Origin of the sequence: Halanaerobium hydrogeniformans (genome assembly GCF_000166415.1) — a bacterium.
GTDB classification, from domain to species: domain Bacteria; phylum Bacillota; class Halanaerobiia; order Halanaerobiales; family Halanaerobiaceae; genus Halanaerobium; species Halanaerobium hydrogeniformans.
On the sequence record NC_014654.1, the window covers coordinates 2,479,873 to 2,595,215 of the forward strand.

Annotated in this window: 113 protein-coding genes, 1 tRNA gene and 1 riboswitch (2 of these 115 only partly in view); of the genes, 22 read left to right on the top strand and 92 right to left on the bottom strand. The window is 32.2% G+C overall.

The window, feature by feature from the left end; genetic code table 11:
* The 14 genes from HALSA_RS11560 to hisZ form a co-directional block, all read right to left on the bottom strand.
* On the bottom strand, positions 1 to 1,176 hold the 5' portion of the coding sequence (locus HALSA_RS11560) for an alkaline phosphatase (protein WP_013406731.1). It extends 369 nt beyond the left edge of the window; 1,176 of the gene's 1,545 nt are visible here — the first part of the coding sequence; it begins with the start codon at positions 1,174 to 1,176; the stop codon falls past the left edge of the window.
* A gap of 336 nt (positions 1,177 to 1,512) precedes the next feature.
* Positions 1,513 to 2,928 (bottom strand): group II intron reverse transcriptase/maturase, encoded by a 1,416-nt coding sequence (gene ltrA, locus HALSA_RS11565; RefSeq protein ID WP_013405636.1) that lies wholly within the window; start codon positions 2,926 to 2,928, stop codon positions 1,513 to 1,515.
* A gap of 525 nt (positions 2,929 to 3,453) precedes the next feature.
* The gene (locus HALSA_RS11570) at positions 3,454 to 4,779 is read right to left on the bottom strand and encodes a sigma-54-dependent transcriptional regulator (protein WP_013406732.1); all 1,326 of its coding nucleotides are present in this window, start codon (positions 4,777 to 4,779) and stop codon (positions 3,454 to 3,456) included.
* Entirely contained in the window at positions 4,757 to 6,142 is a 1,386-nt protein-coding gene (locus tag HALSA_RS11575) for a sensor histidine kinase (RefSeq protein ID WP_013406733.1), read from the bottom strand. The genes HALSA_RS11570 and HALSA_RS11575 overlap by 23 nt, the downstream gene beginning before the upstream one ends.
* 47 nt (positions 6,143 to 6,189) lie before the next feature.
* The gene (locus HALSA_RS11580) at positions 6,190 to 7,050 is read right to left on the bottom strand and encodes a phosphate/phosphite/phosphonate ABC transporter substrate-binding protein (protein WP_013406734.1); all 861 of its coding nucleotides are present in this window, start codon (positions 7,048 to 7,050) and stop codon (positions 6,190 to 6,192) included.
* Positions 7,051 to 7,263: 213 nt separating this feature from the next.
* Complete coding sequence (gene hisIE / locus HALSA_RS11585; protein WP_013406735.1) at positions 7,264 to 7,911, bottom strand: bifunctional phosphoribosyl-AMP cyclohydrolase/phosphoribosyl-ATP diphosphatase HisIE; 648 nt, start codon at positions 7,909 to 7,911, stop codon at positions 7,264 to 7,266.
* A gap of 46 nt (positions 7,912 to 7,957) precedes the next feature.
* On the bottom strand, positions 7,958 to 8,725 hold the full coding sequence (gene hisF, locus HALSA_RS11590) for an imidazole glycerol phosphate synthase subunit HisF (RefSeq protein ID WP_013406736.1): 768 nt from the start codon (positions 8,723 to 8,725) through the stop codon (positions 7,958 to 7,960).
* Positions 8,725 to 9,447 carry a 1-(5-phosphoribosyl)-5-[(5-phosphoribosylamino)methylideneamino]imidazole-4-carboxamide isomerase gene (gene hisA / locus HALSA_RS11595; protein WP_013406737.1) on the bottom strand — a complete coding sequence of 241 codons (723 nt, stop codon included), beginning with the start codon at positions 9,445 to 9,447 and terminating at the stop codon, positions 8,725 to 8,727. The genes hisF and hisA overlap by 1 nt, the downstream gene beginning before the upstream one ends.
* Complete coding sequence (hisH, locus tag HALSA_RS11600; protein ID WP_013406738.1) at positions 9,448 to 10,053, bottom strand: imidazole glycerol phosphate synthase subunit HisH; 606 nt, start codon at positions 10,051 to 10,053, stop codon at positions 9,448 to 9,450.
* A complete protein-coding gene (gene hisB, locus HALSA_RS11605) occupies positions 10,054 to 10,641 on the bottom strand; it encodes an imidazoleglycerol-phosphate dehydratase HisB (protein WP_013406739.1) in 588 nt (195 codons plus the stop codon). It abuts the gene before it with no gap.
* A gap of 12 nt (positions 10,642 to 10,653) precedes the next feature.
* Complete coding sequence (gene hisC, locus HALSA_RS11610; RefSeq protein ID WP_238524759.1) at positions 10,654 to 11,757, bottom strand: histidinol-phosphate transaminase; 1,104 nt, start codon at positions 11,755 to 11,757, stop codon at positions 10,654 to 10,656.
* Positions 11,747 to 13,060: a histidinol dehydrogenase gene (gene hisD / locus HALSA_RS11615; RefSeq protein WP_013406741.1), complete on the bottom strand. Its 1,314-nt coding sequence runs from the start codon at positions 13,058 to 13,060 to the stop codon at positions 11,747 to 11,749. Before hisD ends, hisC begins: the two co-directional genes overlap by 11 nt.
* Positions 13,053 to 13,694 carry an ATP phosphoribosyltransferase gene (gene hisG, locus HALSA_RS11620; RefSeq protein ID WP_013406742.1) on the bottom strand — a complete coding sequence of 214 codons (642 nt, stop codon included), beginning with the start codon at positions 13,692 to 13,694 and terminating at the stop codon, positions 13,053 to 13,055. Before hisG ends, hisD begins: the two co-directional genes overlap by 8 nt.
* Entirely contained in the window at positions 13,694 to 14,956 is a 1,263-nt protein-coding gene (gene hisZ, locus HALSA_RS11625) for an ATP phosphoribosyltransferase regulatory subunit (RefSeq protein WP_013406743.1), read from the bottom strand. Before hisZ ends, hisG begins: the two co-directional genes overlap by 1 nt.
* Before the next feature lie 268 nt (positions 14,957 to 15,224).
* Between hisZ and HALSA_RS11630 the strand changes: the two genes are divergently transcribed.
* Positions 15,225 to 16,049, top strand: coding sequence for a histidinol-phosphatase HisJ family protein (locus HALSA_RS11630; RefSeq protein ID WP_013406744.1), 825 nt, complete (start codon positions 15,225 to 15,227; stop codon positions 16,047 to 16,049).
* An 11-nt stretch (positions 16,050 to 16,060) separates the two neighbouring features.
* Here HALSA_RS11630 and otsB read toward each other — a convergent pair whose 3' ends face one another.
* The 8 genes from otsB to HALSA_RS11670 form a co-directional block, all read right to left on the bottom strand.
* Positions 16,061 to 16,855: a trehalose-phosphatase gene (otsB, locus tag HALSA_RS11635; protein ID WP_013406745.1), complete on the bottom strand. Its 795-nt coding sequence runs from the start codon at positions 16,853 to 16,855 to the stop codon at positions 16,061 to 16,063.
* Positions 16,848 to 18,263, bottom strand: a complete 1,416-nt coding sequence (locus HALSA_RS11640) for an alpha,alpha-trehalose-phosphate synthase (UDP-forming) (RefSeq protein WP_013406746.1) — start codon at positions 18,261 to 18,263, stop codon at positions 16,848 to 16,850. Before HALSA_RS11640 ends, otsB begins: the two co-directional genes overlap by 8 nt.
* Before the next feature lie 90 nt (positions 18,264 to 18,353).
* A complete protein-coding gene (locus tag HALSA_RS11645) occupies positions 18,354 to 18,944 on the bottom strand; it encodes an MBL fold metallo-hydrolase (protein WP_013406747.1) in 591 nt (196 codons plus the stop codon).
* Positions 18,945 to 19,036: 92 nt separating this feature from the next.
* Positions 19,037 to 19,885: a carbohydrate ABC transporter permease gene (locus HALSA_RS11650; protein ID WP_013406748.1), complete on the bottom strand. Its 849-nt coding sequence runs from the start codon at positions 19,883 to 19,885 to the stop codon at positions 19,037 to 19,039.
* A 23-nt stretch (positions 19,886 to 19,908) separates the two neighbouring features.
* Positions 19,909 to 20,826, bottom strand: coding sequence for a carbohydrate ABC transporter permease (locus tag HALSA_RS11655; RefSeq protein ID WP_013406749.1), 918 nt, complete (start codon positions 20,824 to 20,826; stop codon positions 19,909 to 19,911).
* An 80-nt stretch (positions 20,827 to 20,906) separates the two neighbouring features.
* Positions 20,907 to 22,199 (bottom strand): ABC transporter substrate-binding protein, encoded by a 1,293-nt coding sequence (locus HALSA_RS11660; protein ID WP_013406750.1) that lies wholly within the window; start codon positions 22,197 to 22,199, stop codon positions 20,907 to 20,909.
* Between the two features lie 262 nt (positions 22,200 to 22,461).
* Positions 22,462 to 23,775: a glucose-1-phosphate adenylyltransferase gene (locus tag HALSA_RS11665; RefSeq protein WP_013406751.1), complete on the bottom strand. Its 1,314-nt coding sequence runs from the start codon at positions 23,773 to 23,775 to the stop codon at positions 22,462 to 22,464.
* A gap of 174 nt (positions 23,776 to 23,949) precedes the next feature.
* On the bottom strand, positions 23,950 to 25,179 hold the full coding sequence (locus tag HALSA_RS11670; RefSeq protein WP_013406752.1) for an MFS transporter: 1,230 nt from the start codon (positions 25,177 to 25,179) through the stop codon (positions 23,950 to 23,952).
* 249 nt (positions 25,180 to 25,428) lie between these two features.
* On the opposite strand from HALSA_RS11670, the gene HALSA_RS11675 reads away from it, so the two are divergent.
* Positions 25,429 to 26,184: a patatin-like phospholipase family protein gene (locus tag HALSA_RS11675; protein WP_013406753.1), complete on the top strand. Its 756-nt coding sequence runs from the start codon at positions 25,429 to 25,431 to the stop codon at positions 26,182 to 26,184.
* 8 nt (positions 26,185 to 26,192) lie between these two features.
* Here HALSA_RS11675 and HALSA_RS11680 read toward each other — a convergent pair whose 3' ends face one another.
* Complete coding sequence (locus HALSA_RS11680; protein WP_013406754.1) at positions 26,193 to 26,942, bottom strand: SIR2 family NAD-dependent protein deacylase; 750 nt, start codon at positions 26,940 to 26,942, stop codon at positions 26,193 to 26,195.
* A 119-nt stretch (positions 26,943 to 27,061) separates the two neighbouring features.
* Between HALSA_RS11680 and HALSA_RS11685 the strand changes: the two genes are divergently transcribed.
* The 3 genes from HALSA_RS11685 (at position 27,062) to HALSA_RS11695 (ending at position 29,947) form a co-directional block, all read left to right on the top strand.
* A complete protein-coding gene (locus tag HALSA_RS11685) occupies positions 27,062 to 27,514 on the top strand; it encodes a PTS sugar transporter subunit IIA (RefSeq protein WP_013406755.1) in 453 nt (150 codons plus the stop codon).
* Between the two features lie 25 nt (positions 27,515 to 27,539).
* Positions 27,540 to 28,367, top strand: coding sequence for a DUF6544 family protein (locus tag HALSA_RS11690; RefSeq protein ID WP_013406756.1), 828 nt, complete (start codon positions 27,540 to 27,542; stop codon positions 28,365 to 28,367).
* 293 nt (positions 28,368 to 28,660) lie between these two features.
* Positions 28,661 to 29,947 (top strand): iron-containing alcohol dehydrogenase, encoded by a 1,287-nt coding sequence (locus HALSA_RS11695; RefSeq protein WP_013406757.1) that lies wholly within the window; start codon positions 28,661 to 28,663, stop codon positions 29,945 to 29,947.
* Positions 29,948 to 30,040: 93 nt separating this feature from the next.
* Here HALSA_RS11695 and mgtE read toward each other — a convergent pair whose 3' ends face one another.
* The 12 genes from mgtE to pdhA form a co-directional block, all read right to left on the bottom strand.
* The gene (gene mgtE, locus HALSA_RS11700; RefSeq protein WP_013406758.1) at positions 30,041 to 31,402 is read right to left on the bottom strand and encodes a magnesium transporter; all 1,362 of its coding nucleotides are present in this window, start codon (positions 31,400 to 31,402) and stop codon (positions 30,041 to 30,043) included.
* 248 nt (positions 31,403 to 31,650) lie between these two features.
* Positions 31,651 to 31,926 (bottom strand): HPr family phosphocarrier protein, encoded by a 276-nt coding sequence (locus tag HALSA_RS11705; protein ID WP_041595841.1) that lies wholly within the window; start codon positions 31,924 to 31,926, stop codon positions 31,651 to 31,653.
* A gap of 36 nt (positions 31,927 to 31,962) precedes the next feature.
* On the bottom strand, positions 31,963 to 32,958 hold the full coding sequence (locus HALSA_RS11710; protein WP_013406760.1) for a lipoate--protein ligase: 996 nt from the start codon (positions 32,956 to 32,958) through the stop codon (positions 31,963 to 31,965).
* A gap of 34 nt (positions 32,959 to 32,992) precedes the next feature.
* Complete coding sequence (locus HALSA_RS11715; RefSeq protein WP_013406761.1) at positions 32,993 to 33,304, bottom strand: hypothetical protein; 312 nt, start codon at positions 33,302 to 33,304, stop codon at positions 32,993 to 32,995.
* 252 nt (positions 33,305 to 33,556) lie between these two features.
* A complete protein-coding gene (locus HALSA_RS11720) occupies positions 33,557 to 33,922 on the bottom strand; it encodes a PTS glucitol/sorbitol transporter subunit IIA (protein ID WP_013406762.1) in 366 nt (121 codons plus the stop codon).
* Between the two features lie 50 nt (positions 33,923 to 33,972).
* Positions 33,973 to 34,974 (bottom strand): PTS glucitol/sorbitol transporter subunit IIB, encoded by a 1,002-nt coding sequence (srlE, locus tag HALSA_RS11725; protein WP_013406763.1) that lies wholly within the window; start codon positions 34,972 to 34,974, stop codon positions 33,973 to 33,975.
* 37 nt (positions 34,975 to 35,011) lie between these two features.
* Complete coding sequence (srlA, locus tag HALSA_RS11730) at positions 35,012 to 35,572, bottom strand: PTS glucitol/sorbitol transporter subunit IIC (protein ID WP_013406764.1); 561 nt, start codon at positions 35,570 to 35,572, stop codon at positions 35,012 to 35,014.
* Between the two features lie 171 nt (positions 35,573 to 35,743).
* The gene (locus HALSA_RS11735) at positions 35,744 to 36,109 is read right to left on the bottom strand and encodes a transcriptional regulator GutM (RefSeq protein WP_013406765.1); all 366 of its coding nucleotides are present in this window, start codon (positions 36,107 to 36,109) and stop codon (positions 35,744 to 35,746) included.
* On the bottom strand, positions 36,109 to 37,059 hold the full coding sequence (locus HALSA_RS11740; protein WP_013406766.1) for a sugar-binding transcriptional regulator: 951 nt from the start codon (positions 37,057 to 37,059) through the stop codon (positions 36,109 to 36,111). The genes HALSA_RS11735 and HALSA_RS11740 overlap by 1 nt, the downstream gene beginning before the upstream one ends.
* 107 nt (positions 37,060 to 37,166) lie before the next feature.
* A complete protein-coding gene (locus HALSA_RS11745; RefSeq protein ID WP_013406767.1) occupies positions 37,167 to 38,441 on the bottom strand; it encodes a dihydrolipoamide acetyltransferase family protein in 1,275 nt (424 codons plus the stop codon).
* Between the two features lie 13 nt (positions 38,442 to 38,454).
* The gene (locus HALSA_RS11750) at positions 38,455 to 39,429 is read right to left on the bottom strand and encodes an alpha-ketoacid dehydrogenase subunit beta (RefSeq protein WP_013406768.1); all 975 of its coding nucleotides are present in this window, start codon (positions 39,427 to 39,429) and stop codon (positions 38,455 to 38,457) included.
* On the bottom strand, positions 39,429 to 40,406 hold the full coding sequence (gene pdhA, locus HALSA_RS11755; protein WP_013406769.1) for a pyruvate dehydrogenase (acetyl-transferring) E1 component subunit alpha: 978 nt from the start codon (positions 40,404 to 40,406) through the stop codon (positions 39,429 to 39,431). Before pdhA ends, HALSA_RS11750 begins: the two co-directional genes overlap by 1 nt.
* Positions 40,407 to 41,073: 667 nt before the next feature.
* Here pdhA and HALSA_RS11760 point away from each other — a divergent pair.
* Positions 41,074 to 42,366, top strand: coding sequence for an NAD(P)H-dependent oxidoreductase (locus tag HALSA_RS11760; protein WP_013406770.1), 1,293 nt, complete (start codon positions 41,074 to 41,076; stop codon positions 42,364 to 42,366).
* Positions 42,367 to 42,444: 78 nt separating this feature from the next.
* Here HALSA_RS11760 and HALSA_RS12520 read toward each other — a convergent pair whose 3' ends face one another.
* The 5 genes from HALSA_RS12520 to pdxR all read right to left on the bottom strand — a co-directional run bounded on the left by HALSA_RS12520 (position 42,445) and on the right by pdxR (position 51,138).
* Positions 42,445 to 44,769, bottom strand: coding sequence for an HD domain-containing phosphohydrolase (locus HALSA_RS12520; protein WP_013406771.1), 2,325 nt, complete (start codon positions 44,767 to 44,769; stop codon positions 42,445 to 42,447).
* Between the two features lie 105 nt (positions 44,770 to 44,874).
* Positions 44,875 to 46,860: a bifunctional metallophosphatase/5'-nucleotidase gene (locus HALSA_RS11770; protein ID WP_013406772.1), complete on the bottom strand. Its 1,986-nt coding sequence runs from the start codon at positions 46,858 to 46,860 to the stop codon at positions 44,875 to 44,877.
* A 79-nt stretch (positions 46,861 to 46,939) separates the two neighbouring features.
* Complete coding sequence (locus tag HALSA_RS11775; protein ID WP_013406773.1) at positions 46,940 to 48,094, bottom strand: TraB/GumN family protein; 1,155 nt, start codon at positions 48,092 to 48,094, stop codon at positions 46,940 to 46,942.
* Between the two features lie 222 nt (positions 48,095 to 48,316).
* Positions 48,317 to 49,339, bottom strand: coding sequence for a dihydroxyacetone kinase subunit DhaK (locus HALSA_RS11780; protein WP_013406774.1), 1,023 nt, complete (start codon positions 49,337 to 49,339; stop codon positions 48,317 to 48,319).
* Positions 49,340 to 49,692: 353 nt separating this feature from the next.
* Complete coding sequence (gene pdxR, locus HALSA_RS11785) at positions 49,693 to 51,138, bottom strand: MocR-like pyridoxine biosynthesis transcription factor PdxR (protein WP_013406775.1); 1,446 nt, start codon at positions 51,136 to 51,138, stop codon at positions 49,693 to 49,695.
* Between the two features lie 177 nt (positions 51,139 to 51,315).
* Here pdxR and pdxS point away from each other — a divergent pair, with 177 nt between their 5' ends.
* The gene (pdxS, locus tag HALSA_RS11790) at positions 51,316 to 52,194 is read left to right on the top strand and encodes a pyridoxal 5'-phosphate synthase lyase subunit PdxS (RefSeq protein ID WP_013406776.1); all 879 of its coding nucleotides are present in this window, start codon (positions 51,316 to 51,318) and stop codon (positions 52,192 to 52,194) included.
* A gap of 453 nt (positions 52,195 to 52,647) precedes the next feature.
* Here the strand turns inward: pdxS and HALSA_RS13390 are convergent, their stop codons facing one another.
* Positions 52,648 to 53,103 carry a hypothetical protein gene (locus HALSA_RS13390; protein ID WP_420795041.1) on the bottom strand — a complete coding sequence of 152 codons (456 nt, stop codon included), beginning with the start codon at positions 53,101 to 53,103 and terminating at the stop codon, positions 52,648 to 52,650.
* A 394-nt stretch (positions 53,104 to 53,497) separates the two neighbouring features.
* Between HALSA_RS13390 and HALSA_RS11800 the strand changes: the two genes are divergently transcribed.
* Complete coding sequence (locus HALSA_RS11800) at positions 53,498 to 54,085, top strand: class I SAM-dependent methyltransferase (protein ID WP_013406777.1); 588 nt, start codon at positions 53,498 to 53,500, stop codon at positions 54,083 to 54,085.
* Between the two features lie 82 nt (positions 54,086 to 54,167).
* Here HALSA_RS11800 and HALSA_RS11805 read toward each other — a convergent pair whose 3' ends face one another.
* The 9 genes from HALSA_RS11805 to HALSA_RS11845 all read right to left on the bottom strand — a co-directional run bounded on the left by HALSA_RS11805 (position 54,168) and on the right by HALSA_RS11845 (position 63,152).
* Positions 54,168 to 54,887, bottom strand: a complete 720-nt coding sequence (locus HALSA_RS11805) for a TVP38/TMEM64 family protein (protein WP_013406778.1) — start codon at positions 54,885 to 54,887, stop codon at positions 54,168 to 54,170.
* 18 nt (positions 54,888 to 54,905) lie between these two features.
* The gene (locus HALSA_RS11810) at positions 54,906 to 55,676 is read right to left on the bottom strand and encodes a heterodisulfide reductase-related iron-sulfur binding cluster (protein ID WP_013406779.1); all 771 of its coding nucleotides are present in this window, start codon (positions 55,674 to 55,676) and stop codon (positions 54,906 to 54,908) included.
* A complete protein-coding gene (locus HALSA_RS11815; protein WP_013406780.1) occupies positions 55,676 to 57,454 on the bottom strand; it encodes an FAD-dependent oxidoreductase in 1,779 nt (592 codons plus the stop codon). The genes HALSA_RS11810 and HALSA_RS11815 overlap by 1 nt, the downstream gene beginning before the upstream one ends.
* A gap of 154 nt (positions 57,455 to 57,608) precedes the next feature.
* Positions 57,609 to 58,157, bottom strand: a complete 549-nt coding sequence (locus HALSA_RS11820; RefSeq protein WP_013406781.1) for a YeeE/YedE thiosulfate transporter family protein — start codon at positions 58,155 to 58,157, stop codon at positions 57,609 to 57,611.
* A 21-nt stretch (positions 58,158 to 58,178) separates the two neighbouring features.
* Entirely contained in the window at positions 58,179 to 58,346 is a 168-nt protein-coding gene (locus HALSA_RS11825) for a sulfurtransferase TusA family protein (RefSeq protein ID WP_013406782.1), read from the bottom strand.
* Positions 58,347 to 58,370: 24 nt separating this feature from the next.
* The gene (locus HALSA_RS11830; RefSeq protein ID WP_013406783.1) at positions 58,371 to 59,009 is read right to left on the bottom strand and encodes a YeeE/YedE thiosulfate transporter family protein; all 639 of its coding nucleotides are present in this window, start codon (positions 59,007 to 59,009) and stop codon (positions 58,371 to 58,373) included.
* A complete protein-coding gene (locus HALSA_RS11835; RefSeq protein ID WP_013406784.1) occupies positions 59,010 to 60,308 on the bottom strand; it encodes a PucR family transcriptional regulator in 1,299 nt (432 codons plus the stop codon).
* A 218-nt stretch (positions 60,309 to 60,526) separates the two neighbouring features.
* The gene (locus HALSA_RS11840) at positions 60,527 to 61,483 is read right to left on the bottom strand and encodes a sulfurtransferase (protein WP_013406785.1); all 957 of its coding nucleotides are present in this window, start codon (positions 61,481 to 61,483) and stop codon (positions 60,527 to 60,529) included.
* A 349-nt stretch (positions 61,484 to 61,832) separates the two neighbouring features.
* Positions 61,833 to 63,152, bottom strand: a complete 1,320-nt coding sequence (locus tag HALSA_RS11845; protein WP_013406786.1) for an ISNCY family transposase — start codon at positions 63,150 to 63,152, stop codon at positions 61,833 to 61,835.
* A 187-nt stretch (positions 63,153 to 63,339) separates the two neighbouring features.
* Between HALSA_RS11845 and HALSA_RS11850 the strand changes: the two genes are divergently transcribed.
* Positions 63,340 to 63,777, top strand: coding sequence for a Dps family protein (locus HALSA_RS11850; RefSeq protein ID WP_013406787.1), 438 nt, complete (start codon positions 63,340 to 63,342; stop codon positions 63,775 to 63,777).
* Positions 63,778 to 63,878: 101 nt separating this feature from the next.
* Here the strand turns inward: HALSA_RS11850 and HALSA_RS11855 are convergent, their stop codons facing one another.
* The 6 genes from HALSA_RS11855 to HALSA_RS12530 all read right to left on the bottom strand — a co-directional run bounded on the left by HALSA_RS11855 (position 63,879) and on the right by HALSA_RS12530 (position 70,631).
* On the bottom strand, positions 63,879 to 64,052 hold the full coding sequence (locus tag HALSA_RS11855) for a hypothetical protein (RefSeq protein ID WP_160143076.1): 174 nt from the start codon (positions 64,050 to 64,052) through the stop codon (positions 63,879 to 63,881).
* Positions 64,053 to 64,636: 584 nt separating this feature from the next.
* A complete protein-coding gene (locus HALSA_RS11860) occupies positions 64,637 to 65,353 on the bottom strand; it encodes a hypothetical protein (protein WP_041595842.1) in 717 nt (238 codons plus the stop codon).
* Between the two features lie 52 nt (positions 65,354 to 65,405).
* Positions 65,406 to 66,476 carry an IS30 family transposase gene (locus tag HALSA_RS11865; protein ID WP_013404838.1) on the bottom strand — a complete coding sequence of 357 codons (1,071 nt, stop codon included), beginning with the start codon at positions 66,474 to 66,476 and terminating at the stop codon, positions 65,406 to 65,408.
* A 77-nt stretch (positions 66,477 to 66,553) separates the two neighbouring features.
* Positions 66,554 to 69,244: an Eco57I restriction-modification methylase domain-containing protein gene (locus HALSA_RS11870; RefSeq protein ID WP_049773906.1), complete on the bottom strand. Its 2,691-nt coding sequence runs from the start codon at positions 69,242 to 69,244 to the stop codon at positions 66,554 to 66,556.
* A 128-nt stretch (positions 69,245 to 69,372) separates the two neighbouring features.
* Complete coding sequence (locus tag HALSA_RS11875) at positions 69,373 to 69,819, bottom strand: hypothetical protein (protein WP_013406789.1); 447 nt, start codon at positions 69,817 to 69,819, stop codon at positions 69,373 to 69,375.
* A gap of 11 nt (positions 69,820 to 69,830) precedes the next feature.
* Positions 69,831 to 70,631, bottom strand: a complete 801-nt coding sequence (locus HALSA_RS12530) for an endonuclease/exonuclease/phosphatase family protein (RefSeq protein WP_013406790.1) — start codon at positions 70,629 to 70,631, stop codon at positions 69,831 to 69,833.
* 115 nt (positions 70,632 to 70,746) lie between these two features.
* Between HALSA_RS12530 and HALSA_RS11890 the strand changes: the two genes are divergently transcribed.
* Positions 70,747 to 72,014, top strand: a protein-coding gene (locus tag HALSA_RS11890) for an IS3-like element ISHahy4 family transposase (RefSeq protein ID WP_095522092.1) whose coding sequence is annotated in 2 segments (ribosomal slippage) — positions 70,747 to 71,047 and positions 71,047 to 72,014 — 1,269 coding nt in all. Because the reading frame shifts where the segments join, the coding sequence is not laid out codon by codon here.
* Positions 72,015 to 72,046: 32 nt separating this feature from the next.
* Here the strand turns inward: HALSA_RS11890 and HALSA_RS11895 are convergent.
* Entirely contained in the window at positions 72,047 to 72,319 is a 273-nt protein-coding gene (locus HALSA_RS11895) for an AbrB/MazE/SpoVT family DNA-binding domain-containing protein (RefSeq protein ID WP_013406791.1), read from the bottom strand.
* A 221-nt stretch (positions 72,320 to 72,540) separates the two neighbouring features.
* Positions 72,541 to 72,630, top strand: a riboswitch (cyclic di-GMP riboswitch).
* A gap of 93 nt (positions 72,631 to 72,723) precedes the next feature.
* Here HALSA_RS11895 and HALSA_RS11905 point away from each other — a divergent pair.
* Positions 72,724 to 73,850 (top strand): IS3-like element ISHahy2 family transposase gene (locus tag HALSA_RS11905; protein ID WP_095522093.1). Its coding sequence is split into 2 segments (ribosomal slippage): positions 72,724 to 72,976 and positions 72,976 to 73,850, totalling 1,128 coding nucleotides; the frame shifts between segments, so codons are not numbered across the junction.
* On the opposite strand, the gene HALSA_RS11910 is transcribed toward HALSA_RS11905, so the two are convergent.
* Entirely contained in the window at positions 73,756 to 74,724 is a 969-nt protein-coding gene (locus tag HALSA_RS11910) for a hypothetical protein (protein WP_160143077.1), read from the bottom strand. The two genes, HALSA_RS11905 and HALSA_RS11910, sit on opposite strands and share 95 nt — an antisense overlap.
* 61 nt (positions 74,725 to 74,785) lie before the next feature.
* On the opposite strand from HALSA_RS11910, the gene HALSA_RS12705 reads away from it, so the two are divergent.
* On the top strand, positions 74,786 to 75,031 hold the full coding sequence (locus tag HALSA_RS12705; RefSeq protein WP_238524818.1) for a tyrosine-type recombinase/integrase: 246 nt from the start codon (positions 74,786 to 74,788) through the stop codon (positions 75,029 to 75,031).
* Between the two features lie 98 nt (positions 75,032 to 75,129).
* Here HALSA_RS12705 and HALSA_RS11915 read toward each other — a convergent pair.
* The 8 genes from HALSA_RS11915 to HALSA_RS11950 all read right to left on the bottom strand — a co-directional run bounded on the left by HALSA_RS11915 (position 75,130) and on the right by HALSA_RS11950 (position 82,459).
* Positions 75,130 to 75,206: transfer RNA gene (locus tag HALSA_RS11915), tRNA-Arg, on the bottom strand.
* An 85-nt stretch (positions 75,207 to 75,291) separates the two neighbouring features.
* The gene (locus HALSA_RS11920; RefSeq protein WP_013406792.1) at positions 75,292 to 75,786 is read right to left on the bottom strand and encodes a BsuPI-related putative proteinase inhibitor; all 495 of its coding nucleotides are present in this window, start codon (positions 75,784 to 75,786) and stop codon (positions 75,292 to 75,294) included.
* Between the two features lie 56 nt (positions 75,787 to 75,842).
* Positions 75,843 to 76,259: a secondary thiamine-phosphate synthase enzyme YjbQ gene (locus HALSA_RS11925; RefSeq protein ID WP_013406793.1), complete on the bottom strand. Its 417-nt coding sequence runs from the start codon at positions 76,257 to 76,259 to the stop codon at positions 75,843 to 75,845.
* Between the two features lie 24 nt (positions 76,260 to 76,283).
* Positions 76,284 to 76,709, bottom strand: a complete 426-nt coding sequence (locus HALSA_RS11930; protein WP_013406794.1) for an MgtC/SapB family protein — start codon at positions 76,707 to 76,709, stop codon at positions 76,284 to 76,286.
* 18 nt (positions 76,710 to 76,727) lie between these two features.
* A complete protein-coding gene (locus HALSA_RS11935; RefSeq protein ID WP_013406795.1) occupies positions 76,728 to 77,234 on the bottom strand; it encodes a GGDEF domain-containing protein in 507 nt (168 codons plus the stop codon).
* A gap of 124 nt (positions 77,235 to 77,358) precedes the next feature.
* Positions 77,359 to 78,018 (bottom strand): alpha/beta fold hydrolase, encoded by a 660-nt coding sequence (locus HALSA_RS11940; RefSeq protein WP_013406796.1) that lies wholly within the window; start codon positions 78,016 to 78,018, stop codon positions 77,359 to 77,361.
* A gap of 124 nt (positions 78,019 to 78,142) precedes the next feature.
* Entirely contained in the window at positions 78,143 to 81,679 is a 3,537-nt protein-coding gene (gene nifJ, locus HALSA_RS11945; protein ID WP_013406797.1) for a pyruvate:ferredoxin (flavodoxin) oxidoreductase, read from the bottom strand.
* Positions 81,680 to 81,838: 159 nt separating this feature from the next.
* Complete coding sequence (locus HALSA_RS11950) at positions 81,839 to 82,459, bottom strand: class I SAM-dependent methyltransferase (protein ID WP_013406798.1); 621 nt, start codon at positions 82,457 to 82,459, stop codon at positions 81,839 to 81,841.
* Positions 82,460 to 82,627: 168 nt separating this feature from the next.
* Between HALSA_RS11950 and HALSA_RS11955 the strand changes: the two genes are divergently transcribed.
* Together HALSA_RS11955 and HALSA_RS11960 are read left to right on the top strand one after the other, a co-directional pair.
* Positions 82,628 to 83,737 carry a hypothetical protein gene (locus tag HALSA_RS11955; RefSeq protein WP_013406799.1) on the top strand — a complete coding sequence of 370 codons (1,110 nt, stop codon included), beginning with the start codon at positions 82,628 to 82,630 and terminating at the stop codon, positions 83,735 to 83,737.
* A gap of 24 nt (positions 83,738 to 83,761) precedes the next feature.
* Entirely contained in the window at positions 83,762 to 84,247 is a 486-nt protein-coding gene (locus HALSA_RS11960) for a hypothetical protein (protein WP_013406800.1), read from the top strand.
* A 43-nt stretch (positions 84,248 to 84,290) separates the two neighbouring features.
* Here the strand turns inward: HALSA_RS11960 and HALSA_RS11965 are convergent, their stop codons facing one another.
* On the bottom strand, positions 84,291 to 85,457 hold the full coding sequence (locus HALSA_RS11965; RefSeq protein WP_013406801.1) for a nucleotide sugar dehydrogenase: 1,167 nt from the start codon (positions 85,455 to 85,457) through the stop codon (positions 84,291 to 84,293).
* Positions 85,458 to 85,613: 156 nt separating this feature from the next.
* Positions 85,614 to 86,264: a hypothetical protein gene (locus HALSA_RS11970; RefSeq protein ID WP_013406802.1), complete on the bottom strand. Its 651-nt coding sequence runs from the start codon at positions 86,262 to 86,264 to the stop codon at positions 85,614 to 85,616.
* A gap of 229 nt (positions 86,265 to 86,493) precedes the next feature.
* Between HALSA_RS11970 and HALSA_RS11975 the strand changes: the two genes are divergently transcribed.
* Positions 86,494 to 87,774 carry a glutamate-cysteine ligase family protein gene (locus HALSA_RS11975; protein WP_013406803.1) on the top strand — a complete coding sequence of 427 codons (1,281 nt, stop codon included), beginning with the start codon at positions 86,494 to 86,496 and terminating at the stop codon, positions 87,772 to 87,774.
* A gap of 96 nt (positions 87,775 to 87,870) precedes the next feature.
* On the opposite strand, the gene HALSA_RS11980 is transcribed toward HALSA_RS11975, so the two are convergent.
* Positions 87,871 to 88,506, bottom strand: coding sequence for a hypothetical protein (locus HALSA_RS11980; protein ID WP_013406804.1), 636 nt, complete (start codon positions 88,504 to 88,506; stop codon positions 87,871 to 87,873).
* A 46-nt stretch (positions 88,507 to 88,552) separates the two neighbouring features.
* Entirely contained in the window at positions 88,553 to 88,903 is a 351-nt protein-coding gene (locus tag HALSA_RS11985) for a phage holin family protein (protein WP_013406805.1), read from the bottom strand.
* Between the two features lie 192 nt (positions 88,904 to 89,095).
* Between HALSA_RS11985 and cysK the strand changes: the two genes are divergently transcribed.
* Positions 89,096 to 90,007, top strand: coding sequence for a cysteine synthase A (cysK, locus tag HALSA_RS11990; protein ID WP_013406806.1), 912 nt, complete (start codon positions 89,096 to 89,098; stop codon positions 90,005 to 90,007).
* A 236-nt stretch (positions 90,008 to 90,243) separates the two neighbouring features.
* Here cysK and cysE read toward each other — a convergent pair whose 3' ends face one another.
* The 5 genes from cysE to purB form a co-directional block, all read right to left on the bottom strand.
* Positions 90,244 to 90,900, bottom strand: a complete 657-nt coding sequence (cysE, locus tag HALSA_RS11995; RefSeq protein ID WP_013406807.1) for a serine O-acetyltransferase — start codon at positions 90,898 to 90,900, stop codon at positions 90,244 to 90,246.
* An 89-nt stretch (positions 90,901 to 90,989) separates the two neighbouring features.
* Positions 90,990 to 92,051, bottom strand: coding sequence for a hypothetical protein (locus tag HALSA_RS12000; protein WP_013406808.1), 1,062 nt, complete (start codon positions 92,049 to 92,051; stop codon positions 90,990 to 90,992).
* 48 nt (positions 92,052 to 92,099) lie between these two features.
* Positions 92,100 to 93,392 (bottom strand): phosphoribosylamine--glycine ligase, encoded by a 1,293-nt coding sequence (purD, locus tag HALSA_RS12005; RefSeq protein ID WP_013406809.1) that lies wholly within the window; start codon positions 93,390 to 93,392, stop codon positions 92,100 to 92,102.
* Between the two features lie 17 nt (positions 93,393 to 93,409).
* Complete coding sequence (locus HALSA_RS12010) at positions 93,410 to 94,684, bottom strand: adenylosuccinate synthase (RefSeq protein ID WP_013406810.1); 1,275 nt, start codon at positions 94,682 to 94,684, stop codon at positions 93,410 to 93,412.
* A gap of 157 nt (positions 94,685 to 94,841) precedes the next feature.
* A complete protein-coding gene (gene purB, locus HALSA_RS12015) occupies positions 94,842 to 96,140 on the bottom strand; it encodes an adenylosuccinate lyase (protein ID WP_013406811.1) in 1,299 nt (432 codons plus the stop codon).
* Positions 96,141 to 96,426: 286 nt separating this feature from the next.
* Between purB and HALSA_RS12020 the strand changes: the two genes are divergently transcribed.
* The 4 genes from HALSA_RS12020 to HALSA_RS12035 are packed head-to-tail and all read left to right on the top strand — an operon-like array spanning position 96,427 to position 100,161.
* Positions 96,427 to 97,545, top strand: coding sequence for a DnaD domain protein (locus tag HALSA_RS12020; protein ID WP_013406812.1), 1,119 nt, complete (start codon positions 96,427 to 96,429; stop codon positions 97,543 to 97,545).
* A 15-nt stretch (positions 97,546 to 97,560) separates the two neighbouring features.
* Entirely contained in the window at positions 97,561 to 98,583 is a 1,023-nt protein-coding gene (locus HALSA_RS12025; protein ID WP_013406813.1) for an ATP-binding protein, read from the top strand.
* Between the two features lie 2 nt (positions 98,584 to 98,585).
* The gene (locus HALSA_RS12030) at positions 98,586 to 99,974 is read left to right on the top strand and encodes a replicative DNA helicase (RefSeq protein ID WP_013406814.1); all 1,389 of its coding nucleotides are present in this window, start codon (positions 98,586 to 98,588) and stop codon (positions 99,972 to 99,974) included.
* Positions 99,967 to 100,161, top strand: a complete 195-nt coding sequence (locus tag HALSA_RS12035) for a hypothetical protein (protein ID WP_013406815.1) — start codon at positions 99,967 to 99,969, stop codon at positions 100,159 to 100,161. Before HALSA_RS12030 ends, HALSA_RS12035 begins: the two co-directional genes overlap by 8 nt.
* An 87-nt stretch (positions 100,162 to 100,248) precedes the next feature.
* Here HALSA_RS12035 and HALSA_RS12040 read toward each other — a convergent pair whose 3' ends face one another.
* The gene (locus tag HALSA_RS12040) at positions 100,249 to 100,518 is read right to left on the bottom strand and encodes a PspC domain-containing protein (RefSeq protein WP_013406816.1); all 270 of its coding nucleotides are present in this window, start codon (positions 100,516 to 100,518) and stop codon (positions 100,249 to 100,251) included.
* A gap of 176 nt (positions 100,519 to 100,694) precedes the next feature.
* Here HALSA_RS12040 and HALSA_RS12045 point away from each other — a divergent pair, with 176 nt between their 5' ends.
* Positions 100,695 to 101,150: a hypothetical protein gene (locus HALSA_RS12045; RefSeq protein ID WP_013406817.1), complete on the top strand. Its 456-nt coding sequence runs from the start codon at positions 100,695 to 100,697 to the stop codon at positions 101,148 to 101,150.
* A gap of 61 nt (positions 101,151 to 101,211) precedes the next feature.
* Here HALSA_RS12045 and HALSA_RS12050 read toward each other — a convergent pair whose 3' ends face one another.
* From HALSA_RS12050 to HALSA_RS12735, 6 genes are all read right to left on the bottom strand, one after another.
* Positions 101,212 to 102,099, bottom strand: a complete 888-nt coding sequence (locus HALSA_RS12050) for a hypothetical protein (protein ID WP_160143078.1) — start codon at positions 102,097 to 102,099, stop codon at positions 101,212 to 101,214.
* A 384-nt stretch (positions 102,100 to 102,483) separates the two neighbouring features.
* The gene (locus HALSA_RS12055; protein ID WP_013406819.1) at positions 102,484 to 103,326 is read right to left on the bottom strand and encodes an outer membrane lipoprotein-sorting protein; all 843 of its coding nucleotides are present in this window, start codon (positions 103,324 to 103,326) and stop codon (positions 102,484 to 102,486) included.
* Between the two features lie 40 nt (positions 103,327 to 103,366).
* A complete protein-coding gene (locus HALSA_RS12060; RefSeq protein WP_013406820.1) occupies positions 103,367 to 104,617 on the bottom strand; it encodes an ABC transporter permease in 1,251 nt (416 codons plus the stop codon).
* Between the two features lie 12 nt (positions 104,618 to 104,629).
* Positions 104,630 to 105,865, bottom strand: coding sequence for an ABC transporter permease (locus HALSA_RS12065; protein WP_013406821.1), 1,236 nt, complete (start codon positions 105,863 to 105,865; stop codon positions 104,630 to 104,632).
* 1 nt (position 105,866) lies between these two features.
* On the bottom strand, positions 105,867 to 106,556 hold the full coding sequence (locus HALSA_RS12070) for an ABC transporter ATP-binding protein (protein WP_013406822.1): 690 nt from the start codon (positions 106,554 to 106,556) through the stop codon (positions 105,867 to 105,869).
* Between the two features lie 43 nt (positions 106,557 to 106,599).
* On the bottom strand, positions 106,600 to 106,764 hold the full coding sequence (locus HALSA_RS12735; RefSeq protein ID WP_013406823.1) for a TetR/AcrR family transcriptional regulator: 165 nt from the start codon (positions 106,762 to 106,764) through the stop codon (positions 106,600 to 106,602).
* 178 nt (positions 106,765 to 106,942) lie between these two features.
* On the opposite strand from HALSA_RS12735, the gene HALSA_RS12075 reads away from it, so the two are divergent.
* Entirely contained in the window at positions 106,943 to 107,281 is a 339-nt protein-coding gene (locus HALSA_RS12075) for a YolD-like family protein (RefSeq protein ID WP_013406824.1), read from the top strand.
* A 99-nt stretch (positions 107,282 to 107,380) separates the two neighbouring features.
* Here the strand turns inward: HALSA_RS12075 and HALSA_RS12080 are convergent, their stop codons facing one another.
* From HALSA_RS12080 to HALSA_RS12125, 10 genes are all read right to left on the bottom strand, one after another.
* Positions 107,381 to 108,361 (bottom strand): Gfo/Idh/MocA family protein, encoded by a 981-nt coding sequence (locus tag HALSA_RS12080; RefSeq protein ID WP_013406825.1) that lies wholly within the window; start codon positions 108,359 to 108,361, stop codon positions 107,381 to 107,383.
* Between the two features lie 115 nt (positions 108,362 to 108,476).
* Positions 108,477 to 108,938 carry a universal stress protein gene (locus tag HALSA_RS12085; RefSeq protein ID WP_013406826.1) on the bottom strand — a complete coding sequence of 154 codons (462 nt, stop codon included), beginning with the start codon at positions 108,936 to 108,938 and terminating at the stop codon, positions 108,477 to 108,479.
* Between the two features lie 111 nt (positions 108,939 to 109,049).
* A complete protein-coding gene (locus HALSA_RS12090; RefSeq protein WP_013406827.1) occupies positions 109,050 to 110,069 on the bottom strand; it encodes a LacI family DNA-binding transcriptional regulator in 1,020 nt (339 codons plus the stop codon).
* Between the two features lie 53 nt (positions 110,070 to 110,122).
* Positions 110,123 to 111,049, bottom strand: coding sequence for an AEC family transporter (locus tag HALSA_RS12095; RefSeq protein ID WP_013406828.1), 927 nt, complete (start codon positions 111,047 to 111,049; stop codon positions 110,123 to 110,125).
* Positions 111,050 to 111,231: 182 nt separating this feature from the next.
* Positions 111,232 to 112,089: an SDR family oxidoreductase gene (locus HALSA_RS12100; protein WP_013406829.1), complete on the bottom strand. Its 858-nt coding sequence runs from the start codon at positions 112,087 to 112,089 to the stop codon at positions 111,232 to 111,234.
* 119 nt (positions 112,090 to 112,208) lie between these two features.
* Positions 112,209 to 113,249 (bottom strand): mannonate dehydratase, encoded by a 1,041-nt coding sequence (gene uxuA, locus HALSA_RS12105; RefSeq protein ID WP_013406830.1) that lies wholly within the window; start codon positions 113,247 to 113,249, stop codon positions 112,209 to 112,211.
* A 211-nt stretch (positions 113,250 to 113,460) separates the two neighbouring features.
* Entirely contained in the window at positions 113,461 to 113,904 is a 444-nt protein-coding gene (gene rplI, locus HALSA_RS12110; protein ID WP_013406831.1) for a 50S ribosomal protein L9, read from the bottom strand.
* A 29-nt stretch (positions 113,905 to 113,933) separates the two neighbouring features.
* Positions 113,934 to 114,815 carry a DUF2232 domain-containing protein gene (locus HALSA_RS12115; RefSeq protein ID WP_013406832.1) on the bottom strand — a complete coding sequence of 294 codons (882 nt, stop codon included), beginning with the start codon at positions 114,813 to 114,815 and terminating at the stop codon, positions 113,934 to 113,936.
* Between the two features lie 84 nt (positions 114,816 to 114,899).
* The gene (rpsR, locus tag HALSA_RS12120; protein WP_013406833.1) at positions 114,900 to 115,112 is read right to left on the bottom strand and encodes a 30S ribosomal protein S18; all 213 of its coding nucleotides are present in this window, start codon (positions 115,110 to 115,112) and stop codon (positions 114,900 to 114,902) included.
* Between the two features lie 28 nt (positions 115,113 to 115,140).
* Positions 115,141 to 115,343, bottom strand: the final stretch of a protein-coding gene (locus HALSA_RS12125; RefSeq protein ID WP_013406834.1) for a single-stranded DNA-binding protein. It continues 274 nt past the right edge of the window; 203 of the gene's 477 nt are visible here — the last part of the coding sequence; its start codon lies beyond the right edge, outside the window — the gene reads right to left on this strand; the stop codon is at positions 115,141 to 115,143.

The window sequence follows — 115,343 nt, forward strand, 5'->3', positions numbered from 1 at the left end:
TCTATCACCAGTATAAGCAAAGCCTTCTTCTACTGAGCCACTAACTTTTGTCACTGGTTCTAAGTCTAAGAAATAATCATATTCCATACCTTCACAACTATTTAATGATAAACCACCAGTTTCATGGTCTCCAACAACGATAATTAATGTTTCATCAGGATATTGTTCATAGAAATCTAATGCTACTGCTATTGAATCATCAAAAGCTAAAGTATCATAGATTGTACCTGCAACATCATTATTATGAGCAGCATGGTCAATACGGCCACCCTCTACCATCATTATAAAACCACTATCGTCAGTTGTTAAAGCTTCGATTCCTCTTTCAGTTAATTCAGCTAAACTAGGTTCTTCTGAGTCAACTCTATCAATCTCATATGACATGTGAGTTTGGTGAGGAGTATATAATATTTTACTTTCAGCAGTTGGCTGATAATCTCTAAACTTCTGAGTATCTTCTGCAGATCTAAATACAGAATAACCAGCTTCTTCATATTCTCTAAAGAGATCTCTACTATCTTCTCTGCTTGATCCATCAACTGTTTGTGGTAGGAAATGTCTGTATCCTCCACCTGCTAAAAAGTCAATGTCATTTTCTAAATACTGTTCTGCGATTTCATTTTCCATACTTCTATCAAGAACGTTAGCTCCAAAAGCACCTGGAGTAGCATGAGTAATTCTTGCTGTAGAAATTAAACCTGTATTCATACCCTCTTTGTTTGCAGCTAATAATACGGTTTCTAATGGATTACCATCTGGATCAACAGATATTGCATTTCTAGATGTTTTAATCCCAGTTGCCAGAGCTGTTGCAGTCTGCCCTGAACCAGGAACTATAGTATCTGATCCAGTAGTTCTAGTTGAACCATGAACATCTAACTGATGCATTGTTAAACGATCACCAGGTTGTTCTGCTTCATGATCAATAAAACTTTCACCCATATCTTCGTAACTATGAGTAACTTCTTCTTTATTTTCAAATTGAGTATAAAATTCAGCTAAAGTAGTATGAGCATGTGCCATTCCATCACCAATGAAATAAAATACATACTTTGGACTTTCAGCCTGAGCAACTGTGCTATTAGCAATTGCTACGCTTCCCATCATAAAAGTTACAAATAAAACTAAAACAAAAACACTTAATAATTTTTTCTTCCCAAATAAAGCTTTAAACATTTGTAAATCCCCCTAATAGTATTTTAATTGTTCTAAATAATGATATTTGCCAACATTGTTTACTTTTTATCCCCTCACTTTCTCAAAAATACATACAGTAGTTTTAATTTAACTGAGTTTTTCTGCTTCAACTGCCTATATAAATTGCAATTATCATTCCAATCAACCCAATAATTTAAAATTTAACTCTAAAATTTGATATTTTTTAAAAAAAGCTTTAAGATGCCTGTATTAACAGAGAATCAATTATCAAAAAATCGAGTAGGAGGAAAATAATTAATTTATTTTCCGTCCTCTCACACCACCGCAGCGTACCGTTCGGTACTGGGCGGTTCATTAAGTATTAGTTGCTTGTGCATATCTTTCCGTAAAACTGAAGTATCCCAGTTTCTTTAATAACTGGTTGGTAAAGGTTCTTGCAAGTATTGGGCTATTGGATATTCTCCAGTAGCCTTTCCTTGTGTTAGCATATTTCCATGCCTTAGCTTCTTTGATACCCAGTTTCCTGAGCATCTTAAAGCGGGTTCTAATTTTCTTCCACCTCTTCCAGTAGCACATTCTTATTCTTCGTCTTGCCCACTGGTCAAGTTCCCTCATCTTTCTTTTCATATCAGCTATTTTATAGTAGCTGACCCAGCCTGTGATTATCTGTTTTAATTTCTTAAAACGATATTTCATTGTCCATGGCTTACTCCTTGATGTGAGTGCTTTTATCTTTCCTTTAATTTTCTTAATCGATTTCGGGTGGATTCTAACCCTTACTTCACCTTTCCTACTATAGAATGAAAACCCTAAGAATTTTCTTCTCCAGGGTCTGCCGACTGCACTTTTCCTTGCATTGACTTTAAGTTTGAGTTTCTTTTCAACAAATACAGTTATGCTTTCCATAACTCTCTTGGCCGCTTTTCTGCTTCTGACATAGATCTGACTATCATCAGCGTAGCGACAGAATTTATGATTGCGTTTCTCCAGTTCTTTATCCAGTTCATCCAGCATTATGTTGCTGAGCAGCGGACTTAACGGGCCGCCCTGGGGGCAACCTTTATCATCTTTACTGATTACACCATCAATCATTACTCCTGAGTTAAGGTAAGCTCTTATTAACTTCAGCACCCTCTTATCCTGCACTTTCCTGGCTACTAAAGACATCAGTTTATCATGTTGAACAGTATCGAAATACTTTTCAAGGTCTATATCGACCACCCATGTATAACCGTCATTTATATATTCCCTGGCTTTATTTACCGCCTGGTGTGCATTTCTTCCAGGTCTGAATCCGTAACTGTACTCTGAAAATCCCGGATCAAATATTGGCGTCAGCTGTTGTGTTATTGCCTGTTGAATCATTCTATCTATTACTGTTGGAATACCAAGTAGTCTTACTCCACCACCAGGCTTAGGTATTTCTACCCTTCTTACTGCCTGTGGTTTGTAATTACCTTCCAGTATATCTTTCAGAAGTTGACTGCCGTTTCTTTTAAGGTGGGGTAGAAGTTCATCTACACTCATCCCATCAATACCATGGCTGCCTTTATTTCCTACAACTCTTTTATATGCCTTATTCAGGTTTGGAGCTGCAAGAATTTTCTCCATCAGATTACTGGAGTCTGCCTTTTCACCGTTTCTTTCCTTCGGCAACGCCGCAGAAACACTCTGCACTCTCTCATTACTTCCAGCTTCCAGCCTTTTCTCCTGAGAGCAGCCTTCATATGAAGTTGTCTGCTTTCTATGTGTTTCCGTCGAGTTGTTCAAATTTAAGAAACCTCCTAATGTTTCATCCTTCAATTAGTGTATATATCCACCAATCTACTATGACCTCTGCTGCATTCTGACAGTTCAACTCTTGCATTACTGCAGAGTTTATTGCTTAGAAATTCATCACCACAATCTACTGTCAGACCTTCCCTGGTTAAGAATATTTGCTTTCACTACATCTATCTGCTGTATTTACACTTCCCGTCTCGAATAGTTTTGGGCTTTGTTTTGTTATGCAAACTTACCCACAAGATTGTGCCTTTTTTATACAGTTCGTATTCCTCAGACCGAAGCTTTGCCTCCAACTTCCTTCAGATTCCACCTCACGGTGGACACCCTTGTCTTCAGCTAGTGGTTGGCACTATTGACCCCCACATCAGACTTTCACTGACTAGCAAATATCCATGCCAGGCAAACATAAAAAGCAGAAGACTCTTAAAAAAGTCTACTGCTTTATTAATAAAATATAAATATTCGATTTTTGTGTATTTTCAGATAATATTCACAACTCAAGTGTGAAATTTACTCAAGTAATTTTTTAAATTCCGGATCATTTTCATATTTTTTTATCCAATTATATATAGTTTTTCTTGAAATACCCAGTATTTCAGCTGCTTTTGTTTTATTTCCACTACTTTTTCTTAGTGCAATAAGCACCTTTTCCTTCTCGGTTAAAACTTCTTTAAACTGTTGATTAATACTATTTTTTATTTCTTGAGGGATATCCATTACAGTTATTTTTTCACCTTTAACAGTAATTACAAGTCTTTCGCAAAGATTTTCTAATTCCCTGATATTACCAGGCCAATTGTATTGTTGAAGTAATTTTAATGCTTTATTGGAAATACTCATTTTATTAATTCCTTCACGCCGAGAAATTTTATCAATAAAATGTTTAGTTAATATTTTTATATCTTCTTTTCTTTCCCTTAAAGGGGGCACATGAATCGGGATAACATTTAGCCTATAATATAAATCACTTCTAAATTTATTCTCATCAACCATTTTTTTAATATCCCTATTTGTGGTTGCAATAACTCTTAGATCAACCTGAATACTTTTGTTCTCTCCTACCCGTTCAAATTCTTTTTCCTGTAAAACCCTTAGTAGTTTTGATTGGGTATTTAAATCTATCTCTGTAACTTCATCTAAAAGTATACTACCACCATCTGCTATTTCAAATTTTCCTTTTTTATCTCTTACCGCTCCTGTAAAGGCGCCTTCTTTATGTCCAAAAAGCTCTGATTCAATTATATTAGGACTTAAAGCAGCACAATTTACCGCTACAAAATTTTTATCTGCTCTAGATCCATTATTATGAAGTGCTTTTGCAACAAGTTCTTTTCCAGTTCCACTTTCTCCTTGAATTAAAACTGTAGAACTATAATCAGCGGCCATATCAATCATTTCAATTAATTTATTAATTTTATCACTTTGACCGATTATTTCTCGATATTTTTCTCGCTTAATTGTCAGATTTTTTGTGTCTGATTTCCCAATTAAGTTAGCTATTTTAATTTTCAATTCATTATAATCTAAAGGTTTTGTTAAAAATTCGGAAGCCCCCATTTTTATAGCTTTAACCGCCATCGGAATACTACCAAATGCTGTCATAAAAATAAATTCAGATTTAATTCCATTATTAATTATTTCTCTATAAAATTCAAGCCCATCCATTTCAGGCATCTTTATATCAGAAATAATTAAATCAGGTTTATAAAGTATTGCTTTCTCTATAGCTTGATAAACATCATTGGCATATTCGACTTGATAATTTTCTTCTTCAAGTATTACTTTTAAAACTTTAGTAATATTTTCTTTATCATCAACTATTAGTATTTTTGCCATTATTATTATCATCCTTAAAAATTGGTAGTTTTATTTTAAAAACTGTATTATTATTTGATTCAACATCTATTATTCCATCATGTCTTTCAATAATTTCTTTAGAAATACTTAAGCCTATTCCGCTACCGCTTTTTTTAGTTGTAAAAAAGGGATCAAATATCTTTTCAAGATTTTTTTCTTTAATACCACTTCCATTATCTTTAATTAACACAGTTATAAATTTTTCGTCATTGCTTAAAACAATTTTGATATAACCCTTTTTCCCAACTGCTTCAATAGAATTTAATAGTATATTTGTAAATACACTTTTTATTTTGTTTGTATCTCCATTAATATATGCTTCTTGATTATTAAACTTTTTAATCAATTTAATTTTTTTGTTCTGCAGCATTGGTTTTAATAAAACAAAGATATCATTAATTAAATTATTAAGATTGATTTTTTCAAAATCATAAGATTTAATACGGGCAAAACTTAAAAATTCATCAAGAAAACTATTTAAGGAAGTAATTTCTTCTTTAAGTATATTGTAAAAACCACCATCAGAGTTTAAATCACCCTTTAACTTCATTACCTCAACCGATCCTGAAATTGCTTCAAGAGGATTCCTTATTTCATGGGCCAGATAGGCAGACATCTTTCCTATTGTAGCCATCTGTGCTTTTTCAACCAATCGTTTTCTAATCACTAACATCTCTTCATACATCCAACCGATAGAATTATATAACTCATTTAATTCTTCAGGAGGTTCAGCCTTTTCTAAAGTTTTTATATCAAAATCATCCTCCGGAATTTTACGTACTCTTTCAGCAAGTATAGTCAGAGGTTCAAAAAAATATTCTGCAGTAATATTAATAATAATAATTAACAATACTAAAGCCACAGTTAAAATTAGCATTATTAGCTTAATAGAATAATTTATTCTATCTAACATTGACTGCTGAGATAAAACAACAATCGATTTACCCATATCAACACCATTAACATTAATAGTATCAACAGTTATTAAATTATTATTTTCCCATAAAAGTTGATCCTCACTATAATCAAAGTCTGTAAAGCTACCTTCTTCTTCTCTATTTAAAGAAGCGAGTATTCTTCCCTCATTATTTATTATTTTAGCTCCTATTAAATCCTTTTCATCTTCAAAAGATCTTACATTTTGCACAAGAGTACTGAATTCATGAATCAATATTGCTTCTTTACTAATATCAGCTAAAGTTCTTGCCAAAAGTTTTCCTCTTCTTTCTATCTCTTCTTGAAATATATCGCGCTGCTGAACAACTAATATATATCCAATCACGGTCATAATTAATAAAAAAATTAACATTATATAAATTATTAGACGCTTTTTTAATGACACAGTAACCATCCTCAATTAGGTTCACAAATTTTTACTTTTAATTCTGCTTAATCAATCAAATCAAAAGAACTCATATAATCTCTTACAATATCATAAAGCTTGTCATCACTTAAAACAAAACCATCAAAATCCAAACCTGACATTGCCTGTCTTCCAGCTGAATCTGTATTTAAACTTAAAAAAGCAGTGGTTATTTTATCCATCTCATTTAAACTAAGACCTTTTCTAGCAGCTATAGAAGATGCTGGCAAATAAAGAGAATGTGCAAAAATCTTAATGTCAGATAAATATTTTTGATTTATTGGATCTTCAAGTATAAATAATTTAATTACTCCCGCATCTACCAGCCCATAACTTACACTTCTTAAAACATTTTCATGTTTACCAGTGTATATTATATTGAGGTCTTCCTGATGGTCTATATCTATATCTCTCAACATATCTATCGGTATATAATAACCTGAAGTAGAGTCTCTTTTTGAAGTTAAAGCAAAATTTTTATCCCTTAAATCTTCTAATTTATTAATATCAGAATCTTTTTGGGTAATAAAACCTGCTCTATAGTAAGGAGTACCATACATAACCCTTAAGACAAGTGGTATACAATCTAATTCTTGATGGGCTTTAACATAAAAAACAGGTGAATAATAGGCTAAGTCAATTTCTTCATTTTTCATTTTTTCAATTAACTCATAATGATCTTTTGTAATAACCAATTCAATCTCAAGTCCACTTCTTTTTGAAACCTCATCAATGACCGGCTGCCAGCTTTCTAATTTTGATAAAGCTACCCTTTTAGCAGGAACTCCAAACCTAAGACTGTCTTCAGCAAAAACATTTTGATGAAATAATAAGGAAAATAGAAAAATTAGTATTAAAATATTTATTATTAGATTTTTATTCTGCATTGTTTTCTCTCCTTTTTTTGCTGTTAATTACATTATTCCATCCAAAATTCAAAATCCCTTTAAATTAGACTAATATTTTAAGATAAAAACTGAATTTTTAGTTAGTTAATGCTTGAATTAAAAATAATGGATTTAAAATATAAATAAGCCTATCATAAAGAAATAATACAAAATGATAGGCTAAAAAAGTTATTTTATTATTAGATAAAAATTCTATTTATGTCTTTCAATTAATTCCTTTCTAATTTGCTCAGGGTCAATATTTTTTTCAGCAAGCAAAACCAGCATATGATAAAGTAGATCAGCAGATTCTAAAATTAATTCTTCTGCTGTTTCATTTTTAGAGGCAATAATAACTTCTGCCGATTCTTCTCCTACTTTTTTAAGAATCTTATCTATACCCTCTTTAAATAAATATGTAGTATAAGAATCTTCCGGCATTGCTGCTTTTCGGCTTAAAATTAATTGATATAAAAAATCTACAATATTACTTTGTTTAAGAGCTTCACTTTTGTTTTTTTCAACAGCCATTTTACGAAAGAAACAGGAGGTCTCTCCAGTATGACAGGAAGGTCCAGCAGGGTCAACCATAAATAAAATAGTATCCTGGTCACAGTCATAATATATTTCTTTTATCTTTTGGGTATTACCCGAGGTAGCACCCTTATGCCAGATTTCCTGTCGAGAACGAGAATAGAAAACCGTCTCTCCTTTTTCCAAACTTAATTTCAAAGACTCCTCATTTACATAAGCTACCATTAAAATATCTTTTGTATTATAGTCCTGTACAACAGCAGGAATAAGATCGCTTTGATTATATTTAAAATCTATTTCTGCTGGATCTTTAATTATTTCTAACATTCTTTAACTACAACCTTTCTATACTTAACTATTGGTCTTAAAGCAATCATCCTTCTATCCTAACCGGGATACCAAGATTTTCTAGTTCTTTTTTTACATCTTTAATAGCTATTTCCCCAAAGTGAAAAATGGATGCTGCTAAAGCTGCATCTGCTCCTGTTTGTTGAAATACATCTATAAAATGCTGAATATTGCCAGCACCACCAGAAGCAATAACTGGAATATTTACGGCCTCTGTTACAGCCTTTAACATTTCTATATCAAAACCATCTTTAGTCCCATCTGCATTAATGCTGGTTAAGAGAATTTCGCCAGCTCCAAGTTCTTCTAATTCTTTGACCCATTCTATTAAATCAATTCCGGTTTCTTTGCTGCCACCATTTATAAATATTTCCCAGCCATCACCTGATTCTTTTTTATCCGCATCTACCGCTCCAACAATACACTGAGAACCAAAAGCTTGAGCTCCTTTTTTAACAAGCTCAGGATTTTTAACAGCTGCAGAGTTAACTGAAACTTTATCAGCACCAGAACGTAAAATAAGCTGCATATCTTCAACTGTTCTAATACCTCCACCTACAGTAAGGGGTATAAAAACTTGAGCAGCTACTTTTTCTACCAGCTCTGCAAGAGTCTTTCTCTTTTCTTTAGTTGCTGTAATATCTAAAAATACAAGTTCATCTGCTCCTAAATCATTATATTTCCTGGCAGATTCAACCGGATCACCGGCATCAATTAAATCAACAAAGTTTACTCCTTTAACTACCCGCCCATCTTTAATATCTAGACAGGGAATGATTCTTTTTTTATGCATTATTTATCCTCCATTTCTGAAAAAACTTTCTCTAAATCTATTTTACCCTGATAAATTGCCTGACCGGTAATTGCTCCATAAAATTCTAAATCTGCAAGCCTATATAAATCCTCTTCAGAACTGATTCCACCTGAAGCAATTATCTGCAAATTCGTTTCTGCTTTTAACTTTTTTAAGCCCTCAAAATCAGGGCCAGAGAGCATTCCATCTCTGCCGATATCAGTATAAAGTATATATTTAACTCCTAGTTCTTCCATTTCCAAAGCAAAATCAAGCATAGCAAGACTACTCTCTTCTTTCCAGCCAGAAGTAGTAACTCTACCATCTCTAACATCTATACTTACTAAAATTCTATCTGCTCCAAAATCCTTTAACATTTCTGATAATAATTCAGGATTTTTTACAGCCAAGGTTCCTATAATTGCCCTTGAAACACCTAGATCCAAAAGTCTTTTTACATCTTCTTTTTTTCTGATGCCGCCACCTGTCTGGATTTTAAGCTCAGTTCTTTCTGATATCTTTTTAATAACATTAAAATTTTTGCTTTCACCTGCACAGGCTCCATCAAGGTCTACCAAATGCAGCCATTCTGCACCTTCTTTTGCAAATTTTTCAGCTATCTTTAGAGGATTCTTGCTGTAAACCGTTTTTTTGTCAAAATCCCCCTGTTTCAATCTTACTACTTCCCCGTCTTTTAAATCTATTGCGGGTAATATTATCATTTATAACAGCTCCCCAAAATTTTCTAAAAGTTTGATCCCATTATCTCCACTTTTTTCTGGATGAAACTGCAGGCCAATCACATTTTTCTTTCTGACAACTGCAGGTATTTTTGTCCCATAATCAACAACAGCTAATACATCATCACTCACATCTTTTAGCTGATAGGAATGAACAAAATAAAAATGAGCCCTATCTGGAAGTCCTTTAAATAAAGGATCATCTTTAATAATCTCCAGCTCATTCCAGCCCATGTGTGGAATTTTATAATCGGTCTCCATCTTAACTATATCACCTTTTAAAAGTCCCAATCCTTGAGTTTTCAATTCTTCATAACCCCATTCAAATAAAAGCTGCATTCCCAGACAAATACCCAAAAAAGGTTTCCCTGATTCTACAAATTTATCTATAAATTCAATAAATCCATTTTTTTTAAGCTTTTCTGCTGCCCCAGGAAAAGCTCCAACTCCAGGTAAAACCAGCCCGGAATATTTTTCAATCTCCTGATTCTGAGCGCTCTCTAAAATAACAGTCTCCTGACCAATAAATTCTAAAGCTTTTTGAATACTGTTTAAATTACCTGCTCCATAATCTATAATGGCTATCATCTATAAAACACCCTTTGTGGAAGGGATTTTATCAGAATCTATCATAACTGCAGTTTTTAAAGCTCTTCCCAGTGATTTAAATACCGCCTCAATTTGATGATGACAGTTTGTCCCGTGCATCAATTCTACATGGAGTGTAATCCCCATATTAAAGGCAAAAGCTCTTAAAAATTCCACAACCATTTCTGCAGGAAAATCTCCAACTAGTTCTCTACTAAAGGGTAGATCATGGTAAATAAAAGGTCTCCCGCTAATATCAATAACCGTTCTAACAAGTGACTCATCAAGTGGAACTAAAACACTACTAAAGCGACGAATCCCTTTTTTATCACCAATAGCCTGAGCAAAGGCCTTACCCAAAGCAATCCCGGTATCCTCAATTGTATGATGTTCATCTATCTCCAGATCTCCCTTTACAGAAATCTCTAAATCAAAATTACCGTGCCGAGATATTTGATTTAACATATGGTCAAAAAAGCCTATTCCGGTTTTGATATTTCCTTTCCCTTCTCCATCTAAATTGACACTTACAACAATTTCTGTTTCTGCTGTTTTTCGCCGTTCTACTGCTACTCTATCTTTCTTCAAATTAACCACTCCTCAATTATTCTGCTTAAACTCCTCCAAAACTCTGAGAACAGCATCGTTTTCTTCTTCACTACCAATTGTAATCCTAATTGCAGCCGGTTTTGTATTATATGATCTTATTTTAATCCCGGCTTGATTTAAAGCTTTTTTAAATAGATGTGTTTTTTTACCTTCAAGATAAATAAAATTGGCTTCAGAAGGAAAAAGATCCCAATCCGAATAAGATTTTAAGTGCTCAAAAACCCTTTCTCGCTCTTTTTTTATAAATTCTATTCTTTCTTTAATAATATCATTATTATTTAGTACTATACAACCCAAAATATCTGTTAGGGTATTTAAATTATAAGGTTTCAAAACTTTTTTAAGTTCTTCAACCAAAACAGAATTGCCATATAAATAGCCAAGCCTAATCCCGGCTAAACCAAAAGCTTTAGAAAAAGTTCTAGTTACTGCTAAATTTGCATGGTTTTCTACCTGGGCCATCAAATCTTCTTTGCTGAAATCTGCATATGCCTCATCAACAATTACTGGTCCTGAAAAATATTCTGTTATAGAAAGAATTAGATCTTTGGCCAGGATTTCACCAGTTGGATTATTTGGTGAGCAGAAAAAAATCAATTTTGGCTGTAATCTATCAATTTTTGCTTTAATATTTTCAATCGTAAAATCTTTATCTAAAGGAATCTCCTCATAAATTCCACCACCTAATTCAGAAAAATATCTATACATAGAAAATGTTGGTGCCTGTGATAATACTATATCACCTTTTTCAACAAAAGTTCTAATTAAAATATCTAATAATTCATCTGAACCATTACCAATAATTACTTCTTTTGTACTTACTTCTTTATTTAATTCGCTGCTCAAATAATCTGCTAACTCCTGATGAATCTTTTCTGAATATATCTCAGGATAACGGTTAATATCAGTTTTTTGGAATTCATTTATAAATTTATCTTTTATTTTAGCTGGAAGATCAAAAGGAGACTCATTCCCAGCCAGATTAATTTTTACCTCAAAATCATCTTCTTCACCATAATAAGGAGAAATAGAACGAACTTCATCTCTCAACATCTCTTTAATAATTTTTTCTTTATCTTTTTGATTATTGCTCACTTTTTTCACCTTTTTCAGTTCTGATTCTAATTGAATTTGCATGAGAATCAAGCCCTTCACCTTCAGCTAGACAGATTACATCCTCACTGGCTTCTGCTAAAGCCTCTTTGCTGTAATGAATAAAACCTGAATACTTAACAAAATCTCGTACCGAAAGAGGAGAGAAAAATCTTGCTGTTGAATTAGTAGGCAGCACATGATTTGGCCCTGCATAATAATCTCCGATCGGTTCAGGTGTATATTCTCCTAAAAAGATTGAACCTGCATTTTGCACTGAAGGCAGGATCTCAAAAGGATTTTTAACAGCTAACTCGAGGTGTTCTGGAGCAACTAAATTAATCATTTCTAAAGCTTCTTCTTTATTATTAACAGTAATCATTAATCCATAATTTTTTAATGATTCTTCAATAATATCTTTTTTGCTCATATTTTTTATTTGTTTCTTCAATTCTTCTTCAACCTGAGGAATTAATTCAGGTGCATCAGTAACTAAGATCGAAGAGGCAAGTGGATCATGTTCTGCCTGACTCATTAAATCTGCAGCTATGTAGGCTGGATTAGAATCCTTTTCTGCCATAATCATTATCTCACTAGGTCCTGCAATCATGTCAATTTTAACCTGACCAAAAACAAGTTCTTTTGCCATTGAAACATATATATTGCCAGGACCTACAATAATATCAACTGCTGGAATAGTTTCAGTACCATAGGCTGCTGCTGCAACTGCCTGAGCTCCACCTACTTTAAATATTCGATCTGCACCGGCAATACTTGCTGCAGCTAAAATGACATCACTAACTTCTCCATTTTTATCAGGTGGAGTTAACATAATTATCTCTTCTACCCCGGCAACTTTAGCAGGTATAACCGTCATTAATACAGAAGATGGATAAGCTGCTCTTCCCCCGGGAACATATACAGCCGCTTTTTTAAGGGCTCTGCAGACCTGCCCAATAATAATACCTGGTTCTTTTTGTTTCTGCCAGGAAGATGTTTTTTGTTCAGAGTGAAAATCTTCAATGTTGGCCGCAGCATTTTCTAAAGCTTTTAAAAAATCTTTATCAACTGATTTTAAAGCTTTTTCTATCTCTTCTACTTTAACTTCTAGTTCAGAAGCCTTAAATTTCATTCCATCAAAACGTTCTGTATAGTCTAAAACCGCCTGATCACCATTAATTTTAACATTTTTCAATATATCGGCAGCTACCTTGCGGTACTCATCTAAATTGTCACCAGAACGACTGTCTAAAAGTTCTTTTACTTCAGCAACATTTTTTCTTCCATCTTTTATTTTTTTAATCATTGTTTTCCTCCTCAGTTAATATTCTATCAAGAGCCTCAATAATTTGTGAAATTTGCTCCTGTCTTGTTTTCATACTTACTTTATTAACAACCAACCTGGCTGACAGTTCTCTAATGTTTTCATAGACAACCAGACCATTTTCTTTTAAAGTTCTACCTGTTTCCACAATATCAAGTATTGTATCTGCAAGCCCAGTTAAAGGAGCAAGTTCAATTGACCCATTTAGTTTAATAACTTCAACCGGTTCTCCTTTGCTTCTAAAATAGCGCCGGGTAAAATCAGGATATTTAGTAGCAACTTTTCTTTCTAGTAGTGTTTCGGTTCTATTTGGCAATCCAGCTAAAGCAAACCGACAGGCTCCATATTTTAAATCTAAAACCTCATAAAGATCCCTATTCTCTTCTAATAAAGTATCTTTGCCAACTATGCCAAGATCTGCAGTACCATATTCTACATAAATCGGTACATCAGCAGGTTTGACAAGTATGATCTCAAAATTTTCTTCTGCAAATTCAAAAATTAACTTCCGTGATTTAAGCATATCTTCAGGAAGATTATAGCCAGCTTTTCTAAAAAGTTTAACAGCTTCTTTAGCCAACCTTCCTTTTGCCATCGCAATACAAAGGTTCTCCATTATTCCCACTCCTCTATCTTCTTTAAAACAAGATCCGATAATTTCTTTTGATCTCTTTTGATTTCTGCTTGTTCCCCATTATTCCGGTAAATATTTAACTGCTCTTCTCTAATATCTATATGATATTCTATTTGTTGAAAATCAAGGTAGCTCTTTTCAACATTATTTATTAACTCTGCAGTATAATTAATCTCCCTTAAGGCCTCAGCAAGATCATATGCATCTTTTAAATCAGCCTTCTCTTGATAAGAAACAACAAAACTTTTTTCTTCGTTTTCAATAAAATTTTCTGTTCTACTCAAATAATCAAGCAGATTTTCTATTTCTACCGCAAAACCTACTGCTGCTTCTTCTATACCAAACTTTTCAGTTAAATTATCATAACGCCCTCCACTAGCCAGTAAATTACTATAACCTTTAGCATAGCCTTTAAAAATTATTCCGGTATAATAACCGTGTCTTGAAATCAACATCGGATCAAAGGTAATAAACTTTAATAAATCAAATTCTTCTAATCTATTAAACAATTCTTCTAAAGTTTCTAAGACATTTATAGTTTCATCAGAAAGCGGCATTGCTTCCAGTTTAGCAACCACATTTTTAGGTTCCCCAAAAAGGGTAGGCAAAGTTAATAAAACATTCTGAGCTTCTTGACTGATTTCTACTTTTTTAAGATAATTTTTGATACCTATTTTATTTTTAGCTGCCAATAATTTTCTTAAGGCAACTGTATGCTCATCTGCTATTTTTAAATCAGTAAAAATTTCGTTGATTAAATCTGCATGCCCAATATCAATTAAAGGATCCTCAACCATAACAGCCTGCATTGTTTTAATTAACAGAATGATTATTTCTAAATCAGACTCTAGAGCATCACAACCAATTAATTCCACTCCAGCCTGAGTTTTTTCCTTCAGGCTTAGACTCTGACTGTTGCGTGATTGATAAGCTGAGCTAAGATAAGAAAATTTCAGTGGCCGAGGACTGTCTTGGAACCTGCTTGCTGCTAAGCGAGCAATTGGCATAGTTAAATCCGGTCTTAAAACCAGGATTTGACCTTTATCATCTACTACCTTAAACATTTCATTTTTTTCCACCAATCCTTCTATTCCAGTATAAAGTTCAATTGATTCTAAAGTAGGTGTTATAACTTCCCTATAGGCATTAGCTTCAAAAACGTTTCTTATTGCCTCATAGATAGTTTTTCTCCTTCGTAATTCAGCTGGCAAAATATCTCTTACTCCTTCTACAAATGCATTCATCTACTTATCCTCCTGTATTATAATTTAGTCCTTTAATATGCTAAAGCAATAAAGCGTTGTATATATTATATTTATATTAGTCCACTCTGTCAAGTCTTTTAATAAATTCCTAATATGTCTTAATTTTAATACTATTTGCTTAAATTGCACTGTCTCAATAAATATAACAATTATTTATCTCAATTTTAAAATAAAATTCACTTTATTTCAAATATATGCTATGATAATTAATAAGTAATAGACATTCTTGATAATGGAGGCGAATAAAATGTTTTTTGATTATCATATGCATTCTCATTTTTCTGCTGATTCTCAAATGAACATGGAAGAAATAATTGAGACAGCAATTAAAATAGGTTTAGATGAAATAGCAATTACCGACCATCATGATATAGATTATAAAGATGATAGTATAGAATTTATAATTGACAAAAATGAATATTTGACTGCACTAGAAAAAATGCAAAATAAATATAAAGATAAGATAGAAATCAAAAAAGGAATAGAATTAGGTGTTCAGCTTCATATTTTTGATCAATGTAACCGATATTTAGCTGATGATTTTGATTTTGTAATTGCTTCATTCCATACTGCAGAAAAAAAAGACCTTTATAATGGAGATTTTTTTGAAGAATACAGCCAGTGGGAAGCCTATCTTCAGTACTTAAAAACTGTCTATGCAGTAGTTAAAGATTATGAAAATTATAATGTAATAGGTCATCTTGATATTATTAGAGATTATGGTAATTATGATCATAAACCTGATTTAATGGAAAACAAAGAAGCTTCTGAAATAATTGCAGAAATTTTGAAGCAAATCATTAAAAAGGATAAGGGCATAGAAGTAAATACCTCTGGTTATAGGATTGATGGGGAGAACCCTATGCCAAGTTTTAGAATCTTAAAATTATATAAAGAACTAGGAGGAGAAATTCTAACCATTGGTTCTGACAGTCACAGTACAGATAGAATCGCTCAAAGACTTTCTTCTACCAGTCAGAAATTGAAAGAAATCGGCTTTGATAAATTAAGCACTTTCACTAATATGAAGCCTCAATTTCATAAAATTGAAGATTTTGCTCCAAAAAAATAAAAGCAGGAGATTTAAGCTTCTCCTGCTAATAATTCCAATAATTTTGCTGTGTCATGGGGATCTTTAAGGTAATATTCTGCCTCTGTATTTAAATCATCTTCATTTTGAACATAAATACTTATCCCCGCTTCTATTACTTTAAACGCATCTTCATCTGTTCTATCATCACCAATATAAATTTTTAAATAATTGTTTAGTGAAAATTGCTCAACCATTTTTTTAGCTATAAAATTAACTGCTTTTCCCTTATTCCAACCTTGAGGTCTAAGTTCTACAATTTTTCTTCCAACAAGAAGCTGATAATTTGTTGATTGAAGTTTTTTATTAATCTCATCACTTATTTCTTTTTGCATTATTTCATCATTGAAATGAAGAGCTATACCAAAACCTTTATCTTCAAGCTCAACTTGAGATTCAGCTTGATATTTCTCTTTTATTTCTTGATAAATTTCTTTGCTTTTTTGATCTATATTCTGAGCCTGAAAAGGGTGGATTATTTGATTATCTTTTAATAATTCAATTTCTAGACCGTGACTGCCAGCATAATTTGCATTTTCAAACTGTATCATATTTTTTAAGTCACTTAATTTCCGCCCGGAAACTAAGCTAAGATAATAATTTTCCTTTTCAGCAATAAGCCTGAGACTTTTAATTGATTCAGGTAGTGCTTTTGCCTTCGCTGGAACAGGATTAAAAGGTGCTAGAGTTCCATCATAATCACAAAAAAACAAAATATTTTCAGCTCTAAGAATCTTTTCATTGAGCTCTTGAAAATATTTTTTTTGTAAAGCATACTTTTTATTCATAACAATCCAACCAATTTTCAAGGAAATTATCTCTCCACCAGTTGATATCGTAATATTTTAAATCTTCCTTAGCAGATTTCAATCTCTTTTTCCTTTCTGCTTCGTCCATTTCTAATGCCTGATAAATAGCATCTGCTAATTCCTCGCGATGATAGGGATTAACTTTAATTGCACTATCTAAATATTGTGCTGCTCCTGCAAATTCTGATAGGATTAAAACACCATTATCCTGTACAGCAAGATATTCTTTTGCAACTAAATTCATTCCATCAATTGAAGCAGTAATTAAACCTACATCTGCTGCTTTATAGTATGGCAAAAGTTCTTCCTGAGGTACAGAACCATAGAAATATTTAATTGGTGCCCAATCATCTTTTTGATATTTACCATTAATTTCGGCAATTTTTCTATCTATTCTTTCTTTCATCTGCTGATATTCTTTAACCTCTGTCCTGCTTGGTGCAACCCTCTGAACTATTGTTGCTTCACCTATATATTCAGGGTATTTAGCAAAAAATTTATCAATAGCATTTAATCTCTCTTCTATTCCTTTAGTATAATCTAATCTATCAACTGCAAAAATTAGTTTTTCAGTATCATAACTATTTCTAACTGCTTCTGTCTTTTTTAAATAATCTTCATCATTAGCTAATTCTGAAAAGCTCTGATAATCAATTCCTAGAGGAATACTTTTAACTTTTGTTTCAGAACCCTGATAACTTACAATCTTATTCTCAAAATCAACTTCTGCCCCAATTTTTTTAGCACAGTTTAAAAAGTTATAAACAAACAAATCAGTATGGAAAGCTATAAAATCTGAGGCTAATAAGCCTACCAGAATCTCTTTCCTCCAGGGAATTGTTCTAAATGCTTCCCAGGCGGGCCAGGGTATATGCCAGAACATCGAAACTGCTGGACCATTTTCTGCTTTAAGATAACCTGGAACTAAAGCTAAATGATAATCATGAATCCAGATTAAATCTTCTTCTTTTAACTCTTCTTTAATATTATCAGCATATTTTTGATTAACTTTTTGATAACTATGCCAGTAATCTTCATCATAATTAGCTTTTGAAATAAATGTGTGACAAATAGGCCACATTACCTCATTTGAAAAGCCATAATAAAATCCATCTTTTTCTTTTTGTGATAGATTTATTCTTTTTAAAGTATAGCCATTTTTATCCGGAACCCTTATTTTCTTATCCTGGTCAACTACTTCAAAATCTGCTTCTCCTCTGCCCCAGGCAATCCAAAGACCATTTACATCCTGCATCATTGGATCAAGGCCAGTAGTTAAGCCTCCTGCCAATTTTTCCATTTTGACTTCATCATCTACATAATGATGTTTATATGGTTCTCCATTGGAAACAAGAACAAGTCTTCTATCAGAAAATTCTGCTTCCATAAATTTCTACCTCCCTAATTTTTCCATTTTAATCTTAACAATTATAGTTGGAAGTGTCAAGAAATCAAATAAAGCAAAATCCTGATACATTTAGATATCCAATTCTTCACCAATTTCTATTATTTTACTGCTGCATCCTATCTGTTCAAACTTAGAGGACAAGCCTTTTGCCTGCAGAACTTCCTGTCGTTCTTCAGGGTCATAATGATAGGGAACAGCTAACTTTGGGTCTAGTTTAATTACATTTTCAATATAATCTGCAAAATCACTATTATAACAAGCTGTAAATAAAACCTCTATTTCTTCTCCTGGATCAGGATATTTTGAAGCATCAGCTGTATGATAAATACCTTTATAAAAATAGGCGACTGATGATTCTGCATTATAACAATCTACAGCTAAAACTTTAATTTCATCCTCTACAATTTCATCAGCTTCTACAACTTCACCTTTAATATCATATTTAGAAAATACTGAATGGGGTGCATAAATCTTCGTATCTTCTTTCATCACTGTTTCTAAATCATTTAAATCAATATGATCATCATGTTCATGAGTAATTAGTATAATATCTGCCTTTACTTCTGCCTCAATCAAAAAATTAGGATCAATAATTATGTTTTTTTCTCCCTTAATTTCTAGAGCAGAATTACCGAGCCATCTTAATTTGATAATAATCATCTCCTATTTCTAAATTAGTATCTAAAAAATTGAATTATTTTCACACATTATTATTTTAGCATAAATGACTAATTTATTAAAATAAGCAAAAATTATTCCTTCATTCCTGATTTTATCATTAAACTTTCAATAAATATTCTCTGATTAAATATAAAGAATATTAATAATGGCATCACTATAAACATTGTACCTGCCATCAACAATGTCCAATCCGCTCCACTTTCCTGCTGGACAAACATCCCTAAGCCAATTGCTAAAGTTCTAACACTTGGAGTTTCAGTAATAATTAATGGCCAGAAATAATCATTCCAGTGAATTACGATACTAATTAAAGAAAAAGCAGTTATAATTGGTTTTGAAAGCGGAATCATTACATGTTTTAAAATTGTAAAATGACCTGCCCCATCAATCCTGGCTGATTCTATTAAAGATTCAGGTATTTGTTTAAATTGCTGCCTGATTAAAAAAGTCCCATAACCACTTGCAATAAAGGGTAGTACCATGGCAGTTCTAGTATTAATCAAACCAAGAACTCTCATCACATCATAATTTGGTACAACTATAGCCTGTAAAGGTAAAAGCATCTGTGCAATAAAGATAAAAAATAGTACATCTCTACCAAAAAATTCTAATTTAGCAAAAGCATAGGCAGCTGGAATTATAACAAGCAGCTGCATAATTACTGTAAAAGTTACTACAATAATAGTATTGATTAAATATGTCCCAAAAGGGGCTGCATTCAAAATATCTAAGTAATTTTCAAATCTAAATTCTGTAGGTATTAAACCAAGACCCTGGCCAAAAACTGCATGACTGGGTTGGATAGATGTCGAAAGAGCCCAGATTAGTGGTATAATAGCTATTAAAGCTATGAACATCAAAATAATATGGCCAAGAAGATGACCCATCTTATCTTTTAATTTAGCTGATTTAATCTTCATTACCTCCCCTTAAATATATTATTTTATCCATACTGGATTCGTTTTTTTAGTGATCTCATTACTAAAATTATTGTTATAAATAAAACAATTACTAAAATGCTAGTTAATGCGTTACCAATACCTAAATCCCAGTATCTAAATGTCTGCTGATAAATATAATATACAAACACATTGGTAGCATTAGCTGGTCCACCCTGAGTCATTATATGAACAATATCAAAAACCCTAAAAGATTCTATAATATTAACTATAATAACAAAAACCAAAGTTGGAGTTATTAAAGGTAATGTTATGTAAAAATGTTTTTGAAACCAGCTCGCTCCATTAATTTTGGCAGATTCATATAAAGAAAAATTAATGTTCTGTAATCCTGCCAAAAAAAGAATAACAAAATAGCCTAGATTTTTCCAAATCATAACTATCATCAAAGAAGGTAATGCTGTTCTACTGCTGTTAATCCATGCCCTACCGGATATACCTAAAGATCTCAATATTCTGTTTAAGATTCCTATATCTGGATTATAAATAAAAACCCATAACATTGCTGCTGCTGCCATCGGAACTAAAGTTGGAGTAAAAATAGATGCTTCATAAAACTCTCTAAATCTACTTTTTTCGTTAATTAAAATAGCAATAAAAAGTGAAAGACCAATTATAACCGGAATAGTTCCGATTAAATAAATTAAATTATTTCTAATAACCCTCATAAATAAGGGGTCATTAAAAAGAATCCTAAAATTATTAAGTCCTACATACTGTGGTTCTGGCATCCACAAATTATTATCAAATAAACTAAAATAGAAACTTCTAAATATTGGATAATAAGTAAAGACAATTAAAAAAATACCAGAAGGAATTAAAAACAAATACGGAAGCAATTTGCTCTTATATGACAGTAATCCTGATTCATCTTTAAAGTTTTTAATGATATTTTGCAGCATTTATTGTTAATCACCTCATATTCTAATTTTTATTACTACCCCTCTAGAGTCTAGAGGGGTAGTATTTATAAAGATAATTATTAATGTCTATCAAGAATTCCCTGTATTCTATTTTGAGCATTATTCATTGCTGTTTCTGGATCCATATTGCCTTCCATTACATCATCTAATATATCTGTTAAAGACTGGCGTATTTGTTGATAGCCAACAGCACTCATCTTTGGATATGCATATTCTAATTGATCTCTGGCAACAGCTCTAGCAGGTTGGTCCAAAACATGCTCTGCTAAAACTGGAACATCATAGGCATCTTCTCTTACAGCAACATAACCAGATTCTACACTCCAGGTTGCAGCATTTTCAGGATTAGTCATAAATTTTATAAACTCCCAGGCTGCATCTTGATTAGCCTCCGGAATATCTCTAAATACATGGAAATCTCCTCCACCTACAGCAGCACCATATGTTTTATTTTGAGGCATAAATGCTACTCCTACTTCAAAATTAGCTGTATTTAAAATAGGTGGAAGTGCTCCAGTTGAGTTATACAACATAGAGGCGGCTTCTCCAGCGAAATCAGTTGGACTTCCAGCCCAGGTTCTTACTTCTTTAGGCATTACTTCATATTTATGTGCTAAATCATACCAGAATTGAGCAGCCTCTATAACAGCTTCATCTGTAAAATAGGCTTCAGTTCCTTCACGATTAATAAGCTGGCCATCATTTTGATAGGCAAAAGCTTCAAAAATCCAATCATTCCAACCACCCGGAATAATTAAACCCCATCTATTAGCTTCTCTATCGGTTAATACTTCGGCATAAGCTACTAGTTCATCCCAGGTATCAGGTGCCCGCTCCGGATCTAGACCTGCAGCTAAAAGTTCATCTGACTTCTCTGCAAAGTGATCTTTATTATAATAAAAGACCGGAGTACTTCTTTGAAATGGAATTGTCCATTGTTCACCATGTAAATTACCATTAGCTAAAAAGGCATCGTAAAATGGATCTATAAAATCTCCCTCTTCTTCAATATATTTTGTTAATGGTATTGTGGCATTCATCTGTAATAAACTATGTGCTTCAGAAATCTCTACAACTGCTATGTCCGGTGGATTACCCCCCATAACTCCAGTCTGCACTCTCTGCATTGTATCATCATAATCACCTGAATATACAGGTTGAACAGTAATATTCGGATGTGTTTCATTAAACTCATTTACCATTTGATCTACAACGTTTGCCAACGGACCAGCTACACCTACAGGATAATAGAAGTTTAAAAGCACTTGATCTTCTTGTGCTCCTACAGGATTGGCAAATAAAAGAGCAATAAACAAAAATACTGACAAAGCAAAAATAACCCCTTTTTTCATAATGATTTTTCACTCCCTATTTTTTTTAATAAAGCTTAACTTGAAAAAACTACACCTCCTTTGTTTATTAAGTTGTATTCATAATAAATTATTTAAATTAAAGTTTTATTGCAAATAGGTAAAATTTTTGTAAAAAAGACCTTACATAGTATATTCTTTAAATAAAAGTAAAAACCTTTTTGAAAACAAAAAATATTATGAATATTTAACATAAAAAAAAGCCCTCCTCAAATTAAAGAGAAGAGCTTGAGTATAATATTATTTAAACATTCAATTCTCTAACCTGGTCTTCATCACCGTCAGCAACTTTTTGTCCAATCTCAGAGACAATAGTACTTCCACTAGAAACATTATTACCATTAAAATCTTCAACATTTACATAAGAAAATATTCTACAATTTCTTTCAATAACTGTACCTTCAGGTATTGTAGCTCTTTTAGCAATGACATTAAGCCCATTGGTAAGCAGATCAGGTTTATCTTTATTAGGAGTTAAATCATCTCCATAACCAATTTTACAATTTGCCTTTACTTCCACTTCTTTATCAATTATACATTTATCAATAACTGAATTACTTCTAATTATGCTATCATTAAAAATAATTGAGTTTTTAACTACAGCCCCTTCTTCTATGTATACACCTGGGCTGATGACTGAATTTCTTACTTGACCATTAATAATAGAACCATTAGAAATCAAACTTTTTGAAGCAGAAGCATTTTCACCTAATTTTACTGATGGTTTTTCTTCACTTCTTGTATGAAGTTTCCACTCTTCATTATATAAATTTAGCTCTGGGATAGGCTTAGCTAAATCAAGATTTGTTTGCCAGTAAGCCTCTAAAGTACCAACATCTTTCCAGTAATCATCAAATTCATATAAAAACACTTTATTTTCTTCAATCATTGGTGGTATTATGTGGTGACCAAAATCAGAATCTTCTTCACTACAATACTTTTCTAATACTTCTAATAATCTATCTTTATCAAATACATAAATACCCATTGAAGCTAAATTGCTTGGTGGGTCAGCAGGTTTTTCTACAAAATCTGTAACTTCCATTTCATCATTATAATCTAGTATTCCAAAACGACTGGCATCTTCATATGGCACAGGCTGAGCAGCTATTGTTAGGTCAGCTCCTTTTTCACGGTGAAACTCTATCATTTTACCATAGTCCATAGCATAAACATGGTCACCCGATAAAATTACAACTTCATCAGGATTTTGATTTCTAATAAAACTACGATTTTTATAAATAGCATGAGCAGTACCTTCATACCAATCTGTAGTACCTGGCTTACCTCTAAAAGGTTGTAAAATTGTTACTCCACCTCTTTTTCTATCTAAATCCCACGGTTTACCTATTCCTATATGATTATTCAAAGAAAGAGGTAGGTATTGAGTAAGTACCCCAATATTATAGATATTGGAATTTACACAATTACTAAGTGCAAAATCAATTAATCTAAACTTACCTGCAAAAGGTACACTTGGTTTAGCTCTATGTGCAGATAAAACGTCAAGTCTTGTTCCACGGCCACCAGCTAAAATTAATGCTAACGTTTTTGACATAAATTTTCCCCCTTATGTTATATTAATGAATCATTATGCAGTAAAAATTTACCTATGCATAATTTCTAGATTACTCATATATATATTATTAACTAATATTGATGAAATTCCTTCCTTTTTTAAAAAGAATCTTGAAAAAAATAAAAGTTATTATTTTTAGATAATTTTATACATTTAGCCGTTTTTGCGTTTTACAACTAAATGAAAAAAAATCGTAAAAGTTAATAGAACTGCTGCGGAAACAAACCAACTTAATTGATAACTACCACTAATATCTGCTAAATGCCCAAAAATAGGCGGACTTATTACAACTCCTGATCTTAAAAAGACCAGTGCTATCCCGGTTCCAATTCCAGTTAGTTTTGCACTTGAAAGCTCTGCAATAGTTGTAAAAAATAAACTCATCCATCCCAAAGCTATAATCCCAGTTAAAAACGAACTAAAATAAACAAGATATATAGAAGGTGCAAAATTACTTATGTAAAATGAATAAAACAATTGTATAAAAACCAATGAAAAACCAACTGAACTCAAACCAAGACCTCTATCACCATTAAAAAATTTATCATTAATATAACCCAAAGCAGGCCTTCCAATTATACCACCTATTTGAAAAAAACCGAGGCTTAATCCAGCTACAGTCCTGCTCATATTAATATCCTGAGTTAAATAGAGAGTATAATGAGCTGGTATTGAACCAACTGAAGTCCCCAAAGCAAAACCAAGTACACAAACAAGCATTAAATTTTTGTTTTTTAAAAGAATAAATATAGAATCTTTAAAACTAGGCTGCTCTCTTTGTTTTAATTTCGCATCTTGATCTTTTTTATTATCTTCTTTATAGAAAATAAACAAAAATAAAGTAACAATTAAAGCCAGTGAACCTGAAAATAAAACTGCAATTCTCCAGCTATATATTTCTCCTAAAACAGGTAAAAAAGTTGCTCCCAAAAAGCCACCTACTCCTCCACCCATCTGCATAATTCCCATAGAAGTAGCCCTGTTTCTAGCAGATACTTTAGACATTACTGCCTTATTCAAAGATGGAGTTATAATACTAAAAACCAATCCTGTTAAAAGAGCTAAAATTAAAAGAACAAAAAAGTGAGGTGCTGCTGCATGTAAAATAAGTAAAACACCTACTGAACCTGTTCCAAATATCATTCCTTTTTTTGATCCGATTTTATCAACTACACTACCACTATAAATAGCTATTAAAGTAGCAAGTAAAAAATATGCTGTAGAATATAAACCTGCCTGAGCTCTAGTAATTGAAAATTCATCTCTGACAAAAGGCATTAAAGCTAGAAAACCCTGCATATTTATATCAACCGCAAGGTATGCCGTAGAAATAATAAAAAGAAATTTATACTGCAATTTGCTGGATTTTGTAGTGCTATTCATTAGTTTAAATATCTCCTTTGTCTTTTTCTTCTCTATTAATTATTATGTGGATGATATGAAAAGCTTTTCAGATAAATTATTATAATCATTATTAGTATATTATATTATTAAGTAATTTCTGTCAACCATATTTCTAATTTTAATTATTTAAAGTCTTAACTTTTAGCAATTTTTTTATTAAGATGATAAAATTAATTTATAGATATAATTTTAATTCCACAATATAAATTTAATGGAGGTCTTATAATTATGAAAAAGAAAAAGATTGGTATCGTTTTAGCCGGTGGAGGGGCAAGAGGTTTTGCCCACCTTGGAGTTTTAAAAGCTCTTGAAGAAAAAGATATAAAAGCTGATTACATTTCTGCAGTTAGCGCAGGTTCTATTGTAGGTGCTTTTATCTCAGCAGGGAAAAAACCTGATCAGATAATGGAGATCATGAAAGAAAATGATTTTTTTGATTATGCCAAGGTTACAGTTCCAATTAATGGTTTGATGAGTTTAGACAATCTTCATCATAACTTAGAAGAGCATCTACAAGAAGAAAAAATATCAGAACTTAAAATCCCGCTTTATATTGCAGCCGCTAATCTAATAACTGGCAAAATAAAATATTTTGATGAAGGTGACATAAGCAAAATTGTCCAGGCATCTTCTTCTATACCTGTGCTCTTTTCTCCTGTTGAAATAAACGGTGATTTATATGTTGATGGTGGTCTGCTTGACAACCTTCCGGTAGAGCCATTAAAAAACAAATGTGATATTATTATTGCTGTAAATATAATGCCTATTGAAAAAACAAGAAATTTAAATAATTTAGTAGAAATTGCTCTAAGAACATTTCAATTAAGTGTTAATCGAGATCAAGAACAAATCAAAAATAGTGTCGATTTATTTATTGAGCCCGAAGGACTAGAAGATTATCATATTCTCGATACAAAACATGCTGATAAATTATTTGAATTAGGTTATAGGCATACTAAAAAAATCAAAATTAATTTCAACTAGAGACATTTTTAAGATTTTAAGGAGATACTCAACTCAAATGCTAATTTTTCCATGGCATTAACTGCTTTATTTTCTAAAAATATCTTGGTTATTTTATCACTATAATTAGATTTTTTAATGTTAATTTCAATTATTTTTGCTCCATTATCTTTAGCATAAAAAGGTATTCTAGCAGCAGGATATACATCACCAGTTGTACCAATAATTATAAAAAGATCTGCTCTTTTTGCCTCTAAATATGCTAATTCATGAGCTTTTTGAGAAACTGATTCACCAAAAAATATAAAATCTGGTTTTAAGATACCCCCACAATCACTACAAAATGGTGGTATCTCACTCAAAAGATTCTTGAGATCATTAAATTGAGCTCCACAATCAAGACAGATAGTTTTTTTAGAATTTCCATGGTATTCTATTACATTAATACTTCCTGCCTCTTGATGAAGGCTATCAATATTTTGAGTAATTATAGAATCAAGCAAATTATTTTTTTCCATCTCAGCAAGAACTCTATGAGCAAGATTAGGTTGAGAACCATTAAAAAATTCATAATAAATCTGTTTGATAGCATGCCAGGTTTTTTTAGGTTTTTGCTTTAAATAATTGATCGAAAAAATTTCAGGCTCATAATTATCCCATAAACCATTTTTGGATCTAAAATCAGGTATACCACTCTGAACAGAAATCCCAGCTCCTGTGAATGCTGTTATATGCTTGGATTTCTGAATTAAATCTGCTGCTGCTTTATATTTGTTCATTTTTAAATCAAATCTCCTTTCTTCAAATATATAGTTCTTTAAAAATATTTGATTACCTTTTTGTATAATATGGAATAATGATATATAATTATATTAACCGCTTTATGAGGAGGATAACAATGGAGATTCAAAATTTAATAAATGAAAACTTAATAATAATGAACTTAGAAAGTAATGTTAAAGAAGATGCTTTTAGAGAAATAATTGAAATACTAGCTAAAAATAATAAAATAACTTCTAAAGATGTCTTTTTTGAAACCATTTTAAGTAGAGAAGAAGAAGGCCCCACAGGTTTAGGAAGGGGAATTGCTATTCCCCATGGCAAGAGTGAGGTAGTTAATGAATTAACTCTTGCTTTTGGCAGATCAAAAAATGGTATAGAATATAATAGTCTTGATCAAAAACCTGTCAATCTATTTTTTATGGTAGCAGATTATAAAGGCTTTTCTCCAGATTATTTAAAAATGGTATCAAAATTAGTGAGCAAAATGAGGGTCGACGAAAATAGGCAGGCACTATTAGACGCCAAAAGCAAGACAGAAGTATTAGAAATAATCTATAAATTATTTTAAATATCAATGAGAAGAGGGACTCATCATGTTTAAAAAAACTATTATATTTTTTTTGTTGATCGTAATTGCATTATCAGTTTATACATTATTATCTAATCTTTATTTAGAATGGGAATACAGACAAAATGTTAGTTCTATGCAACAATCCTATATGATCAGAGATAGTTTTTCTATGATGAACCCAAATAGCCCAGCTGTCCCAAGACCTTTAAGAAATTATATTAATTATAGTGTAATAAACTTAAATAATTTACCTTCTTATGTAAAACTTAACTATTCTGGCACTTATTATCACAATGCTAGCAAAACTGGAAAAGATTTTACTGCAAAAAGCTTTTATAATATTAAAGAGCTTAATTATATAAGTGAATTTATGATTGATGATAATAGAATTATTTTTCATAAGGTAAGAGAAAAATTACTAGAATCAGAAAAAACACATGAAAAAAAATTATTGGGGATTATCAATAGATCGAATTATTATTCTGAAGAACCAGAACAATTTTTAAGAACCCGTTTTATATTTGATGCAGTATATTTCCCTTATTTTTATCTATCTGACCAGCAAATATCTTGGAATTCTTTAGATGATAAAAGTATACTGATAAGAATAGCTAAAAACGAAAAAACAATGGAATATACAATGAAATTCAATGATGACTATTCTCTCTCCTCTATTGTTAGTGAAGAATTTCTTTTTGAACGAAACAGAGTTCGTTTTACTGCCAATTATAGTAATTATATCCGACAAAATAATTTTAGAGTCCCCACATCTATGGAATTGCTTTATGAAGATAGTTTTGAAAATTTCACCATTTTTGAAGCTAATCTTAATAGTTTAAGTTATCAATAATTATCAAAGCAATCTTGAAAATAATTTTCTCTTATAATAAAACAAAAAATTTATAGATTTTTATTTAATTATTTTAATATTAAAAATAATAAGATTTTTTTGGAATTAAATAGCATATAATTAATATTGACTGGATAAGATAATTATGTTAATATTATGACAACATAAGTTAAAATATAATATTTTTGTTTAGGAGATTTGAGAAATCCTATTAGTTTTTTAAGCATTTTGCCGGTTTATGCTTAATTAAGACAGGTAGGATTTTTTTAATTTTATATTAAGGAGGAGTGCTAATGTCCGATTATTATGATTATATGCTGCCAACTGTAAATTTTATGGGACCTGGCTGTGTAGAGGTTGTTGGAGAAAGGTGCAAAATTTTAGGTGCAAAAAAAGTTTTAATAGTGACTGACAGCTTTTTAAGAAATATGGAGGGTGGACCTGTAGATCAGGTTGTTAAATATTTAAAGAAAGCTAATTTGAATTATGCATTTTATGATGAAGTTGAACCTAATCCTAAAGATGTAAATGTTTATGCTGGGCTTAAGATTTACGAAAGAGAAAATTGTGACATGATTGTAACTATTGGTGGTGGAAGTGCTCATGATTGTGGAAAAGCAATTGGAGTTGCAGCTACCCATGATGGTGATTTATACAAAGATTATGCGGGTATTGAAAAACTAGAAAATGAAACTCCTCCCATGGTCTGTGTAAATACAACCGCTGGAACTGCTAGTGAGGTTACCAGGCACACAGTTATTACTGACACTTCTCAGACTCCAAACGTTAAATTTGTTATAGTAAGTTGGAGGAATACACCGGATGTCTCTATCAATGATCCGGAACTTATGGTTGGTAAACCACCTGGATTAACTGCTGCAACCGGTATGGATGCTCTGACCCATGCAGTAGAAACATATGTCTCAACTAATGCAAATGCTTTAACTGATGCAGCAGCTATTAAATCAATCGAATTGGTCGCAAATAATTTAAGAAAAGTCGTTAAAGATGGTCAGGATATTAAAGCACGTGAAAATATGGCTAATGCATCCGTATTATCTGGTTTCGCCTTCAACAATGGTGGCCTGGGTTATGTTCATGCTATGGCTCATCAACTAGGTGGTTTTTATGATATGCCACACGGTATAGCTAATGCCATTTTACTGCCTTATGTAGAAAAGTTTAATCTTGGCACAGATGTAGAGCGTTTCTCAAATATTACTGAAATATTTGGCAAAGAACAAAGTAAAATATCTAATAATCCAGAAGCTCAAGAATCAATTAAAGCTATTAAAGATGAAATCGATAAGCTAAAAAGATTTAAAAAAATCGCTGAAGTTTTTGGTGTTGATACAAGTAATATGTCAACAAGAGAAGCGGCTGAAGCTTCTTTAGACGCCATTAAAGAACTAGCTCGAGATATTGGAATTCCAAGCTCTCTGAGCGAATCTAAATTTGATGTTAAAAGAGACGATTTTGAAGAAATGGCAAAATTAGCTTTAGAGGATGGTAATGCTGGAACTAACCCTAGAAAAGGTAGTGTAGAAGATATTGTAAGAATATTTGAAGATGCCTTTTAATAGCACAATATTAGTAAGAATATAATAATAAAATATAAAGCTTAGCAATCATTAAGATAATTCATACTCAAAAATAATTGCTAAGCTTTTTTGCTACAATAGTCCCAAAAGAAAAATAGTACTTAAACCAAGATAAATAGAAACTCCTGTTATATCAGTAATGGTTGTCAAAAAAGGTCCTGTCATAAGTGCAGGATCTTTTCCAAGTTTTTTAATTATAAAAGGCATTGAGCCTCCGACCACACCAGCAACTAAAACATTAATTCCCAACGCTATACCTGCCACAAAACCAAGTATTAAGTTTCGCTGTAAAAAATAGGCCACTACTGCAAATACAGCCCCTAATACCAATCCATTTACTAAACCGATCTTCATCTCTTTTACCACAGCTCTTTTAATATCTCTAATTTGGACTTCTCCAAGCGCCAGACTCCTGATTGAAACCGAAAGAGCCTGAATACCAACATTACCTCCCATATCAGTAATCATTGGTAGAAAAGCAGCTAAAATTGCAACCTGAGCTATAGTATTTTCAAAATTACTTATAACTGCAACAGCACCTAAATTTAAAAATATATTTCCAATCATCCAGGGTAGCCTCATTTTAATTGATAATCCTGATTTAGTAAAAAAAGATTCTTCTCCTGAAACACCAGATAAGGCTAGAATATCTTCTGCTATTTCATTAGAAAGTAATTCTACAGCAGTTTCCATGCTTAATATCCCGACTAATCTTTCCTGTTTATCTACAACAGGGAGCAGCTTTAATTTGCGAGCTTTCAATCTCTGAGCAGCTTCGATTGCTGGATCCTCTACATTAGCCGAATATATATTTTCTGTCATTATACTATCAATCTTAGCTTTTTTATCTGCAAATAACAGTTCTCTAAAAGAAGAAACTCCCAAGAGTTTATTATTCTTATTTACTATATAAACATATGACCTATGCTCAATAGTTTCCGAAAGATTTTTAATTTCAGACAGTATATTTTCTATTGTATTACCACTTATAACTGAAAGAAAATCTTTTTCTAAAAAAGCACCAACAGTATCTTCACTATAACTTGCGATATTTTCTACTTCTTCTCTTTTAGACCGAGAAAAATCTTCTAATATTTTCTCCTGTTTTTCCCGCGGATATTGATTTAATATATCAACTACTTCATCACTATCCATTTTGGATAAATACTTTAATCTTTCTTCTTCTGGCATTAATTCTAATAGCTCTGCAGCATATTCTTCTGCAAATCCATTAATAACTTCTAATATTCGATCCTTGGGCAAATGTTGAAGAAAAGAATAGATATGTTCAGATGAGAAATTCCTAAGTAACTTTGCCAACCTTTGAGCAGGCAATTGCTCAGAAACCTCAACAGCCTTTTCAATTTCTTTAGCTTTTAAATATTGCTTTGTTTTCTGAACAGCTTCTTTAATAATCTCATTACCTAATAACAATTAAACCCACCCCTTTTCTACAATAAAACAATATATTGTTTTATATTTGTAGATAAATTAAAAATGTTTATAAAAAGAAATGACCAATTAATAATCTAAGTATTATTCTGCTTATTAAATCTATTCTATATCTATACTAAATTTCCCGCTTTAAATATTAAATTTTTTAATTTTAAAGAAAATTAATAGCAAAACAAAAAGAGACCAGGGTCTAATGGTCTCTTAGAAATAATTAATTTTCATTTTTTTTACTCATGATCTTCTTTTGGCATTTCTATATTTATAAAATCAACAAGTTCTTTAATTGCCTTTTGAGAATCTTCCCCATCTGCTTTAATGCTTATTTCTTTCCCTTTACCAACCCCAAGACTCATAACTCCCATAATACTTTTAGCATTAACTTCTTTATCCTCAAAAATTATATTTATCTTTGACTCAAAAGAGCTAGCTTTTTGTACAAATTGGGCTGCTGGTCTGGCATGTAAGCCTGTTTTATTTTGAATCAAAACCTTTTTTTCTAACAACAAAAAAATCATCCTTTCGTTTTTAAAATATTTATTTCACAGATCTCTATTTTTAAACCATACTTTAAGATCAGAGATAATACTCTGATTTTTATTATAATTAAGATTATCAACAGCAGAGATCAAATTCTCTCTTTTAAATTTCTTGCCTTTTAAATTTTCTTCAAGTTCGATAAATAAATTACTCTCAATTGAATCTGTATATACTTCGACATCTTTGATAACAGCTTTAACCAGATTGAGATTTATTTCTAATTCACCCCAAGCAAAGCTATTTTCAAAAACAATGTCAAATTCTGCACCTGCTCCATAACGCCATTCCCAGGATGAATATTTATTGTAAAGCTCACTTAATTCTTCCATCTTTGAGGGCTTATATGATTTTATTTGTTCAGCTTTTAAATAAACTTCCGCAAAGGTTTTTTCCAGTTCTTTTTTTAATATTTCAAGGTTTAAGTCCTCATTTATTGACTTTAAATTAACAACTTGGGAACGAACAGAATCAATACCTTTAGATATTATTTTCTCCTGAGACAATTCTAAAAATTTAACTAGAGCATTAAGATTACTATCAAGCAAAAGTGTCCCGTGATGATAAGCCTTTTTTGACCCAAAATAAAAAGCATTACCTGAAAACTTTTTTCCACCTGTTATGAGATCGTTTCTTCCGGAAAACTCAGCTTCTATACCTTTATTTCTCACCGCTTTTAAAATAACAGATAATTGTTTATGGAGATCATAATATTTTCTTCCCATTAAAAAAGTGAAATTTAAATTACCTAAATCATGATATACGGCTCCACCACCAGAAATCCTTCTAGCCAGATAGCCACCACTTTCTTCAAGCTGACTGCAGCGGCACTCTTTCCAGGCATTTTGATTACGACCTATGACTACAGTATTATCATTTTGCCATAAATATAATATTATCTCATCCTCAGATAAATTATTTAATAAATATTCTTCTAAAGCTAAATTGTACCAGGGATTATATTCTTCAGAATATACAATTTTAGACCTATTAATCGACATTTTTTACTTTCTCTCCTATTTAAAAATACTTCTTTTATTCTTCTTCCCATAATTCTTTAATCTCTTTTGCTATTCTGTATGGCTTGGTTAACAGTCTTTTCGGCAAAGAAAAAATTATTGAAAACTTTTTTTCTCTTAATTGTTTGCTCAATTTAAATGGTTCGGTTAAAATATGCTCAACTGTATCAACTGTATAATGCTCTAAAAGTTCTTTTTTATCAATTCCATGAACATTATTACACTTATTACATTTTATGCGCTGAATCTCATCATGAATATATATTACAGTATGAGGAGTTTCTTCATCACATTTTACACAGTAAAGAGCTGTATCCATTTTTTCCATTTTAAACTCTACACCCCCATTGCTTAGTTAAATAATCATTATCTACCGAGCTTCTTATTAAAGCTTAATTATTTTAAAATATTCTTTGAGTATATAATGATTATAAAATAATTAAATCAAAATAGCAAAATTATGATTTAAATAAGAAAGAAAACAACTGACCCCTTTCAATACTCTAAAACCAGAGGTCTCTCTTTGAACAGAAACCTCCGGCTTATTAAGCATTCTAAATTAATTTCTATTTATATCATCTTAGCTTTTTAAGATTTTTATAATAGTTCCATTATTTATTTCAGGTAATTTGGACTTTTCAAGATTAATATCACCAGGTAACTGTGCTTTAGTATTACCATTAAATCTTAAAGTTGCATGACCTAAACGGCTCATATTTTTATTTACCACTTCACCGACAGCAGTTATTTGATATTTTTTGTCATCTATTTGAATATAATCTCCGATTTCAATTTCTCCTTTAAGCTCAGATTTAGTATGAATAACTGAGATCTCTGCTAATTCTGCAGGTGCATTATCATTAAATAATATAATTAAATCCTGCTCTAAAAATTCTTCAACCTGATCACCTAAAGCAGTGACCTCAATTTCATATATTGCTTCCAATTAATAAAACCTCCCTCTTTAAATTAAATAATCATATTTAAATATAGCTCTTAAGAATAAAGACCAAAACTTGCAAAATATGCTATTATTGTTGCAACTGGTCCTGTTATAACTCTAGAAATAAGTACTGCTGGTACTCCGATCTCTTGAGTTTCTGGCTTTGCTTCACCTAAACTTAAACCTACAGGGACAAAGTCACAACCAACCTGTGGGTTAATAGCAAATAGTGCTGGCAATGCAAAATGAGGTGGAATATTTCCTCTTCCAATCTCTACACCAATAATTACACCAATAATCTGAGCAATAACTGCTCCCGGTCCAAGAATTGGTGACAAAAATGGTAATGAAGCTATTACTGTTAAAGCCAGTAAACCAGGTAAAGTACTTGCTAGTGGTGAAAGAGTGTTGGCAATAAGTTCTCCTAATCCAGTAGCATTGATAATACCAATTATAGTAGCTATGAATGCCATAAATGGAATTATATTTTTGATCAATTGATCAATAGTCTCACGACCAGCTTGATAGAATACTCCTACTATTCCACCCATTGCTCGACCAATATTTGCAATAAATCCTGTTATACCGCCATTACCATTTCCTCCATTACCCCTGACAGCTTTAGCTGCAGCTGCTGGAGAGTCCGCTTCTACATCCTTAGTAGTTTCTGGAACACTTGCTTCTTCATCAGTATATGATATATTATTTACTTTTACACCTGAAACATAGATATCTTCTTTGATGTGTTTTGCTAAAGGACCTACCTGTCCAGCTGGTGTTAAGTTAATTGTTGGAATTCTTTTTTTAGGATATACTCCTGCCCTGGCAGTACCCCCACAATCTATAACAACACATAACATTTTTTCTTCTGGTACGCTAGTATTAAAAGCATCTTTTGCTTCTGTCCCAGTCATATCTGCAATTTTCTGAGCAACAGGATGTATACCTCCACCTGTCATTGAAGCAACTATATTTTTTTCATCTGTTGGTTTAAGTACTAATGGTCCTCCCCATCCATTGCTAGAACGAGTAATTTTAATAGTTTTATAAGTCACAATATTTCCTCCTTTATAAAAAATTTAACTAGTTTTTTTATGCAGCATCCTGGACAAATTCATCAAAACCTTCTAGCTCTATACCATCTTTTCTCATCATCCAAACGGTAATCCTCTCTGTAACAATTCCTCTAATTAAAATTACAATTACACCAACAACAAAATAGCGAATTGCCAATGCTCCTAAGCCAAGACCAAGTTCTTGAATCCCATTAGCTATACCCATATAAACGAATAACTCGGCTGGATTTGCATGAGGAAAAAGTCCCAAGATTGGATGAACAAATGACACAGCTGCATCATAAAAAGCTGGCTTATATCTTTCTGGCAAAAATGTACCAAAAGTATATGCCATCGGATTTGTCAAAAAGAAAACAGCCATTATCGGTAATAAAGTATAACGCAAGACTATATTTCCTCCGATTTTAGCAGCAAATTTATTTACCTTCTCTTCTCCTATTAAATTCCTTACAGCATAAACTGCAGTCATCAATGCTACTAGAGTTGGACCAATACCTGTTAATAGTCCAACAAAAACTTCTCCACCTTCATTAAATAGGCCAATAAACCATTCAGCGGCCAATGTTAACATTTCCATAAATTACACCTCCATAATTTTTTAAAAAATTACGCCCAAATCCCAAAAAACATTTTTAATAATTTTTATATCACCCCCCTAGCAATAATTTTACTAAGATTAAGCATTATATTGGGAAAATTGATTTTTAAATTAAATACTATTGCAAATTTTCAAATTTTTATAAATTTTTTATTGCTTAATTTTCTTTTTTAAATTGTTAAGTGCCTGTTCAACAGCTTCCTGTTTACTTTCTTTTTTGAACTCTAAACTTTCAACTTCTTCAAAACTTAGACCCTTTAATTTTTCATCTTCTTTAAAGCGAGCAAAAACTGTTACTCCAAACATCTCCTCTGCTGCTGTAATCGTTTTATGATCACTGCTCACCAGTAAAACAATAGCTCCAATCCCAAATTTTTTCGTTACTTTACCAACTCCAATTGTTCCTTTAGTTCTTAGCTCCTGCATTCTTTTTCTAAAATTAGCCATCTGCATAAATGTAAAAACTGCCTGCAGTAGCCAAGCTACAATAATTATGACAATAATTGGAGCCCACATTAATCATCACACCCTTTTGCTAATACTTTTTCAGCAGTAATTTTATCTGTAACCAATACATCTAAAAAGCCACCTTTAAGAGCTGCAGTAATAGCCTCTATTTTTCCCTCTCCCCCAGCAACACCAACTACAGTTTTAATATCTCTTAATGATTCTAAATCGATACCGATTATTCTTTCATTTATTTCTGTAGGACAAAGTTTGCCATCAGAATCATAAAAACGTGAGCAAACATCTCCCACTGCATTATAACTTTTTAATTCCTGCATCTCTTGCTTATTAAAATTTAATCTCTGAGCAAGTTCTTCGATTGAACCAATACCTACAAATGCAACATCTACGTTTTTTGCTCTATCTAAAAGTTCTTTAGTTTCTTTATTATTAATCAGATTATTTTTAAGCTCTTTGTTGTCAACTACAGCTGGAGCATATAAAAAATGACCTTTACCATCATATTTATCCAAAACATTCTCAATAATTATATTAGAATGAACATCAGCATCAAATGTACCTGAGCCACCAACTAAGGTAATTAATTTTAAATTATTGATATTGTGATTAAAGCTTAAATTTTTGACCATAGCTTTAAGAGTTGAACCCCAGGAAAATCCAATTTCCATATTACTTTGTACGAGATCGTCAAAATATTCGGCTGCTGCTTCACCAATTTTATCTTTTAGATTATCAAATGAATTATCATAATCGGTCACAATAGCATTTTTTAGAGAAAAAGTTTTTATTAACTTGTCTTCTAAAGCAAACATGTTACATTTATTTTGAACATCTACAATTTTAAATTGAACTATACCTTCTTCTTTAGCTTCTTTTAGCATTTTTGACACCGTAGGTCTAGACATGTAAAGGCGATCAGCTATTTCTTGCTGAGTTAAATTTTCATTATAGTAATATTTTGCTGCTTTTAACTTTTTACAATATCTCTGATTGGTCATCTCTAATCAACTCCATTTTTAAGATTGTTAAAAATATAACACATTAACAATAATATCAAAAGTTTTAGTATAAAGCAAAGCAGCAAAATATTTACTAATTATTATATTTAAAACATAACTTTTGCCGGGAATTCTATTAATTCTTTGATTTCATTTAAAAAGTTAGCTGCTGGTGCTCCTTCAACAAGTCGGTGATCAAAAGCAAGACTAAGCCACATCATCCTTTGAATTACTATTTCATCATCTACTACTACTGGCTTTTTCTTGATTTTTCCTACTCCCAAAATACTGCTTGCTGGAGCATTTATGATCGGTGTAAATATTTCAGTTCCATACATCCCTAAATTTGTTATAGTAAGTCTTGCTCCACTTAAATCTTCAGAACTCAATTTATTATTTTTGGCTTTTTCTATTAATTGCTGCTTTTCTTTAACAATATTCTGGATTTTCTGGTTTTTTAAATCTTTAAGTACTGGTGCAGTAAGTTTATCTCCCAAAGATACAGCTAAGCCTATATTGATATTATCATTATAAACTATTTTTTCCTCTTCTAAATAGGCATTTAAAACTTTGTGCTTTTCCATAACGGTTGCTACAATTTTAATCAGTATATCAGTAACTGAAACTTTTAGTTTATCATCACCCTGATGTTTGTTCCAGTCATCTTTTAATTCAAGTAATTTTTCCATATTAACTTCATTAGTTATTGTAACATGTGGTATCTCAGTCCAGCTTTCTTTAACTTTTTTTGCACTAGCCTTGCGAATTCCAGTTAATTTATCAATAATAGTTTCTTCTGAACTTGGCTCTTTTACTGACTTAAGTTCTGCTTCTTTTTCTTTTTCTTTTGCTGCTTTTGAATCCATATACTCTCTAATATCTTTAACCCTAATCACATTATCTTCCGAACTAGCCTTTACTAGATTCAAGTCGATATTATTTTCTCTTGCAATTCTCCTTACTGCTGGAACTGTTTTTATTTTATCTACAACAATTTCTTCGCTTTCTGTAGAGATTTCTACATCACTTTCTATTTTAACTTCTTCTTTTTCTTCAGCTTTATCAGAAGACTCTTCTTCAACTTCCTCTATTTCTGCTGCACTATCTTCCTCAGTTTTATCTATTAACTCATCTATGTCTTCATCTTCCTCACCAATATAAGCAATTACTTCTGTAACTGGTACAACATCGTCTTCTTGATATAATTTTTTTAATAGAATTCCATTATCAGGTGATTCAATTTCAAAGTTGGTCTTATCACTTAAAACTTCTAAAATAACTTCACCTGCTTCGACCTCTTCCCCTTCATCTTTTAACCAGTTTACAATCTGGCCTTCTTCCATTGTCATACTTAGTTTTGGCATTATTAATTCTGAAGCCATTATTTAATACCTCCTAGTCTAAAATATCTAATACACCTTTTATAATTTTTTCTTCACTTGGAATAAATTCTGATTCAAGTACTGGTGAAAATGGTACAGGTGTATTCGGACCAGTTACTCTTTTAATGGGAGTTTCAAGATAATAAAACGCTTCACTATCAACGATTCTGGCAACTATGTCACCGCCAATCCCACCTCTTCTGCTGGCTTCATGCACAACTACCGCTTTACCTGTTTTGCTCACCGATTTGACTATACTTTCCATATCTAAAGGTACCAGAGTTCTTGGATCTAAAACTTCTGCATCTATACCCTGTTCTGCCAGTTTTTCAGCAGCATTAAGGGCTTTAAATACCATGTGAGAAGTTGCAATAATTGTTACATCTTTTCCTTCTCTTTTGATATCTGCTTTAGCAAAGGGAATAGTATATTCCTCTTCAGGTACTTCTCCTTTTTCTCCATAACCTTTTTTATGTTCAATAAACATTACTGGATTATCATCTCTTATTGAAGTTTTCAATAAACCTTTGAGATCATAAGGGGTTGATGGCATAACAACTTTTAAACCTGGAATGTGATATAATAAGGCTTCTAAACTTTGAGTATGCTGAGCACCAGCTGCTGCAGCACCGGCCGGCATTCTTAAAACAAAAGGTGCATTCATCTGGCCTCCAAACATGTAATGAATTTTTGCTCCCTGATTAATAATCTGATCTGAAGCGATTGTAATAAAATCCATAAACATCATTTCGGCAACAGGCCTCATACCCATTAAAGAAGCACCTACTGCTGCTCCAGCAATTGCAGCTTCTGAAATAGGAGTATCACGAACCCTCTCTTTACCAAATTTATCAAGTAATCCATTGGTAACACCAAAGGCACCACCATAGATTCCTATATCTTCTCCAATTAGAAAAACATTTTCATCTCTTTCCATTTCTTCTCTTAAAGCTTCATTAACCGCCTGTCTTCCGGTAATCTCTCTCATTATAATTCGACCTCCCCATCAACATATACATCATCGTAAATATCTTCTTTATCTGGAAAAGGACTTTCCTGAGCAAATTTAACTGCTGCTTCAACCATTTCATCTACTTCTTTTTTTATATCGTCTATTTTTTGTTTATCTAAAAGCCCCTGTTCTTTAAGTAATTCTTCAAACTGAGCAATCGGATCTCTTTCTTTCCATTTTTTTTCTTCTTCTTTTGTCCTATAAACTTTTGCATCACTTTTTGAGTGACCTTTCCAGCGATATGTTTCTGCAACTATTAAACTTGGTCCCCCATCGTTTCTAGCTCTTTCAACTGCTTCCTGTACAACTTCGTAAACTTCCATAATTTTATTTCCATCTATTTTTACACCAGGAATATTATATGCTTTTGCCCTTGCAGATAAATCTTGAATATTAAATGCTTTTTCAACAGAAGTTGACATTCCATACTGATTATTTTCGCAGATAAAGACAACCGGTAAATCCCACACTGATGCCATATTTACAGCTTCATGAAAAGCACCCTGATTCATTGCTCCATCACTAAAAAAGCATAAAATAACTTCATCTTTTTTCTGCATTTTAGCTGCCAATGCAGCTCCTACTGAAATTGGTATTCCTCCACCAACTATGCCATTAGCACCTAAATTATTGGTGTCAGAATCAACTATATGCAGAGAACCCCCTTTACCTTTACATGAGCCAGTTATTTTACCAAAAAGTTCAGCCATCATTTCTTTAATATTTACACCCTTAGCAATAGAATGACCATGCCCACGATGAGTACTACTTATATAGTCTTTTTCTTCTGCAGCATTTATAGCCCCAACTGCAATAGCTTCTTCACCAATATAAAGGTGAGTTGTACCTGTAATATCTCCATGAGAGATAAAGTAGTCGACTTTTCTTTCGAATTCTCTAATTTCTAACATATCCTGGTACATTTGTAACATTTTCTCCTCAGACAATTCCATTATCTGCACCTCCAAATAAAATACTAATAATTTGTTTTTAAACTATTATTAATTTCTTTACATTTGTTCTTTATTAAAACTTTTGTAAACTGTGGATTAATATTAACATCTAAATTTTCTTGTGTCAAGGTGTTTTTTAAATATTTAGAAAAAAGACACTATTTAATTAATTGTGAAGATAATCACTTGACCTTAGTGTTATATAAGGAAGGTCTGTCCAGCCCTAATAGCTGCTACATATCCTCCTGGTCCACTTCCTACAATCGCAATGTCATATTTTTCAGCCATTTTTTCAACTCCTTTTCATTAAGGATAAAGATATTTTACTTAAATAATTTTCAACTTATAGGCAATATATATTTCCCCCTTTTTTATTTGCTAAAAAAATTAGAAAAATTAAGATATAGCTATTTTACATATGTTCTATTATATATCATTTGTAAATTTCATGTTTATGATAACAGCATAATTAAATTATGTCAAGTGAATATTTATTTAAAACTGACAAATTGCATCTTGTTACTAAATATGAAATAATATTTGACAAAGAAATATTATTGTGATAATTTATAACTACAGTTTACATTTGTAATGTAAATAAACATATGTAAAGTTTTTGTTTATTTTTAAATATAATTATCATAAAATCAGAAGGGGGAAAAAGAGAGTGAGTAATGTATATAAGGATTTAAAAGAATTAGAAGCAAAAGGAGAATATATTAAGATTGGTTTAATTGGGGCCGGGCAAATGGGCACAGATATTGTAAGTCAGGTAGCTCAAATGAATGGAGTTAAAGTTCCAGTTGTAGCTGATATTGATATAGAAAGAGCCAAAAAAGCCTACCAATTGGCAGGTATCAGCACTGAAGACATTATAATGAGTGATGATACAGCAGAAATAAATAACTATATAAAAGAAGACAAAAATGTAGTTACAAGCAATGGTTTTGCTGTACCAGAAGTGGAGAGCATTGATGTAATTATTGACGCAACAGGAGTACCAGATGTTGGGGCCAGAATTGGTCTGGAGACAATTAATAACAAAAAACACATTGTAATGATGAATGTAGAAGCTGATGTAGTAGTTGGACCTATTTTGAAAAAAATGGCTGATAATGCAGGTGTAGTTTATACTGGAGCAGCTGGTGATGAGCCAGGAGCCATTATGGAAATCTATAATTTTGCTAAAAGTTTAGGTTATAAGGTGGTTGCAGCTGGTAAGGGTAAAAACAATCCTCTTGATAGAAAAGCAAATCCAGAAAGAGTTGCAGAAAGAGCTAAGCAGAAAGGTACAGCCCCCCATATGATGGCTTGCTTTATGGATGGTACTAAGAGTATGCTTGAAATGGCAGCAGTTTCAAATGCAACCGGTCTTGTGCCTGATGTTTCAGGTATGCATGGACCAAAAACTACAATTGAAGATCTTCCCAAAGTTTATTCATTGGAAGAGGATGGTGGAATCTTACAAAATGAAGGTATAGTAGATTTTGCTCTGGGTAATGTTGCTCCTGGTGTATTCGTCATAGTTACAACAGACAATGAAAGAATTAAGTTCAGTATGAATTATTCAAAAATGGGAGAAGGCCCAAATTACTTATTATACAGACCTTATCACTTAGCAAGCCTTGAAACTCCATTATCTGCTGTAAGAGCAGTATTATATAATGAAGCAACAATAGCACCAATTGGAGATATTGTAACAGAAGTAACAACTATTGCTAAAAAAGATTTAAAAGCCGGAGAAGAAATAGATGGTATTGGTGGATTTGCAGTATATGGCTCTGTTGATAAAGCAGAAGTAGCAAGAGAAAAAAATCTTCTTCCCCTAGGACTTAGTGAAGGCGCTACTTTAAAAGAAGATGTTAAACAGGGAGAAAAGCTTACCCTTGACATGGTAGACTTAAATAAAGATTCAGTTATCTATGAACTCTGGAAATTACAAAAAAGAGTTTTTAACTAAAAAAAATCTGCTTCTGTGATATAGCAAAATATACTTTGATAAGTTTAGAAAAACGCCTGCCTTGTGGCAGGCTTTTTTCTAATTTTCATTTAAAACTTCAATAAATTTTTTAACTAATTCTGGATCAAATTGACTACCTGCACATCTTTTCAGTTCAGCAACAGCCTCTTCTTTTGAAATATTTTTTTTCTTATAAGTATCAGCGGAGGTCATAACCTCATAAGCTTCTGCAATGGCAACTATCCTTGCAGCTAATGGAATTTCCTTTTCTTTTAAACCTTTAGGATAACCTGTACCATCCCAGCGCTCATGATGAGCAAGTACACATTGAGCAATATCAATTGTATCGGAAAAATAATTTAAGATCCTATAACTTGTTAGAGCATGCAATTTTATTTCATCATATTCTTTAGGGGTTAAAGCAGATTTTTTATTAAGGATTTCTTCATCAACAGCAACCTTGCCTATATCATGATAAAGAGCTGCATTAGTGATTTTTTTGCATTCTGATTCTTTTAAATCTAATTTATTTGCTAGTCTAGCAGCTAATTCAGCAGTTCTATTAGCATGCTTTTCTTCTCTGCTGCTCTTCTCATCTAAAATATTGGTGATATTTTCAATATGTTTAATATCATTATCTGTTCGACTAACAGTTTTGCTGGAATACATTTCAGTTTCAGCCTCATCTATAAGCTTAATTATATCTTCTTCAGAAGCTATTTTGGTACTAACACCCATTGCAATACCAGAAGATAATGCAGTAGAATTTTTTTTGCTAAAACTTTCTTTAATTCTCCTTACAACTTTTTCTGCATCTTTTCTGCTAGTTTGAGGAAGCAGGATTATAAATTCATCCCCACCCCAACGAGCTATTATATCATCTTCACGGCAGGATTCTTTAAAAGCTTCAGTTGCTTTAAAAAGTAGTTTATCTCCAGCATTATGGCCAAAAATATCGTTGGTAAGCTTTAAACCATTTAAATCTCCAATAATTATGGACATCGGTAAATTCCTATCTACATTCAGCCTTTTTAATTCTTCCTCAAAAAATCGCCTATTATATAAACCGGTCATTGGATCATGATAACTTAAATATTCTATTTTTTCTTTCTGTTCTCTACTTGCAGTTTCATCCCTGAAAACTACAACAACACCCCGAACCTGATCATTTTCATCTTTTATAGGAGCGGCTGTATCATCAATAAAATATTTACTATCATCTTTTGCTACTAAAATTGCTCCATCTTCTAATTCCTGTGTTTCTTCAGTTTCAAAGGCTAGTTCTACTGGATTAACAAGATCTTTTTCCTCATCTGCACTGCTTAAATTTAATACTGAACGATAATCCCTACCTTCTGCTTCAGTTTTATTCCAGCCTGTTAATTCTTCAGCAACTTCATTTATCATTTCGACTTGTCTCTGGTTATTGACTATCATTACAGCATCACCAATTGAGAGTAGTGTCTGCAGATATTTATTTCTTTCAATAGATAGTTTTTGTCTATTTTTATATTCTTCAGTAATATCTCTTATATATGCTCCAACACCATAAGTTCCATCTAATAACTTAACAGGAAATTTAGTTGAATTATAAACTTTATTTTGCCATCTTACTTCTTGGCTGATTAATTCTCCTTTTTCCTTTACTCTATTATCGGTTTTTCTGACAAACTCAGCAAATCCTGGTTCAGAAAGCTGATAATCATCAATCCCTATAATTTCGTCTTTATCTTTACCATAAAATTCTGCTACCCTGTCATTCACAAAAACATAATTTAAGTTTTGGTCTTTTAAATAAACTAAACTGTCATCAGCATCAATAAAAGTCTGCCTTAATTTGTTTAACCTTTCAATCTCTTTATTTCTTTTTTTGGCTGCCTGATAGTTCTTATAATATAAAAATGAGGCTATAAATAAAATTAAAATTATTATAATTAAAGTTATATAAAAATAATTACTAATCTGCCTATTTCGTTCAGCTAGCTCTACTCTTGGAGTCACATCATGTATTATTGAAAGAAGTATTTCCCTGCCTTCAAACATCTGGGGATAAGAATATACCTCAACATGCCTTATTTCTCCACTTTCTAGCCGGTGTTCAAACTGAAAAAAATTTCTTTCCTCTCGAACCGCAGCTGCCATCTCTTCTGCAGTTTCCTCGGGGCTTAATACATTAATCTCTGCGATATTGATTTCTGTAAGCTCTTCTTTGCTATAACCATAAAATTCTGCTGCAGCATCATTAGCATAAATAATTTCTCCACTTTCTTGATCAATAAACAACATTGGAGATCCATGACCATCAAAAATGTTTATAACATTATCTCTAACTTCTGGTGTCTCTGCACCAGCAGAAAAAGTAACTATTAAAATAAGAACTAAAACCAGCAAAAACTTTTTCACAGTCAAGACCTCCCCTTGTTTTAAGATTTTCTTAAAAAACTAAACAATCTTACCATTATAAAATAATTCTAAATTGAGAACAATAATCAATTTTAAGAAATTATGTTATTTTTTCTTCTTTTTATAAATTAAAACTGCTAACAAAAACACTAAGATCATACTTAGGATAATTACTATGAACTCAAAATAAGATCGAGTATCTATTTGATTGATTCGTAAACTTGTATCTCGATAATATTCAGGAATTTTCCCATTATCTTCTGCAAAAGAGGCAGCATAATTGACCACAGTATCCCAGACTTTAAGCTCTCTATTTTGATAAGTTAATGTTAAATCTTCCATGTCTTCTAATGAAACAGGACTACCATCCTCTTTTTTTGGTTGAAATTCTATATGAGGTAATAATTCTTCAACTAAAGGTAGAAAAGAAAAAACATAGGCATCAGTTACAACGTGATAAAGTCTCTCTTCGTCTTTTTCTAAAAGCTCATAAGCTTCTCTGTCATTAATAGGCTGTATCCCGTTCCCTTTAAATATTTCAATATTTTTAACTGCTCTAGTTGTAGGAATTGGAATATCTAAAATTGGAAGTTGAAACAATACTGCATCATCAGGATTATAATCATAACGCAAACCAGAAAAATGCAAAAAATAATGGGGCTCCATTAATTTCTCTAATAAAACTGCTACTTCTAAAAGGTGTGCAATCTCTTTTCCGTTAAAATAAACAGAAATAATTGGATAACCGGGATAATCATCATATCCTTCACCCAGGGAAACTACATTTGCCAAATTATAAAAATTAACTCCTCTATTTTGATCAGGAATAATCGGCTGACGAATATTACCACTACCAATTACAGCTACATCTACTTTATTTCCGGTGTTCTGCTCAGTGATTATTCTCATCGCATCGGTAACAAAATTACCCAGAGGTGTTTCAGATCTTGGAGGCTGATTTACAATATTAAAATCGGAATAAGTAATTATCTCTTCAATATCCTGAAATTCATTTTCGGTCATTTGAGCTATAAACTCATTTAAATGAGTTGTGTATTCAGCAACTTTATTAGCAATTTCTTGATCTTCTTCAACTTCATCATCTAGAGGAAGTAAAAAATCATTATTTCTTTTCTGATTAACAATTTTTAGTTCTTGATCGTCAGGAAAATATGCTAAGTTTAACTGACCTAAATATTTTAAATAAGAATCAGCCTGAACAATAATAGTATTATTTTCGATTATCGGTTCAAATAGAGCAGTATGGCTATGTCCCCCAACTATTATATCAATACCCTCTACTTCCTGGGCCAGCTCACGATCCTCTGCTACTCCAGAATGAGTAATTGCGATTATTAAGTCTGCTCCTTTTTCTTTTAAGTCTACAATTTTGTTTCTAGCTGTCTGATGCTGATTTAGAAATTCCATATCACCTGGTTTTGCTATTACATCCACAGCATCTCTACCAATCAAACTAAAAAATCCAATTTTTAAACCGGCTTCTAATTCTATTATATGAGTGTCTTGATATAAATTATCTCTTTTTAATACATGGTCATCCGGAGCTTTAAGATTAGAAGCCAGAATCTTTGTCTGCTCATGAGCACCAGGATAACCAGCCTCTTTAAGATAATCGCCCAGAAGTTCAGGCCCATAATCAAATTCATGATTCCCAATAACAGCGATATCATATTTTAGTTCTTGCAATATTTTTAGTTCTGGTGCATAGCCCCTTATATTAAGCCAGGAAAATATAGAGCCACCTATAAAGTCTCCAGCATTTAAAAGCAATAGTTCTTCACCTTTTTCAGTTTTTCTTCTTCGAATCTCTTTAATTTGAGATGCCAAACGAGCAAAACCACCTGATTTAAAGTCAAAACCTTCCTCAAGAACAGAATCATTATAATTGCCACCTGCATAATGAGGAATTAAAGCTGAATGCTCATCATTTGTGTGTAAAATACTAAAGTTAATCTCTTCTCTTTGTTCAGCTTTAACCTCAACAATTAAAGCAAAGAGCAGAAAAACTGCTGTTAAAAAAATAACTTCAGCTAAGATCAAATATTTATAATCACTTTTTGTTCTCACCACTGTTAAATCAGAGCTCCTTTTGCATTTTTTAACACCAAGAACTTTTCTATTTAGCTTAGCTTATATTAATAGATTAAAATTAAAACAGTATTCTTAAAATATTAGCTCCTGCAACAGTAGTTCCGATTACACTCCCTAAATTAGCTAAAATAACAATCAGAAGTATTTTTGTTACTTTATTTGTCCAGAGAGTTTTTAAGGTAATACCTTCAGAAAGGCTTTGAAAATCTTTGACCTGCGGCTTTCTTAAATAAGCTTCCATTAATCCAGCAAACCATCCGGCCGCTAGGGCTGGATTTAATGAACTAAGCGGTGCAACCAAAAAAGCTGTTAAAATCGTAATTATGTGACCTCTGGCAATAATAACTCCCAGTGCAGAAAGGCTGCCATTCCAGATTATCCAGGTTTTAGAAACCTCAATCCCTGTCTGCACATTGCTAAAAAAAGAATAAATTATTAATAAAATGAAAAACAGAGGTATCCCCCAGGAAAATATTTTTGTCCACTTTACTTCTGGAGGTATCTCATTAAGTTTGTTTAGATTCTGTTGATTATAAAGTTCTTTTTTAACACCTGGAAGGTGGGCAGCTCCAAGAACAGCAACCACTTTTTTACCAGGTGCATTTTTTATTTTATGAGATAAATATTGATCTCTTTCATCAAGTAAATAGCGTTTGATTCCAGGAAAATTTTCTCCCATTTCAGCAAGAATAATATTCAAAGAATCATTAGATTTTAAAGCTTCCAGATCGTCTTCACTGATCTCTTCATCAACAAAAAGCATAGTAATAATCTGAAAAACTAATTTCATTTTTTCAAAAAGCCCTAAACCTCTCCAGACTCTTTTAAACGTTATTTGAATATTTCTATCAGCAAGAACCAGTTCTGATTCAGTTTCTTGAGCAGATTCTATTGCCTGCATCATTTCCTGACCTGCTTTAATCCCTAACTTTTCTGCCATTCTACTTTGAAAAGAACTAATTATCAAATTCACCAAAAGTAATAAAGATTTTTTTTCTTTAATAACCTGAAATATATCCATTTCACTCCATTTATCCTCTTTGTCAATAGAATTAAATCTCTGCTTATCTAATTCTACACAAACACTATCAGGTTTTTCTTCCTCAATTACTTCTTTAACCTGTTCTGCACTTCTTTTTGAAATATGGGCTGTTGGAATTAAAATTATTTCTTTATCATCTAACATTATCCGTTCAACATTATTATCATTCACAAAAAGCAGCTCCTTCTATTTTTTATAAAATATATGATTTTTTATCGTATAAATTATTATATCATAAATAAAGGATTTATTAATTCTAAATAGCAAATAATATTAATTTTTTATAAAAAATTGCTTGTAAAAAAAATTAACGACCTGAACTCTATAAAATTAAGAGCTCAAGCCGCTTAGATAATTTACTGTTCTATGATTTTTTAAAAAATTTATTATAGATTAGATATCTTCCTGCATTTGTTTAAAGCTTACAGCATCACAAGGATCAGCAAACAATTTTTTAAGTTCATCATCTACTTTTGTTAATGTTATTGAATAACCTGCCATCTCCTGTGAAGTAAAGAATTCACCAATGTAATTTTTAGCTATATCAATACCTTCTTCTTCTAACATATTATATACCTTACGATAAGAAATATACATTTCTAGAGGGGAAGTAGCTCCTAAACCATTAATTAATACTACTACTTCATCACCTTCTTGATAAGGTAAGTCTTCTAAAACTATGTTAAGCAATTCTTCAGTAATCTCATCATTGGTTGTCATCTCAGCTTTTCTTATTCCTGGTTCACCGTGATGGCCAACTCCGATTTCCATTTCTCCTTCATCAAGTTCAAAACTTGGTTCTCCATTTGTTGGCATTATACAGGGCTTGTGTGCAACTCCCATACTTCTAGTATTATATAAAGCTTGATCAGCAATCTCTTTCATCTCAGATAGTGAGTAACCTCTTTCGGCCATGGCACCAGCTAATTTCCAGATAATAACTTCACCAGCCACTCCTCTTCTGTTTTCCATTTTATCCTTTGGTGCAGAAGCAACATCATCATTAATTATAACAGTATCAACCTCTATACCATCTTCTTCAGCCATTTCTGCTGCCATTTCAAAATTCATTATATCACCGGTAAAGTTACCAATACAGCATAAAACACCTTTGCCACCATCAGCAGCTTTGATTGCTTCATAAATATGATCTACAGATGGCGAAGAAAAGATATCTCCTACTGCAACTGAATCTAAGCAGCCTTCACCAATATAACCCATAAAAGCTGGCAAGTGACCGGAACCTCCACCAGAAACAACACCAACCTTACCATCAATAGGCGCCTCTTTTCTAGCTACAGCTCTTTTAGAAACCTGCTTGATTTTCTTTTGATGTGATTTCACAAAACCATCGATCATTTCTTCAATCAAATCATCTGGATCATTTAAATACTTTTCATAATTAGGATTAGGCATTTTAATTTTCCCCCTTTAATATTAATGTTAATTTATTTGGCTTTTGAAAAATAAAAGCCTTTTAAAAATAAAATCATCAAAGACAATTAAAGTTTAAGTCAGAATATTTTATTAATTCTCAACAAAAAAACTTACTTTTTATTTCAATTAAATAATAACATAGAAAAACAACAAAAGCAAGAATGATTTGTTGCTTATCTTTATTTTTTTTTATTTATTTTTATTTTTTATATTAAATTATTAGTTATTTTTTTATTTATTCTTATTTAATGTTTTTTAAATATTTGCAACTGCTTTAGATAAATCACTTTTCAATTTGCAGGAAAGTAATAATACTATTAAAAAATATATTATTAAAGCAAAGGACTATAATTACTGTTATTCTTCTTATCATCCAAAAAATTCCTGGCTGTATTAGCAAGCAGCTTAATCCCTAAAGAAATTTCCTGCTCATTAACAGCTGCAAAACTTAATCTAAAATACCGAGATGGTTTTTGATCAATACTGAATAAGCTTCCAGGAGAAAAAACAACCCCCTTATTAGCAGCAACTTCGTAAAAGTCATGACTATTTTTTGTTTCAGGCAATTTGAGCCAAAAATATAAACCACCTTTCGGTTTATATTTCAATTCAATTAAACCCGAAAACTGTTTTTCTATTTCTGATGCCATTACTTTAAAACGTTTTTTAAATAATTCTCTTTTTAAATTAATATGTTTATTAAATAAACCTTCTCGTAAATAGTAATCAAAAGCGCGCTGAGTAAGACCTGCACTTGATATATCGGTAGCATATTTGGTCTCAAGTATCTCAGCTAACAAATTATCTGGTAAAATGATAAAAGCTAATCTTAAACCAGGCATAAAAACCTTTGAAAAACTTTTAATAAAAATCACCCTGCCATTTTCATCAAACTTTTTTAACGAACTAACTTTATTTGATGAATAATATAATTCAGACAAAAGGTCATCTTCAATAATATAAAAATTGTATTTATCAGCTAATTCTAATAACTGCAGCTGTTTTTCATTACTCCAGTTGATCCCTGTAGGATTATGAAAGTTTTGCATAGTAAACAAAAACTTGATTTTATTATTTTTTAAATAATCTTCAAACTTGTCTAAATCAAGGCCGTCTTTTAACATTTTAATACTTTTAATTTGGGCTTTTCTTGACTTAAAGGCCTGTAAAGCACCAAAATAGGTTGGTTCTTCTACTACAACTTTGTCCCCATATTCAATTAAAATCTTAGCCATAATATCAATAGCCTGCTGAGCACCAGAAACAATCTGGATTTGTTCTAAATCTGCTTTAATTCCATCTTCCAAAAAATATTCTCTAATTGAATGACGTAAACCTAAATAGCCCTGGCTTTTCTGATAAGTAAAAGCTTCTCCCTGATCACGATCTAATACCTTATTTATTGCATATTTAAAATCAGCTACTGGGAAAAGATCTGTGCTGGGTGCTGCACTAGCAAAATTAATGTTTTCTGATAAATCGATTTGGCCATGTTTTAACATAGATTTGTTTTTTTCTGAACCTAAACTTTGTTCAGAATATTTAGGAGCCACAAAACTCCCCCTCCCAACTTTTTTATATATCAAACCCTGATCATCTAAAATATTATATGCTCTAGCAACCGTTGCTGGATTCACATCTAATTCTGCTGCTAATTTTCTTATTGGTGGAAGTTTATCATCACTATTTAGTTCATTTTTAATATGCTTTTTTAAAAGCTGATAAATTTGTAAATAAAGAGCCTTTCCATTTTCTTTTGTTCTATCTATCTCAAACACTTTATCACCCCTATTATTGTATTAATACAATAATTATATTTATTATTTTGTATTATCTATTGACATATTGTATTGTAATATTTATAATTGTATTAATTAAAAGTCATTAAAACGACTTATATTTACATTGTATCATTACAATTAGTTTTATTCAATCAAAATGAGGAGGAATTTGTCATGGAAAACACTTATAGGCTTAATAAAAATCTAGCTCAAATGTTAAAAGGTGGAGTGATAATGGATGTTACCAACAGCCAGGAGGCCAAAATTGCTGAAAAAGCAGGCGCTGTTGCGGTAATGGCATTAGAAAGAGTCCCGGCAGATATCAGAAAAGATGGCGGTATTGCCAGGATGTCAGATCCAAAAATGATCAAAGAAATAGTAAATTCTGTTTCTATACCTGTAATGGCTAAAGTTAGAATTGGTCATTTTGTAGAAGCGCAAATTTTAGAAGCACTTGCTATTGATTTTATTGATGAAAGTGAAGTACTTACACCTGCTGATGAAAAATATCATATTGACAAAGAAAAATTTAAGATCCCATTTGTTTGTGGGGCAAAAAATTTAGGAGAAGCGCTCAGAAGAATTGGAGAAGGTGCAGCTATGATTAGAACTAAAGGTGAAGCCGGAACCGGTAATGTAGTTGAAGCAGTTCGCCATATTAGAACAATTAACAGAGAAATCAAAGAACTATCTTTAATGGAAAGTGAAGAATTAATGACAGCTGCCAAAGAAATGGGTGCCCCTTATGATTTAATTAAATATGTAAATGAAAACCATAAATTACCGGTTGTTAATTTTGCAGCAGGGGGAATCGCTACTCCAGCTGATGCTGCTTTAATGATGCAGTTAGGCTGTGATGGCATTTTTGTCGGTTCTGGAATCTTCCGTTCGGGCAACCCAACAAAAAGAGCAGAAGCTATTGTTGAAGCTGTTACTCATTATCAAGATTCAAAAATATTAGCCAGAATTTCAGAAGATTTGGGTAAGGCAATGTCTGGACTTGATATAAAAGGGTTGAGTGAAGAAGAAAAAATGTCAAATAGAGGCTGGTAATTTTGACTATTAAAATTGGAGTTTTAGCATTACAGGGTGGTTTCATTGAACATGTGAACCTCTCCACCTAAATCAAAACCAAGATTTAGAGGGAGCTTCTAACTGCTTCATATAGATTAAAGTTCAACCTATATTACTAGGTCAGTTTACAAGATGTTTGGCTTTTAAGTTTTGCTCCTAATAGTTTAGGATACCCTTAATCTTGAAGGATTGTCCACAAATCCATTATCTCTCGCCTCTTTGATAGGTCTGAGAATACATTTATCGTTATGGTATTTACGAAGTATATTAAAACTACCATTCTGATCAGCATTAATTAATAGGCCCTCGTTAGTTTTAAAGAGACCTCTAGTAATTCTTCTGGATTTATCATAGTTACTTTTATTTATTTTTTCCAGATCTACTGAACAGCGGCCAAATCGAATACGGTCATACTAAAGCTTACCTTGCGTATTATAAATTAAAAGCTTTAGTGCTTTTCACATTATATTTAGACTGTATCTTTTTAGATAAGGATAAGAGTAATTTGTTATCTCTAATTCTAACAGCTAAATTGGTAAAAATTATTTCACAGGGATTACTGTTCATATGTTTAAAATTAGGTGACCCTGGCTGCCCCTTATATTTTTGAGGATTCTTTTTATAATCTTTGAGTGAATTAAAAAAACTTTTCCAGTCCTGAGCTAACTGCTTTAATGCCTGCTGTCTGTTATGGGAGTGAAGGTAGTCATTATGCCAGTTATTTTTATATCTAGTTTCTAATTCAGTATAGACAGCTTTTACATCTTTATTATTTTTAATCTGATAATTGACTGTATTATATAATTTAGAGCAATGCCAGGCTAATTCATTAATTATTACTAATTGCTTATGGCTTAATTTAGGCTTGAATTTAAATGATAATCGCATTGATTTTTCACCTCCATCCTACTATAATTATATCATACATATGTTTGCTTGTAAAAGAAAAAATGGAGGTTTGATTTTTATGGATAGAGACTTAAATAACAATTATCATTCTGTTTATAGTCTACAATATCATTATTGTATCTTCTGGTGGTGCTACTATTGAGACAATTAAAAAGTATATTGAAAATCAGAATAAATAGCCAATTCATCTCCAGCCAATGCATAGCTTGGATGGAGTTTTCTTGGCAATTTTAGATAAATATTGTGTTAATAAATTATCTTAACGCTTAATTAAAAGCTGCAGAAATCTTCTTTCTTGTCATTTTTATTCAGATAATATATAATTTAAATGTAAATTCAAAGGTATTCTAAATTATATTAAAGGTGGCTAAAAATGAATTTTATAAGAAAAAATGAAAAATTAAGGAACTTCGTTTTTAATAAGCTCAGTAAAAGTTGGGCTGAAGATAAATTTAAAAGAATAAATAATTTTTTAAATAAAGATGAAAAAATTCTCGACCTGGGAGCAGGCAAATGTGCGTTAAGTTTTATCTTAAAAAAGGAAGGCTATAATGTTACTTCAGTGGATGTTGAAAATTTGAGTTTAACTGATCAAATTGAACCTATTATCTATGATGGGGAAAACCTCCCCTTTGCTGACAACAGCTTTGATACTGTTTTATTATTAACAGTTCTTCATCATATACCCGAGCCAGAAATAGTCTTGAAAGAGGCCCTCAGAGTAGCTGATAAAGTAATAATAATTGAAGATGTTTATACTAATCCAGTTCAAAAATATTTAACATACTTTACAGATAGTTTATTTAACTTCGAATTTATTGGCCATCCTCACAGTAATAAAACTGATAAGGAATGGAAAGAAACATTTAAAAAACTTAATTTGAGTTTGCTTTATACTAAAAAAGAAAATGTTTTGAAGTTTTATACGCAAGCTTTATATCACCTGCAAAAAAATAATTAAAAATCATCTTAAAAATATAAAGACCTGTAGATATTTTAAAATATCTACAGGTCTTTTAATTGATATTTATTTATTTGTAAATTTACTTAGCATTATTTTCATTTGTTTCTACTTCTACATCATCAACTACATCAGATTTATCGAGGAATTTAGGAATTAATGATACCAGAACTATTAGCACACCAGCAATAGCGATATACATTAATATCTGCATAGGACTTTCTCCTCTAGCTAATGCAGAAGCCATTAAGATATATGCAGTTGTACCAGGTATCATGGTTACCCATGAGACAAAGAAATATAATGGCAGACTGATGTCAGTTAAACCATAAACATAGTTTTGAAGATTAAATGGAAAAACCGGAACTGATCTTGTTAAAAGTAGCATTCTCCAGCCATTTTTCCTTACTCCATCATCTATCTTTTTAACATGTTCATTCTTCTCTTTCCAGCCCTCAACCAGGTCTCTTGCAGCATAACGACCAATCAAAAACGCTGCTGTAGCTCCAAGAGTTGAACCTAATGAAGCATAAATAATTGCAGGTAGTGGAGCGAAAACAAGTCCTCCTAAAATTGCAACAGGTAAACCAGGCAAGAAAAATATACAGGCAGCTATCCAGAGACCTATATAAATTAATGGAGCCATTACCCCAAAGCCCTGTACCCAATCCTGTAATAAATTAAGATTGTCTCTACTAATATAGTCGGCTAAACCAAAATAATGAATTACAAAAGCTGCTATAGCTATTACAGCTATAGTAATTATAAGTTTTTTCTTGTTTTTCTTCTTTTCTTCTGTCATTTCTTTAAATTTCCCCCTTTAGGATAATACTTCTTGAATTTTTTTCTTGGTTTTATAGCGATTAACCCAACTTGCTACTGATCCTTCAAGTCCAGGAAAATCAGATTCTGTTGTCCATACATCCCCAAATATTAAATTTAATATATGAACAGCTTTTTTACCACCTTTGATCATTGAAGCTCTACAGGCAGCACAGTAAGTCACTAAATAGTCAGTTTCAAATTCGGCAGTCCTTTTTTCCATGATCTGTTGTGCTAAATCAGGGTTAGCAGGTACAACCATACCTCCAAAACCACAACATCTAGTATTTTCTTTAGTATGTGGTGGTTCTTCTGTATTATAACCCAGTTGATCTATAATCCAACGTATACCAGCGTGAATATCCTCTCTATCTCTGGTCGAGCAAGAATCGTGAACACCAAATGTTATATCACTATCTTTAGCTTTACCAACTGTCCCTTCAGGCATACCAATCTTAGGCATTAACTCCCACAAAGAAATTACTTTTTGATCTGGACTACTAGCAGACATTGTTAAATAACATGACTGGCAGGCAACTATTATTTCATCAGCACCTAAGGCATCAATCTCTTCCTGTAAACCTGCATAGCGTTTTTTAAACTCATCATATTGGCCTAATGCTTTTGTAGGTTTACCACAGCATTTTAAAATTGCTCCAGTGCCAGGTAATTTATTTTGTAAATAATCAATTACTTTTCCTACTAATTCCGGGCTATATGAAGACAAGCTACAACCTGGAATAAATACTCTTTTTGTTTTCGTTTTCATTATTTAGAGTCCTCCTCTTTATCAGAAGCCGGTTGACTAGTTGTAAAGAACTTAGAAAATCCTAATCTTTGATGCCATTTAATAGCGTTATGGCCTTTAATTGGTGATTCACCATTATTTTCTTTAACAGCAATTTTCCTTAAATCCATGAAGCGATCTTTTAGTTCAAATTCTTGTGGACAAACTAAGGTACATTGACTGCACATATTACAGGAATAATAAACTAAAGGATCTATTCCAACATCTATTACTTCCTGGAATAATGCTTTTGGTGAGTCACAATATTTTTCTAACATTAAGCAGTCTTTAACACATTCTTTACATTCACATTCTAAGCAGCGTAGTGATTCACCCTTAGCTTCAGCAATATTAAAACCTAATTCTACTTCATTAAAGTTATTTTTGCGTTCTTCAACATCAATCATTCTCATATCTACCCTGCGTCTTACAGGTTCTTGAGGATCAATTTCTTTTTCTAATTTCGTTTCATAAGCACCTTCGTTTTCACGATCTGCGAATAAATCTTCATCTTTTAAATATCTATCAATAGAAATTGCAGCTTTTCTTCCGTGAGCCATTGCTTCTACAGCTAAAAGAGGAGTCCCTTTGCAATCTCCACCTACAAAAACATTTTCTGTTTCTGACTGTAGAGTTATTTCATCAGTCTGATTTAGCTCAACTGCTTCATCTTCAACAAAAGAATCGTCTGCTCTCTGTCCAATGGCAAAAATTACTGTCTCTGCTTCAATTTCTCTTAAGTTGTCTTCACAGTATGCTGGATTAAAATTACCTTCACTATCAAAAACCTGTTCACATTTCTTTAAGGTAATTCCTTCAACATTTTCTTCACCCTTAATCTCTTTTGGACCCCAACCAGGGTTCATTATTATTCCTTCTTCTTCTGCATCTTCGATTTCCCAGGAGTGAGCAGGAATTTCATTTCCACTTTCCAAACATGCTACATTTATTTCTTCTGCACCAAGTCTCCAGGCAGTACGTGCAACATCCATTGCAACATTTCCACCACCAATTACTACTATCTTTTTACCAATTTCTACTTCATTGCCTAAAGCAGCATCACGTAAAAAGTCAGCACCGATTAATACACCTTCTAGATCTGCTCCATCTATAGGTATCATAATACCCTTATGAGCACCTGCTGCAACATAAACAGCATCAAAATCTTCTTTTAATTGAGCAAATTCGATGTCTTTTCCAACTTCAGTATTTAGATGAATTTCTACACCTAGTTTTTCTAAGATACTATATTCATAGTCAATAATATCATGAGGTAAACGATAAGCGGGAATACCAAATCTAAGCATTCCTCCTACCTCTGGAAGTTTTTCATAAATATTTACCTGGTGTCCTTCTTTCTGTAAATGATAAGCTGCAACTGCTCCTGAAGGACCAGCACCAATAACCGCAATTTTTTTGCCAGTTTCTGCTTCACGGCTTAAGTCCCAATCTGCAGGGTTGTCTGCCATATCAGCTGCAAAGCGTTTTAAATTTTTAATAGAAAGAGCTTCTTCAAGTTCTCCCCTTTTGCATTCCTCTTCACAAGGGTGGGCACAAACTCTTCCTAAAATTCCAGGGAAAATAGTTTTCTCTCTGATCAATCTGATAGCTTCTTTATATTTGCCATCTCTAACTAAAGTAATATAACCCTGGACATCAATATCCAACGGACATCTTGCCTGGCAATATGGTGGTTCATCTGCCAAACAATCTTCAATAACTTCATTCATTTCATTAAGCACTTTTTCTGTTAACTGCACTAAATGACCTCCTTATTAGTGTATGATATACTTTTCACAATTAGAATTAAAAAAATATTATATTCCTACATATAATTATAGACTCTGAGTAATGCTTTGTCTTTATAATATACATATAAAAATAAAGTATTTTTTTGTATTTATATACAAAAACTTAATAGTCAATTAACTTAATTAAAAGCTTACTTCCACTATAAATTCCTAAAATGATAAAAGGGAGATAAAGCCAGGCATTTAACGCCAAAGAAGCAAATGCAGTATATAAACCCCCAATATTACAGCCAATTGCTATCCGTGCACCATAACCCATTAACCAGCCACCAATTAAAACAGTAACAAATTGTTTTTTGTTTTTTATTTTTTTTAATTTAAACTGCCCTGCTAATAAAATTGCTATTAAAGCACCAATAATTATGCCGAAATTTGACCAGCTGTATTTATCAAGCCAGGGCAAGGTATATTCGTAATACTGCCAGGCTTCCCAATTTTCAACACCTACTCCAAACAGAGAAATTATCCAGGCACCTAATCTGGCAAAACCACTTGTTATTGACCAAATCTCTCCTGAAACAGCAAAATAGATAATATTAACTACAGCAAGCAAGATACCACCAAACCAATAAGGCCATGGTTTTTTAAATGCTATATCCCATGCTTCAGCTCTTTTTTCAGTTAGTCTTTGTAATAGTGATTTTCCATTCACCAAAATCCACCTCTTCAGTTTCTACCTCATAATTTTTTTTCGAGCCCATTCAGGAATATTTGTCATTGAACAGGTATGGTCTAATTCAATAAATAATTTGTCACCTATTTTTAATTTATTCATTTCTTTTTCTGTTTTTATTAAAGGAAGAGGACACGGCTCCCCCGTACAGTCTAAATGTTTATCCACTTTGAATAATTCCTCCTCTTCTACTTAAAATTTATGCTTTTCCCACCAGTAACTGAGCAAATATAAAAAAAGCAAAAATATTATTTGTAAAACTAAAGCATTTCCCCAACCGACAAGCTGAGGTAAATGAGTCGTTTTTTGACTTCTAATTAATTGATACCAAAAGGAAGCATCATAGCTGCCGTGTACAGAACCAGCAATAAAGCCTACTATAACTACCCACTGCAGTTTATAACCTTCCCCCAATCTGGTCAGGGTTCCAGAAGCACAACCACCGCTTACTGCAGCACCCAGACCAAAAACAAAAGCTCCGATTGGAATATGCCACCCTAATGGAACAAATTTACCCTGAACCGGTAAACCATTAAGCTGTTGCTGGTATTGTATATAAGCAAAACCAATACTAACAATAATTGTAGATAAAATTAATGCTCTACTGAGTTTTGTTAATCCAAACAAAAACGGATCTCTTAATGCAGCAGTAAAACAAATTCTTGATCGCTGTAAAATAAAACCAACTATTAAACCAAAAACCCAACTTTTAGCAAGAGTTATTTCTAAACTATTACTCAAATATAAATAGATATATATAGAAAAAATTATAATAATTACAGCCAATTTTAACTGCCAGTTATTCTGCTGTTCATACTCCTGCTGCTTCATTTATTTATTCTCCTCAAAATGATAATTGAATTTTTCGTTACTTATAATAAACTTATAAATTTTATAAGCAATAGTTAAATTTAATTTATCATCAAAATTATCAAAATCAAGCCCTAGTATTTCCTGGATTTGTTTAATCCTATAACGCATAGTATTTGGATGAATGCTTAATTTTTCAGAGGATACATTGATGTCTCCATCTTCTTCTAAAAAAACCTCCAGTGTTTCTAACCACTCATTATCTTTTTCAAGGGAATATTTAATTAATTCACTTAAATATTCATCTGCAAAATTAAAAAGTTCTTTTTTGTCGAGATGCCACAATAACCTTAAAACCCCGAGTCCTTCGTAAAAAACAATATTTTTTTCCTGTTCAGTATTTTCTAAAAAATCAAGTGTATAATTTGCTTTTTTAAAGCTATCAGCTATCTCTCTACAGTCTTCAGTATATAGACCTCCAGCAGCCATAATTTCAACTTTTTTAAAAGCTTTTTGTGTTTTATTATAAATTAAATCAATATCATTTTCTATTTGTACTGTCTTATTTGGATAATTAATCAATAATACTATATCTTCATCATAAGAAAAAATAATATATTTTGATTTAATATGGGTTCTAATAATCCGATGCAAATATCTAATAATCTGTTCTTCAAGCTCATAATAATAAAGAGTTGTACCTTTATTATCATCTGAATAAATTTTTGAGAAATCAATCCTTAAAGTATAGAGTTGATAAGATAAACTTAAATCCCAACCAGCCAGTTCACCTCTTTTAATAAGTTCTTCTTTAGATTTAACCCTGCCATTTATTAAATCCTCTATTAATTCACTATTACATTTTTGAGCAAGTCGTTGGACAATATAATTTTGGTGAAGTTTCAATGAAAATGCATAAGCAGCCTGTAAAATAGCTAAACAGGCATCTTTTTTTAAACTCTTTTCTTCTAGAATAACTAAAAATCCAAGTGTCTCATCATTATGATTCAGTTTAACCTGAACTTCTCTAACCTCTTTTTGCTTCCACTGATAAACCACTCTTTTAATTAAAATATCATATTCACAAAATATTTCTTCACTTGCTTTAATTTCTTTTTCTTCTAAATAATTATAAAATTCTTTATCAGCCTTAAGAGCTTTTGAAATATATATAGTATCATCCTGGTATTTATCCAATAAGAATACAGGATTATCAACTTCTTCAATCAGAGCATTACATAGAGTTTGCAATCCGCCATCATTTAACAAGATCTTTTGATATTTCTGCTGTAAGGACAGTATTTTTTCTTCTCTATTCAATGCAAATTCCCTCCTTTAATGCTTATTATATCACGCATTACTTTACTTCTCTACTTTTTATTAAATATGACTGTAGAAAAAGCAAAGAAGGGAATTCTAAATAAAATTAAAAGAAAAGAGCATTTATTCTGCCCTGTTTTTAAATCCTTTATTTAGGATATATAGCCAGGAAGAACAAATGCTCTTTTTATAATTATTCTATTTATATTTTATAAAATTTATTGATCTGTCTCAATAGGAAGATCTTCTCTAGAACTCCACTCAATCCAGGAACCATCATAATTAGCTACATCTTCATAGCCGAGTAACTGGCTTAAAACAAAAGTTGTATGAGATGATCTAACACCTGACTGACAATAATTATATGCGGCTTTATCAGGAGTTACCCCTTGTTCCTCATAAATTTCTCTTAATTCATCAGCAGTTTTAATTAAATTATCATCATTGAGATTTTCTGTCCATTCTATCCAGATAGGAGTAGGAATTCTCCCTGCTCTCTCAGCTGGATTCAATTTCTCCGCACCAGTAAATTCATCTTCAGCACGAGTATCTACAATGTTTTTATCGTCATCATCAATAGCAGCTAATATATCATCTGCATCAACAAGCATTGATTCATCAACTTCACCCATCTCATATTCTACAGCATCTCTACCTGGGCTAGAAAGTGCAATATCATAGTCAAGGGCACGCCAGAAATCTAACTGACCATCCAGTATTCGTACATCTTCATGGCCTAACATAGTCATCATCCACCACATTCTTGTAGCATCGTGGCCACCACCTGAAGTATAAACAACTACTGTATCATCATGACTGATTCCATTTTCACCAAGCCATTCGGCTAAACCTTCATGAGAAATTCTCATACCAGCATATTCATGATCTGGATCAGTTACATCTGATCTCCAAACCTGAATAGCACCTGGAATATGACCCATAGAATAAGCATCCGCTCTTCTGAAATCAATTATTGCAACATCATCATTACCTTTGATCTCATTAAGCTCCATAGCACTAATTAAAGAATCTGTATTTTCATAACCTCTTTCTTCAATTGGGACATAATTTTCCATGTCAATTTCTAAATCAGTATAAAGAGTTGATTCATAAAATAAACCCCCACCAATAATTAAAACAGCCACTAATAAAACTATTATCGTCTTTTTTTCCACTTTAATTTTGCCTCCCCTTAGCTTTGTTGTATTGTCTTTTTTTTCACAATCTTAATTACTAGTAATATTATACCCATTATATTAAGAAAATAAATTATATAAAAGTATGAAATATAACACTTTATTTTGTTAATATAAACAAAACCCTTAGAAAATGTGTGATATTTATAACTTTTTGTTAATCTTATCTTTAGTGATTGTTGTTATCAATCATTATTGTAAACTAATTCAAATAATTTCATTATATCCTGTCAATAACTTTTGAAAATGTCACTTTTTTATACCAATTTTATCTTGAGAAAATGTCACCCCCAAAGGGGAGATATGTTTGGGGTTTAAACCAAACATATCAGGCAATTTGAGTGAGAAATATTTTTTCCAGCATTTTCAGTATATCGTGATCACTGTCTTCAAAAGTTACTTTTGGCCAGGCTTGATGTCCATATTTATAATAATGCCCATCGTCTGGTCTGTATTTGTTATTAGAATTAGTTTTACTCTTTTTAACTTTTGATTTTTTATGTTCAGTCCAATGGATAACATCATAAATTTTTTCACCATATTGTGCTTTCACACCGAATTTAGGACTAAGAAGAACTTTGATTTTCGATTTTGGATAGACTGACATACTATTAGTAACGACCTTGAAGCGCTGATTATAAAAAGAAAAAGTTAGTCCATTATCAAGTATTCTTTCTTCCTTAACGCAAAGTATATTATCTATACAAATTTCTTCAGGAAGAGTTCTAAAAGCGCAAATGGTGTCTTCAGGTGCTACAGCAAATTTTTCATTAAATTTGATTAAGTAGTCAGCAAAAAACTCATTAGCCTGCTCGATAGTGGATATACCTGCTATCTTAAATTCAACAGGCAGTCTGCTTTGGAGAGTATCCCATAATCTTTCAATACGGCCTTTAGCTTGCGGTGAGCGTGCAGGGATCATAGTAATTCCAAGTTCTTTCATGGCTCTTCCAAACTGAGTATCTTTAACAGTTTTACCAGCAAGTTGTTCTTCAATTGTAAGTTTGTCTGCCTTAGGTGAACGGAAGATAGTATGTCTATCGGTATAAATACTGACGGGTATACCATAATTTAAGACCACAGATCTTAAAGTTTCAAAATATCCCTGTCGGCACTCGTTTTTAGTCATGTAAAGGCCCATTATTTTACCGGTAGAATCATCTATGGCACCATGAATGTCATATTTCTCTCCAGTACCAAACCAGTCGTGTGGACTGGCATCAATTTGGATTAATTGGCCTTCTTTTGCTTTGCGTTTACGACGGTGATGAACTTTCTTTTTGCGATGCTTTTTGGGACTTTTGACACCATTGCTGCTTAAAATAGTGTGAAGTGCGTTGTAACTAATGGTGATGTTTTCATGTTCTTCTAGTAATTCTTGAAAATGCATGAAGTTAGCACTTTGATACGAGTCTGATTTTTTCAGGGCAACAATTTTACTGACGAAATCCTCAGAAAAAGCATGACTAGGTTTACGACCTTTATTTTTATGAACTAAAAATGATGGACCTTCTTTTTTCACACCTTTCTTCAAACGAATTATTTGGCGAACACTAAGGTCTAAAGCCTGTGCAGCTTCTGAGTTGGTCATACTTTTATCAATGACCATAGAAATGACATGATACCTATTCAATTGTGTTTGGGACATAAGATAATATTTTTCTCCTCTCATAGTGACATTTTATCAAGATAATTTCACTATGACATTATCACAAGATAATCACAATAATTTCATTATATCCTTGACAAAATACTAAATATATTGTATTATATATATAGAGTTAATAAGAATTATTCTTAATAAGTAACAAAGAAAAAATATGGGGGTAAAAAAAATGAAAAATTATAAGAAAATGCAAACCTACTTATCAAATCTTGCTGTGTTGAATACAAAGCTTCACAATTTACACTGGAATGTTGAAGGAAAACGTTTTGTACAGGTACATGAATACACAGAAGGTTTATATGATGGTTTCTTTGAAAAATTTGATGAGGTAGCTGAATTAATGAAAATGAAAGGTGAAATGCCTTTAGTAAAAATGAGCGACTATGCTGAAAAAGCTACAATTGAAGAATTAGACGCTAAGGTATTTGGATGCCAGGAAGTATTAAAAATTGTTGAAGCTGACCTAAAAGAAATGAAGAAATTAGCGGTTGAAATCAGAAATGAAGCTGATGAAGACGGAGATTTTGAAGTAGTTGGAGAATTCGAAGAACATGTAGCTGGCTACAGTAAAGATCTATGGTTTCTTAGATCAATGTTGGTAGACTAAAAAGATAGTTAATAATTAAACAATAATAACATCCCTTAGTAGTAATTATATGATATAGTCCATTCATTAAATTGAATGGACTATATTTTTTTATTTCTAAATTACTTCTCATTAATTGCTTTTTGTAGAATATCAAACTCCATTTCTTTTCTCGAATAATTCTTTAAATCTATTGCTATTGAAATCACTTCTTTTATACTCCCATTTTCTTTAATAACATTATTGTACCATCTACAATAAATTTTTTGGCCATCTTTTTTAATAGCTCTGCTCAATAAATGTTCCGGAAGAGTTTCTGATCTTTGTTCTAATATATTTTTCCAATATCCTCTATCTTTTTTAGTAGGGTAGTGGTGCATTATAATAGATTGAATTATATCTTTTTTTGTAGTATTTTGATTTTTCTAAATTTGCCATGACTATTATCTCCTTCTTTTTTTCATAAAATTTTATTATGTACTATGTTTTTTATGCTATATATTATATTAAATAAAATTGATAAAAAACCTTTGAATTTCCATGAAATTTTTAATGCTGATTAAATAAAAAACTCCCAGTTAAAAAATAACCAGGAGTATAATATCATAATATATATTAAATTTTAAATGGCGCGCTCGGAAGGATTCGAACCCTCAGCCTACTGATCCGTAGTCAGTTTTCCTGGTTTTTACTTGATTTCATCTATAATTATACTTGCCGATATATAAGGCTTCTCAACGGTTTTTGATTATAGAAACCTATTAAATTTTATTTTTTCTCACAAATCATGGCTACGAAATGGCTATTTGGGCTATTTATATCCATCGGTAAAATTGTAAGTTATTTATAAAAAATGGCGGGGAAATGACGGGGATTTCTATTAACTATCTAGACTATCCTCAACAATCTGAATCTCTTCATCGGTTAGATCATACAGTTTATATACCATCCTATCTATACCTCTATCAATCTTATCTATTTCATTTTCCAGATCCTTAATCTCCTGCTGCAGGTCCTTCCACTCTTTAACAACCTTTTTGACTACATGTTCCTTATCATAATCAGGTATTTCTATTTGCAGTGTTTTCTTTAAAATATTGCCGCTATATTTCTCATCAATTTCAGCAAGCTGCTCATCAGTTAAGTTTTCAAGATAATATTTAAGATATTGTCTTTTATATCTATTATCCTCTTCAAATTTTAATACTTCATATTTCCCACTGCTAGATTTATCAAGATATATTGTAACAATATTTGTATTTATGTTAATCGTATAATTTCTTATTTTTCTAGCTCTACCTGAATATATTTCGTTAGTGAAATTTGAATTTTTTATTATATTTTCTAAATTAAAACCTAATTTTGATGTATACTTTAAAGTTAACTTACTAAATTTTATATTTTTTAATTTATTAAATCTTTTTTTCTTAGAAACTATTTTCTCGACACCCTTAATGATTTTTTTCTCAAAAAAACGATCTTCGGCCTCATTTATAGGAAATCTTTTAAGCTCATTAACTTTAAATTGAGGGTATATATCTCTCTGAAACTTGTCAAATGTATATTCAAACCAAAATGATATGGTGAATTGCAACATGCAATGCACGCTTTTTTAATCTTTCTTAAAATCACCTGTACCTTCATTACTTCTAGACACTAAAGCTTAATTTCTCTTTAAATAATTTATCTGAGTTTTCATAGTTAAACATTTTTCTAGGATAAGTATTTATAAAATCCTGAATCTTTTTTATCAGTTTTCTCTTAATACCTTTAAAACTTGTGCCTTTAGGTAAAAATCTTCTGATAAACTTATTAGCTACTTCATTTGATCCCCTTTGCCAGCTACAGTATGCATCACAATAATACAAACTAGTTCTAGGTATACTGCTACCTGTATATGATTGTTCTATACCTTCATAATCTGCAAATTCTGAACCGTTGTCTGTAGTAATCGATTTAAATGTTTCCCTAAAATTAACAACCCCAAATCGTCTTTCTATACGATCAAGTCCTTTTACCACTGACTTTGCTTTTTTGTTTGGTATTTTTTCTATGATTTCCTGCCTAGTTTGTCTTTCTGTCAGCACTAGTAAGGCAGGTTCATCTTTTTGTTTTAACCCTTCTACTAAGTCCATCTCCCAATGCCCAAATTCCTCCCTGGTATCAGCTCCTTCAGGCCTATCTCTAATTGTACGACCTTCCTTACGCCTCGTAGTGCTTTCACTTTCTTTTGGTCTGTCTTTCCCAGTTTTATAATTACCATGTGGGAGATCGCTTCTGTCTATATTCAAAACACCTTTATCTATGTAATTATAGATTGTTTTCCAGTGTAATTGAATTTCAAATTTATCTGATTCTTCAATGTCTTTTGCCACTGCTGCAGGAGATCTTAATTCCTTGATTTTTTCTTCTATAAATTCTGCTAACTCTTTATTTTTATCGATTTTTAAATCAGGGCCTTTATTCGAATTATTAAATTCATATACTTTCTGTGCTATCTCTGGTACATATTCTTTTCTGGTTGTTCCATCACCATTATCAAGTTCTACCTCACCTTTTTTTATTTCTCGACTGATTGTTGTTCTATGGCAGTTTAATTCTTCGCCTATTTCAGTATAATTTTTTTCTTGGACATTATATAAATGTTTAATTAATTTGCGATCATCAAAATTCAGGTGTTTTCCTTTGCTTCGTTTTGTGTTACAATTACTTTGACACATATTCTGTACCTCCTAATGTTTTTGTCGCTATTAACATTATACAAAAGGTACAGGTATGTGTCTATTTTTTTATCTAATCACCGCGTGCATTTAATTATACAATTCAAAAACCAAAATGATATCAATCTTGAATTTAAAATTCCTAATAAATAAAGAGGATTAATTTCATCTTTAAAATCATAAATGACCATACTATTAATATCATTTAGATAACAATCCTTTATATAAACTGAGTTTATACAATAAGGTGGTTTTGAAGGGATTTGTCTAACTAAAATTCTTTCTTTAGTAAAATCTATTGAATACCTTGGTTCAGCTAAGAAATCACCATATTTTAAATATTCTCCAGACCAATCTACAAAATATCTTTTTACGTCTCTTCCTTCTAAATAAGGATAATGTTTTTCTGTTTCTTTATTATTAGAATGAAAAATTCTATTATTCTTAATATTTTCAGTTTGTTTTGGGGTTCCTTTTCCTACCTGATATGCTTTAAGCCCCGTGGAAACTGTGGCAAACTTAGATAATTTTATAGAGTATTTATTTATCTTATTTAAAATCATTTTTATATTTTTCTTTTCAACCATAGAAATATTTATAATATAATCTTCATTAGTTAAAAAGAATTCAGAGTTTTCCTTAATTAGTGTAGGAAATTCTGAGTTATACTTTCCTACTTCAATTTTTTTTGCTCCTGATTTAGAAAATATACTAATACAACTATCTACATTAGCATCACTAAAAACTTCATCATGAGTATTGATTATCTGTATGTTTTTCATTTTTCTCAAAACATATTTTCTAAGTTTTTTAAAACTATTAATAGTTAACCAATTGTTTGGAATGATATAACCAAACCATCCTAACTCATTTAATAAATTAAAGCCCTTTTCCATAAAAATCACAAAAGTATTTAATTGATATGTATTTAATTGATAGTTGTCATAATAATATCTTTTTTGTTCATCAGTAAAAGACTGATTTCTTGCAAAAACATAAGGTGGATTACCAACAACAACATCAAATCCACCAGCTGCCATAATAGCTTCAAATTCCTCTTCCCATTTAAAAGCTTTATCACCAGCAACTTCCGGATCATCAATAATTGAATTGCCACACTTGATATTATCATCAAGATTAGTTAAAGGTTTTTGCTTATTAGCAGTTTTTAACCACAAAGATAATTTAGTTATTTCAACAGATTCTTCATTTAAATCTACACCAAAGATATTATTTTTTAAAATATCCCGTTGCACTGCATCTAGGGCAAAAATACTGCTCTGGCCACCTTTGAGCAAATCTCTCTGTTTATTAAGCCATTTATGCTCTTCTAATAAATAATCAAACGCTTGATTCAAAAATGCCCCACTACCACAAGCAGGATCTAATACTTTAATACTTTTAAGTTTTTCCTCATATTTTTCATAAAACTCTAAATGCTGATCAGTATATCTAGTTTTCCATCCAGCACTCCCAGCCTCTTCAATATCTGGGAGTTTATAATATCCTAATTCTTCTTTTCTCTCCTCTAAATATCCACCTACAGCATTTTCGACAATATAACTGGTTATGTATTTTGGGGTATAATATATCCCATCTTTTTTCCTCTTTGACTCATTTTTATCAAACTCATCATCCTGAATATCGGACTTCAATTTTTCTATATCACTAATTGACTGCTCAAAAATATGACCAAGAATATTAACATCAAGATCACTGTCAAAGTCATAATCGGAGATATCATAAATAGCATCAAAAAAATCATTACCAATAAAAAGTCCATCTAGCTCGGCATCATATTCAAATAATCCACCGTTGTAAGCATTAATGTTATATTTAGGATTCCCCTGGTCAACAGAACGGAAAACACCTCTAATTTGGTCCCATACAGCAGTTTTGCTGGGTGAAAAAGACTCTTTGCCCCTTTGTATCGCTTCATGCAATAAATCATTTGGTAGCAGGCCCTTATCCTCACAAAAGGCTATAAAAATAATTCTATCCAAAAACTTCTGAGCTTTTTCTAACAGCAGCTCAAATTCAATCTCACTATTATGTTCTTTTAAGTGCTCAAATAAGTTTATCCTGATGTTTTTATACAGGTTATAAAATTCAACAGAAATATTTTCTTCTTTCTTGATGGTTTTTTCTGATAATTTTAAAGTAACACTTTCTCCAGTTTTAGATATTAAATTATCTTTATTTAAAAGGTAATAAAACTTTTTGAATTCTTCAATATTATCAAGCTCATCCAATAAGAAGACTTCATAATATTCTTTGCTACGACCAACTTTATATAATCTAATTTCCATAAAATTAGATACAATTACCCACTGGCATTTATCCAGTTTATTTGTATAACTGAATGCCTGATCTACTGGAGACTTATAAGTAGATCCTTTTCTTTTCTGATCTTTATCTAATGACACCTGGGGCCCTTTCAATTCAATAACAGCTTCATGACCTCTTATCTCTTCATTCTCTACTCTTTCAAAATAACCAAGAATCCCGTCAGGGTGTTTAGCATCAATATCAGTAGTAGCTTCAATATCAAGTGTCCATTCAGCTTCCTGAGGTGTATTTTTATAACCTAAAACATCCTCAAAAATTGCTTTAAGAAAAGCACTTTGCAGCCTCTTTTCATTTAAGCCTTTGATTTTACTTAAACTATTCTGCCAACTTGTTATCTTAGCAATTTTCTCCTCTATATCATCAATGGAATAATTTTTTATTCTGCTCTTTAATATTTTCTTATTAAATAATCCTGGCACATTATCATCCTTTCTGTATAAAATTACCTTAATATAATATTTCAACAGAAAAAAAGAAAGTCCTTTATTATATAATATTAATAAAAAGACCAGTCAGATTAATGGTTGGTCTCAAGAAAATAAATTTATTATTCTTTTGATAACTGAATCATTTTTGAAATTACTTGTTTTAAATAATCACTATAAAATATTTCCTTCAATATTTTTTTAAATTGAGAAAAATCACTTATAGAAATTTTGTTATCTTCCAAACCAATATCATAAGCTATCTCCTCATTTAATAATATTATTAATGGATATATAGATATATTATAATGTATTGAAAAAATTCTATAACTATAATTATCTAAATATTTTCCTTTTAACTCATAATTAAAATTAAAATCTTTTTTCATAAAATCAGGTTTCGAATTATGTGAGAGTAAATCACCAAGTATATCTCTTTTAGACAAATCACCATAAATAATTCCATTTGTTATTTCCATTAGTTTTTCAGACTGTTCTTTTAGAACTTTATTTGGAGCATTATATTCTTCTTTAGGGGAATTTAAATCTTCAGGCCATAAACTTTCCATTATTCTCCTCCTTAATTAATACTAAAAAACAAAGGCAAATGGTCACTGATATTTTGATCCGGTCTATTAGACAGCCCTAATAAATTAATATTGCCTATTTTGTTAACAATCATAATATTTTCTTCATCAAAGTTTTCAATTAAATTCGGTCTTATTATAACTTGATCAAAAATATTCCAAAAATAATTTATTTCTTTAGAGTTGTTATAAAAATAAGTTCCAGGTAGATTATCGCTATCACCAAAAAAATTCCACATCGGATTATAAAACATACTATGCTTTCTACCTTTAACTGTTCTTTCATAGGTCTTTGCAATTCTTTTTGAGGATAAGGAATGCATTCCGGTTGCAGCAATAAGAGGTTCTTCAAATGGATTCATATTAAAATCTCCAACTACTATTGTGTTATTATTTGATAGATTATTTTCAGCTTTTTCTAAATCCTTTTTGAAATTAATCATTTCTATAAGATAATCTAATTTGGTCATATGCAACTTGCTTGGGAAATGGACAGCACCAATATTATGAAATCCTAATTTGTCATGTGGAATTTTCTTTATAGTGTAATAACTAGTTTCTGCAAAATGTTCAATTAACCCTGGTGTATATTTAGTTAATATATCTATTCTTTGACACCCAATTTTAGGCACATGATACAAACCAAAATTTTCATTCGTTAATTTTGTTAATAAAGTATTAATATCATCTTTATACTCAGCTAAAACTACTATGTCGCAGTTCAATTCTATAATTAAGCTTTTTAAATAATTATTAATTTTATTACGATTAGTATTCCAAAATAAATAATTCATAAACTAATCTCCTCAAAAGTAATAATTTATTTTCCCATCCCTCTATATAGCCCCCTAACAGAATTGGAGAAAAAGTTTGAAAGTGATATACTCTAATTACAAGGGGGAAACACCAATGGCAAACAGAAAATATTCCGATGAAACTAAAGAACAAATTGTAAAAGAATGTCGCGAAATAGGTAACACAGCTCTTGTAGCAAGACGACATAATATTTCTAAGCATACTGTTTACAGCTGGGTCAAAAAAGCTAAAGAAACAGGATCAGTTAGATCTCTTCCTAAAGATGAAAAAAAGCAAATGAAAGAGATAGAAAATAGATTAAGTAAAATGAGCGATGAAAATGATAAGCTCAAAAAAATTGTAGCAGAAAAAGAATTAGAATTAGCGATTTTAAGGGAGTTGAGAGATAAAGTAAACCCCCGATAGCCCTCAAAGTTCAGATTGCATCAAAGTGGATAAATAAAGGGTATAAAATCTCTATTGTTTTAGACTTTGTTGGGCTTAATTCTTCCACTTACTACAGTAATATAAATAGAAAAACTGAGAGTGAAAGTACTAATAGCAGCAATTCCAATAATCCTCAAGGAAGACCTGTCCCTGGGTATTCTCTAACTGAATCAGGTGAAAAAATATCTGATGAACAGATTAAAGAATGGCTCTTAGAACTGGTTGCAGGAGATGGCTTCCCTTATGGTTACAGGAAACTTACAGTCTGTTTAAAAGAAGACTATAACTTGAAAATAAATAAGAAAAAAGTATACAGGTTATGCAAAGAACTGGATATATTAAGATCGCAAAGAAAAATCAAAAAATTTAGACCTAAAAAGATTGCAAAACAGGAAGAAATTACAGAACCAAATCAACTCTGGCAGATGGATTTAAAATACGGCTACATAAATGGAACAGATCAGTTCTTTTTCCAGATGTCAGTAATTGATGTCTTTGATAAGACTGTTATAGATTATCACCTGGGACTAAGCTGTAAAGCTAAAGATACCTGCAGGGTATTAAAGGCTGCTTTAAATAAAAGAAAGCTGTATAAAGGCATGAATTTGCCTAAAATTAGAACAGATAATGGACCACAATTTGTCTCTAAATTATTTGGAGACACCTGTGAAAAACTGGGGGTAGAGCATCAGAGAATTCCAGTTAGAACACCTAATATGAATGCTCATATAGAATCATTTCATTCGGTTTTAGAAAAAGATTGTTATTCAATTAATGAATTCAGTAGTTTTATTGACGCCTATAAAAAAGTCAGTGAGTATATGAATTATTATAACAACAGATACCGTCATGGCAGTCTTAATGATATGCCTCCAGCAAAATTTTATAAACTGGCTAAAGCAGAAAAAATAGTTGCTGAACCAGTACTCGCCTAAATCAAAAAATGAGAAACTAAGAATGAGCGAGCTTAACAAACATATTTTCCATATTTAGGGGGTTGAACCGTCCCTTTAATACATTCCTTACAAACAGACTTCCCCTCATACTCAAAATTATCATCAGCACTACCACAAAAAATACAGGCTGGCTCATACTTTCTTAAAATGATTTTATCTCCCTCAATAAATATTTCCATTGGATCTCCAGAATTGATATTTTTAGCCTTCCGCAGCTCTTTGGGTATTACTACACGTCCTAAATTGTCAATTTTTCTTACAATACCTATTGTTTTCGATAGCAGATCCTTTTATTATCACTCTATATAAATACAATTATACACAACTCTAAAATATCCTGCTAATTTACTATATTTATACAATTAATCTTAAAAACACTTAATATAAAACAAAAACATTTGAGGCTTTTGTATTATTTGTATAAATAATGTAAATCTTTTTAAATTTTTGCAGGATAATTATTTGTAATCGATAATATATAAGTTAGACATAAAATTTAATATTTTAATATTAATAGCAAAATATTCGAAAGATTATTACGCAAAAGCTTGAATCTAAGGAGTTTTAATATTCTATGATTGTCAAGCCTGCCTCAGATATTTATATCACAGTGATGATTCTGGATCGGGTATAATTAATTAAACAGTTTTTTCTCGGACATGATATAATAAGATAATAACAAACTAAAATGGAGGAAAATATCATGCCTACAAAATATCCTGAAGAAATCAAAAGAAAAGTTGTTGCTCTGGCCAATAATGGTAAAAATCAAACTGAAATACTCAATGAATATGGAATGGCAAGGTCCACACTTCATAAATGGATAAAAGACTATAATAACTCAGGTTCATTCAGCGCTAAAGATAATAGATCTGATAAAGAAAAAGAATTAATTAAATTACAAAAAGAAAACAAGCAGTTAAAAATGGAGAATGATATTTTAAAGCAAGCGGCGCTGATAATGGGACGAAAGTAGCAGTTATTAAGGCAAACAGGGATAAATACAGTATTAGCGCCATGTGCAGAGCACTCAATATATCAAGGGGTATGATCTATTATACCCCTAAAGAAAAACAGGTTGATGTTGAACTAGAAAGCGAAGTGATTTCCATTTACAAAGCAAGTAGAAATCACTATGGAACCAGAAAAATCAAAAGAGAATTAGCTAAAAAAGGTTATCAGGTGTCCAAGCGAAGAATAGGTAAAATAATGAAAAAATATAATCTAGTTTCTACTTATACTAAAAAACAATACAAAGTTCATTCTCCAAGCTGTAATGAAGATAAAATTGCCAATATTGTAAACAGAGAATTTAACAAAGAAGAAGCTCTAGACGTTGTTGTCAGTGATTTAACCTATGTTAATGTAAAAGGAAAATGGAACTATGTCTGTCTGATCATAGATCTCTTCAACCGTGAATTTGTTGGTTATGCAGCAGGTAAAAAGAAAAATGCCGAATTAGTAACTGAGGCTTTTAAAAGTATTAAAAGACCACTAAATCAAATTAATATTTTACATACTGATAGAGGTAATGAATTCAAAAATAAAGCTATCGATGATATTTTAGTCAGGTTTGATATTGAGCGTTCTTTAAGCAATAAAGGATGCCCATATGATAATGCAGTGGCAGAAGCAGCCTTTAAAGTAGTTAAGACTGAATTTGCTTATGACAGAATATTTAACAGCTTTGAAGAGCTGGAATATGAGCTATTTGACTATGTTAACTGGTATAATAACCACAGAATCCACGGGTCGTTAGATTACCTAACACCTGTTGAATATAGATATTTAATGTTCGATAAAAAATTGTTGTAAAAAGTATTGACAATCCACCTCCAACATATTTTGAGACTCTCTGATCATTGTAGTATAACTCAACAGTTATTTGCCCTCTAATATCACAGTATCTTACTACCGATGTAGAGCCGTAACCAAATAATATTCCTGCATAAGGTGTATTAACTCTAAGACTAGCATTTAAAAATCTTAAATGGTCTACTCTCGAACCAGCAGTCATATCTGAAGATCCAGACTGACTTATAAAACCATTTAATTGATAACTTCTTTCTTTAATAGGAATTTCTAAATCTTTATTTGTAACTTGGTTCATAGTTAAATTTTTAATAGTTCTCATAGATAAATTCCCTCTACTAACACTATATCCATAAACATCACCTGTTTTTTTTCTCATCGGAATCCAATTTCCATAGTCAGCTAAATGATCATTTTTATGTCTAAATTGATATCCATCTAAATCCATATCCTTAGTTATAAAATAATTAGTTGAAAGACTATACCTCATTCTCCACAATTGCTCTAAGGAATTTATATTATTGGAAAAACTGATTAAATTAAGATTTACAGTTAATGTTTGTCCTCCAGAAGGATTAATAACTTGCTCGTTAGGATCAACCCCAACATTTCTTGGCCAGATAGTTATATAATGTTCTATTGGTTCAATATATAAAGAATAACTACCATTTTGTTCGTGTAAAAGATTTCCGACTGTTGCTATAGAATCCCAAATATCGGGAGCATCAATATGAGGAAATCTTTTCCATTGATCAAAAGCATTTACTCTAATCCAATCAACCACTAAAGGGTCTCCACCTAAAAATACCGTACCTTGAATAAGAGCACTTTGATGCTGAGTAGAATTAACAGAAGCTCCGTTTTCCATCAATATCAAATTAATAGTATTACCTAAATTTGTACCTTCGATTTCACTTCTTAAACCATTTTGATAAATTATTCGACCTGATTATGTTACAAGCAAATTCAGGAAATATGCCGATTCAGCTGGATTTAATAATACAAGGTTTCATGACTTACGACATACCCATGCAACCTGGCTCTTACAAGAAGGTGTTCATCCTAAAATCGTCCAGGAAAGATTGGGGCATTCAAAAATATCTACTACTCTTGATTTATATTCTCATGTAATACCTTCAATGCAAAAAAATGCGGTCCAAAAACTCAAAAAAATAAAAAAGTAGAGTCGCATGGCTACAAAATGGCTACGAAACAAGAAAATCTCCCAAGTGAATTTTCACTGGGAGATGCTTAAGTTTACTGTTATATCAATGATTTTAAATGGCGCGCTCGGAAGGATTCGAACCCTCAGCCTACTGATCCGTAGTCAGTCGCTCTATCCAGTTGAGCTACGAGCGCATTTAAATTACAACATTAATTATTATAACAGTATTTTTTTGTCTAGTCAAGTCTTTTTACAGCAATTTGAGGAGCTTGTTCTTTACTAATTTGTTATTTTAAATTCTTTTTCAATCTCAGCAAACTCATAATTTACAGACAACAATTCTACTTCTAATATATAGTCCCCTTTTTCAAATTGAGATAAATCAATTTCCTGCTCAAAGTAATGAGTCTCTCCCGCAGAAATATCTACATATTGAAAAGCTTGAATAAACATTTTATCTTCTGCCCAGGAATAAATTTTAGTTCCGCTTTCATCTTTAACATAAATATTATATTTATGGCCTGAACTAAATTCTAGGGTTCGTTCTGAATCACTATTATTGATTATTTCAATTTTTATTTCTAATTTGTCCTGTACTGAATATTCTTTTTCTGCTAATATTACATTTAAACTCAAATCAGTGGTTTCTTCCATTTTAATTTGATCACCATTTTTTATTGTTGGCCGATTATTAACAAATGAATTTGCAACAGCCATTGAAGAGACAAATAATATAATAAAAAGAGTTAATAATAAAAGCTTATTTTTTTTCATAGTAGCCCCTTTCGAAAATTAATAATTATAAATACAAAATTGCATTTTACCGAATTTCACTCTCCAATAATTTTAACCAGCACTCTTTTACGCCTTTTACCATCAAATTCTCCATAAAAGATCTGCTCCCAGGGACCAAAATCCAATTCTCCATCTGTCACAGCAACTACAACTTCTCTACCCATAATCTGTCTTTTAAGATGGGCATCAGCATTATCTTCAAATCCATTATGTGCATACTGAGAAACAGGTTCATGTGGAGCTAATTCTTCAAGCCATTTTTTATAATCCTGATGGAGGCCACTTTCATCATCATTGATAAAAACACTTGCAGTAATATGCATTGCGTTTACAAGACATAAACCTTCTTTAATTCCACTTTCCTGCAAAACTTCTCTAACCTGATTTGTTATATTAATTAATTCCATCCTCTTGTCAGTATTAAAATAAAGGTATTTTCTGATTGATTTCATTCTAGCCCACTCCTTATTTTAAAATTATAATCTTCTTTTAACTGATGGTGCTATTCTTAAACTAATGAAAATAATCAAAGCTGCTATGATAGAAATATCAAACATTCCATAACCAATTGCAAGTCCTAAACCTGCAACTCCCCAAAGACTGGCAGCAGTGGTTAAACCTTCTACTTTGTCTTCCTGTTTAATAATAGTACCAGCACCTAAAAAACCAATCCCACTTATAACCTGAGCAGCAAGACGAGCTGGGTCTCCGGTAATACCTAAGTCAAGATTTACCTTTGAAACCTCGATAGATAAAATCATGATCAAACAGGATATTACAGAAACAATTACGTTTGTTCTTATACCTGCTGCTTTATTTTGTTTTTCCCTATCATAACCAATTAAAGCTGCAAGTAATCCTGCTAGTATTAGTTTAAAATAGCTCAGCCAATTTAATACCATAACTAAATACTACCTCCTCTATACTTCTGCATCACGTGCATCCATTGTTGAAGTACCTAAAGCAATACTTAAAGAAAACTCCTTACTGTTATTTATATTTGCCTGATCAAAGCTATTATTTAATTGTTCAGCGATTTTATCTACTTGCTCCTGCTCTGTTTTTTTTAAAACTACAGCTAGTTCATCGCCCGCTATTCTAGCAAGAATTTCTCCTTCATTAAAGTTTTTTTTCAACAGATCAGCTGCTTTTTTTATATATTTATCACCTTGAGTATGACCATGATTTTCATTAATCATTTTTAATTTATTTAACGAAATAATTATTACACTAATAGGAAAACTATCTGACTCTTTAAGCCTCTTAACTTCTTCATAAACAAACTTTCTATTATATAATCCTGTTAATTCATCATGATAGCTTAAATATTTAATTTCTTTAGTTTTAGCTTCTAATTCTGCTTTTAAACCTTTATTTTCTTCAAGTAATCTTTGTAGAGTTTCTTCATTTATTAGATTGTTTTGCACTTTTCTTCCCACCTTCGCAAAACTCAAATATTTAATTTAAAAAACTTGTGATTATTATATAATTCAAGGTAAATTTGTTCTATCCTTCTTATAAAATGATTCGATTTTGTTTTTGAAAGATAAATTAATTATTTTTTAGAGATTTAAAATTTCCATTTTGAAAAAAACAAGCAACTGCTTTAGCAGTTTTAAATTGATAATGAATTTCTTTATGACCATAGGGAAGCATTATAAAGTCAGTTAAAAAATCAGCTTTAACTGAATTTACTTCTATTCTACCATCATTAGCACCTTTTAACAATTTACCTAAAAAAAGATTACTTTTTGTCCCTGCGATTGCACCGATCTCTATTTCTTCTCCTGAAGATAATTTAATTTCTTCTAAATTATCAGGAACAATAGAATCTAAAGTTTTAAATATTTTTGTGAAAAAAGGTAAATATTTATTGCTCTTAGCAGCAAGTCTGCTGCCAGAGTTAGGAGTTGCAATTAAAACAACCCTTTTAATATAGCTTTTATCTTCAAGCTCAGCTAAGTAATTTCTTAGCACTAATCCACCAGAACTATGAGCTGCTAAATTAATTTTTTCACCTTTTTTAAGCTTTAATCTTATATTATGCAGTTTATTTTTAAAAATTTTACCTGCTTTCTTGATAGTCTTAAAGGTTAAGGGGAGCTCGACTAAAATAATTTGATAGCCAAGTTTCTCTAAATTTTCTTTAAGCACCTGCATATCACTTTTCTTTTTATGATATCCATGCAATAATACAACTTTTTCATTCATGAGATCTTCCCCCAAAACTTTAAAATTATCAATTTTTTATCAAAATATTCTGTCTTAAATTTAGAAAGAAAAGACAGCGGAAAACCGCTGCCTTTTCAACTATCTATATTTTGTTAAAAAGAGTTTACTCTTCTTCTTTTTCTGGAGCATAAGCTTCTTCAAGCCTTACATATGATTTATAACGCTCTTCAGCAGCTTCTTCAGCCTTTTCAAAAAGCACTTCTGCGATTTCTGGGAATGTCTGTTGTAAGGATGAGAAACGAACCTCACTTAACAAGAATTCACGGAAATCTTCTGTAGGCTCTTTAGAATCCAGGCTAAATGGATTTTTATTTTCTTCTTTTAGCTCTGGATTGAAGCGGAATAAGTGCCAGTAGCCAGCTTTAACTGCATCTTTTTCCTGGGTTACACTACATCCCATACCAGCTTTAAGCCCATGTGAGATACATGGAGAATAAGCGATAATTACAGAAGGGCCATCATATGCTTCAGCTTCAGCAATAGCTTTAATAGCCTGATTCATATTAGCACCCAATGAAATCTGAGCTACATAAACATAACCGTAAGTCATAGCCATTTGACCCAGATCTTTTTTCTGTATTTTCTTACCTGAAGCAGCAAATTTAGCAGCTGCAGCAGTTGGAGTAGCTTTTGATGATTGACCACCTGTATTAGAATAAACTTCTGTATCAAAGATCAAGACATTTACATCATCACCAGAAGCTATTACATGGTCTAAACCACCATAACCGATATCATAAGCCCAGCCATCTCCACCAAAGATCCACTGAGATTTTTTCACAATAAATTCTTTGCGATCAACTATCTCAGCAATAACTTCGTTATCACTATATTTAGCAAGTAATGGCATCATTTCTTTTTTAAGTGCTTTTGTCTTTTCGCCATCCTGCATATTATCAAGAAACTCTTTCATTAGTTCATTGAGTTTTTCATCAAGGTTAAGCTCAATTGCTTCTTCCATAAGATCTGCGATTTTTGCTCTGATCTGTTCTGTTGCCAGGTACATACCATAACCAAATTCAGCATTATCCTCAAATAAGGAGTTAGCCCAGGCAGGTCCATGACCTTCGTCATTTGTACTATAAACTGACACAGGAGCAGATCCACCCCAGATTGATGAACAACCTGTCGCATTGGCAATTAGCATTCTATCGCCAAATAATTGAGTTACCAGCTTAGCATAAGCTGTTTCTCCACAACCTGCGCAAGCACCTGAGAACTCAAGTAATGGTTCCTGGAATTGACTACCTTTAATATTAGCAGCAGGCATCAGATCATCTTTAATTGAAACTTCATTAATTGCATACTCCCAATTATCTGCTTCTTGTTCTGTCATCTTGGCAAATGACTCCATCTCTAGAGCATTAACAGGACATACGTCTACACAAACTCCACAACCAGTACAATCATAAGGGCTAACCTGTATTTTATACTCTAAACCTTCAAGCTGTTTGCCTTTTGCTTCTATAGTTTTGAAACCTTCAGGAGCATTTGCAACTTCTTCTTCATCAAGTAAGAAAGGTCTAATTACAGCATGTGGACAAGCTAAAGCACACTGATTACACTGAATACAGATATCATCTTTCCAATCAGGAACATCAATAGCTATACCACGTTTTTCATATTTAGAAAGTCCTGGAGGGAAGTGACCATCTTCACGGCCTACAAAAGTACTAACAGGTAGACTGTCACCTTCCTGTCTATTAACAACTTCTAGAACATCTTTAACAAATGCAGGTACATCTTCTTCCTCTTCAACTTCTTCAATTTCTGCTTGAGCCCATTCTGCAGGAACATCGATTGAAGTTAAAGCATCAACTGCTCTATCAACAGCTTTATAGTTCATTTCTACAATCTTTTCTCCTTTGTGACCATAGGTATCTTCAATAGCTTTTTTGAGATAATCTACGGCTTCATCAAATGGAATAATATCAGCTAATTTAAAGAAGGCAGTCTGCATAACCATGTTAATTCTGCCACCTAGACCAACTTCTTGAGCAATTTTTACACCATCAATGGTATAAAAATCAATATTATTTTCAGCAATATATCTTTTCATCTCAGCAGGTAGTTTTTCTGTTAACTGATCTTCAGACCAGGAACAGTTAAGTAAGAATTTACCACCTTCTCTGAGATCAGATACCATATCAAATTTATCAACATATGACTCTTTATGACAGGCAACATAGTCAGCCTCATCAATTAAGTAAGTAGATTTAATTGGCTCATCACCGAATCTTAGGTGAGATACAGTTACACCACCAGATTTTTTGGAGTCATAAGAGAAATATGCTTGGGCATATTTATCAGTGTTATTACCAATAATCTTAACAGCATTTTTGTTAGCGCCAACCGTTCCATCAGAGCCAAAGCCCCAGAACTTGCAGCGAACTGTACTTTCTGGAGAAGTATTGATATGTTCTTTAGGCTCAAGATTTGTATGTGTTACATCATCTTCAATACCTAAGGTAAATGCATTTTCCGGATTATCTTCTCTAAGATTATCAAATACAGCTTTAATATGAGTAGGTGTAGTATCTTTAGAACTTAAACCGTAACGGCCACCAACAATAACAGGCCTTTTTTCTTTGTCATAGAATAATGATCTTACATCTTCATAAAGAGGTTCCCCTACTGCACCAGGTTCCTTAGTTCTATCAAGTACAGCAATCTTCTCAGCAGTTTCTGGAAGAGCCTTCATGAAGTATTTCTCGGAGAAAGGACGATAAAGTCTTACTTTAATTAAACCAACTTTTTCTCCTTTATCAACCAGATATTTAACTGTTTCTTCAATTGTATCTGTTACTGAACCCATTGCAATAATTACATATTTAGCATCTTCTGCTCCTACATAATTGAATGGATGATATTCTCTGCCTGTTAACTCAGAAATTTCCTGCATATATTCTTCAACAATATCAGGAACTGCATCATAAAAACGGTTTGCTGCTTCACGAGCCTGGAAGAAAATATCTGGGTTTTGAGCAGTACCCATTGTAACAGGATGTTCAGGATTTAATGCTCTATGTCTAAATTCACTGACCTTTCCATAATCAACCAGCTCTGCTAGATCATCATAGTCTAAAACTTCTATTTTTTGATACTCATGAGAAGTTCTAAATCCATCAAAGAAATGAACAAATGGTAAACTAGACTTAATCGCAGATAAATGAGCAACACCAGCTAAATCCATTACTTCCTGAACACTACCAGAAGCTAACATAGCTGTTCCAGTTTGACGAGCAGCCATTACATCTGAGTGATCACCAAAGATCGAAAGGGCATGGGTTGCAACTGTACGGGCACTAACATGAAAAACACCAGGTAATAATTCCCCAGCGATTTTATACATATTTGGCAGCATGAGCAATAGCCCCTGTGAAGCTGTAAATGTACTTGTTAAAGCACCAGCAACCAGTGACCCATGTACAGCACCAGACGCCCCACCTTCTGACTGCATTTCTGTCAACTTAACTTGTTGGCCGAAAATGTTTTCACGACCATGAGCACTCCAAGAGTCGACGAGTTCAGCCATCGGAGATGAAGGAGTGATAGGATAGATTGCTGCCACATCTGTAAAAGCATAAGCTACATGAGCTGCAGCAGTGTTTCCATCCATGGTTTTCATTTGTTTTGCCATTATAATTTTCCCTCCTATTATAAGGTAAATTCTTATTTTTATTTCCTCTTTAAGTATAATACTTTACAAAGGAGCTGTCAAATATTTCACAGCTTAATAATGGCAAAATACCTTATTCTAAATTATTAGAATAATTACAATAAAGCACTAACTCCAAAACTACTCTAGACATTTTTTGGCTTTAATTAAATAAAGTGATTTGTTCAGGTATTCATAACTGGAATTAAGACAATTTTTAGCCAATAAATCTGTTAATTTATCAGGTAAATAAAAATTAACCGGCTCACCAGCTAATTTTTCGAAAAAGATAATTATTTTTGTGAAAATTGTCTGGGGATTAAAATCTAAAATATAGATTTTCCCTCCTGTTTTTAAAACTCGGCTCGCTTCTGATAAAACAACTTCAACCTCTCGAAAATGATGAAGAGCATCAGATATAGTTAAATAATCAAAACTATTGTCTGCAAATGGTAAATTCTCTCCATCTGCTAATACCACATCTACATTTTGAGCAAAATCTTTGTTTTCTGCTTTTTTAAGCATTGCTTCAGAGGGGTCAGCAATTGTAATTTCTACAGCATCCGGAAGATATTTTGCCAGTTCACCGGTTCCTCCACCTAAATCTAATAATTTTTTTAGTTCATTTTCTGCCTCTGCCTTTAAAATACTCTCTAATTCTTCCTCTTCAATTTTTTCTCCAAGCTCTAAAAGAACTTTATTATGTCCAGAAAGTTTCATCGCCAGATCAAAAACTGGTGCGATTATAGTAAATAGGTCCATTGTTTCACCCCTTTTAATTTATAAATTTATTATACAATCTTAACTATATTTATTATCATATTCTAAATATTTAAATATGTCTGTTAAACTGACTTCATTAATTTTTGCAGGATTTAATTATATAATGGCGAAAATATATTTATAAGCAAAAATAGGGGAGTGTTTATTATGAAAAAAATTATTTTCTTTTGTCTGATCTTTTTATTATTTTTTACAACTGCTTTAACCGCAGGTCAAAGAATTCCCTTTCCAAATGAAAATTTTAAGCAAATTACACAAACTGAGTCAGAAGTTTTAATTGCCTGGAATGGAACGGAGCAAATAATCACTGCATCTGAAGAGCTTAAGCTTGAAACAGCCCTTAATGATTTTAGCTCAGAAATAAAGCATAGAGTTTCCAGCCTTGATTTAATTAAAAGAGCTGAAGAATATTTAAGAAATAAAAGGCTAGAACAGATTATTGATTTTGATCCCCGACTGAACGAAATTGCAGATGTAGTCAGACCTGTTGAAACAACAGAAACAAATGATTATACAGAAGCTGTATTTTATCAATTTGAAACTGATAAATTATTTTATCCTCTCAAAACTACTTTTGATAACAACAGAGAACAATTAAATATAATAATTATTTCTGATCAAAATTTACTAAATTTTGAAGGGATTAAAGAAGAAAGAATTAAAACAACATCAGGCCCTTATTCCATATCTAAATCTGACACTGCCTATATATCTTCAGATATTGCAGAGCTTTTTAAAGATAACGATATAAAAATTTACTCCTGGAGCTTTATGAATAAAGAAAAGGAGATTGATTCTGAGTTAATAATAAGCTCTAATATAGAAGAATTATTTGAAAATAGTTTAGAAATAAATGGGAATAAATTTGTAGATGTATATCCACACCCTGATTATCCCTTTTCTACAGAAAAAGAAGAAATTGACAGTTTAAGTGGGGTTTTGGAAACTAGAATGGGTAGCAGAACTCATCCCTGGTTTGGTTATACAATTGATGATTTAATTTTACTTAATGCCAAATCTAAAGAACTAATTGGATCTTTTGCAGATGAAGGAGAATATGTTACAATAAAAGGGTATGAAGATAGGGCTAAACTTTTTATGCGGGAGCCTTTGAGTAGAGAATTTAATTTAATAGATATCGGCCCAGGCTTTTATGTCACTGAAATTGAAGGCTGGGATTTTTATACTGGACGCTTAGTGCTCAATGATGGGAGTTTAGCAAGATCTAGAAGCAGCTTTTGGATTCCCCGAAAATAGAAATCAGGAGGGACTATCTTTTAGATGATTTTAAAATCAATTATGGCTTTATTTTTTATCTTTCTTTCTTTGTTTTTTCCAAAACAAATTGTGGCTCAAGAAAATAGTTCCCTGTATTTCCATACCAGTATTTATACAACTCACTATACGCCAAGAGATTATCATAATAATCATCAAAATTTAATGGGGATAGAATACCACTATCAGGAAAATAAGTTAAAAGGAATTTCACATTTTTTAAACAGCTATAAACAACCGACCTGGTATATTTACTCAGGCAGATATTATCCCCTTTTTGAAATGGGTGGTTTTGATTTTAATGCCAAACTTACTTATGGAATAATCCATGGCTATGATGATGAAGATGGAGAGCACAGCACCTGGATGCATAATATGGGAACCTTCCCCGGCTTTGTCTTTGGTTTTGGAATTGAAAGAGGACCATATAAGTTAGAAATCCATCCTTTCGCAGATGCGGGTCTAATCACTACAATTGGTATAGAATTTTAAAAGCCCTCAAAAAATTGAGGGCTCTTGCAAACTTAATTAAGCTTTAGTTGTTATTAAATAAATCTCTTGTATAAACCTTATCTTCTACATCTTTAAGTTTATCACTCATTCTGTTGGCGACTATTATATCTGCTTTTTCTTTGAATTTATCAAGATCTTCAATTACTTTCGAGCGATAAAACTGATCATCTTCTAGAACCGGTTCATATACAATTACTTCTATCCCCTTAGCCTTAATTCTTTTCATTACACCCTGTACTGATGACTGTCGAAAGTTATCGGAATCTTTTTTCATGGTCAGCCTATACACACCAACCACTTCTGGCTCCATTTTTATAACCATATCAGCAATATGATCTTTTCTGGTTCTATTAGCATCTACTATTGCCTGCATTATATTATTAGGTACATCCTCATAATTAGCTAAAAGTTGTTTGGTATCTTTGGGCAAACAATAACCTCCATAACCAAAAGAAGGGTTATTATAATGATCTCCGATTCTAGGATCAAGCCCTACTCCTTCAATAATTTGTCTGCTGTCTAAATTTCTAATCTCAGCATAGGTATCAAGTTCATTGAAAAAGGAGACTCTCATAGCAAGATATGTATTTGCAAAAAGTTTAATTGCTTCAGCTTCTGTAGAATCCGTATACAGGGTTGGAATATCTTTTTTGATTGCCCCTTCTTTGAGAAGCTCAGCAAACTTTTCTGCTCTCTCTGATTTTTCACCAATAATAATTCGAGATGGATATAAATTATCATATAGAGCCTTACCTTCCCGCAAAAATTCAGGAGAAAAAATTATATTTTCTGTATTAAATTTCTTGCGGAGTTCTCTCGTATAACCTACTGGAACTGTAGATTTAATAATCATTACAGCATCTTCATTTAAAGAAAGCACATTAGCAACAACAGCCTCAACTGTACGTGTATTAAAATAGTTTTGATCAGGATCATAATTGGTCGGAGTAGCAATTATTACGAAATCGGCCTCTCGATATGCTTTAATTGCATCAATGGTTGCAGTTAAATTTAGTTCCTTGTTTTTTAAATAATCTTCTAATTCAGCATCCACAATTGGAGATTCTTTTCTATTTATCATCTCAACTTTTTCCTCAACTATATCTACCGTTGTTACCTCATGGTTTTGAGCCAAGAGTACTGCATTAGATAAACCTACATATCCTGCACCTGAAACAGTTATTTTCATTATATCCGCTCCCTATCATTAAAAATTTAATTGTTTAACCTATTATAATTATTTCACAAATACTATTCTATTACAAAATCTTACCATTTTCAAGCGCAAAAAAAGCCCTCTCCATTAAAGAAAGGGCTTAGATATTTAGTTATTTATTATTAAGTTCTAGAATTTAATACCTAAAGAAATTGTAAATTTAGTATATTTAAAGTCACCTTCCAATACACCATCTTCCACACCATTACCATTTGGAACTTCTTCTCCTTCAAACTCTATTTCTGTAGAGCCATTATTTACTGTATAAAGCATTTCAAAAACATAGCGTTCTTCAAATTCTATTCCCCCACCTAAAGCATAATAGAGGCCCCCGCTGTTAGACTGATCAATTATATCTATATTTTCTTCATCGATGCCTATGTCATCAAGAGAAAAAAAATTATATCCTAAGTGTCCCACGAAATAAATTGGGTTGTCTGCCATTCGATATTCTCCCAGTAAATATATTGGAGTAAAAGAAAAACTAACATCTGTATCATCTTCATCAATGTCACGATCTAATTGATAGGTGATCCCGGCTCCATAAGCAAAATTGTCAGCTGCTGCTAGTCTGTATTCTGCAGTTAAAGAATAACCGCTTTCTACATCTAATGTGTCAGACATTTCTTCCATATTAGAACCATCTACTGAAAAGTCTGCATCCATTTCTCCACTCAAATCATAACCCAGCCTAAACACAAAATCTCCCCCAACTTGAGCTGCTGCCACCCCACTGAACACAATCAGAGAAATAATTAATAAAAATGCTACCTTTTTCATAAAAAAACTCCTCTCCTAAGGGTACTGTGGATAAAAATAAATATTATAGTATATGCTATTTCGACATTCTTTGATAAATACCTTCATAATATTATAAATATTTCAAAAAATTATAAAGAATTTCAAAAAAAATTTGCTTAAAGCAGGAGATTTAAGTTTATCTCATAATAATGTATATAAGCTATTTAATTAATTAAACTAAGAAATACAATATAAAGTGAGGTCAAATATGAATTATCAGACACAAATAAATGCTTTTGTTGATTATTTTAGAAATGCAGAAAGCAGTAAAAAAGATCATAAAATTGGAGTAGAGTTTGAGCATTTTGTTGTTCATGCAGATTTAAGTGCTGTAAGTTATTATGAAAAACAGGGTATAGAAGATCTATTGAAAGAGATGAGTAAAAAAAATTGGAAAGCTGTTTATGAAGCTGAGCATTTAGTTGCTTTAAATAATAATACTGCAGCTATTACTATTGAGCCAGGAGGACAGTTAGAAATTAGTATCAATCCTTTTGCTAGGATTGAAGAAATTGAGGATATATATATTTCATTTTTAAAAGATATTATTCCTATTTTGAATAGTAGAGATCAAAAACTTTTAGCGATCGGCTATCAACCAAAGGATTCAATTAGAGATATTCCACTGCTGCCTAAAAAGCGCTATAAATATATGTATAAATATTTTGAAGATAAAGGACAATATGCTCACAATATGATGAAGGGAACTGCTTCTTTACAGCTCAGCATTGATTATGTAAATGAAAAAGATTATATAAAAAAGATGAGAACCGCCTTCTTTTTAACACCAATAATATATTATCTTTTTGATAACACTCCTTATTTTGAAGGTAAGATTGCAGCTCAGCCAAGCATGAGAGAAAAAATTTGGAGCAGCTGTGACTCAGATCGTTCTGGAATCATCAATAATGTATTTGAAAAAGAGTTTGCTTATTCTGATTATGCAAAATATCTACTTAACATGCCGCCAATCCTGACTCAAAAAGACGGAGAACTAATTTTTACCGGCGACAAATTGTTAAAAGAAGTAATGACTACAGATAAAAAAGAAGAAATTGAGCATTTTCTTTCAATGGCTTTTCCTGATGTAAGAACTAAAAAGTATATAGAGATTCGTTCAGCAGATGCTCTACCCTATCCTTATAATTTCAGCTATATTGCCTTTTTAAAAGGTATATTTTGTCCAAAAGATAATGTAGATCAACTATATAAGCATTCTCTCCAATATAATCAAAAAGAATTTTTGCAGTTTAAAGAAGATATTATTAATAATAAAGAAAATAAGGAAAGGGATAATTTAATAAAGCACTTAATCTCTTTAGCAGAGAATTCACTACCTGAAGAAGAGAAAATTTATTTAACTGCACTTAAAAAAATATATAATAAATATGGAAAACTCAAAAATAAAACACTTGCAAATATTAAAGCAGGCAAAGACGATTATCTTGACTGGTGTATCCTAACTTCAAACCACTCTTTGAATGATTAGCCAATATACATAGCTGAAAAAAATAAGCAGCCTGTTCATTATGGCTGCTTATTAGTTTTCTTCTATTAAATTATAATTTTCTACTTAAATTATTCTTTAATTAATTACTAATCTCTGGAGATGTTTAAGTTCCAGTTCAAAGATCTCTCCTGCTGCAGGCCAAACAATCAGTTTTTCCTGGGCAAATTCAGCCTTTATATCTTCTGCATTTTCTCTATTAATTAAATATAATTCTTCATCTTCTAAATATTCTATACTTATTATATTGTTAAAATTAATATTTAAAGGGCTACCCAGAGATGTTTTAATGCTAATACTTTCAGTCATTAAATTTGCAAAAAAGAAATCTTTGTTTTTAGTTGTTATAGATGCCCGCTTATTATTATTAAATCTGCTGCTGGAACGAAATTCTAAAGAATGCACTTCACTACCACTTACTGTTATTACTCCATTTTGTGTGTCAAATCTTAATTCACTTAATAATTCACCTCTAAAACGATTATTCTCTACAGCTCTTAAAACAATCTTTTCATTTTCTCTAATTATATTATTTAGATAGGAGCTCTGTATATTGATTTCTGCATAATCTGTTTTAATTCTTAAACTATCATTTAATAATTCGCCTCTATAATTTTCTCCATTCTGAAGCCGAAGCTGGTCTGCTATAACCGAACTCGAAAAAATTACAAGCAATATAATTAAAATAGTTGAAATTAATATTTTCTTTGTCATAATTACGAACCTCCTCTATAGTTAAATATTCATTTAGATTTATTGTTTATTTTTCCATCAAACCATGAAGAAAACTGGAAACCAAACTAATAATAATTGATGCCATAAATGCAGAAAAGAAACCACTGACAAAAAAACCAGGTACTAATACTGAAGTTAAAGCTATCATAATAGCATTTATTACAAATAAGAATAGTCCAAAAGTTAAAATGGTAAAAGGAATTGTTAAAATTGTAAATATAGGTCTAATAAATCCATTTACAAAACCTAGTACCACAGCCGCAAAAAAGCCAGCCCAAATTCCACTCACGCTAATGCCTGGCAGTATATAAGCTGCAACTAATAAGGCTATCATTGTTGAAAAAACTTTAGCAAAAAAACTTGAGTATCCTCTCATAATATACCTCCTAATTTTCCAAAAACTACTTATATATAAGTTCTTTGACTCCAGGTGTATTCCTTCTTTTCTTTATTATATCATAAATATATATTTTATTTTGAAATATATTTGACAGTTAGAATATGCTGTATTATAATAAAGTAAAGTAAAGTACTCAACTTTCATAAAATTTTAAGCAGGAGGCTCACAATGATTCATAAAGATGTTACGAAATTAATTGGTTATACACCAATGGTTCGCTTAAATAATCTTATTACAGAAGAAAATGCAGAAGTCCTAGTCAAACTTGAATGTTTTAATCCAGGTGGAAGTATCAAAGATAGAATAGCACTAAATATGATCAATAAAGCAGAACAATCAGGTGAGTTGAAAAAAAATGGGGTAATTGTTGAGCCTACAAGTGGTAACACAGGAATTGGTATTGCCATGGTTGGTGCGGCGAGGGGCTATAAAGTAATTTTAACCATGCCGGATTCAATGAGTCTCGAAAGAAGGCAAATGCTAAAAGCTTATGGAGCAGAATTAGTTCTTACAGATGCTTCTAAAGGTATGAAAGGTTCTATTGAAAAAGCAGAAGAAATTGCTGCTGAAAAAAATGGAATAGTTCTTTCTCAGTTTACAAATGATGCTAACCCAAGTGCCCACCGCGAAACAACAGCTTTAGAAATAATTAGAGACACAGAAGGTAGAATAGATCATTTTGTTGCTGGTGTTGGAACAGGTGGTACAGTAACGGGTGTTGGAGAAATACTTAAGTCAAGAATCAAAGGCCTGGAGGTAACAGCAGTGGAACCCACAAAATCAGCAGTAATCTCTGGTGAAAAACCCGGTCCACATAAAATAGCTGGAATCGGAGCAGGTTTCATACCACAGGTTTTAAATACTGATATAATAGATAGAATTGAAAAAGTTAGTAATCAAGAAGCTTATGAGATGACGAAAAATTTAGCTAAAAAAGAAGGATTGTTTCTGGGTATTTCATCAGGTGCAGCTATAACTGCAGCTCTCCGTCTGGCTAAAGAATTAAGTAATGAACAAAGAATTGTTGTAATAGCACCTGATACAGGTGAAAGATATTTGAGTACAGGTGTTTTCAATTAGTTAAATCCGATAATTAAAATAGAGAATTTCCCCTGTTAAGAGCCCCGGAGGCCCCCCAACCTCTAGGGCTATTTTTTTATCTTTTTATAGCTTGTTATAATTATCTAAATATCAAATAATTAAAACAAATAAATTTTATAAATTTTATACCAACTATTAACAAAACCCCTCTTCCATCTTTTGGAAAGGGGTTTTTATCTTTAAAGTGAATTATAATAATTTAAAAAGTTAATTAATCAATCTGTTTTGTCAGCAGATTGATTGCCCAATATTTCTTTTTTTAACTTTCTAAACTCTTCTTCTAACTCTAATAACTGATCTTTAACAGGATCTGGTAAATCTGCATGTTCAAGTTCTCTTTCTGGATGAACACGTTTTCCATCTCTTACTACCACTCGACCAGGAACTCCAACCACAGTTGCATTTTCTTCTACATCGCTCAGCACAACTGAACCAGCACCAATTTTAACACAGTCATTAATTTTAATTGAACCTAAGACTTTTGCACCAGCACCTACAACTACATTATTACCAATAGTAGGGTGTCTTTTGCCCTTTTCTTTTCCTGTACCACCAAGGGTTACTCCCTGGTAAAGAGTAACATTTTCACCAATTTCCGTAGTTTCTCCAATCACAACACCCATTCCATGGTCAATGAAAAACCCCTTAGCTATCTGGGCACCAGGATGAATTTCAATTCCCGTCAAAAAACGGGCCAGTTGAGATATAAAACGGGGTAGGATTCTTAAGCCCATTTTATAAAGAACATGAGAAAAGCGATGAAATAAAAGCACATGAAGACCTGAATATGTCAATAAAACCTCAAAAATATTATTAGCAGCTGGATCACGTTCAAACACTGCATTTATATCAGCCCTAATAGTATCAAACATAATTTAAACCTCCAGTAAAATGATTATTTTAATAATCATTAGTTTATCACTCAACTTTATTATATGTTTTATCTAAAAAAATACAAGTGTTAATTTTTAACTAAATCTTCTGGTCTATGTCCTTTCAAAAACCAGAGCCTAGATTGGTTATTGATATCTACTAATAATTGGCCTATTTCTGCAGTAGAACCCTGCTTATCTTTACCTATAATAGAAAATAATTCATCACTGATAACACTTTTCTTTAAGCCATTTTGGATTAAAGAAGAAATATAATGAACTAGAGCCCTTGCCTCTTTAGATTCAAGGTCATAGTTTTTCAAAAGATATTTCTGTAGTCTTTTTTGGGCAAAATTAAATATTATTGATCCCTTTTCTATTAATTTATCATAATCAGCCTGGGGAATATCAGCATAATCAAGATCTCGTGCCATCTGCTCATTATAAATAAATTCAATATCCATTACCTGATCTAAAGCCATAATCCCACCAGCTTCCTGTAATATATTATGATAATTAGAATTTAAATATAATACATTATTAAAATGATCTGCTCCAACTTCAATTTTAGTATATTCTGTCAGTTTTTCATATAAAGTGTGAGTCTCCATAACTCCATAAAAGTTGAGCATTGCCCAGCTTTTTAATAATAAATCCTGGTTTGTTTCAATTTGCTCTTTAATTTTACTATTTTTTAAACTAACTTTTAAAACAGCATAAATTTCATCGGGAAAAATAAATAAAAGTCCTTCTTCAACTAAAGCAGGATATGCTATGCCATAACTAAATAAAAAAGCACCTAAATCTAATTCTTCTACATTTATTTGTTCGGCATCAATTACGAACTTTTTTTGCCCAGAGTTAATAACATGATTTAAGAAATGATAATTTGTTTTTGCTAAAAATGGGATAATCTTTGCTAAATACTCAGGAATTGCATTAGAGAGTTTAACAATTAATTCATCTTTATTGAACTGACTAACACCCTCTATATTAAGATTTTTTCTTATTTCAGTTAAATCTTTTTTTCTTAGAGTAGCCAATTGATCTTTTAACTTTAAACTATCACTTTTAAAACTAAATATCTTTTCAAAATCATAATCAAATTGTTCCACAAAATCTTCAACAATTTCTTCTTCATATTCAGACATATTAGAACTCCTTTTGAGTGATTTTTGTATATTTTAATGGCTAAAAAGTTAATTTAATTCTTTTTCGGCGATTTCTGAAATGCTAAATCCAATATCTGTGCGATAATGCATATCTTCAAATTCAACCTCTTCAATATATTGATAAACTTTATTAATTGTATTTAAAAGTCCATTATCTACTACAGTTAATCCTAATACACGACCACCATCAGTATAATATTTATCCTCAACGATTTTTGTGCCAGCATGGAAAATTAAAAGATCATCGTGATGTTTTAAATTATCCAGACCTTTAATCTCATAACCAGTATTAAATGTTAGTGGATAACCTGCAGAAGCTAAGACAACACAAACTGCTACACTACCGCTTACTTTAATCTCTTTTTTATATTTTAGTTCCACATTATTTGTCATTTCCATTAATTCTATGATATCTTCTCCTAATCTTGGTAAAATAACCTGAGTTTCAGGATCACCAAAACGCGCATTATAATCTATTACTGCTGGTCCACTTTCAGTGAGAATCATCCCAATATGCAGTACACCTCGATAGTCAATTCCCTCACTGTTAAGAGCATGAAGGGTTGGCCGTAAAATCTCTCTGCAAATTTTGTCCATCAATTCTTCATCGGTGTTAACAGCTGGTGAATAAGCACCCATTCCCCCTGTATTAGGTCCTTCATCTCCTTCAAAAACAGCTTTGTGATCCCTTGCAGTAGTAATAGGAAGTATTGTCTGTCCATCGGTTAGAGCAAATACCGAAAGTTCTTCTCCTTCTAAAAAGTCTTCTACTACAATTCGGTCACCAGCATCCCCAAAAGTCTTATCTTCCATAATTCTAGTTACTGCATCCTGTGAATCCTGGAAATTAGAAGCTACAATAGATCCTTTACCCTGAGCAAGTCCTTCAGCCTTAATGACAAGAGGGTAATCTGCATTCTTTAAATAATTAAGAGCAGAATCAGGATCAGTAAAAACTTCATATTCAGCAGTAGGAATGTTATATTTATTTAAAATATCTTTGGCAAAAACTTTTGATCCTTCAAGCAAAGCAGCCTGTTTTTTAGGACCAAAAATCGGTAGAGATTCTTCAACAAAATAATCTACAATCCCTGCAACCAAAGGCTCTTCAGGTCCAACTACTGTCATTCCGATTTCATTTTCCCTGGCAAAATTAGCCAGGCCTTCTATATCATCTGCTTTTATATCAACCGTTTGAGCTATGTCAGTCATCCCATCATTTCCTGGAGCCACAAAAATTTCATCTACTCGCTCACTTCTAAATAGCTTCCAGGCTAGAGCATGCTCTCTGCCGCCATTTCCTACAACCAGTACTTTCATAATTCTATCCTCCTTATCTATGGTCTGATTATTGCTTCTTGTCGCCCTGGCCCTACACTAATTATTTTAGCTGGAACTCCGACCAGTTCTTCTATTCTTTCTATATATTTTTGAGCATTAAGTGGTAGTTCTTGATATTTTCTGCAACCGGATATATCTTCATCCCAGGCAGGCCAGCTTTCGTAAATGGGCTCATAAGGCAGCTCACTTTCTAAATAGGGTGGGAATTCTTCTACCTGCTCATTACCATGTTGATAAGCAGTACAAAGTTTAATTTCTTTTAAGCCAGATAGAACATCTATTTTAGTTAATGCTATTTCAGTTAAGCCATTAACTCTCACAGCATGTTTTAAAATTGGGATATCCAGCCAACCACACCTTCTCGGTCTACCAGTAGTTACTCCATACTCATGCCCCTTATCTCGCAAAAATTCTCCCCATTGATTTTTTAATTCTGTTGGGAAAGGTCCTTCTCCAACCCTGGTTAAATAAGCCTTGGTAACCCCTATCACATCATCAATTGTAGTTGGACCCATACCGGTACCTGTACATACTCCTCCAGCAGTAGGGTTAGAAGAAGTTACAAATGGATAGGTTCCATAGTCTAGATCCAGTAATGTTCCTTGAGCACCTTCAAAAAATATCTTCTTATTCTTCTGATGAGCTTTATTCAATAAAAGTGAAGTATTAGTCACATAAGGTCTCAGCTTTTCTATATATGGTTGTAAATTTTTAATTATTTCTGTTGCTTTTAACTTTTTCGCTCCATAAACTTTTTTTAAAATCACATTGTGATAGTCAAGAGCTTTCTCTAGCTTTGCTCTTAGTCTTCCTTCATCCAGCAGATCAGCAATTCTAATTCCTCTTCTGGCTGTTTTATCGGTATAACAGGGGCCGATTCCTTTACCGGTTGTTCCAATTTTATCGTCACCTTTTCTTTTTTCTTCTAAAGCATCCAGCATTTTATGATAAGGCATAATTACATGAGCAGTTTCAGAAATATAAAGATTTGCTAGAGAAATATCTCTTTCTTCAAGTCCTTCCATTTCTTCTACCATAGCCTCAGGATCAATAACTACCCCACCACCTAAGACAGATTTCTTATCTTCATATAATATACCTGAAGGGATAAGATGAAGCTCAAATTTTTGATCACCTACAATAACAGTATGCCCGGCATTATTACCTCCACCATATCTTACAACTAAGTCAGCTGTTTTAGCCAGCATATCTGTAATTTTACCTTTACCTTCATCTCCCCATTGTGCACCCACAACAATTTTATTCGACATCTTTTCGCCTGAAAAAATTCAGGCTTCCTCCTCTCATATTTAAGAGCTAAATTTTAATTTGCTTCTCACTACTTGCTACTTCATTAAAATCTTTTTTAAAACTTTCTATGTCTACTTCTATTTTAACAAAGTTTTCTCTAAAGTGCATCTTTTTAATCTAATTTAACAGTCCTGTCCTTTTAAATATCTTATCTATATTTTTCAAATAAGCCTGCCAGTCAAAAATATTAGCTAACTCTTCTTCAGATAAATGGCTTTTTATTTGAGGATCATTAGTAATTAATTCCCTATAATCTTTTTTATCTTCCCAGGCAGTCATTGCATTTCGCTGGGCCAACTCATAGGCTTCCTCTCTGCGCAGGCCTTTTTCAACCAGGGCCAGCAAAAGTCTCTGTGAAAAGGTTAAGCCCAATGTTTTTTCCAGATTAGACTTCATGTTATCCTCATTGACAACTAATTCTTCCATCACAGCTTTAAAATTATACAGCATATAGTCTAGCAAAATAGCACTATCCGGCAGAATTACCCTTTCTACCGACGAATGGGTTAAATCCCTTTCGTGCCAGAGATTAATGTTTTCTAGAGCAGGAACTACATTTCCTCTAACAACCCTTGCTAATCCACTTAAGCGCTCACAAACGATTGGATTCTTTTTATGTGGCATCGCCGAAGAACCTTTTTGCCCTTTTCGAAAACCTTCTTCTACTTCCAGGATATCTGTTCTCTGAAGATTTCTAATCTCAGTAGCAAATTTTTCTATAGATGCTGCAGTTAATGCCAGCCTTTCTACAAAATCAGCATGGCGATCCCTTTGTAAAATCTGAGAACTTACCGCTGAATTACTGAGTCCTAAAATTTCACATACCCTTGTTTCTATTTCAGGCTCAATTGAAGAAAAACTTCCTACCGCACCTGAAATTTGGCCAACAGCCACAAATTCCAGGAGCTGATTAAATCTTTTTAGCTGTCTTCCTATCTCCTGATACCAGGTCAAAAGTTTAAGTCCCCAGGTTAATGGTTCAGCATGAACTCCATGGGTTCTGCCCACCATGATTGTATCTTTATCAGCCAGAGCTTTTTCCCCTAAAACCTGATATAATTCTTCTAAATCTTTAATAATCAATTGACAGGCTTCTTTCATTTGTACTGCCCTAGCAGTATCTTTAATATCAGAAGAAGTCAAACCTTCATGGATAAAACGAGATTCATTGCCTAAAGGTGCAGAAATCGCCTCGATAAAAGCTATCATATCATGTCGGGTCTTTTTTTCAATTGCTTTGATTTCTACTAAATCTACAACCGCTTCTTTTTCAATCTTTTCAGCAGCTTCCATTGGAATTTCTCCCTTTTCAGCCCTCGCCTTTAAAACTGCAATCTCAATGTCCAGCCAGATCTTATACTTATTTTCTTCACTCCAAATTTTTTCCATCTCTTCACGGCCATATCGTGCCAGCATAAAAATCTTCCCCTCTTCTCGCTTCTTTAATTATATTTTCAAAATCTAAAAAAAAAATAAATAACTCCCATATTTGAACATTAAACCCCTTAAAAGACAACTATGTTAAATTAAAAATAATAAAGCCACTTTTTCAGTTTAATATTAGCAGATGCAGTAGTTAGTGTCAAGAATGATAGCTGATTAGAATATTATTTATTTTAATTAGAATTTTTGCTTAAAAAAAGCATAATATCTGATATAATAAAAATAAGTGTTTTAAAAAGTCATTAATACGGGTGATAAAATGGAAGAAAACTTTTATAAAAATAATATAGATTTAAGTGAAAGACAAAGTCGGCAAACAGTTACTATTGCTGATACTTTGCTAGAAAAAGGGCTATTGCGTAATTACACTGGTGATGAATGTAAAATACTGCTTTATCTTTTTACTCACCGCAGAAAAGAAAACATTGTAGAAATAGAAATACCACTGGCAGCTGCTGCCCTGGGGCTGGAGATAAAAAAATTAAAAAAGTCTCTGCATTCTTTAAACAATAAAGGAGTTTTAAAATCAAAGCAAAACAAAAGTTCAGAAGTTCTAAATTATAAATTAGAACTTAATAATTTGATGACTGAACTCACAGATGAAGAAGAGTTAGAAAATTACGAAGAAGTTTCAGCTAAAGAACTCCGGAGAAGGGTTATTAAATCACAGGCACTTTCTAAATCAGAAATTGCAGCAGCTTTAATTTCATTTTTGCCTCCTGACAACAGGAATATCCACAGGCGAGAAGAAATCAAAGGCTGGCTCGATGATTTTGAATTAAAAATGTTAAAAGAATTAATCAGGAGAGTAGATAAGTGGCTGCAAAGAGAAGGTGGCGGAGATTATATGGTCGGTAGTTTTTCTTACCTGCGCAAAATAGTTCAGAGCTGGTATGAAGAAGAAATAACAAACTATGAAAAACTTCAGCAGCAGGATAAGCTCTATAGAGAAACTAGAGAGCTGGCAAAAGCATACGGTATTAATGCTTTTTCTTCAAATACCGCTCAGCTTAAGACTTTTCAAAATTGGTTAAGTGGACATCAGGCTTTAAGTAAAGAGCTTGCTTTAGCTGCAATTCGCGAAGCCGTCCGTCGCAAAAGGGATGGACAGCCTTCATTAAAATATATTGAAGATAACTTTATCAATCCGATCAAGGAACTGAAGATCAACAACCTGGCCGATTTTAAGCGCTGGTTGCAAAAAGAAATGGATAATAATTCTTTAAAAGCTGATCAAAGAGAAAAAAATACTGCAGATCAAACTGAGGCAGAACAGAAAAAAGACAAAAACAAAAAAAGTAAAGAGCAAAGCAAAAATAATCAGGATGATTATAAATGGAAAGATTTTTTCATAGATTTTGATAAATACAAAGAATAAAAAGGGGGAAAAATAATGCCATTTAATTTTAAGGCAGAAAAATATCAGGGGAAAGCACGAGAAAAATATCTTGAAGCAGAAAAGAGAATAAAAAAAATTCATTCAGAATACCCTGATATAAAACAGGCTTACGAATGCCTAAACTCCCTTAAACGCGAATATTCTATGCTTAAAGTGGGATTTTTTAAACACAGTGAAGAAGAAAAAAGATCTTTAAATAAATTAAAATCTGAAATTGAGCAGTTAGAAAAACACTATAATTCTTTACTAAAAAAACATAATGTTGACCCTGATTATAGAGAAGCTAAATTTGACTGCGAAAAATGTCATGATACAGGACGAATTTATAGAAATAATCAGTATTTAATTTGTAGTTGTGCAAAAAATGATTTAAGAAAAAAGAAACAGAAAAATGGCAACCTACCCACTCATTTGAGAAATGCCAATTTTAATAAAGCTAACCTTAATTACTATGAAACAGATAAAATAACAGATAGTGGTATGAACTACCGCGAAAATGCTCAAAAAATATATAGTATGGCATCTTCTTTTGTGCAGAGATTTAATTCAGATAAATTTAATCGAGGTATGATAATAGAAGGGCCTATAGGGAGTGGTAAATCTTATCTTTTAGGCTGTATAGCTAATGCTTTGATCGACAGAGGAATTCACTTTCGTTATATAGTCTATTCTGACCTGCTGCAAAAAATCAGGAGCAGTTATAATCAGGAAAATCCAACAACCGATGAAAAGCAAATTTTAAGTACTGTTCAACAAATACCAGTACTCTTAATTGACGACCTTGGTACAGAAAAGGCTAGCGAATTTGCTGCTTCAACTCTTTACCAGATTATAGACAAAAGATATAGGGATGAGAAAGCGATAATTTTAACAACTAATTATTCAGTCAGAAATTTAAAAAATAGATTTCCAGTTATGGGTGAAAGAATCTTTCAGCGCTTACTAGAGATGAATAAATATGTAGAGTTAGCTGGGAATGTTAGAGTTAAAAAAATTGAAGAACAACAGGAGGCCTAAAAATGTCAGCTGATATAAGAAGTATTAAAGCACAGGAAGAAGACCGCTACAGCAAAAAAGAATATCAATTACTAGGCATCCTGCTGCAATATCCAGATAAAATTGATGAAGTTGCCGATGTTCTAGAAACCAAACACTTTCTAGATCCCCAGGCCCAAATAATATTTGATCTGCTCTTAAAACAGTACCAGCAGGATAACAAGATTTCAAGAACTAAGCTATTAATTGATCTTCAGGGCCAGAATGCAGTTGCCAAGCCAGAAGAAATAATAGAAAGATTAACTTCCGGTTTTAATACTGTAGATGAACTCAGCCCAACCATAGATCTAATCAAAAAAGATTATCAGCGTTCTTTATTAAATAGGGCTTCATCCAAAATAAAGGAACTAACCCAGGCAGATGATCTTTCCATCGATGATTATCAGGCAAAAGCCCAGGAGATAATTTTCCAGGCAACAAGTGAAAGTAATGATTTACAAAAACATATTTACAATATGGAAGAAGCTTTAATGGAATCATTTTCAAATTATATGGACCGTAAACATAAAAAAGCAGATGTAGGTTTAAGAAGTGGGTTTATTTCACTTGATAATTTGATTGGAGGTTTTAAAAGAGGCCATTTAAATGTAATAGCTGCTTCTACTTCAATGGGTAAAACAGCTTTTGCAATTAATATCGCTAAAAATGTATTAAAAAGAAATGCCAAAGTAGCTATTATTTCACTTGAGATGGATGCTACAGAAGTAATGGACAGAATGATTATTCAGGAAGCTCAAGTTAATGGTTGGAAGTATACCCAGGGAGAAACTAATGACCAGGAAGACAAAAGGATTTCTAAAGCCCTCGATAATTTACACGAACTGCCTTTAATGATTTCTGATGAACGTGGGTTAAATACTGCACAGATCAGGGCCAGACTTCGCAAATTTAAGGCCCAGTTAGATGGAATCGACCTTGCAGTTATAGATTATTTGCAGATGATACAGCTGCCAGATGAACATGCTCAAAATACAGCTAGAGCAGTAGGGCAAATAGTATTACAGCTGAGAAACTTGGCTTCAGAACTTGATATCCCGGTAATTTTAATCTCACAGATCAGTCGTAGTTTCACCAGCCGGACAGATAAAAGACCAGTGCTTTCAGATCTTAGAGACTCTGGAAATATTGAGGAGGTTGCAGATGGGGTAATCTTTTTATACCGTCATGCTCACACATCTGCTAAAGCCCGCGAAGAAGCAGAGGCTGAAGGAACCGAAAATGATACAGATGTTATTATAGCCAAACAGCGTACAGGTCAAACTGGTTCTATAAAATTATATTTCGAAGAAGAATTTATTCGTTTTGTTGATCCAGAAAACTTATCACTAGAAGGAACGATGCCCCATGGCTAATTGTGACAGCCTTGATTTAAAGCTAATACTTTCTTTTGCTCAATCATATAAAGAGCTTTATCAAAGAGGAGAGATTAACAAAGAACAATTAAGACAGGTTTTAGAGTTAATTGATAACTATCAAAATTTTAATCCAGCGGATTTCAAAGCTGAATTAGAAAATATTTTTCCAAACAGTAGCTTTTAAAGATAAATACTTAATCCAAACAAAAACTCCCCACTTTTGCCGAGAATAAAGCTTAGCAAAAAGGGGGATTTTTTATATAAATACATTTTAAATATCATAAGTCTTATCATCTTTATTATTGTTGTTTCCTTCATTGTATGGTTCAGATTCTGCCTCAAAATTAACGTCTATATGACCTGGTCTTTCTGGAATAATGGCCCAGGCAACTATATAAGCAATAAGTCCAGCACCAGATACAAATATTAAAATTACAGCAATCAATCTAATCAAGGTAGAATCAAGCCCAAAATATTCTCCTATACCTCCACAAACCCCTCCAATCTTTTTATCTTCTTTTGAACGATATAATTTTTTCATTTTGATCACCTCTTTTTAAAATTTATAATTAAAATTAAATTCTATAGTTGATATTTTAATTTGCAGTATCACTTTATATAGTATATTATAAAAGTATAGTTAAACACTATGTTTTATAGTAGTAAGTATTAATTGCTTCTTAAAAACTTAATTCCACTAATTAAGGAGGTTTTAGAGTGAAAAAATTGCCTAAAACACTCAAATTAATCTTAATCTTTGCTCTAGTCCAGCTAATCCTTCACACAATCGGAGAATACACAATCTGTGGTATATTTTATTCCATGGAAGGACAGGGAATACTAGAACACCAGCTTTTAATGTTTTCTGCAATAACAGGTGATGTCTTTATTGGGCTTGGATTATTTGTCCTATTGGCCTTTGTCAATAAAAGAAGTGACTGGTTTTTAGATAAATGGCAGCGAAAAGATATAGTAATCTATTTACTCTATTCAATTTTAATCGCTTTTTATTTTGAAATTCATGCCCTACACACTGGACGCTGGGGATATCAAGCTAACATGCCTTTAGTACCTGGTACACCAATCGGTCTGGTTCCTGTAGTTCATTTATTAATAATTTTACCACTTTCTTTAATAATAACCAAGAAAATTTATCAAAGCAAATTTGCTTAACTTTAATTTCCAGCCTTAAAATTAATTTTGGGGCTGGTTTTTAATTTCATCATGTAATATTTTAAAAAGTATAACTTAAAGTCACTTCTAAAGATTTTCCTCCCTCAGCAAGCAGCTCATCTTCCCTACCATAAGGAATGGTCCCCCTCAGTTCTAATAATAGATCACTGCTAAATAGATAAGAATAATTAGGAATAATCAAAGTACTACCATCACCTAAATAACTTACTGTCATAATTCCAATTGAAGAAAAATCATCAGGCTCAAAAGAAATACTCGTATTAAATAGCTCTACTTTATTAGAAGTGCTATTCCCATTCAGAAAAGCATTATCACCTTCTCTAATCGGATCAAAAAAGCTGAAATCTTTAATCTCACCTTTAATACCACTTATTCTTAAATATTCTCCCTGCAGCCGGATTCTCCTCCCATCAAGCATTGAATAACTGTAATCGGAGCCGATTTGATAAATATTATAATCTATTTCATCATTTTGCCAATTGGCCAGTGAAGAGTAAACCCCAAGTGGACCCAGATCACCCTTGGCAGTCAAAGCAAAACGTTCAAGATCTCCATCTTCTCCATCTGAAGGTTCTTTAACATAGTTAGCTGTTAAATCATAACCCTGCAGATTAGTCCTTCCCCTTAATGCCCATTTATTATCTTCTTTATCTGTATCAGAAACAACAAAGGTTAATGCACTTCCCCAGCCAATTGGATAATATAATTCTATTCCATCTACAAATTTAGCCCTACTTTCTTCATCAAGAGCTTCAGCTCCTATAGTGTAATCAGCTGGATTTATCAAAGAACCAAAAGACCAGGAAACCGGTTGACGACCAAATTTAGCTGTAAAAGGGCCTAAATCTTTTCGCAGATAAAGTTTTTTAAACCAGATTTCTGCCTCATCCCCATCAACCACAATAACTGCTCTATTTTGCAGGTCCACAGCTGCATCATATGGTAATAGTAATTCTAATTCTAGCTCAGTTCTAAAATCGCTCTCTAAAGAAGAATCTTGATATATTAAATTACTGATAAAACTAGCTTTACCACCAAGATCAACTGCAGAAACAGCTTGCGGCCAGAAAAAGAAAATATTCGTTAAAAAACCATTAATATAACTGCTCCATAAGCTGAGCCAAACGTTTTATTTTTGATTTTTGCTTTTTTCATATCAAAACACTCCCTTTTCCTAAATCAACCTTTTAGCTACTCAATTTATCGTTTTTTTATAAACTTGATCCTTGACCCACCTTGGAGCAAGCAAACAATGTTTGCGAGCAGACTTTAGCTTCTATAACTCAAATTTAATGCAAATATACTTAAACTATTAACGCAAACGCTGCAGGGTAAATATTCCTTCAGGAAGCTCAGCATCAAATACTATTTCCTTTAAAATAAATTCTGTGCTGGTATTTTGACGCAGCTTATTTTCCATAATAGAATGAACCGGATACCAGCGATCATCAATTTCAGCCATTTCTATCAATGTAAGTTCTTTTAACAATCTACCGCTTTCAGTATAAAGCTCTTCTTTTAAGCCGACAAATCTTTCTTTATCAATCCAAACAACCCTTCTATAATAACTTACTTCTTTACCAGGAACTTTAACCCCTTCAAGTTTATATGCAGGTCTACCCTGATAATCCTCCACAGCTAATAATTCAAAATCATAAAGATCGGTTAGTTTATCAGATTCAAGCATATCTTGATAGGAAAAGTCGCTGCCCATCATCCCCTGTTCTAACATATGACCTGATATTTTTACCAGATCTTCTGCTTCAGGAAAGAACATCCAGAGGTCATCACCTCGTTTTAAAAATTTGGTTCCACGGTCACGGGGATTAGTAAACTCAGCCAGAGCATTTGTCTGATCCTGCCAGACCCTCATTTCTTTAATCTGTTCTCTCCCACCACTTTTAATAATCATTTGGGCTTCCAAATAAGCTGTAATTATATACTCATTATCATCTCTTTTATTTATTATTTCGTCAGCACTTAACTCTACTTCATTTTGAGCATTATCTTCATCAATATTCACATTTGCGAGCTCTGTTTCTTCTCCATTGATATTTTCTGCTGAAATTTGAGCAGCTGGAAAGAAGAAAACCAGACTGAGCATTATCACAATTGCTGCTTTTAAAATTTTATCACTATTTAAAAATATTTTCATTTAAATCAGCTCCTTAGCAATAAATGAGACTACTAATATATTAAATATCTCTTAAGGCCTCTGTGGGGTCCATATTTGCAGCCCTATAAGCAGGTATAATCGCTGTCAGGGTTGTAATAATAATTCCCAGACTGAAACCAAAAATTAAATGCTCTATTCTAAAGTTAGGATAAATTATAGTTGTCATTAAAACATCCATATCTTCAATTGCAGTTCCATAATCAATTCCTATATCAGACAAAAAATAAGTTAAAGTTCCTCCTGCAATCGAACCAAAAAAGCTTCCTATAACTGCCATAGCTCCACCTTCAAAAATAAACAACTTTAAAATATCCTTTTTCTTAAGTCCCAGAGCACTCATCATTCCAATTTCTTGAGTGCGTTCATTAACTATCATAACCATGGTATTAATTACAACAATAGAGGCAAGTAAAAGCAGAAAAACATATATGAAATTATAAATTCTTTCTCCCACCTGTAATAATTGAATAAAAGAACTACCTTCTCGCCACTCTTGGGCCAGATAACGGTCTCCTTCATTTTCAGATAGGTAATTTTGAACTGCCGGCAGATAATTAATAGCTTTATCTCTATCATCTGTGACCAATAAAAGCTCTGTACTTTCATCTTCTAAATAAAGTAAATGTCTTGCAGTATCAATTGGCATAAATACTAATTCTTTATTTAACAAAGGCAGATTACTTTCGATTCGACCAACTATATCGAAGGTTGCTCCCTGAAAAGAGCTGTAAGCAGTGTTAAAAACCATTGTTACCCTCTCACCGACATTCTTATCAATCCGTCTTAATAATTCTGTCCCCATTATAACTTCTCGATTACCATCACTGACCATTCTTCCCTCTACTAGCTCCCGTTCTAGATTAGTAAATTCTAATTCTTTTTGGCCATCAACTCCCCAGGCCATCATCCGTACAAGTTCTTCTTCTGTGCTCACAGCTGCACCAAATTTAACCCTTGGTATGACCATTTCAATTCCTTCTAATTCAAGGAGCTCTCTTTCCATTTGACTTAAAGTTTTATCAGCAATACCATCAACTGTATAGGCTAAGGATAAAAGTCTTTGTTTTTGCTCATATTCTTGGTCCATAATTTTAATATGGCCTGTATCATAGTGAATATAAAGAGAATAACTTGATTCTATCATCCCATCGATTAATCCTCTTGCAAAAACAATTACTATCACCGCAAAGGCAATGGCTAAAATCGAGACAAAAGTCCTCAACTTATTGCGAAACATATTTTTTAATGCTATAGTTATTAAGAATTTCATCAGCTAACCTCCTTAGCGGTGATAAATAGCCTTGATAGGATCTTTACGAGCAGCCCATAAAGCAGGTAAAATACTTGCTAAAATTGAGACGAATAAACCATAAGCAAAAACAAAAATAAAAGAGCCAATACTCCAACCCGCATATATTGTTCCGGTAACTGGAAAACCATAGGTAATATCTCCACCACCAGCTAGAGTACTCATATCTATGCCATATTGATTGAAAACATAAAGGCCAATAGCCCCCATAATCAGGCCCATTATTCCACCTATTAAACCAATTCCGGCAGCTTCTCCCATAAAAATATATACTATTTCTTTTTCCCGCATGCCCATTGCCTTCATCATTCCCAATTCTTCCATCCTTTCAAGGGCTGAAAGAATTACTGTATTCACTATTCCTACTGCAGCAATTGTTAAAATTATTGCTAAAATAACCTGAGTTTCAATCTGCTGTAATTCCAACATGTAGATTAAATTTTCAGAAGTACTGCGCCATGAATAGGCTGCAAGAGGGTAATTTAGTTCTGAGTTCAGCTCTTCAGCAGCAGTGATCCCAAGTTGACGGTCTTCCATCCTTAAAACATAATGACTGATTTTATCACCAACATTTAAAGATTCTTGAGCTGTAGAAAGAGGTATAAATACAGAGCTATCATTTAAACTTGGATGAGGAGTATTAAAAAGTCCAACTATTTGTCCATCAATGGTGTTAAAAGTCTGTTCTTCTGTTCTAATTAACATAATTCCATAATCACCAATTTCAAAATCCATCAACTCTGCTAGTTTTGCCCCCATTATAATTTCACGACTCCCAGCGTTTGGCATTCTACCCTGGATAAGATGTTTTTCCAGCTCAAACACCTCTGGATCACTTGCCGGATCAATTCCTACTCCTTTAACAGGTAATTCATCAATACCATTATTAAGATTTACTGAAAAATCAAGCCTTTTGGTATAAGCATTTAAACCTGCTGTTGCTTTTATTTTATTTTCAATTTCACCATCAGGAGTAATCAAATTTTTTAGGGGCAGTTCATCTCTATCTGCAAAATAATTTTGATCAGTAATCTGAAGGTGACCACTTTCTAAATTTATTATATTAGAAAAAGATATTTCGGTTAATCCCATCATTAAACCTTCTATCAAAATATAGATTAAAATAGCAAAGGCTATAATTAAAGCAGTAATTAAAACTCTCCGTTTATGTCTGCTTAAATTTCTAATGACCAGCTTTGGGAGAAACATTTTAATCCCTCCTCTGATCTTTAGTGATCTTACCATCTTTTATTTCTACCAATCTTTTGGCATATTCCATAACCTGAGGATCATGAGTAGAAAAAATAAAGGTAGTATTTAATTCTTTATTCATTTTTTTCATTATCTCAAGCACCTCTTCACTGGTTTCAGAATCCAGGTTGGCAGTTGGCTCATCTGCTAGAACCAATTTTGGTTCTTTGATTAAAGCTCTGGCGATCGCTACCCTCTGTTTTTGTCCACCTGATAATTCATTTGGCTTTCTATAAGCCATATCTGCCAGGCCAACCTCATCTAAAATATGCATTACTTTTTCGCGGCGCTCTTTTTTCGTATGTTTATCGATCAATCGTATCGCAAATTCTACATTTTCAAAAGCAGTTAAAACCGGAATAAGGTTATAGCTTTGAAAGATAAACCCTAGATTATAGCGTCTTATATCAGCTAACTCGTTTCTATTTAGCTGATTAATGGAATTACCGGCAAAGATAATCTCTCCCGAAGTAGACTTATCCAGACAGCCGATCATATTAAGCAGGGTTGTTTTTCCTGAACCAGAAGGACCAAAAATAGTTGTAAACTCTCCAGACTCTATTTCCATATCTATTCCCCTTAAAGCCGGGACGGCAATTTTACCCTGCTGATATATTTTTTCTAATTCAATTAATTTAACCAGAGCCATTTTTAAACACCCCTTAGCTATTTTTTGCTATTCTATTTTCTCATCAGTAGCTTTTTTTATAAAAACTTCCCTTAGATATATCTCCATTTTCAATAATTCTATTTGTGCTGCTTTTTAAATATGGATAAGCAGCAAACTCCTCCATTTCAGCCTGCAGAATTCTCTCCCTCTTTTTTGAAGGTCGATCAAAAAAAGTTTGTTTTGGCACCTCTATCACCTCTATTTATATTGTATGACTATTAAGTCACATGACTTTGTAGTCACATTATATTATAGTTATTTGTAATTGTCAATAAAATTTTTTGAAAATTATTAAAGTTGTTTTTCAAACATATGTATGTTAAAATTTAAGTATCACTAATCATATTATACGCGGGGGAATTAAAATGAACTTTAAAGACAGAGGTAACAAAAAATGGACATCTTTAATGCTGGTTGAACACAGAAAAAGACTTAAAGAATTGAAAGAAAACGAGGAGAAAGCAGAAAAACCAGAATTAGATGAGCAAGAGAAAGCAGATATCAACTATAAGTTGCTTAGAGCCTTAAAAGAAAAAATTCAGCTTGAAATTATATATTGTGAGGATAAAATATTGAAAAAAACTAGAGGTTATTTAGAAGCCATTAATTCAAAAGAAAAATATATTTTGCTCAGTAAAAATAAAAAAAGTAAGAAAACAGAAAAAATACTTATGAAAAATCTCATTGAGTTGAAAATATTGTAAATAAATTTTTTAGAGTTTTAAAATAAGTTTAACAAAAACAAAAAACCCACTGAAAATCTTGACAGCTCCAGCAGGCTAATTAAAGTTAATTTAATTTCACTATAAATAATAGTCGGCTATAATCTTATCCATAACCTTAGTTGTTCTAGCAGCTGTTTTACCTGTAGAAGGTGATTCACCTTCTCCTAAAAGGCTTGCTACTACTTTTTCTAATAAGGGCTTTTGTACATGTTCTGGATAAGATATGTTAATTTCCGTTTTTCCTTTTTGGTTTTCTAAAATAATTGCTTTTTCATTAAATGAAGAAAAAACAATTCTACCCTGATTACCTATAATTTCATTTTCATCAATCTCATGATAACCAGCAAAAGTCCAGTTTCCTGCGGCTTGAACTCCATTAGCAAATCTGAAAATAGCACTAACATTATCTTCTGCTTGATAATAACCAGCTTGATTCATGGCAAAACCAGCTGTTTTTTCTACGGGCCCAAAATAATAATCAAAAAGATCTAAGGTATGGGAAGCTAAATCTAAAAACTTGCCTCCCCCTGCTATATCAGGTATAACCCTCCATGGTACTGAATCAGGCTTTAATTCTTCTTTTGCAACCGGTTGAGAAAGTCGAATATTTAAAGTACGCAGTTCACCAATTGCTCCAGCATCCAGTAATTCTTTAATTTTTAAAAAACGAGGCATTGCCCTTCGATAATATGCTACATGTAACTGAACACCATTAACTTTAGCAGATTCTATCATTTCTTGTGCTTCCTCAAAATTCAAAGCCATCGGTTTTTCAACATAAATTGGCAAACCTGCCTCTGCTGCCATCATAGTGTGTTTTTTATGAGTAGAAGGTGGAGTAGCTATGTAAACTGCATTTACTTTAGGATCATTAATTAAATCTTCTGCTTTGTCATACCAGCTTGCAACATTATGCCTTACTGCATAATCTTCTGCTAAATGGGCAGTTCTCCGCATAACAGCAACAAGAGAAGAATCTTTTATCTTCTTTAAAGCTGGCCCGCTTTTCTGTTCAGTCACATCTCCACAACCAATAATCCCCCAGCGTACTTCTTCCATTTAAAATCCTCCTCGTATAATATTTGTTACGTCAAATCTAATAGTTTTTAAAAGTTGTTTGATATTCTTAAAAAACCAGCCCCCTTATCTGGAAGCTGGTTTTTAAATTCGTTATTTATTTAACAATTAAAACAGAAATATTTGCATGCCTGACAACTTTATCACTTATACTCCCAAGTAAAAATCTTTTAACTTTGCCCTGCCCTTTATCAGCTAGTACTATCAGATCAAACCCATTTTCTTCTGCATAATCACAAACAACATCTGCTGGATCTCCATAAAGAACTTCTTTGTTTATTTCGATACCTTTTTTATCAAAGAAAACTGCAGCCTCTTCAACAATCTTTTCTTTCTCGTTTCTTATTCTTTCTTCTTTTTGGTCCATGATTTCTGCTAAAGTCTCAGCAGAAAGATAGGAGGCCACCTCATTAAATTGATCAGTCGGGGGTTTAGCAGTTTCAGTATGAACATGAATCAGGGTTACTTCAGAGTCCAGAGAAAGAGCCAGTTCTGCTGCCTTTTCTGCTGCCCTTTTGGAACTATCAGAACCATCAACAGCTACTAAAATTTTGTTCATCAAAAATACCTCCTTCTACAATTATTTATCTTTAAAGATGCTTATACTTTATAATTCTATAATTTTAGAAAAAGACCTTTTTAATTAAGCTTTAATTTAACAAAATCTTATTTATCTTAATCTAGAAGTAGAACCACGTTTTATCAAATTAACATCTAGAGTGATATTTTTCTTTGAATATTTTTCATTATCTAAGTTTTCAATTCTATCCATTAAAATTGAAGCTGTGATTTCACCAATTTCTTTTATAGGGCGGCTGATTGTTGTTAGTGGTGGATCAGCATAACGAGAAAAATTCACATCATCAAAACCAATAACCCCAAATTGTCCAGGTACATTAAGTTGTCTGTCCTTTAATTCTTTCATTATTCCAAAAGCTGCTGAATCATTAGCAGCAAAAATACCAACTCTTCTGTCTTTAAGCTCAAAACCAGCTAGAAAATCAGAAATTTTTTGGACTCCACTTTCTTCTCTAAAAGAACCCTCTAAAATTTTATAATCCTGAGAAGAAATATTATTATCTTTAAGTGCATCAGAAAAACCCTTGCTTCTGTCTAAAGCAGTAGCTACTTTTTTAGGCCCTGCAATATGGAGAAAATAATCATAATTATAGTCAACTAAATGGGCAGTGGCCTGATAAGCTCCATCATAATCATTTATTCTAATTTTGTCAATTAAATCAGATTCTATTTCTCTATCCAGCACCACCATTGGTATACCCTTTTTGGTGAGTTTATCAATATATTTTTCATCTAAGGCAGTAGAAGCTAAAATAAAACCATCAACTTGTTTTTGCATTAGATAACGCAGATAATTTTCTTCTCGCTTTTTATCCCATTCAGTATTACCAACAATAGTATAATATCCTTTTTGATTTAAAGTTTTTTCAATACTTTTTACAAGACTAGCATAATACATATTAGCAATATCTGCAATCAAAATACCCACAGAATTTGTATTTTTAGTTACTAGTCCTCTAGCTAAACCATTTGGAATATAGTCAAGCTCTTCCACTGCCGCTAATACAGCTCTTTCCTTTTCTTTAGAAACATTAGCATTTTGATTCATAACCCTAGAAACAGTAGAAATTGAAACATTTGCCTTTGCTGCTACATCATTAATTGAAACCATTTGATCCCCTTCTTAAAATTAATTTGATTTGAACTAACTGTTAGATCTAGAATTTAAACTGTTAAATATACAAAAATCGGCAGAGTTAAGCCCATAAATAAAATTGTTGCAAAGATAGCTTCTGAAGCAAAATTACTTGGTCTGCCATATTTTTGCAAAATCACTGAAGAACTAGCAAAAACAGGCATTGCAGATAAAATAGTTATTACTCCTCTTAAAAGGGGTCCTAAAGAAAAAATTCCCAGACTAAAATAAACAACACCTGGTAAAAAGATTAGCCTTAAAAAAGAAAGTAAATAGATTTTTTTATTTCCCAATACTGATTTAAAGTCGCTTTTCCCGAGTTGTAAACCAATAAAGATCATAGCAAGGGGGACTGTAATAACTCCAATACTATTAGTTGTATTAAGAATGACCTGAGGAAGTTCAATACCTAAAAGTACAATTACCAGTCCAATTAAAAGAGCGATAATAGGTGGTGAGAACATATTTCCCAGGAAATTGCTGTTTTCTTTTTCTTTTTTTTCTTTTAACATTGAAACTCCCAAAGTCCATAAAATTATTTGCATTCCAAAATCATAAAGAATAGCTAAAATTAAACCCTGGCTGCCAAAAAGAGCCAGACAAATTGGGGCTCCTACAAAAATATTATTGCTAAATGCTGTTATAAAAGTGAACTCTTCTCTTTCTTTTTTTGAATAGCTAAGCTTTTTGCCGATAAAAATTACAGCTGCTATTGTTATCAAAGTAATTACTATCGCAGCAGCGGGTACAATCAAATATTCTCTTAGCATATTTAAATCAAAATCTATAATTATATTTGTAAAAATTAAAGCTGGAAAGGCAATATCAATTGTCAGTTCTGCTATTCCTTTTTCTGCTGACTGATTGATTTTATTAAAACGGTTCAAATAAAATCCAAGGCTAATTAAAACCCCCATTAAAAATAATTGTTCTAAGACCGAAAAAATTCCCGTCATCTCTATAGAGCCTCCTATTAAATTTACTGTTTTAACTATTATGACTTTGGCTGTTTAAATGATTAATATAAATAGTATATTAATTTGCTCAATATTGCAAGAAAAAATAATTATGGTTGGGAAGCTCATCTATAATAAGATGAGCCCCCATTTTAATTTATTAATTCTCTATCTTTTATAGTCTAAACTCCAGAATATGCCGAAAATCCACCATCAATAGGAATAACTGTTCCGGTTACAAATCCTGATGCCTTTGGGCTTACCAGCCAGAATAAAGTGCCTAATAGTTCTTCTGCTTCACCAAAGCGGTCCATTGGAGTTTGTCCCAGAATTTTTTTCGCTCTAGCACTATAATCTCCATCTTCATCTCTCAATAAAGCCTGGTTTTGTTCTGTTTCGAAAAAACCAGGTGCCAGGGCGTTAACCCTTACTCCTACTTTTGAAAGATGGACAGCTAACCATTGAGTAAAGTTTGATACTGCAGCTTTAGCTCCACTATAAGCTGGAATTCTTGTTAATGGTGTAAACGCATTCATTGAAGATACATTAATAATTGTAGAATTTTCTTTTTTAGCCATATCTTGAGAAAAAACCTGTGAGGTTAATAATGCTCCTAAGAAATTCAAGTTAAAGACAAACTGAATTCCACCTGCATCAAGATCAAAAAAAGTAGTAATATCTTCTTCTACTCCTTCAAGATCAGCTGGTTCTAAATAATCTTTAGTAGTAGTTCCACTGGGGTGATTTCCACCAGCACCATTTATTAAAATATCACAACTGCCAAGTTTTTCTCTAACAGTTTTCCTTGCTTCTTCCAAGCTTTCTTTTTCAAGGATATTTGTTTTAATCACTAGTGCTGTTCCACCAGCTTTTGTAATTTTTGCAGCAACTTTTTCAGCACCTTCTAAATTTATATCTAAAATAGCCACAGATGCCCCTGCTTCAGCAAGTGCCTCAGAAAAGGTACTGCAAAGAACTCCTGCTCCACCAGTAACAACAGCAACTTTTTTTGACAAATCTAACTCAAATGGTAATTCCATAAATTTTACCTCCTAAAATTTTACTTTCATTAATAATTTTATTTGCTATAAAAAAGAGCAGACACTTATTAAAATTTGATTTATAAATGCCTGCTTTTATTTCTAAACGAATAAAGACATTATTTCTTTGATTTTTTTATTGCTTCCCAGAGTCCATTCAGATAAGTAGCTCCTAAAGCGCGATCATATAAACCATAACCAGGTTTACCGGTCTCTCCCCAGATCATTCTGCCATGATCGGGACGAAGCGGTCCTTCAAAACCAACATCATGATATGCTTTCATAATTTCATACATATCAAGTGATCCTTTTTCACTCAAATGAGCTGACTCCTCAAAACTATTTTCACCTGTTAGCTTAATATTTCTAACATGGGCGAAGTGAATTCTACTACCAAACTCTCTAATAAGTTCAGGAACATCATTATCCGGGTTTACCCCTAGTGAACCGGAACAAAGCGCTAAACCATTAGCAGGACTATCATATAAATCTAAAAATCTCCGTAAATTTTCTTGACCAACAATTATTCTAGGAAGACCAAAAATAGACCATGGTGGATCATCTGGGTGGATTGCCATTTTAATATTTTCTTCTTCTGCAACAGGAATTATTTGATCTAAAAAGTATTTTAGATTCTCCCAAAGTTTTTCTTCATTAATTTCATGATATGCTGACATTAAGTTGTTTAATTCTTCAGTATCATAACTAGTGTCCCAGCCTGGTAGATCGAGTTCTCCACTTAAAGGGTCCATTTTTTCAACTTCTTCTTCATTATAAATAAGTGCTTGAGAACCATCTTCTAATTCATAGTCTAATTCAGAGCGTGTCCAGTCAAACACAGGCATAAAGTTATAAGTTACTACCTCTATTCCTGCTTTAGCAAGATTTTTAAGTGTCTTTTTATAATTTTCTATATACAGATCTCTCGGCTCAATCCCCAATTTAATTTCTTCAGGAACAGGTACACTCTCTATTGCAGATATTTCTAACCCCTCTGCTTCCACCTTATTTTTTAAATTTACAATTTTTTCGTAGGGCCATTCCTCTCCAGCGGGTATATCATAAATTGCAGTCACAATCCCTACCATACCAGGTATTTGTCTGATTTTTTCCAAAGTTACTGGATCATCATCTCCATACCAACGAAAAGATAATTTCATTAAATCACTCCTTTTTTAATGTTATTTGCTTTTTGAAAGCGTTTTCAAGACTTGTAAAAAATTTTTTTCTCTATATAATTTTAGTTCTTCATTTAAATTAAAATTCCTGCTTCTTTATTGATCTCAACAACAAATTATACTTTTTAGCAACAAATTATATAAAAGCAGCCTCAAAAGACATAGTTCCTCTTCAAGACTGCTTATTATGAATTTACTTTTCTTCTAATTTAACATTTAGTTCAGCTGTTATATCATCATAGAGTTTAACCTCAACCTTATGCATACCTAATGTTTTTATAGAATCAGTTAGCTCTACCTTTCTTTTATCAATATCATAACCTTTTTCTGCAGCAGCTTCTGCAATATCTTTAGTGTTCACAGAGCCAAACAGCCTGCCACTTTCTCCGGCTTTAACCTTTAAAACAAACTTTTCTGCTTCTAATTTAGCTTTAAGCTTTTTTGCCTCTTCTTTTTTTTCGCTTTCTATTCTCTCTTTTTTTGCTTCTTTTTCTCTAATTTCCTTAATTTTTCCTTTAGTCGCCTCTACAGCTAAACCCCTTGGAAATAAATAATTTCTTGCATATCCATCTGCAACATCTACCACATCACCTTGTGAACCAAGTTTCTTTACATCTTCAGTTAAAACTACTTTCATTCTTTATACCTCCTTTGAGTTATAAAATCTTACCCTGGTTGACTGCTTTGATTGCGAAGATTAAACCACAGATCAATTAAACCGAGTAAAATTAATACCATAAATATTGGTGGGAAAACAAAAATCAAAAATATTATAAAAGTTTTGAGTAACAATGAACTATTTCTAGATGATAAAAAATACATCAAAACTCCAAATCCCTGCACAAAAGCCAGAAAAAATAAGTAGACATGTAAATTTAAAAATATCAGATTTGAACGCATCAAAATAGAAATTACAATTAAAATGGACATCGGCCATCGTGGTAAATACCAACTGCTAACCGTTTTATATAAATCAATATTTAAGCCTCTTCTGCGTAAATACCAGGCTGATAAATAATAATTAAAAATCCCGGTTACAGTTGCTGTAACAGCCAGTAAAGATGGGAAAATCATTCTTATGTATATCATCTGTGCTCTGATTAGTTGTTCTAAATTTTGATCTTGCAGCTCAGCACCTAAAGTGTTAATAGCTTCTTGGATTAAATTTTCATAATTTAGAGCAACCATGTTGGCTGAAATATAAACAACTAAGGCCTGTGAAATCATAACTGCTATTACAGAAATAATCAGGGTTTTTAAAGGTGAAAGATCTTCTTTAATAACATTTCCAATTATAAAACCAACCATCCCAAACCCAATTACAGTTATTAAACCCATAAAAGCTCCAAAAAAGATCCCATTTAATAGTGCTGCTGCAGCTATCACTAAAATTACACGGGGAGTTTCTGCCTTTTGAACAAGATAAACTATCGGCACCGGCCAAAGCAGCATAACTGCTAAAGACAGAAAGGGAAACAGATAATTTATGGCAGTTAAAATTACTATATATGCTAAAACTCTTATACTGTCCTTATACTCTTTTATCATAGATTATATCACCTCTTATGCTGGCCAGCAATGATTAAAAAAAGGAGGCTCCAGCATAGACTTTGCCCCCTTTTCATTAAATACTTATTCTTTTACATAAGGCAGTAAAGCAATTGCACGTGCTCTTTTTACTGCTATGGTAATATCACGTTGATGCTTTGAACAGTTACCAGTTGTTCTGCGCGGCATGATTTTGCCACGATCTGTCAGATATCTTTTTAAAGTTCTCAGATCTTTATAATCTATAGTTTTATCACTACCACAAAAATGGCATGATTTATTACGACCTCTAGGCATTTATTTTACCTCCTTTGTAAATCTAAACTTAAAATGGAACATCAAAATCATCCTCATCAAAATTGTCATCAAATTGAGCATCAAAGTCATCATCTTGCGAAGCTTTTTTATTACTCGCAGCTTTTTGATTGCTGTCTTGATTCTGATTATTTTGAGGCTGAGCTTGTCCACGATTTGTATTCTGGTTTTTCCCAAAATCTAGAAAACGAACATTATCTGCATTAACTTCAG

Coding starts and splice junctions, on each gene's coding strand:
- purB (WP_013406811.1), bottom strand. CDS start 96,140: ATGCTGGCACGATATGGCCGTGAAGAGATGGAAAAAATTTGGAGTGAA.
- HALSA_RS11975 (WP_013406803.1), top strand. CDS start 86,494: ATGAATTATCAGACACAAATAAATGCTTTTGTTGATTATTTTAGAAAT.
- rpsR (WP_013406833.1), bottom strand. CDS start 115,112: ATGCCTAGAGGTCGTAATAAATCATGCCATTTTTGTGGTAGTGATAAA.
- HALSA_RS12065 (WP_013406821.1), bottom strand. CDS start 105,865: ATGTTTCTCCCAAAGCTGGTCATTAGAAATTTAAGCAGACATAAACGG.
- HALSA_RS11735 (WP_013406765.1), bottom strand. CDS start 36,109: ATGTGGGCTCCAATTATTGTCATAATTATTGTAGCTTGGCTACTGCAG.
- nifJ (WP_013406797.1), bottom strand. CDS start 81,679: ATGGCAAAACAAATGAAAACCATGGATGGAAACACTGCTGCAGCTCAT.
- HALSA_RS12085 (WP_013406826.1), bottom strand. CDS start 108,938: ATGAACAAAATTTTAGTAGCTGTTGATGGTTCTGATAGTTCCAAAAGG.
- HALSA_RS12090 (WP_013406827.1), bottom strand. CDS start 110,069: ATGGTTTCAATTAATGATGTAGCAGCAAAGGCAAATGTTTCAATTTCT.
- HALSA_RS12060 (WP_013406820.1), bottom strand. CDS start 104,617: ATGAAATTCTTAATAACTATAGCATTAAAAAATATGTTTCGCAATAAG.
- HALSA_RS12115 (WP_013406832.1), bottom strand. CDS start 114,815: ATGATAAAAGAGTATAAGGACAGTATAAGAGTTTTAGCATATATAGTA.
- pdhA (WP_013406769.1), bottom strand. CDS start 40,406: ATGGAATTGTCTGAGGAGAAAATGTTACAAATGTACCAGGATATGTTA.
- HALSA_RS11665 (WP_013406751.1), bottom strand. CDS start 23,775: ATGTCAAAAACGTTAGCATTAATTTTAGCTGGTGGCCGTGGAACAAGA.
- pdxS (WP_013406776.1), top strand. CDS start 51,316: ATGGAAAACACTTATAGGCTTAATAAAAATCTAGCTCAAATGTTAAAA.
- HALSA_RS11805 (WP_013406778.1), bottom strand. CDS start 54,887: ATGACAGAAGAAAAGAAGAAAAACAAGAAAAAACTTATAATTACTATA.
- HALSA_RS11985 (WP_013406805.1), bottom strand. CDS start 88,903: ATGAGAGGATACTCAAGTTTTTTTGCTAAAGTTTTTTCAACAATGATA.
- HALSA_RS11710 (WP_013406760.1), bottom strand. CDS start 32,958: ATGTCGATTAATAGGTCTAAAATTGTATATTCTGAAGAATATAATCCC.
- HALSA_RS11655 (WP_013406749.1), bottom strand. CDS start 20,826: ATGCTGCAAAATATCATTAAAAACTTTAAAGATGAATCAGGATTACTG.
- cysE (WP_013406807.1), bottom strand. CDS start 90,900: ATGTTTGATACTATTAGGGCTGATATAAATGCAGTGTTTGAACGTGAT.
- HALSA_RS11640 (WP_013406746.1), bottom strand. CDS start 18,263: ATGGAAGCAGAATTTTCTGATAGAAGACTTGTTCTTGTTTCCAATGGA.
- HALSA_RS12080 (WP_013406825.1), bottom strand. CDS start 108,361: ATGGAAGAAGTACGCTGGGGGATTATTGGTTGTGGAGATGTGACTGAA.
- HALSA_RS12530 (WP_013406790.1), bottom strand. CDS start 70,631: ATGAATTATTTATTTTGGAATACTAATCGTAATAAAATTAATAATTAT.
- HALSA_RS11745 (WP_013406767.1), bottom strand. CDS start 38,441: ATGGCTTCAGAATTAATAATGCCAAAACTAAGTATGACAATGGAAGAA.
- HALSA_RS12075 (WP_013406824.1), top strand. CDS start 106,943: ATGAACTTTAAAGACAGAGGTAACAAAAAATGGACATCTTTAATGCTG.
- HALSA_RS11920 (WP_013406792.1), bottom strand. CDS start 75,786: ATGAAAAAAAATAAGCTTTTATTATTAACTCTTTTTATTATATTATTT.
- uxuA (WP_013406830.1), bottom strand. CDS start 113,249: ATGAAATTATCTTTTCGTTGGTATGGAGATGATGATCCAGTAACTTTG.
- cysK (WP_013406806.1), top strand. CDS start 89,096: ATGATTCATAAAGATGTTACGAAATTAATTGGTTATACACCAATGGTT.
- HALSA_RS11830 (WP_013406783.1), bottom strand. CDS start 59,009: ATGAAGCAGCAGGAGTATGAACAGCAGAATAACTGGCAGTTAAAATTG.
- srlA (WP_013406764.1), bottom strand. CDS start 35,572: ATGGAAATGTTAACATTGGCCGCTGAATGGTTTATTGGCCTATTTAAT.
- HALSA_RS11630 (WP_013406744.1), top strand. CDS start 15,225: ATGTTTTTTGATTATCATATGCATTCTCATTTTTCTGCTGATTCTCAA.
- HALSA_RS11865 (WP_013404838.1), bottom strand. CDS start 66,476: ATGTGTCAAAGTAATTGTAACACAAAACGAAGCAAAGGAAAACACCTG.
- HALSA_RS12010 (WP_013406810.1), bottom strand. CDS start 94,684: ATGTCGAATAAAATTGTTGTGGGTGCACAATGGGGAGATGAAGGTAAA.
- HALSA_RS11845 (WP_013406786.1), bottom strand. CDS start 63,152: ATGTCCCAAACACAATTGAATAGGTATCATGTCATTTCTATGGTCATT.
- HALSA_RS11645 (WP_013406747.1), bottom strand. CDS start 18,944: ATGATTATTATCAAATTAAGATGGCTCGGTAATTCTGCTCTAGAAATT.
- HALSA_RS11750 (WP_013406768.1), bottom strand. CDS start 39,429: ATGAGAGAGATTACCGGAAGACAGGCGGTTAATGAAGCTTTAAGAGAA.
- HALSA_RS12030 (WP_013406814.1), top strand. CDS start 98,586: ATGTCAGCTGATATAAGAAGTATTAAAGCACAGGAAGAAGACCGCTAC.
- HALSA_RS11800 (WP_013406777.1), top strand. CDS start 53,498: ATGAATTTTATAAGAAAAAATGAAAAATTAAGGAACTTCGTTTTTAAT.
- HALSA_RS12025 (WP_013406813.1), top strand. CDS start 97,561: ATGCCATTTAATTTTAAGGCAGAAAAATATCAGGGGAAAGCACGAGAA.
- HALSA_RS12055 (WP_013406819.1), bottom strand. CDS start 103,326: ATGAAAATATTTTTAAATAGTGATAAAATTTTAAAAGCAGCAATTGTG.
- HALSA_RS11925 (WP_013406793.1), bottom strand. CDS start 76,259: ATGAAATCAATCAGAAAATACCTTTATTTTAATACTGACAAGAGGATG.
- HALSA_RS11940 (WP_013406796.1), bottom strand. CDS start 78,018: ATGAATGAAAAAGTTGTATTATTGCATGGATATCATAAAAAGAAAAGT.
- HALSA_RS11810 (WP_013406779.1), bottom strand. CDS start 55,676: ATGAAAACGAAAACAAAAAGAGTATTTATTCCAGGTTGTAGCTTGTCT.
- hisH (WP_013406738.1), bottom strand. CDS start 10,053: ATGATAGCCATTATAGATTATGGAGCAGGTAATTTAAACAGTATTCAA.
- HALSA_RS11690 (WP_013406756.1), top strand. CDS start 27,540: ATGTTTAAAAAAACTATTATATTTTTTTTGTTGATCGTAATTGCATTA.
- HALSA_RS11875 (WP_013406789.1), bottom strand. CDS start 69,819: ATGGAAAGTTTATGGCCTGAAGATTTAAATTCCCCTAAAGAAGAATAT.
- HALSA_RS12070 (WP_013406822.1), bottom strand. CDS start 106,556: ATGGCTCTGGTTAAATTAATTGAATTAGAAAAAATATATCAGCAGGGT.
- HALSA_RS11780 (WP_013406774.1), bottom strand. CDS start 49,339: ATGCCTAATCCTAATTATGAAAAGTATTTAAATGATCCAGATGATTTG.
- HALSA_RS11960 (WP_013406800.1), top strand. CDS start 83,762: ATGATTTTAAAATCAATTATGGCTTTATTTTTTATCTTTCTTTCTTTG.
- hisZ (WP_013406743.1), bottom strand. CDS start 14,956: ATGAATGCATTTGTAGAAGGAGTAAGAGATATTTTGCCAGCTGAATTA.
- HALSA_RS11675 (WP_013406753.1), top strand. CDS start 25,429: ATGAAAAAGAAAAAGATTGGTATCGTTTTAGCCGGTGGAGGGGCAAGA.
- HALSA_RS11670 (WP_013406752.1), bottom strand. CDS start 25,179: ATGAATAGCACTACAAAATCCAGCAAATTGCAGTATAAATTTCTTTTT.
- HALSA_RS12100 (WP_013406829.1), bottom strand. CDS start 112,089: ATGGAATTACCATTTGAGTTAGATTTGTCAAAAAAAGTTGCTGTTGTT.
- HALSA_RS11685 (WP_013406755.1), top strand. CDS start 27,062: ATGGAGATTCAAAATTTAATAAATGAAAACTTAATAATAATGAACTTA.
- purD (WP_013406809.1), bottom strand. CDS start 93,392: ATGAAAGTACTGGTTGTAGGAAATGGCGGCAGAGAGCATGCTCTAGCC.
- hisG (WP_013406742.1), bottom strand. CDS start 13,694: ATGGAGAACCTTTGTATTGCGATGGCAAAAGGAAGGTTGGCTAAAGAA.
- HALSA_RS11965 (WP_013406801.1), bottom strand. CDS start 85,457: ATGAAAATAACTGTTTCAGGTGCAGGATATGTAGGTTTATCTAATGCA.
- rplI (WP_013406831.1), bottom strand. CDS start 113,904: ATGAAAGTAGTTTTAACTGAAGATGTAAAGAAACTTGGTTCACAAGGT.
- HALSA_RS11570 (WP_013406732.1), bottom strand. CDS start 4,779: ATGGCAAAAATACTAATAGTTGATGATAAAGAAAATATTACTAAAGTT.
- HALSA_RS11980 (WP_013406804.1), bottom strand. CDS start 88,506: ATGACAAAGAAAATATTAATTTCAACTATTTTAATTATATTGCTTGTA.
- HALSA_RS11860 (WP_041595842.1), bottom strand. CDS start 65,353: ATGTTGCAATTCACCATATCATTTTGGTTTGAATATACATTTGACAAG.
- HALSA_RS12040 (WP_013406816.1), bottom strand. CDS start 100,518: ATGAAAAAATTATATCGTTCAAAAGAAGATAAAAAGATTGGAGGGGTT.
- HALSA_RS11660 (WP_013406750.1), bottom strand. CDS start 22,199: ATGAAAAAAGGGGTTATTTTTGCTTTGTCAGTATTTTTGTTTATTGCT.
- HALSA_RS11695 (WP_013406757.1), top strand. CDS start 28,661: ATGTCCGATTATTATGATTATATGCTGCCAACTGTAAATTTTATGGGA.
- HALSA_RS12020 (WP_013406812.1), top strand. CDS start 96,427: ATGGAAGAAAACTTTTATAAAAATAATATAGATTTAAGTGAAAGACAA.
- HALSA_RS11930 (WP_013406794.1), bottom strand. CDS start 76,709: ATGGTATTAAATTGGCTGAGCTATTTTAAACTAATACTAGCAGGATTA.
- HALSA_RS11955 (WP_013406799.1), top strand. CDS start 82,628: ATGAAAAAAATTATTTTCTTTTGTCTGATCTTTTTATTATTTTTTACA.
- HALSA_RS12095 (WP_013406828.1), bottom strand. CDS start 111,049: ATGACGGGAATTTTTTCGGTCTTAGAACAATTATTTTTAATGGGGGTT.
- HALSA_RS11970 (WP_013406802.1), bottom strand. CDS start 86,264: ATGAAAAAGGTAGCATTTTTATTAATTATTTCTCTGATTGTGTTCAGT.
- hisF (WP_013406736.1), bottom strand. CDS start 8,725: ATGCATAAAAAAAGAATCATTCCCTGTCTAGATATTAAAGATGGGCGG.
- hisA (WP_013406737.1), bottom strand. CDS start 9,447: ATGATAATATTACCCGCAATAGATTTAAAAGACGGGGAAGTAGTAAGA.
- HALSA_RS12035 (WP_013406815.1), top strand. CDS start 99,967: ATGGCTAATTGTGACAGCCTTGATTTAAAGCTAATACTTTCTTTTGCT.
- HALSA_RS12000 (WP_013406808.1), bottom strand. CDS start 92,051: ATGTCTGAATATGAAGAAGAAATTGTTGAAGATTTTGTGGAACAATTT.
- otsB (WP_013406745.1), bottom strand. CDS start 16,855: ATGAATAAAAAGTATGCTTTACAAAAAAAATATTTTCAAGAGCTCAAT.
- HALSA_RS11650 (WP_013406748.1), bottom strand. CDS start 19,885: ATGAAGATTAAATCAGCTAAATTAAAAGATAAGATGGGTCATCTTCTT.
- hisIE (WP_013406735.1), bottom strand. CDS start 7,911: ATGTTAGAAATAATTAAAGATCCAGCAGAAATAGATTTTAAATATAAT.
- HALSA_RS11680 (WP_013406754.1), bottom strand. CDS start 26,942: ATGAACAAATATAAAGCAGCAGCAGATTTAATTCAGAAATCCAAGCAT.
- HALSA_RS11850 (WP_013406787.1), top strand. CDS start 63,340: ATGAAAAATTATAAGAAAATGCAAACCTACTTATCAAATCTTGCTGTG.
- hisD (WP_013406741.1), bottom strand. CDS start 13,060: ATGATTAAAAAAATAAAAGATGGAAGAAAAAATGTTGCTGAAGTAAAA.
- HALSA_RS11580 (WP_013406734.1), bottom strand. CDS start 7,050: ATGCAGAATAAAAATCTAATAATAAATATTTTAATACTAATTTTTCTA.
- HALSA_RS11715 (WP_013406761.1), bottom strand. CDS start 33,304: ATGGAAAAAATGGATACAGCTCTTTACTGTGTAAAATGTGATGAAGAA.
- HALSA_RS13390 (WP_420795041.1), bottom strand. CDS start 53,103: ATGCGATTATCATTTAAATTCAAGCCTAAATTAAGCCATAAGCAATTA.
- HALSA_RS11950 (WP_013406798.1), bottom strand. CDS start 82,459: ATGGACCTATTTACTATAATCGCACCAGTTTTTGATCTGGCGATGAAA.
- HALSA_RS11740 (WP_013406766.1), bottom strand. CDS start 37,059: ATGACCAATCAGAGATATTGTAAAAAGTTAAAAGCAGCAAAATATTAC.